The 115,343-nt window shown below is 71.3% G+C and carries 69 protein-coding genes and 4 pseudogenes (2 of these 73 running past the window's edge); 31 read left to right on the top strand and 42 right to left on the bottom strand.

Features of this window, described 5'->3' with window-relative positions; all coding sequences use genetic code 11:
- Both MQV74_RS41055 and MQV74_RS00885 read right to left on the bottom strand, forming a co-directional pair.
- Positions 1-1,181, bottom strand: the 5' portion of a protein-coding gene (locus MQV74_RS41055) for a cytochrome P450 (RefSeq protein WP_242714063.1). 49 nt of this gene lie to the left of the window's left edge; the window shows 1,181 of its 1,230 coding nt (coding positions 1-1,181); its start codon is at positions 1,179-1,181; its stop codon lies beyond the left edge, outside the window.
- Positions 1,182-1,330: 149 nt separating this feature from the next.
- Positions 1,331-18,829 (bottom strand): non-ribosomal peptide synthetase, encoded by a 17,499-nt coding sequence (locus MQV74_RS00885; RefSeq protein ID WP_242714062.1) that lies wholly within the window; start codon positions 18,827-18,829, stop codon positions 1,331-1,333.
- Between the two features lie 1,459 nt (positions 18,830-20,288).
- Here MQV74_RS00885 and MQV74_RS00880 point away from each other — a divergent pair.
- Positions 20,289-20,675, top strand: coding sequence for a hypothetical protein (locus MQV74_RS00880; RefSeq protein ID WP_242714061.1), 387 nt, complete (start codon positions 20,289-20,291; stop codon positions 20,673-20,675).
- 175 nt (positions 20,676-20,850) lie between these two features.
- Here MQV74_RS00880 and MQV74_RS00875 read toward each other — a convergent pair whose 3' ends face one another.
- A complete protein-coding gene (locus tag MQV74_RS00875) occupies positions 20,851-23,727 on the bottom strand; it encodes an AfsR/SARP family transcriptional regulator (RefSeq protein WP_242714060.1) in 2,877 nt (958 codons plus the stop codon).
- 310 nt (positions 23,728-24,037) lie between these two features.
- Between MQV74_RS00875 and MQV74_RS00870 the strand changes: the two genes are divergently transcribed.
- From MQV74_RS00870 to MQV74_RS00850, 5 genes are all read left to right on the top strand, one after another.
- Entirely contained in the window at positions 24,038-24,688 is a 651-nt protein-coding gene (locus MQV74_RS00870; protein ID WP_242714059.1) for a hypothetical protein, read from the top strand.
- Positions 24,689-24,807: 119 nt separating this feature from the next.
- On the top strand, positions 24,808-25,383 hold the full coding sequence (locus MQV74_RS00865) for an RICIN domain-containing protein (protein WP_242728469.1): 576 nt from the start codon (positions 24,808-24,810) through the stop codon (positions 25,381-25,383).
- A 2,837-nt stretch (positions 25,384-28,220) separates the two neighbouring features.
- Positions 28,221-28,706: a hypothetical protein gene (locus MQV74_RS00860; protein ID WP_242714058.1), complete on the top strand. Its 486-nt coding sequence runs from the start codon at positions 28,221-28,223 to the stop codon at positions 28,704-28,706.
- A gap of 195 nt (positions 28,707-28,901) precedes the next feature.
- Entirely contained in the window at positions 28,902-29,330 is a 429-nt protein-coding gene (locus MQV74_RS00855; protein ID WP_242714057.1) for a hypothetical protein, read from the top strand.
- A gap of 311 nt (positions 29,331-29,641) precedes the next feature.
- The gene (locus MQV74_RS00850; protein WP_242714056.1) at positions 29,642-30,235 is read left to right on the top strand and encodes a hypothetical protein; all 594 of its coding nucleotides are present in this window, start codon (positions 29,642-29,644) and stop codon (positions 30,233-30,235) included.
- A gap of 1,896 nt (positions 30,236-32,131) precedes the next feature.
- Here the strand turns inward: MQV74_RS00850 and MQV74_RS00845 are convergent.
- A complete protein-coding gene (locus tag MQV74_RS00845) occupies positions 32,132-33,133 on the bottom strand; it encodes a terpene synthase family protein (RefSeq protein ID WP_242714055.1) in 1,002 nt (333 codons plus the stop codon).
- Positions 33,130-33,921, bottom strand: coding sequence for a squalene/phytoene synthase family protein (locus MQV74_RS00840; RefSeq protein ID WP_242714054.1), 792 nt, complete (start codon positions 33,919-33,921; stop codon positions 33,130-33,132). The genes MQV74_RS00845 and MQV74_RS00840 overlap by 4 nt, the downstream gene beginning before the upstream one ends.
- Positions 33,922-34,284: 363 nt before the next feature.
- Here MQV74_RS00840 and MQV74_RS41295 point away from each other — a divergent pair, with 363 nt between their 5' ends.
- Entirely contained in the window at positions 34,285-34,860 is a 576-nt protein-coding gene (locus MQV74_RS41295; RefSeq protein WP_374120565.1) for a DciA family protein, read from the top strand.
- A gap of 58 nt (positions 34,861-34,918) precedes the next feature.
- Complete coding sequence (locus MQV74_RS41290; RefSeq protein ID WP_374120563.1) at positions 34,919-35,248, top strand: hypothetical protein; 330 nt, start codon at positions 34,919-34,921, stop codon at positions 35,246-35,248.
- Here MQV74_RS41290 and MQV74_RS00825 read toward each other — a convergent pair.
- Positions 35,185-35,985, bottom strand: a complete 801-nt coding sequence (locus MQV74_RS00825) for a helix-turn-helix domain-containing protein (protein WP_308402213.1) — start codon at positions 35,983-35,985, stop codon at positions 35,185-35,187. The genes MQV74_RS41290 and MQV74_RS00825 overlap by 64 nt on opposite strands.
- A 1,398-nt stretch (positions 35,986-37,383) precedes the next feature.
- On the opposite strand from MQV74_RS00825, the gene MQV74_RS00820 reads away from it, so the two are divergent.
- On the top strand, positions 37,384-38,190 hold the full coding sequence (locus tag MQV74_RS00820; RefSeq protein ID WP_441349340.1) for an ArsR/SmtB family transcription factor: 807 nt from the start codon (positions 37,384-37,386) through the stop codon (positions 38,188-38,190).
- A 947-nt stretch (positions 38,191-39,137) separates the two neighbouring features.
- Complete coding sequence (locus MQV74_RS00815; RefSeq protein ID WP_242714053.1) at positions 39,138-40,217, top strand: hypothetical protein; 1,080 nt, start codon at positions 39,138-39,140, stop codon at positions 40,215-40,217.
- 881 nt (positions 40,218-41,098) lie between these two features.
- Here MQV74_RS00815 and MQV74_RS00810 read toward each other — a convergent pair.
- The 4 genes from MQV74_RS00810 to MQV74_RS00795 are packed head-to-tail and all read right to left on the bottom strand — an operon-like array spanning position 41,099 to position 50,127.
- On the bottom strand, positions 41,099-42,061 hold the full coding sequence (locus MQV74_RS00810) for a spirocyclase AveC family protein (RefSeq protein ID WP_242714052.1): 963 nt from the start codon (positions 42,059-42,061) through the stop codon (positions 41,099-41,101).
- A gap of 4 nt (positions 42,062-42,065) precedes the next feature.
- Positions 42,066-43,502: an NAD(P)/FAD-dependent oxidoreductase gene (locus MQV74_RS00805; RefSeq protein ID WP_242714051.1), complete on the bottom strand. Its 1,437-nt coding sequence runs from the start codon at positions 43,500-43,502 to the stop codon at positions 42,066-42,068.
- Positions 43,499-49,882: a type I polyketide synthase gene (locus tag MQV74_RS00800; RefSeq protein WP_242714050.1), complete on the bottom strand. Its 6,384-nt coding sequence runs from the start codon at positions 49,880-49,882 to the stop codon at positions 43,499-43,501. The genes MQV74_RS00805 and MQV74_RS00800 overlap by 4 nt, the downstream gene beginning before the upstream one ends.
- A gap of 11 nt (positions 49,883-49,893) precedes the next feature.
- Positions 49,894-50,127, bottom strand: coding sequence for a DUF5988 family protein (locus MQV74_RS00795; RefSeq protein WP_242714049.1), 234 nt, complete (start codon positions 50,125-50,127; stop codon positions 49,894-49,896).
- Positions 50,128-51,395: 1,268 nt separating this feature from the next.
- On the opposite strand from MQV74_RS00795, the gene MQV74_RS00790 reads away from it, so the two are divergent.
- Positions 51,396-51,581: an ATP-binding protein gene (locus tag MQV74_RS00790; protein ID WP_242714048.1), complete on the top strand. Its 186-nt coding sequence runs from the start codon at positions 51,396-51,398 to the stop codon at positions 51,579-51,581.
- A 54-nt stretch (positions 51,582-51,635) separates the two neighbouring features.
- Here MQV74_RS00790 and MQV74_RS00785 read toward each other — a convergent pair whose 3' ends face one another.
- The 4 genes and pseudogenes from MQV74_RS00785 to MQV74_RS00770 form a co-directional block, all read right to left on the bottom strand.
- Positions 51,636-52,421, bottom strand: coding sequence for a bestrophin-like domain (locus MQV74_RS00785; RefSeq protein WP_242714047.1), 786 nt, complete (start codon positions 52,419-52,421; stop codon positions 51,636-51,638).
- 921 nt (positions 52,422-53,342) lie between these two features.
- Positions 53,343-54,534, bottom strand: a pseudogene (locus MQV74_RS00780) (transposase).
- 137 nt (positions 54,535-54,671) lie between these two features.
- Positions 54,672-55,016: a hypothetical protein gene (locus tag MQV74_RS00775; protein WP_242714046.1), complete on the bottom strand. Its 345-nt coding sequence runs from the start codon at positions 55,014-55,016 to the stop codon at positions 54,672-54,674.
- A gap of 104 nt (positions 55,017-55,120) precedes the next feature.
- A protein-coding gene (locus tag MQV74_RS00770; RefSeq protein ID WP_242714045.1) for an IS5 family transposase occupies positions 55,121-55,929 on the bottom strand; the annotation gives its coding sequence in 2 pieces (ribosomal slippage) (positions 55,121-55,579 and positions 55,582-55,929; 807 coding nt in all).
- Positions 55,930-56,018: 89 nt separating this feature from the next.
- Between MQV74_RS00770 and MQV74_RS00765 the strand changes: the two genes are divergently transcribed.
- A complete protein-coding gene (locus tag MQV74_RS00765; RefSeq protein WP_242728467.1) occupies positions 56,019-56,993 on the top strand; it encodes an L-threonylcarbamoyladenylate synthase in 975 nt (324 codons plus the stop codon).
- Between the two features lie 19 nt (positions 56,994-57,012).
- Here the strand turns inward: MQV74_RS00765 and MQV74_RS00760 are convergent, their stop codons facing one another.
- Entirely contained in the window at positions 57,013-57,654 is a 642-nt protein-coding gene (locus MQV74_RS00760; protein ID WP_242714044.1) for a carbonic anhydrase, read from the bottom strand.
- Positions 57,655-57,702: 48 nt separating this feature from the next.
- On the bottom strand, positions 57,703-58,254 hold the full coding sequence (locus MQV74_RS00755; RefSeq protein WP_242714043.1) for a DUF4383 domain-containing protein: 552 nt from the start codon (positions 58,252-58,254) through the stop codon (positions 57,703-57,705).
- A gap of 151 nt (positions 58,255-58,405) precedes the next feature.
- Here MQV74_RS00755 and MQV74_RS00750 point away from each other — a divergent pair.
- Positions 58,406-58,687, top strand: a pseudogene (locus MQV74_RS00750) (oxidoreductase); the annotation flags it as partial.
- Between the two features lie 653 nt (positions 58,688-59,340).
- On the opposite strand, the gene MQV74_RS00745 reads toward MQV74_RS00750, so the two are convergent.
- From MQV74_RS00745 to MQV74_RS00730, 4 genes are all read right to left on the bottom strand, one after another.
- Entirely contained in the window at positions 59,341-60,099 is a 759-nt protein-coding gene (locus MQV74_RS00745; RefSeq protein WP_242714042.1) for a transposase family protein, read from the bottom strand.
- A gap of 175 nt (positions 60,100-60,274) precedes the next feature.
- Positions 60,275-61,201, bottom strand: a complete 927-nt coding sequence (locus MQV74_RS00740; RefSeq protein WP_242714041.1) for a hypothetical protein — start codon at positions 61,199-61,201, stop codon at positions 60,275-60,277.
- Between the two features lie 11 nt (positions 61,202-61,212).
- Positions 61,213-61,740, bottom strand: a complete 528-nt coding sequence (locus MQV74_RS00735) for an RNA polymerase sigma factor (protein WP_242714040.1) — start codon at positions 61,738-61,740, stop codon at positions 61,213-61,215.
- Between the two features lie 166 nt (positions 61,741-61,906).
- Positions 61,907-62,071, bottom strand: coding sequence for a hypothetical protein (locus MQV74_RS00730; RefSeq protein ID WP_242714039.1), 165 nt, complete (start codon positions 62,069-62,071; stop codon positions 61,907-61,909).
- Between the two features lie 126 nt (positions 62,072-62,197).
- Here MQV74_RS00730 and MQV74_RS00725 point away from each other — a divergent pair, with 126 nt between their 5' ends.
- Positions 62,198-62,929, top strand: coding sequence for a 3-keto-5-aminohexanoate cleavage protein (locus MQV74_RS00725; protein WP_242714038.1), 732 nt, complete (start codon positions 62,198-62,200; stop codon positions 62,927-62,929).
- A 170-nt stretch (positions 62,930-63,099) separates the two neighbouring features.
- On the opposite strand, the gene MQV74_RS00720 is transcribed toward MQV74_RS00725, so the two are convergent.
- The 7 genes and pseudogenes from MQV74_RS00720 to MQV74_RS00695 form a co-directional block, all read right to left on the bottom strand.
- The gene (locus tag MQV74_RS00720; RefSeq protein WP_242714037.1) at positions 63,100-64,068 is read right to left on the bottom strand and encodes a spirocyclase AveC family protein; all 969 of its coding nucleotides are present in this window, start codon (positions 64,066-64,068) and stop codon (positions 63,100-63,102) included.
- Positions 64,061-65,389: an FAD-dependent oxidoreductase gene (locus tag MQV74_RS00715; RefSeq protein ID WP_242714036.1), complete on the bottom strand. Its 1,329-nt coding sequence runs from the start codon at positions 65,387-65,389 to the stop codon at positions 64,061-64,063. Before MQV74_RS00715 ends, MQV74_RS00720 begins: the two co-directional genes overlap by 8 nt.
- 81 nt (positions 65,390-65,470) lie before the next feature.
- Positions 65,471-70,816 (bottom strand): type I polyketide synthase, encoded by a 5,346-nt coding sequence (locus MQV74_RS00710; RefSeq protein WP_278194057.1) that lies wholly within the window; start codon positions 70,814-70,816, stop codon positions 65,471-65,473.
- Between the two features lie 10 nt (positions 70,817-70,826).
- Complete coding sequence (locus MQV74_RS41285; protein WP_374120562.1) at positions 70,827-71,045, bottom strand: DUF5988 family protein; 219 nt, start codon at positions 71,043-71,045, stop codon at positions 70,827-70,829.
- Between the two features lie 614 nt (positions 71,046-71,659).
- Positions 71,660-71,971 (bottom strand): annotated as a pseudogene (locus tag MQV74_RS00705) (dihydrofolate reductase family protein); the annotation flags it as partial.
- A gap of 88 nt (positions 71,972-72,059) precedes the next feature.
- Positions 72,060-72,971, bottom strand: a complete 912-nt coding sequence (locus MQV74_RS00700; RefSeq protein ID WP_242714035.1) for a cytochrome c oxidase assembly protein — start codon at positions 72,969-72,971, stop codon at positions 72,060-72,062.
- Between the two features lie 2 nt (positions 72,972-72,973).
- Positions 72,974-73,462, bottom strand: coding sequence for a DUF2243 domain-containing protein (locus MQV74_RS00695; protein ID WP_242714034.1), 489 nt, complete (start codon positions 73,460-73,462; stop codon positions 72,974-72,976).
- Between the two features lie 223 nt (positions 73,463-73,685).
- On the opposite strand from MQV74_RS00695, the gene MQV74_RS00690 reads away from it, so the two are divergent.
- Positions 73,686-74,195, top strand: a complete 510-nt coding sequence (locus MQV74_RS00690; protein WP_242714033.1) for an SRPBCC family protein — start codon at positions 73,686-73,688, stop codon at positions 74,193-74,195.
- A pseudogene (locus MQV74_RS40640) lies at positions 74,188-75,446 on the top strand (phytoene desaturase family protein); the annotation flags it as partial. The gene MQV74_RS00690 and the pseudogene MQV74_RS40640, both read left to right, overlap by 8 nt.
- A gap of 51 nt (positions 75,447-75,497) precedes the next feature.
- Here the strand turns inward: MQV74_RS40640 and MQV74_RS00680 are convergent.
- The 3 genes from MQV74_RS00680 to MQV74_RS00670 are packed head-to-tail and all read right to left on the bottom strand — an operon-like array spanning position 75,498 to position 79,028.
- Positions 75,498-77,057, bottom strand: coding sequence for an FAD-dependent oxidoreductase (locus MQV74_RS00680; protein ID WP_242714032.1), 1,560 nt, complete (start codon positions 77,055-77,057; stop codon positions 75,498-75,500).
- A complete protein-coding gene (locus tag MQV74_RS00675) occupies positions 77,054-77,788 on the bottom strand; it encodes a class I SAM-dependent methyltransferase (RefSeq protein ID WP_242714031.1) in 735 nt (244 codons plus the stop codon). Before MQV74_RS00675 ends, MQV74_RS00680 begins: the two co-directional genes overlap by 4 nt.
- A gap of 43 nt (positions 77,789-77,831) precedes the next feature.
- Complete coding sequence (locus tag MQV74_RS00670; RefSeq protein ID WP_242728465.1) at positions 77,832-79,028, bottom strand: lycopene cyclase family protein; 1,197 nt, start codon at positions 79,026-79,028, stop codon at positions 77,832-77,834.
- A gap of 256 nt (positions 79,029-79,284) precedes the next feature.
- On the opposite strand from MQV74_RS00670, the gene MQV74_RS00665 reads away from it, so the two are divergent.
- Genes MQV74_RS00665 through MQV74_RS00650 form a run of 4 tightly spaced genes read left to right on the top strand, consistent with a single transcriptional unit; the run spans position 79,285 to position 84,129 of the window.
- Entirely contained in the window at positions 79,285-80,592 is a 1,308-nt protein-coding gene (locus MQV74_RS00665) for a polyprenyl synthetase family protein (protein WP_242714030.1), read from the top strand.
- Positions 80,589-82,109: a phytoene desaturase family protein gene (gene crtI, locus MQV74_RS00660; protein ID WP_242714029.1), complete on the top strand. Its 1,521-nt coding sequence runs from the start codon at positions 80,589-80,591 to the stop codon at positions 82,107-82,109. The genes MQV74_RS00665 and crtI overlap by 4 nt, the downstream gene beginning before the upstream one ends.
- Entirely contained in the window at positions 82,106-83,122 is a 1,017-nt protein-coding gene (locus MQV74_RS00655) for a phytoene/squalene synthase family protein (RefSeq protein ID WP_242714028.1), read from the top strand. The genes crtI and MQV74_RS00655 overlap by 4 nt, the downstream gene beginning before the upstream one ends.
- Positions 83,119-84,129, top strand: a complete 1,011-nt coding sequence (locus tag MQV74_RS00650) for a DUF5914 domain-containing protein (protein ID WP_242714027.1) — start codon at positions 83,119-83,121, stop codon at positions 84,127-84,129. The genes MQV74_RS00655 and MQV74_RS00650 overlap by 4 nt, the downstream gene beginning before the upstream one ends.
- Before the next feature lie 83 nt (positions 84,130-84,212).
- Here MQV74_RS00650 and MQV74_RS00645 read toward each other — a convergent pair whose 3' ends face one another.
- The 3 genes from MQV74_RS00645 to MQV74_RS00635 form a co-directional block, all read right to left on the bottom strand.
- Entirely contained in the window at positions 84,213-84,926 is a 714-nt protein-coding gene (locus MQV74_RS00645) for a GAF domain-containing protein (RefSeq protein WP_242714026.1), read from the bottom strand.
- Positions 84,923-85,546, bottom strand: a complete 624-nt coding sequence (locus tag MQV74_RS00640; protein ID WP_242714025.1) for a GAF and ANTAR domain-containing protein — start codon at positions 85,544-85,546, stop codon at positions 84,923-84,925. The genes MQV74_RS00645 and MQV74_RS00640 overlap by 4 nt, the downstream gene beginning before the upstream one ends.
- Positions 85,547-85,806: 260 nt before the next feature.
- Positions 85,807-86,562, bottom strand: a complete 756-nt coding sequence (locus MQV74_RS00635; protein WP_242714024.1) for a GAF and ANTAR domain-containing protein — start codon at positions 86,560-86,562, stop codon at positions 85,807-85,809.
- Between the two features lie 619 nt (positions 86,563-87,181).
- Between MQV74_RS00635 and MQV74_RS00630 the strand changes: the two genes are divergently transcribed.
- A complete protein-coding gene (locus MQV74_RS00630; protein WP_242714023.1) occupies positions 87,182-87,772 on the top strand; it encodes a GAF domain-containing protein in 591 nt (196 codons plus the stop codon).
- A 241-nt stretch (positions 87,773-88,013) separates the two neighbouring features.
- On the opposite strand, the gene MQV74_RS00625 is transcribed toward MQV74_RS00630, so the two are convergent.
- Positions 88,014-88,343: an ArsR/SmtB family transcription factor gene (locus tag MQV74_RS00625; protein WP_242714022.1), complete on the bottom strand. Its 330-nt coding sequence runs from the start codon at positions 88,341-88,343 to the stop codon at positions 88,014-88,016.
- 126 nt (positions 88,344-88,469) lie between these two features.
- On the opposite strand from MQV74_RS00625, the gene MQV74_RS00620 reads away from it, so the two are divergent.
- Positions 88,470-89,951 carry an MFS transporter gene (locus MQV74_RS00620; RefSeq protein WP_242714021.1) on the top strand — a complete coding sequence of 494 codons (1,482 nt, stop codon included), beginning with the start codon at positions 88,470-88,472 and terminating at the stop codon, positions 89,949-89,951.
- Between the two features lie 88 nt (positions 89,952-90,039).
- Here MQV74_RS00620 and MQV74_RS00615 read toward each other — a convergent pair whose 3' ends face one another.
- Positions 90,040-90,957 carry a LysR family transcriptional regulator gene (locus MQV74_RS00615; protein WP_242714020.1) on the bottom strand — a complete coding sequence of 306 codons (918 nt, stop codon included), beginning with the start codon at positions 90,955-90,957 and terminating at the stop codon, positions 90,040-90,042.
- Positions 90,958-92,203: 1,246 nt separating this feature from the next.
- On the opposite strand from MQV74_RS00615, the gene MQV74_RS00610 reads away from it, so the two are divergent.
- Positions 92,204-92,641 carry a hypothetical protein gene (locus MQV74_RS00610; RefSeq protein ID WP_242714019.1) on the top strand — a complete coding sequence of 146 codons (438 nt, stop codon included), beginning with the start codon at positions 92,204-92,206 and terminating at the stop codon, positions 92,639-92,641.
- 119 nt (positions 92,642-92,760) lie between these two features.
- On the opposite strand, the gene MQV74_RS00605 is transcribed toward MQV74_RS00610, so the two are convergent.
- The 5 genes from MQV74_RS00605 to MQV74_RS00585 form a co-directional block, all read right to left on the bottom strand.
- Positions 92,761-94,416 carry an FMN-binding glutamate synthase family protein gene (locus MQV74_RS00605; RefSeq protein WP_242714018.1) on the bottom strand — a complete coding sequence of 552 codons (1,656 nt, stop codon included), beginning with the start codon at positions 94,414-94,416 and terminating at the stop codon, positions 92,761-92,763.
- A 144-nt stretch (positions 94,417-94,560) separates the two neighbouring features.
- Positions 94,561-94,908, bottom strand: a complete 348-nt coding sequence (locus tag MQV74_RS00600) for a hypothetical protein (RefSeq protein WP_242714017.1) — start codon at positions 94,906-94,908, stop codon at positions 94,561-94,563.
- Positions 94,909-95,275: 367 nt separating this feature from the next.
- Positions 95,276-96,487 carry a hypothetical protein gene (locus tag MQV74_RS00595; RefSeq protein ID WP_242729391.1) on the bottom strand — a complete coding sequence of 404 codons (1,212 nt, stop codon included), beginning with the start codon at positions 96,485-96,487 and terminating at the stop codon, positions 95,276-95,278.
- A 383-nt stretch (positions 96,488-96,870) separates the two neighbouring features.
- The gene (locus MQV74_RS00590; RefSeq protein ID WP_242714016.1) at positions 96,871-98,055 is read right to left on the bottom strand and encodes an alcohol dehydrogenase catalytic domain-containing protein; all 1,185 of its coding nucleotides are present in this window, start codon (positions 98,053-98,055) and stop codon (positions 96,871-96,873) included.
- A 1,163-nt stretch (positions 98,056-99,218) separates the two neighbouring features.
- Positions 99,219-99,419 carry a hypothetical protein gene (locus tag MQV74_RS00585; protein WP_242714015.1) on the bottom strand — a complete coding sequence of 67 codons (201 nt, stop codon included), beginning with the start codon at positions 99,417-99,419 and terminating at the stop codon, positions 99,219-99,221.
- 1,006 nt (positions 99,420-100,425) lie between these two features.
- Between MQV74_RS00585 and MQV74_RS00580 the strand changes: the two genes are divergently transcribed.
- From MQV74_RS00580 to MQV74_RS00565, 4 genes are all read left to right on the top strand, one after another.
- Positions 100,426-101,043 (top strand): ScbR family autoregulator-binding transcription factor, encoded by a 618-nt coding sequence (locus tag MQV74_RS00580; protein ID WP_242714014.1) that lies wholly within the window; start codon positions 100,426-100,428, stop codon positions 101,041-101,043.
- 207 nt (positions 101,044-101,250) lie between these two features.
- A complete protein-coding gene (locus MQV74_RS00575) occupies positions 101,251-101,667 on the top strand; it encodes a hypothetical protein (RefSeq protein ID WP_242714013.1) in 417 nt (138 codons plus the stop codon).
- A 965-nt stretch (positions 101,668-102,632) separates the two neighbouring features.
- Entirely contained in the window at positions 102,633-103,484 is an 852-nt protein-coding gene (locus MQV74_RS00570) for an NAD(P)H-binding protein (RefSeq protein WP_242714012.1), read from the top strand.
- Positions 103,485-104,237: 753 nt separating this feature from the next.
- On the top strand, positions 104,238-104,972 hold the full coding sequence (locus MQV74_RS00565) for an SDR family NAD(P)-dependent oxidoreductase (protein ID WP_242728464.1): 735 nt from the start codon (positions 104,238-104,240) through the stop codon (positions 104,970-104,972).
- Positions 104,973-105,716: 744 nt separating this feature from the next.
- Here the strand turns inward: MQV74_RS00565 and MQV74_RS00560 are convergent.
- Positions 105,717-106,898 (bottom strand): IS701 family transposase, encoded by a 1,182-nt coding sequence (locus tag MQV74_RS00560; RefSeq protein WP_242714011.1) that lies wholly within the window; start codon positions 106,896-106,898, stop codon positions 105,717-105,719.
- Between the two features lie 1,499 nt (positions 106,899-108,397).
- On the opposite strand from MQV74_RS00560, the gene MQV74_RS00555 reads away from it, so the two are divergent.
- The 4 genes from MQV74_RS00555 (at position 108,398) to MQV74_RS00540 (ending at position 112,715) form a co-directional block, all read left to right on the top strand.
- Positions 108,398-109,000, top strand: a complete 603-nt coding sequence (locus MQV74_RS00555; RefSeq protein WP_242714010.1) for a TetR/AcrR family transcriptional regulator — start codon at positions 108,398-108,400, stop codon at positions 108,998-109,000.
- 146 nt (positions 109,001-109,146) lie between these two features.
- Positions 109,147-110,700, top strand: coding sequence for an MFS transporter (locus MQV74_RS00550; protein WP_242714009.1), 1,554 nt, complete (start codon positions 109,147-109,149; stop codon positions 110,698-110,700).
- Positions 110,697-111,971: an acyltransferase family protein gene (locus tag MQV74_RS00545; protein ID WP_242714008.1), complete on the top strand. Its 1,275-nt coding sequence runs from the start codon at positions 110,697-110,699 to the stop codon at positions 111,969-111,971. Before MQV74_RS00550 ends, MQV74_RS00545 begins: the two co-directional genes overlap by 4 nt.
- A gap of 6 nt (positions 111,972-111,977) precedes the next feature.
- Positions 111,978-112,715 (top strand): DsbA family oxidoreductase, encoded by a 738-nt coding sequence (locus MQV74_RS00540; protein WP_242714007.1) that lies wholly within the window; start codon positions 111,978-111,980, stop codon positions 112,713-112,715.
- A gap of 222 nt (positions 112,716-112,937) precedes the next feature.
- On the opposite strand, the gene MQV74_RS00535 is transcribed toward MQV74_RS00540, so the two are convergent.
- On the bottom strand, positions 112,938-115,343 hold the 3' portion of the coding sequence (locus MQV74_RS00535; RefSeq protein ID WP_242714006.1) for a sugar phosphate nucleotidyltransferase. 93 nt of this gene lie beyond the right edge of the window; 2,406 of the gene's 2,499 nt are visible here — the last part of the coding sequence; its start codon lies beyond the right edge, outside the window; the stop codon is at positions 112,938-112,940.

Here is a 115,343-nt window from a genome sequence, read left to right as displayed (position 1 = left end):
TCGAAGTACTGGAGCTGATCGGGCTCGACCGCGAGCTCCATGCCCTGGTTCTGGATCAGGAACGTGTCGATGACGATCTCCGTCTCGAGCTCGGCGAGACCTGCGCCGGTGCAGTAGTGCGAGCCGCTGCCGAAGGCCAGGTGGCCGATGCCGGGGCCGAGGTCGCGGGCGACGTCGAGCCTCTGCGGGTCGCTGAACTGCTTCGGGTCGTGGTTGACGCCGACCAGGGAGGGAACGACAGGGTCCCCCCGCTTGACGGGGCAGCCGCGGAACTCGAAGTCCTCGGCCGCGTAGAGCGGTCCGCCGGTCGGCACGGACGTGGCGTAGCGGAACAGCTCCGGGACCGCGTGCTTGGCCAGCAGCTCCGGACGGGTGCGCAGCCTGGCGAGTTCGTCGGGGTGGCTGAGCAGGCTGAGGACCGCCTGGCCGAGGAAGTACGCGGGTGGCGCGATCCCCGTGTTGGTCAGGAGCAGGGAGATCGAGATGATCACGTCCTCGACCAGCAGATCCTGGTCCATGCCGCCCGGCTTGACCAGGACGGAGACCAGGTCATCGGTGGGCTCGGAGCGGCGGCGCGCGATGAGGTCCTTAAAGTACTCCACGATGCCGCGGACGGCCGGGACGAACCTCTCGGGGTCGTACGTGGCCAGCTCCATGATCCAGTCCTGGAGCTGCGGCCGGTCGGCCTCCTCGATGCCCATGAGCTCGCAGATGGAGGCTGTGGCGAGTGGGTAGCCGAGCTCCGAGATCAGATCACCCTCCCCCTTCGCCGACAGAGCGGCATGGAGGTCCGACGCCGTCCTCTCCAGGCCGGCGCGCAGCGCGTTGACGCGGCGGGCCGTGAAGGCGCGCGCGACCACGTTGCGCAGCCGGGTGTGCTCCTCGCCGTCGGAGAGGGTGAGGAGACCGAAGTACTTGAAGTACTCCCTGGGCATGCCGACCTGCTTGAGTATCTCGTCCGTCAGGCTCGGGCCCTCCGCACCCGGCAGCTTGGACTGGTCCCGGATGAATCGGGAGTCGTGGAGGATCTCCTTGCAGTCGTCGAAGCCCACGACGAACCAGACCGGAAGCTCGGCACCGTCGATGACGGTCCGAAGGAGGGGGCCTTGCTCGCGCAGCGGCCCGTACTCCGCGGGGTTGCTCACGGTCGCGTTCGTCAGCCTGCTGAACTGTTCCGACACGGTGCTTCTCTCTTCCTTGGGGGGCACGGGTCGGGGCCACAGGACGGCGGCCCCGGTCGGCCGGTGTGTTCGCCGGCCGACCTCAACGGGAGTACGCGGGGTTAGCGCCGGAGGCGGCCGCTCTTGCGGCCACGGCCTCGCACGGGCTCCTAGGCGTCGAGACAGCGGTTGATGACCTTGCAGATGTCGGCCGCGTGTTTCGGTGCCGTCATGCCGAAGTGCGACGACTCGACGTCGTACGTCCACACACGGCCCTGGACGTATGGCTCCCAGAGGTCAGCCGACGATTCCGGGCTGAGCGTCGCGTCGAAGAACACCACGTCGCCTCGGTAGGTGGGCTGCGCGAACTCCCGTACCAGCCGTGCGTGTTCGACCATCAGGGAGGAGCCATTGGTGATGAGGGCCTGGCGCTCGGCGTCCTCCTGGCCGCCGGGCAGGTAGCCCTGGAGGAAGTCCCGCGCCTGCGACGAGTCGAGGACCACGTTCTGCTGGGCGAACCAGCTGCTGGGGGCGGCGTCCAGAATCATGACCAACGGCACCTCGTGGCCCCGCTGTTGCAGCTCGGCGGCGACGGCGTGGGACAGGGTGCCGCCCATGGAGTGGCCGACGAAGTGGTACGGGCCCTCCTCCTGGACGGCCAGGATCTGCTCCACGTAGTCCAGGACCATCGCCTCGAAGCTCTCCGGGATCGGGGAGCCGTCGAAGCCGCGGGCCTGGATGGCGTAGGACGGCCGGTCGCCGAGCTGCATCGCCATGCCCAGGTAGGACCAGGACAGGCCGATCCCGGGGTGGATGAACCAGACCGGCGCCTTGTCGCCTCCCGTCTTCAGCGGCAGCACCACCCCGAACGGATCGGTGTGGCCTGCCTCCTCGCCGCCCGCCGTGAGGCGTTCGGCCAGCTGCGCGACCGTCGGCGCCTGGAACACCGTCCGCATCGGTACCTCGATCATGAGGACCGCCGCGATCCGGCTGACCAGGCGGGTGGCGCGCAGGGAGTGGCCGCCGAGGTCGAAGAAGTTGTCGTCGATGCCGACCTTGGCGACACCGAGGACCTGGGCGAACAGGCCCGCCAGGACCTCCTCCTGGGGCGTGCGGGGCGCCCGGTAGGCGTCAGGACCCGCCAGCTCCGGCTCGGGCAGGGCCCGGTGGTCGAGCTTGCCGTTGGGTGACAGCGGCAGGCGGTCGAGTGCGACGAAAGCGGCGGGCACCATGTATTCGGGCAGGCGCTCGGCCACGAAGGCGCGCAGGTCCGCGGTGTCCGGGCCGCTGCCGTCGGCGGGCACGGTGTAGGCGACCAGTTGCTTGCTGCCCGCGGTGGCGCGGGCGATCACCGCGGCCTGGGCGACCTGGGGGTGTGCCGCGACGGCTGCCTCGACCTCGCCGGGTTCGATGCGGAAGCCGCGGATCTTGACCTGGGAGTCGGCGCGGCCGAGGTATTCCAGGTGCCCGTCCTCGGTCCAGCGGGCGAGGTCGCCGGTGCGGTACATGCGCCCGCCCGCCGGGCCGTAGGGGTCGGCCAGGTAGCGCTCGGCGGTCTGTGCCGAGCGGTCGTGGTAGCCGCGGCCCACGCCCGCGCCAGCCATGTACAGCTCGCCGACGGCGCCCTGGGCGACCGGGGTCAGGGCGGGGGTGAGCACGTAGCCGCGCAGGTTGTTCAGCGGCCGCCCGATGGGCACCCCGGCGGTGTAGGAGGCCTCGCTGTCCAGGACGTGCGAGGTGACGTAGAACGCCTCGCTGGGCCCGTAGCAGTTGACGATCCGCACGTCCGGCCACTGGGCGCGGATGCGGTCCACCAGGGCCGGGGTGAGGGCCTCGCCGCCGAACAGCAGCGCCTTGGGCGTGACGCGCTCGCCGAGCTGGTCGACGAGTTCGGCGAAGGCCGAGGGCACCGAGCTGACCACGTCCAGGTCCCAGCTGTCGCGCTCGGCCAGGGCGAGGACGTCGCGGACCACCTCGACGCTGCCGCCCCGGGTCAGGGTGAAGAACAGCTCGAAGCTCGCCACGTCGAAGCCGATCGAGGTGCTCGCCAGCATCTTGGGGCCCGCTTCCAGACCGACCTGGTCCGCCATGCCGTGCAGGGCGTTGACCAGGTTGGCGTGGGTCAGACCCACGCCCTTGGGCAGGCCCGTCGAGCCGGAGGTGTAGATCTGGTACAGCAGGTGGTCCGGGTGCAGCACACCTGTCCGCTCGCCGTCGGACACATCCGTGCCGGGGTAGGCGGACACGTCGGTCTGGTCGAGCAGCAGCAGCTCGGCCGTCACCCGCTCGGGCAGGACGTCGGCCACCGTGGTGTCGGTGAGCACCAGACGCGGCCCGGCCGTGTCCAGGATGTGCTGCAGCCGGGTGCCCGGGTAGCCCGGGTCGATCGGGACGTAGGCGGCACCGGACTTCAGGACCGCCAGGATCGCCACCACCAGCTCCGGGGTGCGCGGCAGGACCACGGCCACCTGGGTGTCCGGGCCGATTCCCCGCTCGACGAGGTGCCTCGCCAGCCGGTTGGCCCGCGTGTTCACCTCCTCGTAGGTGAGCCGCTCGTCCTCGTGCACGACCGCGGTGGCCTGCGGAGTACGCGTGACCTGCTCCTCCACCAGACGGATCGCCGTCTGCTGCGGAACCTCCGCCGCGGTGTCGTTGAACTGCCGCAGCACCACGTCCTGTTCGGCCTCGTCCACCAGCTCGAGCTGAGCCAGCGGAGCATGCGGATCGGCCGCTAACTGATCGAGTACGCGCCCGAGCCGGACGCCGATCTTCTCGATCTCATCGGCGGTGAACAGGTCGTCCCGGTACTGCAGACCGAGCCGTAGGTACGGATCGGCGGTGCCGGCGAGCATCAGCGGGTAATGGGTGCCGCTGAGCATGCGGATCCCGGTGACGGCGACACCGGCCGAGGTCTGTGCCCCGGTGAGTCCCTCCCGGTCGATCGGGAAGGACTCGAGAAGCACCATCGAGTCGTACAGGGGGCCCACGCCGACCGATTCGTGGATCTCGCTGAGGCTGTGGTGATGGTGGTCCATCAGCACGGTCTGGTGCTTCTGGAGCCGAGTGAGCACCTGAGCCAGGGGCTCGCGGGCGGAGTACCGCACGCGCACCGGCAGGCTGCTGATGAACAGGCCGACCATGTCGTCGGCTCCCGTGAGTTCTGGCGGACGGCCGGTGACGGTGGTGCCGAAGACCACGTCCTGACGCCCGGTCAGGTGGCCGAGGAGGATCCCCCAGGAGCCCTGGAGCACGGTGTTGAGGGTGATGCCCAGCTCGCGCGCCCGGCCGGACAGGGCGCGGGCGGTCGCCACGTCGAGCGGGATCTCGAACTCACCCAAACCTCCGTCCTGTTCGTGGGTGGCCTCGCGGGTCAGCATCGTCGGCTCGGTCACCCCCTCCAGCTCATCGGCCCAGGCCCGGGCTGCCGCCTCGTGGTCCTGCCGCGCGAGCCAGGCCAGGAAGTCGCGGTAGGAGCGCACGTGCGGCAGCGCGGAGGCGTCGCCCTCGGCCTCGTACAGGAGGATCAGGTCCCGCATGAGGTGCGAGAGCGACCAGCCGTCGTACAGGGCGTGGTTGACGGTGAACACCAGCTCCGAGTGCTCCGCGTCCATCTGGACCAGGGTCATGCGCATCATCGGCGGCACGGTCGGGTCGAAGTGCTCGGCGTGGTCCGCGCCGAGGAGCCGCTCCAGTTCCTCGTCCCGCAGGTGCTCGCTCAGATCGCGCAGGTCCACGACCCGCCAGGGCAGCTCGACGTGGTCGAGGACGAGCTGCACCTGCTGACCGGCCGCACCGGTCACGAAGGCGGTGCCCAGGTTGGGGTACCGGCCGAGGAGGGCCTGGCCCGCGGCCCTCAGCCGCTCCGGGTCCACGGTCCCGGACAGGTGGAGGACGGCCTGGATCCGGTAGGCGTCGAACGACGGCTCCGCCATCATGCTGTGGAACAGGATGCCGGACTGCGCCGGAGTCAGCGGCCACACGTCCGTGAGCCCCGGGTAATTCTCCTCCCATGTCTCCAGGTCGCGTCGGCTCACCTGGACCAGCGGCACGTCCGACGGGGTCAGACCGCCCGCGCCGGGCACGGCCGCGTGCCGGGCCAGGCCCTCAAGGGCCGTCCGCCACAGGTCCGCGAACTCCTGCGCCTCGTCCGCGGTGAGCAGACCGGTGGGGAAACCGATGTCGGCGCTGAGCCGCGGGCCCTCCTCGCCGTCGAGGACGTAGCAGTTGACCTCCATGGTGGCCAGGGCGGGCATGTCCGCGTCCAGGTCCGCCGCCAAACCCTCCGTGTCCGCCGCGATCGTCCAGCCGGTTCCGCCCGGACCCTGCTGCTTGGTGTCCGCCGTGATCCGGCCCAGGTAGTTGAAGGTGATCTGCCCGCTGTCGTACGTCTCCAGGGCCTCGGCGGTCTCCGGGTTGAGGTGGCGCAGCAGGCCGTAGCCGATGCCCTTGTCGGGGATGGCGTTGAGCTGCTCCTTGACGGCCTTGATGGCGTGGCCCGCGGAGCGGCCGCCCGCGACGGCCTCGTCGACGTCGAAGCCGTCGACGTCCAGGCGCACCGGGAACATGGTGGTGAACCAGCCGACCGTGCGCGACAGATCCGCACCCGGCGCCGCCGCCTCCTCACGGCCGTGCCCCTCCAGGCGCAGGAGCACCGAGGACTCGTCCAGGCCGCGCCGCTCGCGCCACTTGGCCACCGCGAGGGCCAGTCCGGTCAACAGCCCGTCGTTGACACCGCCGTGGAACGCGGCGGGCAACGTCGTCAAGAGCGTGTCGGTGGTGGCCACCTCCAGCTCGATCCGCACCTTCTCCACGGTGGAGCGCAGGTCGACGGCAGGATCGAACGCCCGCGAGCCGATGACCGGGTCCGGTGTTTCGACCACCGAGCGCCACAGCTCCAGCTCCGCCACCCGCTCCGGTCGCGCCGCCTCCTCGGCCAGCGTGTGCGCCCACTGGCGTGCCGAGGTGGCGACCGGAGCGAGCTCGGGCACCCCGCCTTGACGGACCTGCTCCCACGCCTCGGCGAAGTCCGGGACGAGGATCCGCCAGGACACCCCGTCGACCACCAGGTGGTGCAGCACGACGATCAGTCGGCCCGCGGTCTCGGGGCCCGCGTCGAACCAGACGAAGCAGGCCACCCTCCCGGCCGTCGGGTTCAGCTCGGCAACCGAAAGGTTGAGTTCGGCCGCTGCCAGATCTCGCCAGTCGCCCTGGTCCCAGGTGCCGTCGCACGGGACACGGCGGATGAGCGCGGCGGCGTCGACCGTGCCGGGTGCGGAGACCTCAAGGCCCGGCTCCGTGCCCGCCACCAAGCGCGAGCGCAGCGCGTCGTGGTGGTCGAGGACCACCGACAGGGTCGCTGTCAGGCCGCGCGCGTCGATGCCCGTCGGCAGATCGAGCACCATCGACATGGCGAACCGGTCGTAGCCGCCGCCCAGTTCGGTGATGTAGCGGGCGATCGGGAGCAGCGGCATCCATCCGACGCCGCCGCCCGCCAGCTCCTTGAGGACTGGCGTCGGCTGCTCGCCGGTCTGCAGGGACGCGGCCAGCTCGGCGACTGTGCGGTGTTGGAAGATCTGTCGCGGGGTGATGCGGATGCCGTGCGCCTTGGCGCGGGAGACGACCTGGATGGAGCGGATGCTGTCGCCGCCGACGGCGAAGAAGTCGTCGTCGACACCGACCTGTTCGACGCCGAGGACCTCGGCGAAGGCCGCGGCGATGACCTGTTCCTGGGCTGTGCGCGGGGCACGGTACTCACTCTTGGTGAACTGCGGCTCGGGCAGGGCGGACTTGTCCAGCTTGCCGTTCGCGGTCAGCGGCAGCTCGTCGACGAGGACGAACATCGACGGCACCATGAACTCCGGCAGTCGCCGGGCGGCGAACTTCCGCAGTTCGTCCGGGGACACGCCCGTGGTCAGGTCGAAGCCATCGCGGGCGTCCGTGTTCCGGTTGCCGGTGGGCACCACATAGCCGACGAGCTGGGTGCTGCCGCGCAGAGTGCGGGTCAGGAGGACGGCCTGGGCCACGCCAGGGTGCTTGGCCAGCACGGTTTCGATCTCGGCGGGCTCGATGCGGAAGCCGCGGACCTTGATCTGGTCGTCGCTGCGGCCGAGGTATTCGAGCTGGCCGTCGTTGCCGCGTCGCACCACGTCGCCAGTGCGGTACATGCGCGAGCCCGCCGGGCCGTACGGGTCGGCCACGAAGGCGCCGGCGGTCAGGCCGGGGCGGTGCACATAGCCGCGGGCCAGACTGGGGCCCGCCGCGTACAGTTCGCCGGGAGAGCCCGGCGGGACCGGCACCAACCGCTCGTCGAGCACGTACAGGCGGGTATCGGGGACAGCCGTACCGATGGGCGCGCGCCCAGGGGCGAGGGGGGTGCTGACGGCAATGATGACTGTGGTCTCGGTGGGGCCGTAGGCGTTGATGAAACGGCGGCCTGGGGCCCATTGGGCCACCAGCGCGGGCGGGCATGCCTCACCGGCCACCGCAAGTACCCGCAGACTGGTGAGGGTGCTCGGGGTGTCGGCAGGCATGGTGGCGACGACGCTGGGCGGCGCGGTGACATGGGTGACGCCACGGGTGGCCAGGGTCTGCGCGAGATCCTCACCGGCCAGGCGCTCCTGGTCGGGCACGATCAGAGTCGCGCTCGTGGTGAGAGCCATCACCAGCTCCCAGAAGGCCACGTCGAAGCCCGGCGACGCCTGCTGCAGGAGGCGGGAGCCCACGTCGACACCGAGGTGCTCGACGGACATGGCGGCCAGGGCGGCCAGACCGGTGTGCGTGACGCTGACGCCCTTGGGACGTCCGGTTGAGCCCGAGGTGTAGATGACGTACGCCGGGTGTTCCGGGACCAGAGTGGTGACCGGGTCGGTCTCCGGCATGTCCTGCCAGGCCCGCCTGACGTCCTCTGCGTCGATGGCGACGAGGTCGGCGGGCAGGTCAGCGGGCAGCTCATCTGCGGTCGACTGGGTGGTGAAGACCACGGTGGCGCGCGAGTCGCCCACCATGAAGGCGATGCGGTCGGCCGGGTATTCCAAGGCGATCGGCAGATACGCCGCCCCTGCCTTGAGGACACCGAGCGCCACCGCCACCTGGTGGGCGCTGCGGGGCAGGGACACACCGACCGGCTGCTCGGGCCCGATGCCGCGGGCGATCAGCCAGTGCGCGATGCGGTTCGCCCGCAGGTTCAGCTCTTCGTATGTCCAGGCATCGTCGGCCGACTCCACAGCCAGGGCCTCCGGCGACTGCTCCAGGCAGGCCCGGAACAGGGCCGGGAACGTGGCGGTCGCCACGCTCTGTTCGACCTGCCGCTGTTCGGCGAGCAGCAGCTCGCGCCGCTCGTCGACGGTGAGCAGGTCGGCGTAGCTGATGCGGTGCGAGGGTGTGGTGAAGGCGGCGATCAGCATCTGCTCCCAGCGGGTGATCAGCGTCTCGATCGTGGCGCCGTCGAACAGCTCGGTGGAGTACTCCGCCGCGATCTGGATGCCCGCAGGCGTGGTGCGGTCGGTGAACGTCTCACTCAGGCTCAGCAGCAGGTCGTAGCGGGCCGTCCCGGTACCTACGCCCTCCTCGCGCACCACGAGGCCGGGCAGCTCGAAGTCCGCCTCCTCGTTGTTCTGCAGGAACAAGGCGATCTGGAACAGCGGATGGACGGACGCGGAGCGCTCGGGGTTGAGCTTCTCCACCAGGGACTCGAACGGAATGTCCTGGTGGGAGTAGGCGGCCAGGCTCGACTTGCGGACCTGCGTGATCAGCTCGGCGAACGTCGGGTCCTTCGAGGTGTCGGTACGCATCACCCAGGTGTTGACGAACAGGCCGATGAGATCCCTGAGGCCGTCGTCGGTGCGGCCCGCGACACCGCTGCCGATCGCGATGTCCGTGCCCGCACCGAGCCGCGTCAGCAGCGCGGCCATGGTCGCCTGCAGCACCATGAACGGCGTCGCGCCCAAGGCCCGGGCCAGCTCGCTCACACCCTTGTGGACCTCCGCTCCCAGGGTGCACCGCAACAGGTCGCCCTTGTACTCCAGCACCACGGGGCGTGCCCGGTCGCTGGGGATCGTCACCTGCTCGGGCAGCCCGGCCAGCTGCTCGGCCCAGTAGGCGCACTGCTTGCTGTACAGGCTGTCCGGGTCGCTCTCGTCGCCGAGCAGCTCGCGTTGCCACATGGTGTAGTCCGCGTACTGCACCGGCAGCGGTGTCCATTCGGGCACCGCCCCCTGGGCGCGGGCCGTGTAGGCGGCGGCAAGGTCCTGGGCCAGCGGCGCGGCAGACCAGCCGTCAGCGGCGATGTGATGGATCACCATCGCCAGCGTGAACTCGGAGGGTCCGGTGATGAACAGCCATGCCCTCAGCGGTACTTCGCGCGCCAGGTCGAAGGTGTGCCGAGCCGCGGCGTCAACGGCCGCCCGCAGCGCCTCCTCGCCCCGCACCTGCCGCACGGTCAGGCCGACGCGGGCCTGCTCCGGCCGGAGGACGTCCTGGTACGGCTTGCCGCCGAAATCCGGGTAGACGGTGCGCAGTGACTCGTGACGGGTGATGACGTCGTTGAGGGACGCCTCCAGCGCCGTCACGTCCAGCTCGCCGCTCAGCCGCAGGATGAACGGCATGTTGTACGTCGCTGACAGGCCTTCGAACTTGTGCAGGAACCACAGCCGCTGCTGGGCGAACGACAGCGGAAGTCGCTCGGGCCGTTCGGTGACGGGTACCAGGGCTGCCCGGACACCGGCGTTCCCGTCCAGGTGCGGAGCGATGCCGGCCACCGTCGGATGCTCGAACAGCGTACGCAGCTCGACCTCGGCGCCGAGGGTGGCGCGAATGCGGCTGATGAGCTTGGTGGCGAGCAGCGAGTGGCCGCCCAGGTCGAAGAAGTTGTCGTCGACACTGACCCGCTCCAGGTCCAGGACCTCGGCGAACAGGTCGCACAGCAGCTCTTCCTGCGCGGTGCTCGCCGCTCGCCCGGTGGCCGATCCGGTGAAGTCGGGGGCAGGCAGCGCTTGGCGGTCCAGCTTGCCGTTGTCGGTCAGCGGCATCGTGGCGATCGCCACGACGGCGGCAGGCACCAGATGCGTGGGCAGCCGCTGCTTCAGATAGTCCCGCAGCGAGGCGACCAGCGAGCCGATCTGCCCGGCAGCAGCGGGGGCGTTGGCGAGCGCGCGGTCGGCGCGGCCGGAGGGCATGTAGGCACCGGAGAACTGCCGTGCCGCCGACGGGCCGTCCGTGAGGACGATCGCCTCGAAGCTCTCCGCCGACAGCGCGGACCAGGTCATCAGGACGCCCCAGCCGCGCCCGACCGCCCACTCGTGCAGCTCTTGCGGGTCCACCGCCGTACCTGGGAAGGCGGGGGCTTCGGTCACCTGGGCCGCCACGGCCAGGCGCAGTTCGCTGGTGAGACGGGCGTTGGGGAGGCCCCTGACCCGCACGGGTCCGTCCTGCGCGGCACACAGTTCGGCAAGGCCGGTCAGCGTGTCCGTCTCACGGCCCCAGACCAGCGTCGGCACCTCGGCCAGGTCCACCGTGTCGACCGGGTCCTTGTGCAGGACGACCTCGTAGCGGTGGCGGGTCAGCTCGTTGTGGGCTTGGCCCGGCTTGAGGCGGATGTCGACCGCGGCCGCGCCGTGCTTCTCGCCGAACTGGTGGAACCACTCGGGGTCAAGGACCAGCTCCGACTCCGTGAGCACCGCACGTTCGATGGTCGCGCGCGCCTCCGAGGGGGCGGTACCGGGCTGCTTGGCGAGGTGAACTCCGGTGCTGAACAGGTGCAGGGTGGCGGCGTTGCGGACGTCACCGACCACGATGCGGCCGCCGGGCGCGAGCAGGTCCAGGGCCTTGGCGAGTACGTGGTCGAGGTAGCGGGCGTGCGGGAAGTACTGGATCACCGAGTTGAGAACCACAACGTCGAAGTGGCCGACCGGAAGCCCGGTCATGTCATCGGCACGCCGATGGGACAGGGCGACCTTGTCGGCGAACCCGGCCTGCTCGACTTCCTGGGTGAGGCGGCCGATGACCTGCGAGGACAGGTCGGTGGCCCAGTACTCCTCGATGTTCTGGTCGTTGAGGAGGTGGCCCATGAGCAGGCCGGAGCCGACGCCGAGTTCGAGGATGCGGCGCGGGCCGGTGCGCAGGATCTGTGCCACCGCGGCGTCGCGCCAGTCGCGCATCTCGTCCAGCGGGATTTCCTCGCCGGTGTAGCTGGAGTTCCAGCCGGTGAAGTCCTCGCCCCACTCGGTGCCGGTGGCGGAGTAGACCTCGTCGTAGATCTGCTCCCACTCGTCGACCTGCTTGGCGGACTCCTCGATGTAGGCGGTGCCGTCCAGGTCGGGGACCACGTAGGCGACCAGTTGCTTGTCGCCCGGTCCGTCGTGCGGGACCACGACGGCCTGGCCGACGGCCGGGTGGGTGGCCAGGGCGGCCTCGATCTCGGCGGGCTCGACGCGCACGCCGCGGATCTTGATCTGGTCGTCCTGGCGGCCGACGTACTCGATCTGCCCGTCGGTGTTCCAGCGGCCGAGGTCGCCGGTGCGGTACATGCGTGCGCCGGCGGGGCCGTAGGGGTCGGCGACGAAGCGTTCGGCGGTCAGTTCGGCCTGGCCGTAGTAGCCGCGGGCGATGTTGCCCGCGACGTACAGCTCGCCGACCACGCCCGGCGGCAGGGGCGCGAGGCCCGCACCGAGGATGTAGGTGCGCATGTTGCCCAGCGGGGTGCCGACGGGGGTGTTGTCGGCGGCCTGCCACTCGGCGCCCGCTTCGATGGCGAAGGTGGTGGCGTAGAAGGACTCGGTCTGGCCGTAGGCGTTGACGACGCGCACGTCGGGCAGGGTCTCGCGGATGCGGTGCACGAGTGTGGCGGGCAGTGCCTCACCGGCGAAGACGACGGTCTCCAGGCCGGTCATGGCGGGCAGGCGCTCGCCCAGCTCGGCGAAGACGGAGGGCACTGTGTGGATGACGCTCGCTGTCACTTCCTGGCGCTCGGCCAGGACCAGGGCGTCGCGGACCACTTCCATGGTGCCGCCCTGCGCGAGGGTGGTGACGACCTCGAAGACCGAGATGTCGAAGTTGACCGAGGCGCTGGCGAACATCCGGGTCTCGGAGCTGATGCCGACCCGCTCGACGAGGCGTAGTACGACGTTGACCACGTTCGCGTGGCTGATCACTACGCCCTTGGGGGTGCCGGTGGAGCCGGAGGTATACATCACGTACGCCGCGTTGTGCGGGCGGACGACCCCCACCTCCTCGCCCCCGGCGCCCCGTTCGAGGTCCACATCGCCCAGGAGCAGCAGCGGCGCGTCAGTCTCCGGCAGTACCCCCACGGTGTCCGCGTCGGTCAGGATCAGCGTCGGGCGGGTGTCGGAGAGGATGAAGTCGAGGCGTGTGCTCGGGTACTTCGGGTCGATCGGCAGGTACGCGCCGCCGGCCTTGAGGATGGCGAGCATGCCGGTGACGAGGTCGGCGGAGCGCGGCAGGGCGAGGCCCACCACGGTCTCCGGGCCGACGCCGCGGTTGGCCAGCTCGCGGGCGAGGCGGCTGGAGCGCGCGTCCAGCTCGGCGTAGGTGTAGGCCACGTCGCCGTAGGTCACCGCGGTCTTGTCCGGCACCGCGGCGACCTGCCGCTCGAACAGGCCGGGGATGGTCAGCTCGGGCGTCTCGGCGGCCGTGTCGTTGACCGCGACGAGCAGCTGCTCGCGCTCGGCCGGCTCCAGCAGGTCGATCGAGCCGAACGGGGCGCGGGGGTCCTCCGCCAGCTGGGCCAGGACGCGGCCCAGGCGTACGGAGATGTCGCGGGCGTGTTCGGTGTCGAGGAGGTGGTGCTGGTGCTGGAGGGTGACCTTCAGGTGCGGCTCGGCGACCGCGATGACGGTCAGGGGGTAGTGGGTGCCGCTGAGCGGGCTGATGCCGGTCACCGAGATCCCCGCGGCGGAGTACGCCTCGGACAGGCCGGCGCTGTCGATGGGGTAGGACTCGAAGACCACCATGGTGTCGAACAGGGCCCGCAGGCCGGTGCTCTGGTGCAGGTCGAGCAGGCTGTGGTGGTGATGATCGAGGAGGGCGCCCTGGCGGTCCTGGAGCGTGCTCAGGACGCTGCCAAGCGAGGTGCCGGGGGCGCAGTCCACCCGCACCGGGAGGGTGTTGATGAACAGGCCCACCATCTCGTCCACGCCCGCGACCTGCGGGGGGCGGCCGGAGACGGTGGCGCCGAACACCACGTCCTGACGGTTGGTCAGACCGGCCAGGAGCATCGCCCAGGCGCCCTGGACGACGGTGTTGAGGGTCACGCCCAGTTCGCTGGCGCGGCGGGAGAGGGTGCGGGACTGCTCGGCGGTGAGGGGGACGTCGATCTGGCCGGCGCCGGTGGACTGGCCCGGTTCGTCGGAGGTGACGGGCAGCAGCAGGGTGGGCTCGTCCACGCCGTCCAGTTCGCGTGCCCAGGCCTGGGTGGTGGCGTCCTTGTCCTGGCGGGAGAGCCAGGCCAGGAAGTCACGGTAGTTGCGCGGCTTGCCCAGGTCCGTGGCATCGCCCGCCGAGCCGTACAGGCGCATCAGGTCCTGCATGAGCAGCGGGATGGACCAGCCGTCGAACAGGGCGTGGTGGGCGGTGAAGACCAGCTCCCACGCCTCGGCCGACAGCTTGACCAGGGACATCCGCAGCAGCGGGGCCGTGGCCGCCTCGAAGCGGGTTTTGTGCTCGGCGGCCAGGAACTGCCCCAGCCGCTCCGTGCGCTCCTCCCCGTCGAAGGAGCTCAGGTCCTCCTCGTGCCAGGGGAGTTCGACGTGGCTCTGGATGATTTGGACGCGGTCGCCCGCGCTGTCGGTGGTGAACGCGGCCCGCAGGTTGGGGTAGCGGTCCAGGAGGGCCTGTCCGGCCGCCCGCATCCGCTGCGGCTCGACGGCGCCGGCGAGGTGGAAGTCGAACTGCATCTGGTAGGTGTCGAAGGAGGCGCCGGCCAGCTCTGTGTGGAACAGCAGACCTTCCTGCATCGCGGTCAGCGGCAGTACGTCGGTCAGGCCCGCGTGCGTCTCCTGCCAGGTGTCCAGCTCTGCCTGGCCCACCCTTACCAGCGGCACATCGGACGGAGTCAGGCCGCACGCGGTGGGCTGCCCGGCATGCTGCGCGAGGCCTTCGAGGGCGGTGTGCCACAGGTCGGCGAGTTCGGTCACCTCGGCCTGGGTGAACAGGCCGGAGGGGTAGTCGAGCCGGGCGCTCAGGCGCGGCCCCTGCCCGCTGTCGGCGACGTAGGCGGTGACGTTGAGCGCGGCGAGGGCGGGCATGGCGGCGTCGAGCTCGGCCACCAGCTCGGTGGTGCCCTCGACCTGGGTGAAGCCGAGGCCCCGCAGGTCCTCCGGCATGTTCGCCGAACCGGCGTAGTGGCCCAGGTAGTTGAAGGAGATCTGGCCGGTGGAGTAGCGCTTGAGGACCTCGGCGGTCTCCGGGTTGAGGTAGCGCAGCAGGCCGTAGCCGATGCCCTTGTCCGGCACCGCCAGCAGCTGCTCCTTGACGGCCTTGACGGCGGTGCCCGCGGCGGCGCCGCCCGCGAGGGCCTCGTCCAGGTCGACGCCCGTCACATTCAGGCGGACGGGGTACATGCTGGTGAACCAGCCCACCGTCCGCGACAGGTCAGCGCCCGGAGCGGCGGCCTCCTCGCGGCCGTGGCCTTCCATGCGCAGCAGCAGCGAGTTCGCGGCCGTCTCGTCGATGCCGCGCTGGGTGCGCCACTTGGCCACCGCCAGGGCGAGCGCGGCGAGCAGACCGTCGTTGACACCACCGCGGTAGGCGGCGGGCAGGCTCGTCAGGAGCGCCTCGGTGGCCTGGGGCGACAGCTCCTGGTGGACGTACTCGATGGTCGCAATGGTGTCGACGGCCGGGTCCAGGGGGCGGCTGCCGAGGACCGGGTCGGGTCCGGCGACGATCGAGCGCCACAGGGAGAGCTCCGCGCCGCGCTCGGCGGAGGCGGCCTCGTCGGCCAGGGCGTGCGCCCAGCGCCGTGCGGAGGTACCTACCGGCGCGAGGTCCGGGGTGCGGCCCTCGCGGACGTCCTTCCACGCGGCGGCGAGGTCAGGGAGCAGGATGCTCCAGGAAACGCCGTCGACGACGAGGTGGTGCAGGACGAGGATCAGTCGTCCGGTGTGTTCCGTGCCGGCGTCGAACCATACGAACCGGGCCATGACTCCGGCCTCGGCGGCCAGCAGGCCGGCGGCGGCATCCAGTTCGGCAGCCGCCTGCTCGTGCCAGCCCGGCCCCCAGCTGCCGTCGCAGGCAACCCGGTGGATCAGGGAAGCGGCGTCGACCGTGCCGGGCGCGGACACCTCAAGGCCCGGCTGCGCGCCGGTGACCAGGCGCGAGCGCAGCACGTCGTGGCGGTCCAGAACCGGCGAGAGGGTGGCGATGAGGGCGGGCTGGTCCATGCCGGCGGGCAGGTCGACGGTCATCGACATGGTGAACCGGTCGACGCCGGTGCCCAGTTCGTCCAGCCAGTGGCCGACCGGCAGGTGTGGCACGAAACCGGTACCGCCGCCCTCCAGTTCTTCCAGGACCGGACCGGCCTGGACGCCGCTGGCGGCCTGCTCGGCCAGCTCCGCGACCGTGCGCGCCTCGAAGATCTGCCGCGGCGTGACCTCCACACCCCGGCTCCGGGCCCGCGCGACCACCTGGATCGAGCGGATGGAATCACCACCGACAGCGAAGAAGTCGTCGTCGATACCCACCCGCTCCAGGCCGAGCACGTCGGCGTAGACCCCGGCCAGGACCTCCTCCACCGCGTTGCGCGGCGTCCGGTAGTCACTGCCGGTGAACTCCGGCTCCGGCAACGCCCGGCGGTCCAGCTTGCCGTTCGGGTCCAGCGGCAGCCGGTCGAGCATCACGAACACCGACGGCACCATGAACTCCGGCAGCCGGTCGGAGACGAACCTGCGCAGCTCCCGCGAAGACACGGCCGCGGTGAGGTCGACGTCGATGTCGCCGACGTTGGCCACCTCGCCGGACTCCCACAGCTGCGCGGCCACCACATACCCCACCAGCTGGGTGCTGCCCTGGTGCTGGCGGGTGACCACGGCGGCCTTCGCGACACCGGGGTGGGCGGTCAGCGCCGCCTCCACCTCACCCGGCTCGATACGGAAGCCGCGCACCTTGACCTGCGCATCATCACGGCCCGCGTACTCCAGCTGACCATCGGCGTTCCAGCGCGCCAGGTCACCCGTGCGGTACATGCGATGACCGACGGGACCGTAGGGGTCGGCGACGAACCGCTCAGCGGAAAGGACGGCCTGGCCGAAGTAGCCGCGGGCCACCTCGCCCGCCACGTACAGCTCACCCACGACGCCCGGGGGCACCGGCTTCAGGCCCGCGCCCAGGACGTAGGTGCGCATGTTGCCCAGCGGCACACCAATCGGCGCCCCGGCCGAACCGCTCCAGCCCTCCTCGGCCTGGAAGGCGGTCGCGTAGAACGACTCGGTCTGCCCGTAGGGGTTGATCACGCGCACGCCCGGGATCGCCTCCCGGGCCCGCGCCACCAGGGAGGCGGACAGGGCCTCGCCGCCGAAGACCACCGCATCCGCCTGGATCTTCCCGCCCACCTGGTCCAGGAGCTCGGCGAAGACCGACGGAACCGAGCTGATCACACTGCCGCTCCAGCCACCGCGCTCGGCGACCACCAGCGCGTCACGCACCACCTCAACCGTGCCGCCCACCGACAGCGTCGTGATGATCTCGAATACCGACACGTCGAAGTTCACCGACGTGCCCGCCAGGATCCGCGAACCGGACTCCAGGCCCACCACCGCGGCCAGACGCGTCACACCGTTCACCACGCCGACGTGGGTGACCGCGACACCCTTGGGCTTGCCCGTCGAACCAGACGTGTACATCACAAACGCGGTGTTGTGCGGATACAGACCCACCTCAGGGGTGTCCGCCGCGCCGCTCTCCAGATCCAGCTCATCAAGCCGGAGCAGGGGGGCATCACCCGCAGGCAGCACCGACTCCGTTGCGGAATCGGTCAGGATCAGCTGCGGCCGGGCCTCGGCCAGGATGTGACCCAGACGGGCACTGGGGTAACGCGGGTCGATCGGCACATACGCCGCACCGGACTTGAGAATACCCAGCAGCGACGTCACCAGATCCGCGGTACGCGGCACCGCGAGGCCGATGAGCGTCTCAGGGCCCGCACCGCGCCGGATCAGCTCACGCGCCAGACGGTTGGCACGCTCATCCAGCTCCCGGTACGACAGGTCCTGCGCATCGGTCGTGACGGCGATCGCGTCCGGGATCAGCACGGCACGCCGCTCGAAGAGCTGCGCGACGGTGCCCTCGGGGGTCGCCTCCGCGGTCTCGTTACGCCCGGAGAACACAGTCTTCTCGCCGGCGGACAGCACGTCCACGGAACCGATCCGGCTGCCGGGGTCGGCCGCCAGGGCCCGCAGGATCCGCAGGAAACGCTCCCCCATGGCCTCAACCGTGGCCCGGTCGAAGAGATCGGTGGCGTACTCCAGGGTGCAGTGCACACGGCCCTGCTCATCGGAGGCGAAGTCGAACTCCAGATCAAACTTCGACGTCTCGTTGGCGATCGCCTTCAGCGCCACCGTCACGCCCGGCAGGTCCATCTCCATCAGAGCGGTTCTCTGCCAGCTGAACATCACCTGGAAGAACGGGTGATAGGCGGTGGAGCGCTCCGGGTTCAGGGCCTCGACGAGGCGCTCGAAGGGCACGTCCTGGTTCTCGTAGGCGCCGAGCGCCTTGTCCTGGACACGGTCGAGCACCTGCTCGAAGGTCGGGTTGCCCGACAGATCGGTACGCAGCACCCAGGTGTTGACGAAGAAGCCCACCAGGTCGTTGAGCGCACTGTCGGTACGGCCCGCGACGGTCGAGCCGATGGAGACGTCCTCACCGGCACCGAGGTGGTGCAGCAGCATGGCGAGGGTCGACTGCATCATCATCGCGCGCGTCAGACCGCGCTGGTTGCCCACCGCGTCGACGGCGGCCACGAGATCGGCGTCGGCCGTGAAGACGACGGTGTCACCCTTGTGGCTGGCCTTCGACGGCCGCGGACGATCGGTGGGTAAGAGTTTCGGCTGCGGTATGCCGGACAGTTCCTGGCTCCAGTAGTCGAGCTGTGTGGACAGGACGCTGCTGGGATCGTTCTCGTCGCCGAGGTGCTCCCGTTGCCACAGCGTGTAGTCGATGTACTGGACAGGCAGTTCGGGCCAGTCCGGCCGGTCGCCCCGGACGCGGGCGGTGTAGGCGGTGGTCAGGTCACGGGCGAGCGGGCCCACGGACTCCCCGTCGCTGGCGATGTGGTGGATCAGGATCAGGAGCTGGTGGTCCTGGGCGCCCGTGCGGAAGAGGGTGGCGCGGACAGGTATCTCCTCGGACAGCGTGATCGTGTAGTTGGCGGCCTCCCGCACTGCCGCGTCCAGATCCTGCGCGGCCACCTCGACCAGCGGGATGTCAAGGCGGACCTGCTCAGCGGGGAGCACCTGCTGCCCGGGCGCGCCGTCGGCATCCTCCACGATCAGGGTGCGCAGACTCTCGTGCCGGGTCACCACGTCACGGACCGCCGCCGCGAGTGCCTCTGTATCCAGCGCGCCTGTGAGCTGAACAAGGAAGGGCACGTTGTACATCGGGGACGGCCCCTCGAACTTGTCGATGAACCACAGCCGCTGCTGCGCGAAGGACAACGGGATCATGACGTGGTACTCCTCTTCATCGTGCGCAGAAGGGACTGAATTGCCGCCGACGCGCCCGTGACCGTGCGCGTCGACTCCCCGTGTCGTCGGGTGCGAATACCGCTGGACGAATTTCCGGGCGTGCGATTTCGCCTTGCTCGGCGCGTCGGCCCGCCGTCGACGGAGTGGTTGTCGTTCGAACTCGGCAGTCGTTCTCGGCGGGGAGGGATTTGACTTCGCCACGGTCGGGTCGATCATGCAGAAGCATGGCGCGCGAGCGTGGAGACCGCTGTTGAGATTCTCCGAGGGAGCCTGACGCTTTTACGGACAGCCCTGTCGAGACGCTGGGCCTGTCGGTTCAAGGTACCTCTGTCCCGTCAACGGGACCACGAGGGTGCGGCCTCCGGACGGGCTTTATCTGTACGGCCGCACGCGACTCTTGACAACACTCCACCCATCGAAACGGAATGACATGCACTCATATCATTGCCGTCCGGTTCTATCGCGACCGGAATCCGGGATCGCACTTTCCTGTGAGCGCACCTCGGCAGCCGCATGGCAGGGGCAAGAACCGTGAGAGCGGCGAGGGAAGCGATGGCTTGCCATACGCTTCCTTTCTTCCGCCCGGCGGAAGCGAAAGGCCCGTTCAGGAAGGCGTCCACCAGGCGCTCTACGTCAATTGGCGGAAGCGGCATCGGGCAGATTCTCGTACCGGCCGTGGCAGACGCGGAACCCGGCCTTTCGGCACGCCGATACACGCCCCGGCGAGGGCAGCGTGGGTGCGCTGCAGATCGCGGCAGAACTCCGTGTCGCGGACCGGCCGGTGCGCCGACGGCGGGCAGCCTGGCCGCCCGACGCCGGCGCCGATGGAGTGGCTGTCGCCGGTGTGGTGTGCCGCAAACCCGGGCGCCGGACGAGGAATGCGAGGAATGCAAAGACTGGCTGGTCATCTTCCATCTGCCGCCGTACGCGCCGGAGATCAATCCGCCGGGGGAGATCCGGAGCGTTCTTCGGCTGAGGCGCACAGGTCGCGGGTGGTGGTGAGGTATTCCACCATGCCTGGATGGATGGCCATCTTTGTCCCCTGGCGCGGGGCGCCACAGTGCACGCGCGTAAGGGGTGCGCGAAAATGACGACTGAGGAAACGTCGAGCCTTAAGAATGTCGTGAAGGGGCCGGTCCATGCCGACAATGTCGGTGAACTGAATGGGTCGGCGGTGGGCACCGATTTTGTGGTGCACGTAGTGGTTGCCATGGCAGCTGCACCGTTTCTACAGGCCGTGGCCACGCGCTTCGGCAATAGGCTGGCGGCTCTTCCGGTCTCTCCGCCCCGACGAGCCCGATAAGAGAGACCCCCGCCCGGCACCACGGTGTGACTGCTGCATAGCCTGCGCGGGGAAGCAGTACTGCTCGCTTCCGCGAGGGGGCGCGGGGGAACCGGACCGTCCGCCTCGCCGCCGTCGGCTCCCGGAAGGGCACACATGCCAGGCATCATCGCGTCTCTGGGCTTGGTAGGGGTCGTCCTCTTCCTGGCGGGCCCGGGCGGCTGGTCCAAGCTCGGCGGGGCTTTCGCGGGTAGTTTCCTGCTCGCCGTGCTGCTCGTGCCGGTCGCCGGACCTATGGAGTTCGCCCTCGCGGCGCCCGTCATGGGGGCGGCGCTGGGCCTGTTGCCGCCGTTCGACCGGGAGACGGCCCCGCGAGCCCACATCACCTGGCTGGTCTGCGTACTGCTCGCCATGACGGGTCTCGTTCTCTGGTTCACCGGAGGCAACAGCGACCTCGTCGTTCTGGCCCTCGTCGTCTTCGGACCCGGAGCGCTCGCCGCAGCGGGGCGGCTCCTCTACTTCCTGCATGCGGGCGACGAATGAGAGGACGTCTGGTTCACGCGCCGGCGCTGGGAGGGCTGCCTGCGCTGAGCCCACGACCTGCGGCTGCCCTTCGACAACCCACTGCCGGCGGCCTGCCCGCTGGTCTCGGCCGCGTCCAGCAGCTCGGTGCGGACCAGGTTGCACCATCGATCACCACAAGAAGGCCGACCGCTGTTCACACGTCCCTGACTGCCTGCCCAGCCGTGACGGGCGGCATGTAGCCGAGCGCCTTGAACAGCGGGCGCAGCCCCACGAAGTGGGCCTCGGGCAGCGCGTCGAACAGTGCCCGCGCCTCCTCCCAGGTCCGCAGGGAGTCCGCGACGTCGCCCCGCGCGTGCTGCGCGGCCGCAAGGCACGCCAGGATCGTGGCGCGACGGCCCGGATAGCCGACTCCGTTGCCGATCCGCAGCGCCCGCCGGTGGAATGCCACCGCACGCTCCGGGTCGCCGAGCCCGTGCCGTACGACGCCCAGCGCCGACACCGAGAAGCCGACGAACCCGTCGTTGCCGAGCGAGCGGTGGAGGGCCATGGCCCTGCGCAGCGGGTCGCGCGCCTCGCTGAAGCGGCCCGTCCGCAAGTGGGCGGTGCCGATGTTGGTCTCGAACACCGAGGCCGCCCACGGGTCCCCCGGAGGAGGAAGGTCGCGCAGCACGGCCAGTGCTTCCTCCCAGTGGTGCACCGCGCGGACGTCGTCACCCTTGTACCCGTGGTGCGCGCCCAGATTGCCCAGGACGTGCGCCTCGCCGACCCGGTCGCCAGTGCGGCGCATCAGCTCCCGGGCCTCGGTGAGGCAGGGGAGAGCCGAGGTCGGGTCGGTCTGACCGTCGTACGCGGAGCCGAGGTTGTTGAGCGACAGCGCCTGTGCGTGTGGATCGTCGATGCGGCACGCCGCATCGACCGAGACGCGACCGACCACTATCTGGTCCTCGCGCACTGGATGGCCGCGCAGGTAGCTCCACAAGAGCGCGGGCAACTGCCAGGCGACCTCGTCCTCCCCGTGCGCGTACGCGTCATGGATCGTGGCCAGGAGGTTCGCGCGCTGCGCCCCGCACCACAGGACGGCCTCGTCCTGCGTGGTGAAGGGGGAGAGCGTCAGCCACTGTGGCCGAATGGGCAGCCGGACCGTACGCCGGTGGGGCGCGAGGATCCGGTCGGCGGCGTCCGCGTGGTGCAGGCACCAGGCGTACCAGCGGGAGCGCGCCGCGTACCGCGCCGCAGGCGTCTCGTCCACCGCCGCGCACTCGGCGGCGAAGATCCGCAGCAGGTCGTGGAGGCGGTACAGGCCGGGCCCGCGCTCTTCCAGGAGGTGGGCGCGCACCAGCCGGTCCAGCAGGGTCCGGTCGACCGCGCCGGAGTCGTCCAGCGCGGTGGCCGCCGCGAGCGTGATGTCGGGTCCTGGGAACAGCCCGAGGCGGCGGAACAGCCGTTGCGGGGCGGATTCCAGGCCGCCGTAGGAGTGGGCGAACGCCGCCCGTACTCCCGTAGCGCTGTCGCCGTCGATCCGCAGTATGCCCAACCGATCGTCCGAAGCGGCCAGTTCGGCGGCGAACTCGGCGATCGAATGGTGCGGCTGGTCGCGCAGCCGCGCGGCCGCGATGCCGAGGGCGAGCGGCAGGCCGCCACAGGCCGCGAGCAGCGCGTCCACGGCCTGCGGCGGTTCAGCCGCGGGGCGCTGTGGCCCCAGCATCCTGGTGAGCAGGGCCCTGCCTTCGGAGGCGGTGAACCCGGCCAGGTCCAGGCGCCGGGCGCCGTCCCGCGCGGTGAGGCCGGTGAGTCGTTCCCTGCTGGTGACGAGTACGGTGCAGCTGGCGTTGCCCGGCAGCAGCGGCCTGACCTGCTGGGCGTCGCGCGCGTCGTCCAGGACGATCAACACGCGCCGGTCGGTCAGCAGCGTGCGGTAGAGCGCCGCCGCTTCGTCCTGGTCGGTGGGTATGCGCCCGGCGTCCTCGCCCAGGGCGCGCAGGAAGGCGGCGAGCACCGCGCCCGGTCGCCGGGGGCCGCCGGGTGCGTGCCCGCGCAGGTCGGCGAAGAGCTGCCCGTCGGGGTAGTGATGGCGGTGACGGTGCGCCCAGTGCAGCGCCAGCGTGGACTTCCCTGTGCCGGGCACGCCGGAGACGATGGTGACAGCCGTGCCCTGTCCCGATGCGGCGGCGCCGCGGGGTGCCGACGCGGATCCCAATCGGCGCAGTTCACCGGAGCGGCCGACGAATGTCGGTAGGTCGGAGGGGAGCTGGGCGGGTGCGGGCCGGGGAGCGCGGGCCGTGACGGGAGGCTGCCGGTCGGCCCCCGGCCGCAGCAGCGTGTCCCGCAGCGCCCGCAGCTCCGGGCCGGGGTCGAGGCCCGTCTCGTCGGCGAGCCGCGCCGCGTGCCTGCGGTACACGTCCAGCCCCTCGCTCTGGCGTCCGGCCCGGTGCAGCGCCGTCATCAGGTGCAGTACGAGCCCCTCGCGCAGCGGGAACTGGGCGACGAGCGAGGACAGTTCGGGGATCACCGCGAGATGGCGGCCCAGGGAAAGCTCCAGCGTGAAGCAGTGTTCGAGCGCGCAGAGCCGCTGCTCCTCAAGGGCCGCGGCGGCGGACCTGAGCGGCCAGCTTGGCAGCCCGTCGAGCGCGGGCCCGCGCCACAGGGCGAGCACGCTCCGCAGGCCGGTCACCGCGCCGGCCGCGTCACCGGCGGCCTCGGCGGCGCGCGCGGCGGCCACCCCGTCGGTGAACGCGTGTGCGTCAACGGCGGATTCGGGCACGGCAAGACGGTAGCCGGGCCCGTCGCTGGCGATGAGCGGCGCGGGACGCTGCTCATCGGCCGCCCCCGGCCGGGCCGGGCCCACGTCGGCGAGGCGGCGGCGGAGCAACCCGGCCATGTTGCGGACCTGACGCTCGGCGGTCGCCGGAGGGTCCTCGTCCCACACCGCATCGACCAACCGTGCCAGCGGCACGGCGCAGTTCGGGCGCAGCGCCAGCGCCGCGAGCAGACCGCGCTGACGTACCCCGCCGAGTTCGACGCGCTCGCCGTCCACCCGGACCTCCAACGGTCCCAGCAGCCCGAACTCCACACGACCTCCGTTGCGCGGACGCGGACAGTGGACAGCGACGCGGGACAGCCGGGATCCGGCGGCCCTCAAGAAGATCATCCTGAACGGGCCGGGTCGCGCGGTCCAGGGACATTCGCGCCAGTAGTGCGGGAAGAAGGCGCGGTGACGGGCCGGAGCCCGATGCCAGCGGGCGCCCTCGTGACCGCGCCGTGAAGAAGTCGTGTCGCGCCTTGGCAAGCTCAACTCCGTTCCCCGGCGCACAGCCCCATCCCGGGTGCACAGTCCCCCACTCCACGTACTCCAGGCTTTCCGCGCCCTCAAGGAGAGAACCGTGAAACGCACCCTCATCGGCAGACGCCGCACCGTTCCCGTCGCCCTCGCCGTCGCCACGGCGGTGGTCGGCGGACTGGCCGTGGTACCCGCGCACGCCGCACCCCCGCCGCCCCCGACGGGTAACTGCAACCCGACCGTCAACACGATGTACTACGACGTCACGACCAAGGTCACCCCGGTGATCACCGACTTCCAGTCGATCACGATCGCCGAGGGCAGCACCGCGCAGCAGACCGTGTCCCTCAAGCAGGAAGACTCAGTGACCACCACTGTCGACCGGCAGACCGAGATCACCGCATCGGCTGCCGCCCTGTTCGCCAAGGTCGAGGCCAAGGTCCGCTTCTCCGTCTCCAAGACCACCTCGTCGACGAAGACCCATCAGATCACCAACACCTGGAACTTCAACCGCGCGGGGCAGTACGCCCTCTACCGCGGCACCCGCAAGGTCGAGGGCGAGTACGTGAAGTACGTCTGTGCCCAGACCGGGCCGACCACCGGCGTCTGGGTCAACGCCGTCCGCGACGCGGCCCACGGCACCTTCACCACCTTCGAGACCCCTGAGATCGGCACAGCTGTGCGCAACTGCGCCGCCCTGGAACCCCTCGGCACCGTGCGTCGCGCCGCACAGGACCGGTTGGACGCGTGCTGAACCGCGCCCCGGGCACGCCGAGCCAACAACGGGGCCACGCCGCCGCCCCCGTACCGCTGCCCCACCTCCGTCCGACCGCGACCCACAGCACACAGACCGAGGAGAGCCGAGTGAGCCACATGCTCCGACGCGCACCGCGCACCACCCGCCGCCGACTGCGCTACGCCCTGGGCACCGCGGCGGCATCGCTCGTGACGCTGCTCCCCACGGCGTCCCCCGCGTCCGCCGCGTCCGGCACCAACTGGGACGGGTGGATCTGCGAGCCCGGCTACTACCGCATCAACACGCCGGGGGGACTGGCCGTCGACATCTCCCAGGGGCCCGAGAATCCCGGAGCCATCATCCAGTACCGCTACTGGGGAGGTCACAACCAGCAGTGGCGGGCCTGCAGATGGCCGAGCCCGACACACAGCACGGACTGGGTGTTCAGATCGCGGCTCACCGGCCAGTGCATCACGATGGTCGGTTACAAGCCGGACGACGGCCAGGCGTTCCAGCAGGGCGACTGCGGCGACTACATCGGCACCAACCAGAAGTTCTGGCTCGACCACCACCCCGCCAACGGCCCCTTCGCGATGCAGGTCCTGCACTCGGGGGCCTGGGTGTCGATCCAGAAGGACAAGTTCGCCCAGGAACGCGCGCTCCTCGTGCAGTACTCCGACAAGGCGATGATGTTTTCCCTGCAAGGAGCCTGAACGGACAGGCCCCCGCACACACCCTCCGGTGCGCGGCCTGACAGGAGACCGCCGGGAGAGGCGCCTCCGTCATAGAGGACGTGCAAGCCGCGCGCCGACTATCGCGGGCGGACGTGCTCTGCCCCTCCACGCGCCGCGAGTTCGTCCGTCGGGAGCACGGGACGAACGGGCGGGGGCGCGGAAGCCGCAGGGGGGGCGTAGGGCTCGGCGGTGGCGCAGGGTGTCGGACCAGCTGACCTGTCGCGCCGCCGCCGCGCAGCATGGGGCCGCTGCTACTTGAGCATCTGGGCCGCCTGCACCCGCTGGAGGTGGATGCCGACGCGCCGTCGCGGTCGCCGCTGAGCACTGCCCAGTGGCCTTGAAGATCTCCTGCACGAGGTCATCCAGGGAGCCGGTTAAGCCGGGCCACGGTCCCGTTCACGCCCCGGCTTCTGGCAGGTGCGAGCGATCGGCGCCGCGCCGCCGATCCCAGCGGCGCCCTGCTCGGAATCGATCACCAGGCCCGTCAGGTAGGCCGATGCCCCGCGCCGAACCCCGGTTGCGGAGTGCTACTCGCTACCTGGCGGTAGCTATACGAGCGCACCCACGGTCACGGCGACGGCGCCCGGCCCTCCCCGGCCACCTCGACGGCAACCGCCTGCACGCGGGAGCGGGTTATCGTGGGCCGCGTGTGGGTGGGGTGGATTCAAGGGCACGGTCGATGGTGGTGCGGGCGGCGCCGGTGGCCCGGTGGATGTCGAGCTTGCTGATGTCGATCGCATCCAGCTTCACCATCCGTGGTGATTCGCCCCGCTGCCACGACAGCAACCAGAGCGCGCTCCCTTCCCCCGGACCCGTCGCCGCACCCGGCTGCCACGTTCTGGACACCGCCCGGCCCCCGGCCCGCTCCGTCCCCGACACGGCGGACCAGGCAGAGGGACAGGCACACACCCAGCAGGAACCCGCGAGCAGCAGGGCGGTGCAGGGTGTGGCCTCTATCCTCTCCGATCACGGCCCCTCCACCGCAGCTGCCCCGCCAGCGCCTCTCTCCCGCCCGCGCCGCCTCGCCGGACAACACCGCCCAGCGGGCCCGGCGGTGGGGAAAGATCGCCCAACGGCTCGTGCCGCACGACCTCGAGCCCGACGTCCTGGCGACACCTCCCCGGTCACCGTGGCGGTCGACGCCACCGGGCCGCGAGACCGCGGAACAGCTCTACGGCTCCGGTCTGGTGCGCCGGGCTCTGCAGTTGGCGAGTGGCGCCCGCAGCTCGCTGATGGCCTACGGACGTCTGTAGGAGGCCGAGATGAGCGAGATGACGACTCCTGGTTCGCGGCCCGCCGTCGACGGACCGCCGCTGTCAGGCGTCGGCCTCGCCTGGGTCGCACTGTATGCCGCTCCCACAAGCCACGACTGTCTGCAGGACGCCCCGTCAACTGTCGCTTGCAGTGACCGTTCCACCGGACCTGTCGGCTTCGCCCCTCCCGGGCGGTGAGGGGGATCTGGCTGGGCCGTGTCTGGCAGATGGTCTCTGCGAAGGCGAAGTCCGGGTGGGCATGGCCGGTGTCGTGTCAGCGTGTGGGTTCGCAGGTAGAAGATGCTTTATCGGCTTGCAGGCACGGGAGCAAGGGGACTAGCGGGCCAGCAGCTGCAAGGCTCTATGGCCCAGTCGGCCCGTAGATGCAGGTACTGAAGTCCCGACTTTCACCGATACCGCCGGTACGCCCTTCCCGCGATCTTCGGCATACATCAAGATCGACTCAGCCCTGGCGCAATCCCCTCCCTTACCGACTGCTCCGGGGCCTCAACGAACCATCCTGCGAAGGGCTTTCATGAACCACCGCCAGCGCATAGCCAGCAGCCTCGTCACCATCAGTGCGGCCGCACTCACCGCGCCGCCTCGGCCAGCGACGCTCTCCCCGGCGCTGAACGAACGGCGGCCGTCATCGAGAAGGCCACCGGCACTGTAGACATCGCCCCCGTCGCGGCCTCAGAGACCACGATCCCTCAGCGTTCCACCGGCGACGTGAAGGCTGCCGCCGCGCCGGGTGTTGCGCAGTCGCCAGTGAAGGCGCGAGGTAGGGTCACCGAGTTTTCCACCGGGCGGTTCGCCGCTCACCGGGCTCTCATGCCCCGTCACTGTGTCGGTCGCGGAGGCGGCTGAGCGGCGGTTGCGGGCGCTCGGCCGCTGGGGTCTTCCCGGAATCGGGGCAGGGGTCCGGCGGTCGGGCTCGGTCGAGCAGGCGCGAGGAGAGCGCCGCCGCCAGGTCGATGCCTCCTTCGCCGCAGCGCACCGGGTCCGCGCGGACCGTCAGGCCGGAGTTGGGGCCGCTGTGCTGCTTCGTCCTGAGCTGCGGACCCCGGCACACCAGAACGGCGTCCCAGCTCCCGCCGCCGGGTCCCGCCTGGCTCGGGTGCCGAGCCAGGTCACCGGGCGGTCGTCTTCGCTCAGGAGGCGCCTGCCGTTGAGGGGCGGCTCTGGCCCGGCGGAGGGTTCCGAAGGGAATGTCTCCTCCAGGAGCAAAACCGACACATATGTAACATAAAGCTCACTTATTTGTAAGTGCACTTACTTCATTCCATATGCCGAATATAAGATTTTGGAGTTCAAGCAAGATGTAAACGCGCTTCGTCATGGTCTGAAATGAAGAAATGATCTACGTTGTGATTCGACTGCTGCGAGTGACCGTCGCAGGCTCTCGGATCACGGATTTGGAGAATTGTGAATCGCGCATTGCGAGTACTCGCCGGAGCGACCGTATTGTGTGCACTGGCCGCAGGGACGGCCGCGGCGGCACCGGCAGGAGATGTCGATTCTGAAGCGACTTCTGGGGATGTGAGCCTGCCCGAGGGTTTCCGTGTGCCCGGGCCGGAGACGGTCGTGGAGCGGACTGTCCCTGTGCAGCCTGTGCCCAGCGGTGATGCAGCCGACGACATTGAGTCTGGTGACTTCCTCAAGAAGACCCCAGGGAAATCGGCCATCAAGATTAAGAATAAGCGGTACCAGGGGCAGAACTGCGGAACGCGGCTCCTGCAGCAGACCAGCGGTCAGGGTAAGACCACTTTGGTCTTGACTGTCAGTAAGTCTGTCGCGACGATAAAGCAGTCCGAGGCTAAAATCGACGCCGGAACGCTGTCTGCGGCCATGGGCTTCAGTGTTTCCAAGAGTTACACAGTGGAGAATCAGACTCGGTATGAGGTCCCCAAGGGGCGGTTCGGCACCATCCAGGCCTACCCTCTGTACGACCACTACACCTACCAGGCGGTTCTCGGAAAGCTGAAGCGCAGCGGCTACGTGCTGAAGCCGGTAGGTGTGTGCTTCAACCAGTGGAGTACCAAGGCCTAATCTGACCCGCGAGCCCGAGTGGTAGAGTTTTCGCTGATGAATCGAACCGCCCGATCAGTAGCCCTTGCCGCCACTCTTTCGCTGGCCGTTGCAGCTTGCACGACGGGGGAGGGCGAGGGTCACGCTTCGCCCTCTCCCGGGCCACATGGGACCCCTTTGAGTAAACTCGATGAAGTATCTCTCAGAGGTGACCCCATGGGGGTCAGCGACGTTGAAATGTCAGGTCACAGCACACGTCCGCTAGGAGAGGTTCACCTCGGGGACCACCGCATCGTCTCCTATCTGACGGGCAAAAAATGCGGCGTTTCAGTATTCAACGCAAAGAAGAACGAAGTCATCGGTCTGCGGACCGCATGGCCAGAGGGCGCCTCCGAAGGCAGTAACGAACTTCCCGGCGGTCCATATTTCAGCTCATCCGCGTCCAGTGCCGTGAAGTCTGATCCGTGGGTATCGCTCTCCTGTGGGGAAAATTCGATGATTATTGAATACGAGAGCAAGGCCCCTTTCAGAGTTTCCCGCCTCAATGGATCAATTTCCGTAAAGCAATCCAAGGGCAAGCGCACTCAATATGCGGTGATCGGAGCCGCGAAGGAACGCGCGAAGATCCTGGCGAAGCTGCCGTAGCGTCCGTGCGTGAATTGTGGGCTGCTTCGTGCCATCCTGGCGATGCGCGTCCGTGCAGTTCTTCGGTCCCCGGCGGAGGGGCCCGGGGTTGCCCTGGGCCGGGGTGGGTGAGTGCGGCCCGGGGGCGCTGTGGTGCTACAGGTGCTGCTGGAGCCAGTAGAAGCTGAGGCCAACGAGGCCGGTGCCCCGGCGTCGACCTGGCCCGGGTCGCACTGCACCAGGCCCGCGCTCCGCGGCGACGCCGGGCCCGTGCAGCGTGATGGCCGGGACCGGTCACCCCCACACTCCCACCCCGACGGGCCGCGGCGGACATGCAGATTTCCGTATCGCACCACCAGTATGTGCTGTTCGACACCGATATCGAGGCGCCCTTCGGGCGCATCGACGACCTGAAGGCCGGCAACGGGCTGGTGAGCCTCAACCCGGAGGGTACCTACGCCAGCGTGATGACCGGCACTTCGTACGGGGCCCTTGAGGTCTCCTTCGACATCTGCCCCGGCGAGCCAGAGCTGGACTGCACCGGCTGGGACGAGGTGGTCGAGGTCAGCCTGTACCTGCCTGGACACGGCCCGCTCGTCGGTGAGTCGGTCAGCGACGACACCATCCTCGTGCCCTTGCTGCTCGAACACGCCTACGCGCCCACCGAGGACGCCGACAGTGGCGAAGACCTCGATGACGACGGTGAAGAGGACGACGAGGGCAGCGCCGACGCCCAGTGGTGGCGTTTCCGTTTCCACGCGCGCGGCCGCGACACCGCCACCGACTCGCACGGCCCGCCCGAGCAGCACCTCGTCCAGATCTGGTCGGCGCCACGTGCGCGCGAGATCCGGCACAGGCTCACCGACGACCGGCCACCGCAGCCGCAACCCCGACGCGGAGTACTACGCCCAGGCCAAAGCCGCTGAAGCCGCTGCGGATGCCGCAAGCCTGCCCGACGGTGCCGCCTGCAACAGCACACCGGTGACGCCGCGCTCCGCTCACCTCGAGGCGAGGGGCGATGAGTGACCAGGTAGTTCATCACCGATGATCTGTGGTGCCAGCTCGCAGGCGAGGAAGCGTACTTGGCCGGGGCGGGAGGCCGTCGACGTCCTGGAAGCCGGTGAAGTGGCGTGCGCTGTCGGCGGCCTCGAGGTACGACTCCCTCTTCTCGTGCTCGGCGAGTGCGTGATGGGTGCTCACGACGTGATTTCGTGAGCCGGGGCCGATAGCTCGGCGGAAGCGACCGACGATGCCATGGTCCGGTCTCCGTCGCTCTCCGTCCCGGCGGCCTGGTTCTGCTGCACTCCGGCCTGATGAAGTGCCAGGTCGTGAGGCACCTCGACCTTGTGTGCACCGCCCAGGCCAGCGCGCTGGAACAAGGCGGGCTGTCCCCCGGGGGCAACGGGCCAGGTGTCAGGGGGTTCGGTTCAGACCGGCTCGGTCGGCCGCGCGCCGACGAGGTCGGCGAGCAGGTGCCGGGCACCGTCATCGGGCAGCCGGTCCGTGCGCGCGAGCACGCGGCGGTATAACCGGCCCCCGAGAGCAGCAGGTCCACCTGCTGGTAGTCGCCGTTGCCAGGAGGGAGCGCGCCCGGGCGGTACCGGGACAGCACCGTCCTGGCCAGGCTCTCGTGCATCTCCGGGGCGAGCGGCAGCTCCTGCTTCGAGGCGCCCGTGTGGAGCGGGCGGCGCGGCGGACGCGCTCATGACCCGGCTGCCGGGAAGGCACCGGTGGGTCGACGGTGGCCAGCGCGTCGCGGAGGTCGGTGGCGTCGACTGCGACCGGCATGTGGCCCAGGGAGGGCTCGCCGTCACGTGTTGCCCGGCGGAAGCTCTGCTTGGGGCGGCTCAGCCGGGCCGAGGCGAGGGAGCCGTCCGTGCAGGGCGCGGGCACCGGGAGCAAGGATCCCAGGGACAGCACCCGCACTCCCGGCACGCCGGTCCAGGCGTGCCTCCGCGCGCTCGCCACCTGCACGATCAGTTCCTGGCGCAGGTGGTCGGCGAGGGCGGAGTACCCGTCCCCGACCGGCAGGGGCATAGCGTCCAGGGCCGCGCGGCCGCGGAGCAGCTCTATGGCCCCGGCTTGGTGCGCCGTGCTCTGCAGCTGGCGAGCGAGACCTGCAGCTCGCTGATGTCAGACGGACGCCGGTAGGAGCCCGGGATGAGCGAGACGACTACGCCCAGCGAGCAGCCCGCCGTCGATGAGCCGGAGCTGTCCCGCCGTCGACCTCACCCGGGCCGTGCCGCACGCCACCCAGCTGCGCCTCATCAGTGCCCGCATCGTTGCCGCGGCCCACGAGTTGGCCGGTGCTGACGCCGTGCGCAGTGTCCGTGTCCTGGCCGTCGGCGCTGCGCCCAGGCCGGACCGTGTTGCAGGCCCCGTTCGCGCCGGACGTGCCGGCGGCGTGGGTGAAGACGCGAGAGATGGCCTCGCCCTGCTTCCACTAGACGCTCGCCGCCCACTAGGCCGTCACACTTCCCAGCCGTGTCGATCCGTCGATCGCGGAGGCGGCGGAACTGCAGACCAGGGCGATGCGGGCATTGAGCCTGCGGGCGTTTCCCGGGCCGGACCCAGTGGCCGACGATCAGCCGGCGCCGATCGAGTAGGCCCGTGCCAAGCGGCAGCGGACGGCTGATATCTCCCGCGCGGCCGTGCTGCGGCGTGCACGGGCCGAACCCTCGGTTCCTGGAACGGGAGTTCGCGGACGTCGACGGCGTCGTCCAGGAACTGGACCTCGAGGACCCGACCCGCAGGCAGGTCCGCGGTCGCACCCAGGGGGAGAACCGCCAGTGGTGTTCGACCCGGTCGACCGCGACGGCGAGTTACAGGCCGATCTCGTAGCGCCCGGTCTCGTGGAGCCAGGCCAGGTGTCCCGCGATCTGCTCTTGCAGTCCGTGAATGTAGTGGTCGATGACGGGTATGCCGCGCTGCCGCAAGTCGGTGGACAGCTGAACGAAGTCGTCCGTGTGCTGGGCTACTTCTTCGGCCGTGCGATCGATGCCCTCCTGGACCGAGCAACCGTGGTGATGGGCGAGGACCATGGGGAGGTTGGCGATATGGCGGCGTTGGGCGTCGCGGGGGCAGCCCTGGACGTCGTTGGTGAGGCCGATGATCTGGATGGCCCTGTCGGTCAGGTCCCGGACCTGCCGGTCGAGCAGCAGAGCGGTGGGCATCTCGAAGCCCTGTGCCACCTCGGTGAGGACGAAGTGGTGGTGCAGATGGGCGATCAGGTGCCGGATGCGCCGGTACTCGGCCACGGGCGGGACGATCCCCGCGGCCGCGTAGGCGGCGTCAGCCGCTGCCCCGACGCTGTAGTGGAGCATGCCCTTGCGGATGCGCAGCACCTGCTGAGGTGTGGCGATCTGTTCAATGCGTGCGAACAGGTCCCGGTAGGCCCGCTCGATGGGGTGCCCGCTCGGCGGGGTGTGCGGGTTCTCGGCGATGTGTTCACAGGCCAGCAGGTGGGCGGCCAGGGTGGTGATCCTGCCGCCAAGCCCCAGCTCTTCGGTGAACCGGTCGTCCTGGACGGTGGCCCAGATGCAGAACTGGGTGGCGAGCAGGACCCGTTCCGTTTCCCCTTCGGGGATCATCCAGGCGTAGGTGCGGCCGAGCGTGGAGCGGCGCAGGTACGCCTCGTCGGCATCGCTGCGGATGATGTCGAAGTCGCGCAGCCAGGCGAGGGTGCGCTCCTCCAGTTCGTCCGCGGCCGGATGCAGCCGTGCCGGGACGGGGAAGGAGATGCGCGGTACCCGTAGCCGTTCTGCCCCCGTGTCTGCCGTCGGCGGAGGAGCCGATACCGGCCGCTGGTCCTGCCACCAGGTCACCGTGTCCGCCCGTCGAGCGGGGTGGACTTGCGTGGTGTCGGTGTCCACGGCTGGAGGGCCAGTGCGCGGTGGGCGCGGGCCAACGGCTCGGCGCAGAAGGTGCGGGCCGGACCGTCCGGCAGCCCGGACAGATAGGCATCGGCCAGGGCCAGCTCCTGACGGGCGTAGCGGACCATGTCGTGCGTCTGCCAGCCGTCCGGCCAGAAGTCCACTCCCCGGCCGGTGTCCACCCCGCGGTCGATGAGGATGTTGACGCTCTGCAGCGCCCGCCCGTAGGCCACGGCCAGGGTCCGGCTGCTGCGGGTGCCGTCGTACCACGCCCACAGGTCCGACAGCAGCAGCACCAGCGTGCCCGCCACGGCATACGTGTACCGGTCGAGATCTTGTTCGTCGTGGACGGCGAAGCCGCTCTGGGCCCAGTCGGCCATCCGCTCAGCCATCGTGGCGAACGTCTCCCACACCCGGGGACCGATATCGGGCGGAGCCAGAACCGCCCACTCGCCCAGGCGCAGCGTCACCTCCGGCAGTACCGCCTCGTGCGCCGCGAACACCGCGGCCAGGTCGTCGCAGGCGAAGCGCAGCTGCAGGGTCCGGCCGACCCCGCGCAGCAGTGCCGCCTTGTCCGCGCCCGCCAGCTCGGGATGGTCCTCGATCTCGTCGATCCCCCGCATCAGCAGATACGCGCACGACACCGCCTCGTTCAGCCGGACCGGCATGCTGATCACAGGCTCGTACCAGGTGGTGCTGTACTGCCGTACCACGCCATGCGCCTCCGCCAGCGCAACCATCTGTGTTCCTCCGGCACCTCGCATCCAGTGCTCTGTCACCCACGAGCCTCGCGGCCGGAAACCGCCCGGCGCACCCGCGCACGACCCGCGCACCGACGCACGAGATAGAGCGTGCGGGGCGTGGAGCCGCCGAGCTGCCGGCCATCGCCGAGGGGCTGCGTCACCACGACATCCAGATCGAATTCCTCGCTGCAAGCGCGAATCGGTCACCGCCTGCACCGAGCAGACCGCGCTCGCGCCGTGGATCGACCAGCGGCCCGAGCTCACCGCGTGCCCGCTGGACGGGGCCGCAATCAGGCGGTGATCGCATGACCGAGTTAAGGGACGTTGAACTCGCGCGCCAAGCGCTGGTTGCCGCCTTCGGTGGCACCGAAGAACAACGGCGCCACTACCAAGAAGCCGAAGCGGCGCACCACCACGGTGGTACGGCGTGACGGGCGCGGGCCGCTCGGGCTCGGCGCGGCGATCGGCATGATGATGACCGAGCGCGGCCTGGCCGCCCCGGCCGCCGGCGGCAGCGTGCTGGACCGCTGGCCGGACATCGCGGCCGCCCTCGCCCCGCAACTGCCCGACCACGTGCAGGCGGTCGCCTTCCACCCGGAGACCGGCCAGCTGGACCTGCGCCCCGCCTCCCCGGCCTACGCCACCCAACTACGCCTCATCAGCGCCCGCATCGTCGCCGCGGTCAACGAAGCGGTCGGTACCGACGCGGTGCGCGCCGTGGGGGTCCTGCCCGTCGGCGCCGAACGCGACGCACCAGGGCCCATGCTCTCCTTCGCGCAGAGCCTCTGCCTCGACGCCGTCACCGCCGGCCTCACGCTCCCGTGGAGCTCGGGCATCGTCGAAGGAAACGTCAACCGCATCAAGACGATCAAGCGAGCCATGTATGGCCGAGCCTCGTTCCGCCTCCTCCGCACCCGAATTCTGCTGCGAGCCTGAGCCGGGGATTCACGGAATCGCGGCCTGAACCAAATACGCGAACGTCCACAGGGGTGAAGTGGACGTGGAAGCGTGGGTGTTTACCGAGCCAGTTCCTGATCTCGGCGGTGTTGTGGGTGGCGTAATTGTCACAGACCAGGTGGACATCAAGCCCGTCAGCCACGGCCTTGTCGATCCGGGCCAGGAACTTCTTGAACTCGATTGCCCGGTGGCGGCGGTGGAACTGGGATCCGACGGTGCCATCAGCGATGTTGAAGGCGGCGAACAGACTGGTGATGCCGTGCCGGTATTAGTCGTGTGTGCGCCGCTCGGGCATGCCCGGCATCATCGGCAGGACTGGCTGCGAGCGGTCCAGCGCCTGGATTTGGGACTTCTCGTCGACGCATAGAACACCGCCTTCTCCGGCGGGTGGTGGTGCAGGCCGACGACGTCGACGACCTTGGCGACGAACTGCGGATCGGTGGACAGTTTGAAGGAATCCTGCAGGTGCGGCTTGAGGTCGAACCGCTTCCAGATCCGCCCGATCGTGGACTTCGACAAGCCCGAGTGCTTGGCCATCGACGCCCGCGACCAGCGCGTGTCCCGGTCCGCGCTCGATTCCAAGGTGGCCACGAGGACGTCCTCCACCCGGTCGAGGAGGATCGAGGGCGGCCGGCCCGAGCGGGGCTCGTCCTGCAGGCCGTCGAGGCGTTTGGCGATGAACCGGGCTCGCCAGCGCTCCACGGTCGAGGTGTCGATGCCGAGATCGGCCGCGGCCTGCCTGTTCGTCCCGCCCTCCGCGCAGCGCAGCACGATCTTCGCTCGTAACGCGAGGAACTGGGCGGTCGTCGCCCGCCGCGCCCACTGGGTCAGCTGGCGCCGCTCGGCCTCGTCCAGGACCAGGTCGGCCTTCGGCCGACCGATCCAGTCGGCGTCCTCGAGCCCGGCCGTCCGATCTGCGGCGAAGGCCCGACGCCACTTGCCCACTGCCTTGGCCTGGACGCCGACGACCCGCGCGACACCCATGTTTGACAGGCCGTCAGCGCACGCCAGGATGATCCGGGCCTTCTGGGCCGGGCGCCGGTCCGGCAACCCTGCCCGACGCACCAACTCGGCACGCTCGGCGTCGGACAGCGTGATCTCCACAGAGGAGAGGCCCGGATGCGACATATCAACGGGGTAGTAGCTAACCCTCAGAATTTCTGGCGCATCACACTAGCTAAAGCGAACTGGGTACGTCGGGTGCATCTGCATCGGTGCTGCCCGGCGCTGCGGCGGCTTCCCCGGAAAGGGGCCTTCCTCTTCACAGGTGCTGCGCAATGCTGTGGGATGGGACCGTTCCGCGGGGATGGGCGCCTGCGCGGGCCCCACCTGGGAGTGCTTCCTCCTCGGAGGCGGGGCCCGTTCCTCGATCAAGCACCCGTGAGTCGGCGGGAGAACTTCCGTGGGCATGGTGCGTGAGAGGTCACCGCAAGAGTTCCCACCGCCCGGCCCGGCTACCGCACCGCGCTGGACGTCCGCGCGGATGCAGCCTCGCGCAAGGTCAACCGGCGTTCCAGTTCGACGCGGAGATCTGCAGGCAGGAAGTCGGTGCGGCCCCAGGTCAGCAGGTGTTCGGCCACGGTGCGCAGTGGTGTTGCTGCACAGGGAGATCTCGCGTAGTACGTCCCAGGTTTCTTCGGGTGTCAGTCTTCTGCCGGCCTTCTGCCGGTGAGGACGACGCCGATGCCCTGGTCAATCACCGCGTGGGAGTGCACGGCCTGTTTGAGCTGTGCCACGTGTTCTTCAAGCGCGTGGATCTGGCCGGTGAGGGCCCTGGGACCGGGCTCGCGGGGAGCGGCGAACGGTACGGTCAGCCTCCGATCGGCAGGCGAAACAGCCTGCTTCCGAGGGTCTCTTGCCCTTTGCAAGGTACGTCATGCGTCTGCCCGGCAGGGGTGCGGTCCGTGTGTGACCCATTCATCCCGCCGCCATCTGCTGGGGCGTCTGGCGGCCCCGGGGGCAGTGGATCGGGCTCCGCGCGTGAGGGGAGATGCGCTCAGGGCGGAGCCCGACTGCGGTTCGCGCCGGTCCTAGCCACCCTCGCGTGCGATCGGCCGAACGGGGGAATGCCCGCATAGTGGTGCGGAGACGTGTTGTCATCTGGTGCTTGGCGTGCCGCTCGGCCGCGCGTACGGCGGCCAGGGGCAGGCCCATCGCCTGGGGCGACATCGGTCTCGGTCACGCCCCGCAGATAGGGCAGGACTATGACGTCGAGCTGGGTGGGGGGGGAAGGCGGCGCAGGGCGTTGAATGCCGACGACCTGCCTGGTCCGCTCGGCGTCGCTCAGGGAGAGGCTGGCATACGCCTGGTATGTCTGGTTGAGATGTGGCGTCCGAGCCGCCCCCTGGCTCTGCACCTGCCTCACGGGGAGCCCCAAGCGGCCCGCGGGTTCAGGGCGCCGTGCCCTACCTGCAGTGCTGCCCGGCTGTGCTCGTCCAGGTTGACATGCAGCCGTTTGGGTGCCAATCATTGAAAGGCAGCCATACAGCTGCATGAAGGGAGGTGGAGAACCCATTGGACGCGGTGTTCAAGGCGCTGGCCGATCCCAGCCGCCGACGTCTCCTGGACCGCCTCCGGGACCGTAACGGGCAGACCCTGCGGGAGCTGTGCGAGGGACTGGAGATGGCCCGGCAGTCGGTCAGCAAGCACCTGACCGTGCTGGAGGCCGCCGAACTGGTGACCACGGCCAGACACGGGCGGGAGAAGCTGCACTACCTGAACGCCGCCCCGATCAACGCCATCGCTGAGCGATGGATCAGCCGGTTCGACAGGGAGCGAGCGAACGCCCTCGCGGACCTGACGAGAGCATTGGAGCAGTCCCCCATGGACAGCAAGACGTTCACCTACACGACGTACATCCGCACCACCCCCGAAGAACTCTGGCAGGCCCTGACCGACCCGGCCTTGACCGACCGCTACTGGGGCGTGCGCTTCACGACCGACTGGACCGAGGGCTCCCTCCTCACCTGGTCGCAGGGCGGAGCCGAGATCAGCCACCCCGACCAGGTCGTCCTCACCTACGAGCCCTGCCGCCGCCTGGCCTACACCTGGCACACGTTCACCCCGGAATGGGCCCAGGCCGTCGGCATCAGCGAGGAGGTACGCGGCCAGCTTGCCGCCGAACGCCGCTCCCAGGTCGCCTTCGACATCGAACCGCATGATGACCAGGTGAAACTGACTGTCACCCACGACTTCGATCCCGCAGGAGCCCTGTACTTCATGTGCTGTCAGGGATGGCCGACGGTTCTCTCCAGCCTCAAGACCTTCCTGGAGACCGGCGAACCACTCCCTGCCTCCCGCGCAAGCTGACCGGGTGCCCGGCACCTGGAGCTCCTTGTCTGCCAGCCCGGCGCTGGCACCTCCGCGCCGGGACCACCATGCCCGGGGCGCATACATGCCTCCGGCCGCAGCCGTCGCACTCCTCTCCGCGCGCAACCGTCCATGCCCGTCAGATGGTGGTCACTGCGCAGAGCGGCTACATGGTGCGGGTGTAGGCCGTAGTCGGTGAAGTGGCGGGAGGCGGCGTGGACGTCGATGAGGTCACGGACGGCGCCGCGGTCGGCCAGGGCACGGACTTTGGTGCCGATGACGTCGCCGAAGGCGAGGCTGCCGTAGGGGGAGGTGGCCGAGACCGGGCCGGGCCGGCGCCTGGATCTTGGTGGCGTTGGGGGCCGGAGCGGTCGGGGGCATCAGGGCCCTCGAACTCGTCTTCGCCGACCGAGCTGCCGCGACCAGGCATCGGCGGAAACGTGGTGGGCACCCGCAGGGGCGAGTTGAAGCCCGTATCCCAGTCCGCCGCCCCCCCCGCAGACCGCAACAACCCTAAGCGTGTGCCGGGCAAGGCGGACCGCCGAAGCTCAAGCTCCTGCCGAAGCCAGGGCTGCCAACGGCGGCGAGGTGTGCGCCTCGCGGCGGCGCCGCCGTTCCACCGCCGTGCAGTGGGGTGGCGGGAGCCCTCCAGCTTGCGCCGCTGTGATGGCCGGGCTGATGGCGGATCGGGCCCGGATCGATACACATGCGGCACTCGACATAGGTCTTGCCGGTGAGGGCCTCCGCCCGGCTTCTGGGGTCCCAGGAAGCGGCGACCACCTTCTGGCAACGGGAACGATGGAAGACGTCCGCGGCCAGAGCGTCGACGGGCAGGACCGGAAGCAGTTGCCGCACCGCACGCAGACGTCGGTGAGCAGACGCGGGCTTTCGGCCAGTGGCGCGTCCACCAGCAGCGCGTGGATCTGGAGCCAGGAGCCGTACCCGGGGTGGAGCAGGTGGACGTCGATGCCCGGGCGGGCACGGTGCTCGATGGCGGTGGTGCGGCAGCCGGCGTCCACCCCGCCTTGCGCATCGCCATCGTGCACGCTGCCCGAAAGATCCTCGCCGGTGAGCTGCCGGCCCGAGCACCGGGGGTGTTCGGCCTGGAGTACATTCCCGATCTCGAGGAGCTGGCCCGCCGCAGCGTCAAGCTCGTCACCGACCGCATTCCCGCGCACTGGAATATGAAGGCCGAAGATGTCCAGGTGCTCTGCCCCGGCCGCAAGAAGGCCGCCGGTGTCATCGACATGAACCTGCGCCTGCAAGAACGCCTGAACCCGCCGTCCCTCGAAATGCCGGAGTACTACCACGCCAGCATCGCCTACCGGCTCGGCGACCGCGTCCTGCGGGTCCGCAACAACCCCCGCCGCAACGAGACCGGCGTGTTCAACGGCGCCACCGGCCTCATCACCGATGTCCGCGCCGAGGAACACGCCCTCACCGTGACGCGAGATTCACCTGCAAGAAGGCATTCCTTGGAAGAAGGCGCAGTCAACGGGCAGGAATGCTTGGGCCTGCTGCGGATCAAGGGCGAGGTGATCGCCCTGCACGCCCTGCGGTGGACCGACGAGATCCGCTCCCCGGCCGAGCTCGCTCCCAGGAAGGTCGACCTCGCCGAGAAGGAGCTCGAGGAGGCGGTGTTCCTCATCGACTCCATGACGCGTGAGGAGGGCAGCGGGGGCGCTGAGCGGGCCACTGGCCGCTACACCGAGGCGCTGGAGAAGGTCGTCGAGGCCAAGTCGAAGGGCAAACAGGCGCCGCGGGCGGTGCCGGAGGAAGCGCCGGAGGTCAAGCTGGTCGATCTGATGGCCGCGCTGGAGCAGTCTGTGCAGTGGGCCCGCGCCTCGTGTGGTGAAGCCGTCGTGCACGCGCTCAAGTCGAAGTGGGCCACGAAGAAGTCCGCCGCCAAGAAGACCGCGCCGAAGAAGGCCACGGCGGCGAAGAGAACACACTGCGGAAGCCGCGCAGGAGCGCATGACCCGGCTGGCCGGGGTGGGCTGCCCGGCCACCGGCGTGGCGCCACCTGACCGGAGCCCGGAAACAGTGAAGGCCCCCTCGAACGAGGGGGCCTTCGTGTGGAGCGCCCGGCAGGCCTTGCACCTGCATTTCCCATCGGATGATGGACGTCTTTCCTTGGACCACAGACGCGTGATTCCCGTGCTCTGCACCGGAGTTATGCCAAAATCATGCACCGTTCCGGGGACGGCTCGGCACCGCCCGCTGCTGGCCTTCGGTGCCCGCTACCGCTCTGCGGCATCTGATCGCTGTCGGCTGCTGCCGTTCGCCCAGCAATCCAGCCCAACGGGACGGCCCGGCCTATCTGATCACCGGCTCCGCGGGCGGTCATCGTTCGGTGCCTGGCGGTCTGGTCCAGCAGGAAGGACCCGGCGAGCTGCCCCTCGGCCGGGTCCTCGGTGACGGACCGAAGCGTTGGCGTCCTCGCTGAGAAAGGTGGCGCCCGCCCGCTCCTTGGTCATGTCGGCGGTGATGTTCGCGCGACGGTGCCAGGCGCCCTGACGGAGCGTGAGATGATTGGCGATTTCAGCCCCGAGCTTCACTCCGTGTGATGGAGGGTGAAGGTCCAGGGGCAGTGCCCGTCAATCCGCCGGGGTGGCTCATCGGTCCTGGGAGAGTTTGTGCAGCTCAGCGAAGATTCCCCCCGGTTGATATGTCGTGTCAGGCTGCATGAGCGAGTTCTTCGACCGCGACGAGTTCGCTTCCCGCGGCGCGTTCGAGGACCGTGAAGATCTGGCGACAGACCACCCGCCTTGAGGCATCGCTGCGCGTCGCGGAGCGTCTGCCCCTCTGCGATCTTGCGTGCGACGTAGGAGGGAGGCCGGAACACGCCAGCAACATGCCGTAGGCCCGGCGGGCCGTGAGTTGCTCGACGCTACTGCTCTGAACGGAGTCATCGGGGCCAGAAGAAATCTGGTGTGTCGATGGGAGCTGGGCTGCTCCACAGTGTGGCCGTGGCGTTGACAGCCATGTACCCGAGGGTGATGGTGTTCGCGAATCCGATGCCCGCGAGCAGCCGCGTGCCGGGACCGGCCGGGCTGTCGATCGGGTCCGCGCCCCTGAGGATGTGCGGGGTCGTGCCGTGGGCGCGCGAGGTGTATCGCATCATCGCGGGAATGGTGAGTAACGCGGTCCACGCGAGGCATTCATAGAGGGGGTACTGGTACCAGTGCCCTCCCCAGAGCGAAAGGGGACGGACGGCGCCCGCCCAGGAGTAGGTGCCGGAGCCGATGGCCAGCGCCTCGACGGAGCACACCGTGACCAGGCCCGCCACGATGCCGACCAGGAGTATGCGGGTCGGATCCCAGTGTGGTCGCCGCTGTGCGACCTGTTCGACCAGCCAGCACTGGGTCCACACGCACACGATCATCGCGGCGAATCCCCCTACTCCGGCCGGTCCGATCGCTGTTTCGATCTCCAGGCCGGGATCCGGGTGCCCTGTTCTGCCGGGCATGTAGCTCCCCCAGGAGGGGAAGTGCGGCGCGTACTGGTTGTGCAGGGCGAATGATCCGAAGTAGTCGTAGAGGGGATCTTGCCAGGCGCTCAGGGCGTACCCCGTGGCGAGGGCGGCATCGAACGTGACACGGCCCGCTCGCCGGCATCCTCGCGCGATCACGACGGTGACGATGATGAGGAGTGCGACGTCAAGCGCTGCGCCTGCGCAGATCAAGGCTGCCCGGATCTGCGAGATCTCGACGTCGGTGTTGACCGTGACGCGAAGATTTCCGTCAGCGGTCCACCGGCCCAGGATCCATCCCTGTAGGGCGAGGAACAGGATCCCCACGCCTGCCCAGGCTTTCACCGGCCCCGTACGTGTGGGGCGGTTGGGCTTGGTCGGCGCCTCGTCTCGCGCCATGAGGTCACCTGCCTCGGGCGTCTGGTGGGACTTCATGGGCCGGGTGCGTGCCGGGGGAGGCCGGGTGGTGGACTGCGCCGATCGACGGCGGACGGCGTGTCGGCGGTTTCCGGGGGCCACGCAGGGTCGCCCAGATGGCGGCGGGCCCGGCCGCCGCGGTCGGCGGGACCGACAGGCTGAACACGTCGAAGAACGCCTGTGAGGCGGCGGGGTGGTGGGCGGCGACGGCGCGCAGCCGGTCGGCGCAGCGTTGGGTCAGCCGGGTACCCGGAGAAGGAGGCGGTCCTTGGGCTTGGGGGTAGCGGATGTCTTCGGTGGTGCACACCGCCCAGGGCAAGTCGGCGGTGCGGGCGATGGCTTGCTGGATCCTGTGGCAGCCCGCGTTGTCCAGGTGGCGGTCCGGCCAGGCTTTGCGTAGGGCTGTGCGCAGTGTGAGTGCGCTCAGGGCGGCGACGGTCATGCCTTGTCCGTAGAGCGGGTTGAACGTGGAGCTCGCGTCGCCGATCACGAGCAGTCCCGCGGGCGGGGAGGGGAGCCGGTCGTAGTGGTGGCGCCGGTTGGCGGTGTCGCGGAATCCGCGGACGGGAGTGAGGGGAAGCGCCTCGGCCAGGAGGTCACCGATGAGGGGATGGCGCAGAGCGTGGGCGAACCGGGCGAACCCCTCGTCGTCGAGGGGCGGGTGTGCCCCCCTGGTGCCCGACAGGGTGACCATGGTCTGGTCGTCCTCGATGCGCAGCCAGAATCCGCCTCGGCCCGGGACGGTGTCCCGGGGGTCCGCTTGGACGGTGACGCACGGATACGCGGGTGCCGAGGTGGGGACGCGGACGATGCGGCTGGCGTAGGCCAGTCCGGAGTCCACCTCGATGGTGGGCACCGGGCCGACGCCGATGTCGGTGAGCCATCGAGGGGTTTGGGAGGTCCGGCCGGTGGCGTCGATGAGGAGATCGGCTGTCATCTGTTCACCGTGTCCGGTGCCTCGGTGGCGGACACGGACCCCGCGTACGCGCTCGTGGTCACCCAGCAGCCCCACCGCCTCGGCGCCCCCCACGATGCGTACGGGGTGGTGGCGCACGAGGTAGGTGCGGACCGTCCCTTCGACCAGGGGTCGGCTGGCACCCAGGATGAAGTGTCCGCTCGGATGCGGGTCCATCCATCCGTACGGGCCGTAGATCAGGGTGTCCTCGGCCAGGCCGAGGCGGTGGGCGCCGTGGCCGAGGAGGCTGGTCAGGACACCGGGGAGGAGGATGTCGATCGCGAGGGCGCCGGTGGAGAGCAGGGCGTGCAGATGTCGTCCCTGGGGTACGCCCTTGCGCACGGCGGGGCGACCGGGGAGGTGGTCCCGTTCGAGGATCGTGACGGTGTCGGCGCATTCGGCGACGGCCGCAGCGGCAAGCATGCCGGCCATGCCGCAGCCGAGCACGACCACGCGGGGGCGTTTCACGACTGACCCGTCGCCGGTGCCGCGGTGGCCTCCAGATGTTCGGCGAGATGATCGGCCAGGACGCTGATGGTGGAGTGCTTCCAGATCGACTTGACCGGGAGGCGGACGCCGATCGCCTGGTTGATGTGGACGCAGAGCTGGGTGGCCATGAGGGAGTCGAGGCCGCAGTCGGTCAGCGGGGTGTCGGGGTCGACTGCGGCCCGGTTGCGGCGCAGGATGCCCGCCACGTCTGTGGCGAGGAACTCGGTCAGCAGGGTGCGCCGGCCAGCAGGCTCGGCGTGGCGCAGGTCCGCCTGGAGCCGGGTGTACTGCGGCTCTGTCTCAACGGCCCGGCGGGGGCCGGCCAGTGCGGTGAAGAAGGGTGTGGTGTGCAGGCGCTCGCCGATGAAACGGTGCGCGTCTTCCAGCGGGAGGTAGCCGGTGTTCGCCCGGGTGTGGCTGAGGACGGTGCGGCAGACAGCCAGTCCCTCAGCGGGGGCGATCATGGTGAACTCGCGGTCGATCAGGGCGGCGCCGCGTCCGTGTTCGGCCCAGGCACCCCACTGGATGCTGTGTGCGGGCAGGCCTTGGGCACGGCGGTGATGGGTGAAGGCGTCCAGCCAGCCGTTGGCGGCCGCGTAGGCGCCCTGGCCGGGATTTCCGATCAGGGTGGCGGCGGAGGAGAACCCGAGCCACCAGTCCAGCGGCTGGTCAGCGGTGGCCTGGCCCAGATGCCAGGCCCCGAGGGTCTTCGCTCCCCACACTCGCGTGAGCGGTTCGTCCTCGATGCCGGTGACTGTCGCGTCGCGGATGACGGCGGCAGCGTGGGCGATGCCGCGCAGCGGGAGACCGGTGGCGGTGGCGGCGGCCACGAGCCGCTCTGCGGTGGCCGAGTCTGTGATGTCGCCGAGTACGACGACGACGTCGGCCCCTGCCTGCCGCAGCTCATCCAGGATCCTGGTCGCGGCCGGGCCGGGACGGCTGCGACCGTTGAGGATGATGCGTCCGGCGTGGTGCTCGGCGAGATCCCGGGCAAGCAGCAGGCCCAGTCCACCCAGACCACCCGTGATGAGGTAGGCGCCGTCGCTACGGGAAAGGTCGATCCGGCCGGGTGGGACGACACAGCGGGTACTGCCGTGCTGCGGGATCGTGATGACCAGCTTGCCGGTGTGTTCGGCGGCGGCCATGGTACGCAGGGCTCCGGCCAGGCCTTCCAGCGGGTGGGTGATGTGGGGGAGCGGGGTGATGGTGCCTGCGGCGACTTCAGCTCCGACTTCCCGGGTCAGCTGCCGGGCGAGGGCGGGCAACTGTGCCGCGATCAGGGTCAGATCAGCGCTGGCGAAGGTGATGTTGCGGTGGAAGGGGAACAGCCCGAGCTGGTGACGGGCGAGGATGTCCCGCTTGCCGACCTCGATGAAGCGACCGCCGGGGCGCAGGAGGTCCAGACTCGTCTGCAGGGCCGGGCCGGTCAGGGAGTTGACGACGATATCCACCCCTTCGCCGTAGGTCGCGGCGCGGACGCCTTCGGCGAAGTCCAGGGTGCGCGAATCCCAGACGCTCGCGGCACCGAGGTCGCGCAGCATGTCCTGTTTGGCTCGGGTGCCCGCAGTGGCGTGGACGACCGCGCCTGCGGCCTTGGCCAGGGTGATCGCGGCCTGCCCCAGGCCGCCGGTCGCGGAGTGGATGAGGACGTGCTCGCCCGGCTGGACGCGGGCCAGGTGGCGCAGCGCGTACCAGGCGGTCAAGTACACGGCGGGCAGGGTCGCGGCCTCGGGGTAGCTCATGCCCGGAGGGATGCGGAACGCGGTGTCCGCGGGCAGGGTGATGAAAGTGCCCAGCGCGCCGGGGCCGAAGGCGGCGACCCGGTCACCGGCGCGCAGACCGCTCACCGACGTTCCGACGGATGTGACCTCCCCGGCGCAGTCGAGGCCGAGCGGGTTGTCTCCGTCACCGGGCAGGGTGCCCAGCGCGTTGAGGACGTCCTTGAAGTTCAGGCTCGCGGTGTGCACGCGGATCTCGATCTCACTGGCGCCCGGGGCCCGTCGTGGGCGGGTGACCAGCTCCACCGAGTCGAGATCACCACGGTGCCGTGGGGCGGGCGCCAGGCCGCCCCGCCCGAACCGGGCCGTGGTGGTGTGCCGTTCGCCGACCCGGAACGGTGCCCGACGAAGGCGGGCGACGTAGCGGACGCCTGCACGCCAGGCGATCTCGTCCTCGCCGTCGCCGCCGATGAGTTCAGCGGCCAGTTGCTGGGCGGTCCCGGTCAGGGAGCGGGAGTCAGCATCGCAGCCGATGTCGACGTGGGTGGTGCGCAGTTCGGGGTGTTCGCCGCCGATGACCCGGCACAGACCACGAAGCGGGGACTGTTCGAGGTTGATTCCGGGAGTGCCCATGACGTCGGTCGTGCCGATGGCGTGCTGAGCGTTCCGTGTGACCACGTGTAGCCGGAACTCGCTGCCGAGCGGCAGGTCGGCGAGGGCGCTCACCGTGTCGACCAGGCGTCGTACCCGCAGGCGGGCTCGCTCGATACCGGCCAGGGACTGGTGTGCGGGCGGGGCGGGGCAGAGCAGGACGAGCCGGTCGTGGCCGGCGGTGAGGTGCTCGGTGATCGCGCGGACGAGTGGGCCGGTGTCGGCCAGGGCGGCGGTCGCGACCACGGCCTGTCCGCCGGCCGAGGTCAGGGCATCGGCGAGTTCGTGGGCCAGCAGGTCGTCGGCTTCCTCACGGCAGACGAGCCACCGCGCCGTGGTGCCGGTAGGTGCCGGTGGCGAGGACTCTTCCCAGGACACCTCCAGGATCCGGCTCGTGACCGCGGCGCCGGGGTCTTCGGTGTCGTCGGCCCGGCCGCTGGACCTGCCGATGAGGGCATCGGTGATGCGCGCCAGGACGGTGCCGTCCTCGGCCAGCAGGTCGATGTCGGCCCGCGCCCCCTGCGTGTCGACGGTGTGGAGGAAGGCCCGGCACCAGCGTGCCCGCCGCGTCTGCCCGAAGCGGCGTACGGTGCCCATGCCCAGGGGCAGGAAGGTCGACCGGGCGGCGAGGATGTCGGGGTGGGCACCCATGGTCTGCAGGCAGACGTCCAGCAGGACCGGATGCACGAGGAAGGCATCGGGCGATGAGCGATGCACGGCGGGCAGGGCGATGCGGGTGATGACCGTCCGGTCGTCCGGAGCCACGGGATGGACGGCGGTCAGAGCGGCGAAGGCGGCGCCGTGGAGGATCCCCTTGCGCAGCCCCGTCGCGTAGACCGGGGTGACGCTGGGCGCGGCTCGCTCCTGCGGCAGCGGTTCGGGCGGGGTGAACGGTTGCGGCGGGTGGGTGTCCTGCGAAAGGCGGCGCACGGTCGCGGTCGCCAGGAGCAGGGGCTGCTCGCTGCCGTCGCAGGTGATCTCCAGGACGGCGAGTCCGGGGTCGCGGAGGGTGGCGCGGGTGGTGACCGAGGTGTGGGCGCCGAGACCGAGCAGAGCATGAAAGGCCAAGTCGCCGACCACGACAGGGGCATCCGCGCCGAACAGCTCCGCGGCGGCGGCCAGGGCCATCTCGGCGTATCCGGCCCCGGGGAAGGCTGCGGCGTCGTAGACACGGTGATCGGCAAGCCACGGGTGGCGGCCGGTCCCGATGTCGGCCTGCCACAGGTGCTGTTCTCCGAGCCCGTTGTCCGGCAGCCGGACGGGCACACCCAGCAGTGGGTGACCGTATACGGCTTCCTGAGGCCGTGACCTCAGGCTGTCGGGCATCCACAGGCTCTGCCGGGCCCAGAGCGGCAGCGGTACCTCAGCCAGGTTCCCGTCCGCGTGCTCCGGCCAGGCGAGGGGTACTCCGGCGCAGTGAGCGGCAGCGACTCGCGACGACAGCCCGGACGGATCAGAGGCACCCCGAATCAAGGTGGGCAGGGTGCAGACCTCACGCCCGGCGTGTGCGGCGGTGTCGGCCACCGCACGCAGGAGCAGCGGATGTGGCGTGACCTCGACGAAGATGCGGTGCCCATCGGCCAGCGCCGCCGCGCAGGCCTCGGTAAACCGCACGGGCCGACGCAGATTGTCCTGCCAGTATCCGGCGTCGAAGGCCGGCACCAGGCGCGGGTCGGCCAGGACCGTGCCGTAGAAGACGACGTCACCGGCCCGGCCGGGCGGGGGTCCAAGGCCGGCCAGGCAGTCTCCCAGTGCGGGGAGGACCGGGTCGACCTGGGGACTGTGGGAAGCCACGTCCACCGGGATGACCGCCGCGGCGACATCGCGCACAGACCATGTGCTGACCAGCCGGTCGATGGCTTCGGCATCGCCGGAGACGACGGTGGCCGTAGGAGAACTCCAGGCCGCGACAGCGACATCATCGATCCCCGCAGCGGCCAGTTCACTCTCGACCTGCGGATACGGCAGTTCGACCTGGGCCATGGCGCCGCCTGCGGCCAGGCGCGCGGCCAGGCGGGACCGTCTGCAGATGACGGCCGCCCCGTCGGCGAGGGACAGGCCCCCGGCCACCACCGCGGCCGCCACCTCGCCCATGGAGTGGCCGATGACCGCGGCCGGGTGCATTCCCCGGGCGCGCCACACCGCCGCCAGGGCCACCTGCATCGTGAACAGGGCGGGCTGCACGCGGGCGAACCCGCTGACCACCTCGCCGGACTCGATCGCCGCACGCACCGAGAACCCGGACTCCGCCTGGACCAGCGATTCCAGTTCTTCGACCACCCTGGCGAAGGACGGCTCCGCCGCGAGCAGGGCGCGGCCCATCCCCGCCCATTGCGAGCCCTGGCCGGAGAACACCCATACCGGGCCCCGCCGGTAGCCTCCCGCCTCACCCGTACAGACGCCGCGATCCGGCTGTCCGGCAACCAGGCAGCGCAGACGCCGCACCAGTTCCCCACGGTCCCGGGCAGCCACCGTCGCGCGGACGGCGCGGTGTTCACGCCGGTGCGCCAGCGTATGACCGACATCGCGGAGCGGAACGGCCGCGCCATCGCCGTCGAGCCAGTCCGCGATCCGTGCTGCGGTCTCGGCGAGCGCCTGCCCGGAACCGGCCGACACCGGATACAACCGGAGTTCCGGCTCCTGCTCCGGCACGGCGCGTGGGCGCGCCGCCGAAGGGCGGCGGGCAGGGCCGGGCGTCTGCTCGACCAGGACGTGGGCGTTGGTCCCCGACATCCCGTAGGAGGAGACCGCGGCCAGGCGGAGCCCGTCCACTCGGGGCCAGGGCCTCGACGTCGTGGGGACGAACAGGCGGCAGCCGCCCGGATCGATTTCCGGGTTCCACCGGGTGAAGTGCAGATTGGCCGGGATCTCCCCGTACCGCACCGCCAGCACCGCCTTGATCAGCCCGGCGATCCCCGAGGCGGTCTCGCAGTGCCCGATGTTGGTCTTGACCGACCCCAGGGCGCAGGGCACCGAACCAGCGCCGTAGACCTCCCGCAGCGCGGTGTACTCGATCGGGTCACCCACCACCGTGCCCGGACCGTGGGTCTCGATGAGTGCCACCCGGGCCGGGTCGACCCCGGCGCGCGCCAGGACCTGTTCCTGCAGGGCCCGCTGGCCACCCACCGACGGGCTGAGCATCGTGTCGGAACGGCCGTTGTTGTTGATCCCCGTACCGGGCAGCACCGCCAGCACCCGGTCCCCCGCAGCGAGCGCGTCCGGCAGCCGCTTGAGAGCGATCATCGCGCCGCCCTCGCCGCGTACGTAGCCATCGGCATCCGCATCGAAGGCATGGCACCGTCCTGTCGGAGACAGAACACCCAAGGTGGAGAAGACCAGGGTGTTCTTCGCCTGCAGCGAGAGCATCACCCCGCCGGCCAGGGCCATGTCCACCTCGCCGCTCCGCAGCGCCTGGGCGGCGAGGTGCACCGCCACCAGGGAGGACGAGCAGGCCGTGTCCAACGTGATGGCCGGGCCGCGCAGGTCGAGGAGGTAGGAGATCCGGCTCGACGAAGTGAAGCGCGTGGTCCCGATGATGCCGTGGGCCGCATCCGGGCTCCGCAGCCCGCGGTCGAAGTCCATCATGTCCATGTAGTCCTCGTACGAGCACCCGACGACCACCGCCGTCGATGATCCTCGCACCCCGTGCGGGGCGTATCCCGCGTGTTCCAGGGCTTCGCAGGAGGTCTCCAGCAGCAGGCGGAACTGCGGGTCGATCAGTTCCGCCTCCCGGCCGGTCAGACCGAAGAAGTCAGGCTCGAAGCCACGCACATCGTCGAGGAACGCTCCCCACCTCGACGTCGTTCTCCCGGCGATTCCCGGCTCCGGGTCGTACACGGCTTCCACGTCCCACCGGTGCGCCGGAACCTCGCTCACCACACTTCGGCCCTCGGCCAGCACCCGCCACAACGCCTCCGCCGAATCGATCCCTCCGGCGAACCGACACCCGATGCCAATCACAGCGATCGGCGTTGCAGCAGATGCTGGCATGACCCGTCTCCCTACTCCGCGATCTTCGTGCTGTAGGTGAACCGGAAGACAGGCATCATGCGGCCTTCCACCAGCTCCGTCTCACCGGTGGGCTCGAAGTGCTGATGCTGCCCGTAATAGGCCACCGCGATCCGCTCGGAGGTGGCAGCGATCTGTCCCGGAATCCGGTACACGCGAGCCATCTCCGGCGGGCCGCCCACGAGCACCACCAAATGCTCTGCATTCGTCACGTCATGGCTGTTCATGACCGGCCCTTCTCCACGATGACGTCGTCGATGGGTATCCGGGGGAGGTGCTGGCCGCCGCGACGTGGCCATGGGCATGGCCATCGCCTCGCGAGGGTCCGCACAACCGCTCCACCAGGGAGCGCAGGATCGGGCAGAAACGCCCAAGGCCCCACTCTGTGCCGCGTCAGACGCCGGGTATCGCTCGTAGCCCGGCCATGGCACTTCTCTCAACGGGGCACCAGCGCAAGCGGACTTCGCGCTTCCCAAAAGACTACGAATACCGGCGGACCGGAAGGCGCGCGGAGACATCCCGGGATGCCAATCCTGCCGGAATCGAAAGTTCCGCACTTTGCGGCGCCGCCCCCCGGCGCGCAATCATCCCGCTGACGCCGGGGAAGCCCAGCACCGGGCGGGCCCTGGCGGACACCACCGCCAGCCCTCCCGCTCCGTCCCGCGCGCGGACGCCGCTGACCCGCTGGCCGCGTACGACAAGCGGCGCCGACCACTGATGGACATCTACCGGCGCCACCGGCCCGCCCACGGTGGCGCCGTACACCTGCGGCCGGACGAACCACGCGTCCTGGAGCGGTGGAACGACTTCACCTGCATCGTGATCGGCACCGCCCCGAAGCTTGCCGCGGCATCGGTACCGCCCTGAACCTTGCCGCGGCCCAGGCGTGGACGACCATGCTGGCGCCCCACAACGGCCCTGCCGTGTAGCAGCAGCCTTCGCGCACCCGTCAGCTCCGGTCAGATCACCCGATACCGCCTGAACCGCTCTGGTGATCGCCAGTTGGGCCGGGCGCTCCACACCATCGTGCTGTCCCTACTCCAGCACCCCGCCCCCACCAGGGCCTATGCGGCCCGCCGCACAGCTGAAGGCAAGACCGCGCGCGAGATCAAACGGTGCCTGAAACGAGCCGTCGCACGACAAGTGCTCCCTCGGCTCGAGTCCGCCGCACCATCCCAGGACGCAGGAGGCCCTCAGCCACCCGAGGTCTCCGCTGCACCCGGTCCCGAAGCTTCCCCACTTCCGTCCGCATACAGCAGGCCACCCCGACTTGTCCCCGTGCTTCCCTACGACCGGCACGCTCAACAGCGGGGAAGGCGGCCTCTGTCGGTGCCTCAAACATCTGGCCTAAAAGATCACGACCATCGAGGGCTCATGAGGACCTTCCTCGCCCCACCCTCACATCGTGACGGGCTGTAGGAGCACCATCGCCATCGCCCTGGCTGTCGCGGCCTGCGGGGCCGGCTGCTCGATCTGCTTCACCGGCCCCTGAGGCATGGTCCGCCACCTCAAGACCGCCAAGGCCCAGGGCCCGCTGATCAGCAAGCTCACGAGCTACCTTCGGCCCGGCGTCCTCGGGGCCGACGAGGTGAGATACCCGCCATGGGAAAGGGCGGAGGTGAATCAGGTCTTCCGGGTGATCTGCAAACCCTGTGAGAAGAGTTCGATCAACCTGACCTGACGCCATTCAACCCACGTCGTCTGCCATGGACTTCACTGTGCAGCCGGGGCCAGATCACCAGAATTTCGCCAGGGCACCCTCTTTGAACGCGTCCGGCGGCACGCTGATGTCTCCGGAGAACGGGTGGTCGAGGACGAGGACGAGCAGCAGGCTGAAGCCGACGAGGGCGGCGACGGAGCCCACGAACAGCAGTCGCACGCGTTGGCTCTTGTTGCCGTAGAGGAACGTGAGCGGGATGATCACGAGCGCGCCTCCGTACGCCAGTACCTTGAACAGTCCCGGCAGGGACTGCTGGGCTTTGGTGATGCGGGCCCTGCGCTCCGCGACGACCTTGTTGATGTCACTGATGGTCTCGCGGTAGAACGCCTTCTCGCGCTCCGTCCTGGGCTCGAAGGAGTTCAGCGTGGTGAACATGTCTTCTATCGCGCGCTCCGTGGCGCCGTACCGGGGGCGGCCCTCGCGCATGAGGGGCCACTGCACTTCCACCACGGCGTGGGCGTACGCGCTGACGGCGTCCTCCATGCGGGCGTGCTGGGCGGTGGGGAAGGCGCGGGAGTCCCGGACCATCTGTGCCAGGTACGTCGACTCGTTGGCGACCACCGTTTCGGCCTCGTCCGTCTCGGTCCACAGGGTGACGACGACGAAGGCCAGGATGATCCCGTAGATGGCGGCGAACATGCCGAGCCCCGCGCCGACCATGTCGTTGTGCTGGCCCTCGGCGAGCGTGGGGTGCCGTCGGTAGACGAGCACGCTGCCTGCCAGCGCCAGGGCGACGATGCCGCCGACCATGATCAAGGCGAGGGGGAGGGTGGGCAGGTGGTTCAACAGCCAGATCTCCACGCGTGGTTGGCTGCTCGGATGTCACGCCTGCCATACATGACCGGGCGCAAGCGCACCCGGATGAGTGATCCTTCACCCCTCGTGCAGGCTTCCGTCGGCCGACAGGGAGGAGTCTGCGCGATCATGGCGCTGGCTCGTGCTCGACGAAGGCATGGGGGCCGCAGGTGCTGTCGAGGAAGTGCAGACGTGGTGAGGGCGGTCGGCCGCAACCGATCCTGATGTGCTCGTCCATGGTCACGTGTTCGGGTGCGGCGGTGCCGCGCTGGACGGGAAAGCTCCGGGCCTGCCGGAACTTGCGGTTGGTGGCGACGGCCTGGGACTCGGAGGGGCAGTAGCGGTGTGCGGGGATCGCGGTGGGGCATCGCGCAGCTGCAGATAGGCACTGAAGTGCGGCATCTGGTCCGGGCCGTGTTCCTTCTTCATGAGGGCGTGGTGGGCTTTCTCCGCAGCGCAGAGGCGCGCGTCCCGCAGTTCAGCGGGGCTGGATTCCGCGGCCGAGGACGGTGCGGGGCTGCCGCCGGGGGATGTTGCGCAGGGCGGGAGGGGCTCAGAGCCCGGTCACCGCGGAGGTTGTGTGCGCGGCATGCTGAACGTCGTGGTGTCCGCAGCCGATGCGGGGAGGTCCAGGAGCGGTGCGGTGGGATGGGCAGGGATACCTGGTCGTGACGGCCGGCCAGCACGGCCAGGTGGTCGACGAGAGGCTGTTCACACGGCCTGACGAGGCCGTCGTGCACGTGCTGCACGTGGATCCGCGCGGGCTGCGGGCCCGGGCGGTTGAGATCGACGGCGACGACGTACGCGAGCGCAGCGTGCCCGAACTCGCCGTGCGGGCCGCAGGGGCCGCCGAGCACCCCAGTGCGCTCCCCACTACCTGGCTGCACGCGCAGGCGCGGTGGCTTGAGAAGCGGCTGAGCTTGTTTTTTATGGTTTGCGAGCTCTGGGTCGATTACGTTCGGCGATACCTTCAGGGCGTCTGGTTGATTTGCCCTCGTCGTAACGGGTGGCGGGTCGCCGGCTCTTCGAGCCAAGTGGGCGCCCTGGGACGGGATTTGACGGTTTTGGTGCACGGGCCGGACTGTGCAGGTGAGGGCGGAGGTCCCTGAACCCCCGGCGGACGCGGGCCGGGGTGAGCCGGGCGGGCTCGGCCCGCTTCTCCCAGGGGCGGCGTAGATCGGCCGCGGCCTCGCGGGTGAGCCGGAGCTGGGTATGCGCTTCCGCGCGGAGCGGGTGGTGAGCCGGGGGTGGATACGGTCCCAAGCCATCACCTGGGCGGTGCCATAGCGATCGGTGACCTGCACGGTCTCCGTGTCGGGCGCGCCCCACGTGTCCGGCTTGGCGAAGCGGAACTCCTTGCCGTGCTTCGGCGGCCGCCCGCCCTGGGGATAGGCCAGGGCGTACTCCAGTTGCGTAGGTATCGGACGGCGCATGACTCGATCCGAGCGCATCCGTCCGAGCACCTCGATGGGCAGGCCGTGGAGGAGGTAGGCCATGCGCGGGGCGTCGTAGCCGGCGTCGAACACGACCAGGATGTCCGGGTCGCCGTCCTCCCACTGGCCCTGGCCGATCAAGTCGTTCACGACGCGGCGGACCTGCCGTGCGGTGACCTCGGCGACGTCGTCGTCGGGGCCGAGGCGGACCACGTCCAGCAGCTGGCACCACGAGGTGCGGCCCGTCTCCAGCGCGGCGACGAACGAGTACGGCCAGCCGGGAATGAACTGGTCACTGGAACGTCCCGAGCGACCGTAGACATGACAGAACAGCCGGTCCGGGATGGTCGGCGCGTCTGGACGCAGCCACGGCGAGACATCGACCGCCAGGACCAGGCGCCCGTTTGCAGCCTTCGGCTGCGGCAGCACGGCCAGTGCCTTCCGCAGCCTGTCCGCGTCAATGGAGCCCTGGTTGAGCCCGTCGTACAACGCTCCGTGCCCACGCCGGTGTTCGGCCAGCAGCGTCAGAGCGACTGGCGAGGTCACCGGCCCGTTCTCGCAGAGCAACGCGTCCGTGACTTCGAACAACGTGTCACCGCGCCGGGTCAGGCATCCGTAGAGTCCTCCCGAAAGTGGGACGTGGAGTCGAATGCCTCGTCCCGGCCATCGTGGTGCAGCAGACTCATTCCCCACGGCCTTCGCTGGTCAAGTGCCTTCTTGGTCGGAGCACAGGATCAGACGGGGGCCGCGTTCACGTCCCCAGAATCCTCGTACGTGCGATCACGTTCGAGGGATCGTTCGGTCAGCCGGGGAGTCAACGAGATCAAGCGCTCTCTTCGGGCCCGACATGGCGAAGGACTGTCTCGTGCTTGCCTGCGGCGACGAGCCCCTCGATGACCTTGACCATCGACGGCACACCCGCGTCGCGCACGATGAGGCCGTCCCAGCACCACCAGTAGCCGCCCTCTGGTTCGCCAGCCTGCCGCTGACGGTCCATGATCCGGTGCACCTCATCGAGAGTGAACACGGTTCCGGACCAGCGATCACCGTCATCACGGATGACCCACATGTCCACATTGCAGACCTCGTTAAGGTCCTCCCCGGCACCGGGCACGAAGCAGATCTCGTATCCGTCACGTCTGACTCGGTAGAAGGGGCCGTCCCACATGCTCACTCCGTAGCGTTCTGGCTCACGCCGCCTTCATCAACAAGCCGGACGGCCGACCAGTACACCACGCACCCCTTGAGGGCGCAGCAGGTTAAGACGCCATTTCACTTGGTGAGTCGGCGGTGACATATGAGGGTCGCGGCTATGGCCGTGAAGGCGAGGAAGTGTTCCGGCTTGCGCTCGTAGCGGCGGTGGAGGCGTCGGCAACCGGACAGCCAGGACACGGTCCGTTCCACGACCCAGCGATGCCGGCCCAGGCGTCGGGATGACTCGACGTCCTTACGGGCGAGACGGTGCCGGATGCCGCGGGAAGCGAGCCATCGGCGCAGGTAGCGGTAGTCGTAGCCTTTGTCGCCGTGTAGTTTGCCGTGCCGTCGGCGTCGCGGGCCGCGACGGGAACGGATGGGTGGAATGCCGCGGACCAGCGGGATGAGGGCCTGGCTGTCGTGGAGGTTTGCGGCGGAGATGCCGACCGACAGGGGCAGGCCCTGGCGGTCCACGATGAGGTGGATTTTCGATCCCTTCTTGCCGCGGTCGGTCGGATTCGGTCCGGTCAGCTGCCCCCTTTGAGGGCGCGGACGCTGACGGAATCGATCGCGCACCGTGACCAGTCGAGCTCGCCCCGGGCGCCGAGTTCGTCCAGGACCAGGCGGTGGAGCTTGGCCCAGACCCTAGCCTCGGTCCACTCGGTGAACCGCCGGAAGGCGGTGACTCCCGACAGCCCGAAGCCCGGCGGGAGTTGGTTCCAGGTGCAGCCGGAAGCAGCTACGAAGATGATCGCGGCCAGTACTTCGCGGTCCCCTCGCCGCCGGTGCCCTCCGCCCTGCGGGCGTTCCGGCGCCGGCGGAACCACTCGCTGGAACAACTCCCACAGGTCTTCCGGCGCCAACCGTTCGACGAGTGCAGCAGTCATCACCCCAGACTGCCGCAAGATCACACCAATTGAAATGGCGTCTAAGAATCAAGCTGAGGGCGCGCCGCAGTGAGAGCATTACGAGAGTGATGGTAGTAACCAGTGATATCGAGAAGGCCTCAGAGACGCTGCGCGCCGGGGGCCTGGTGGCCCTGCCGACCGAAACCGTCTACGGCCTGGGTGCCAACGCTGAGGACCCCGCCGCGGTGGCGCGGATCTTCCAGACCAAGGGGCGTCCGCCCACTCACCCGCTGATCGTCCACATCGGCGGTGCGGACCAGCTGGACGAGTGGGTCGAGGAGGCGTCCGCGACGGCACGCCTGCTGGCCGAACACTTCTGGCCCGGCCCGCTGACGCTCGTCCTGCGGCGCGGCCGACGGGTGCCCCTCGAAGCCACGGGTGGCCTGGAGACGGTGGCCGTGCGCGTGCCCGACCATCCCGTCGCGCTCGCCCTGCTGTCGGCCTTCGGCGGCGGCATCACGGCTCCGTCGGCCAACCGCTTCGGCTCGGTCAGCCCCACGACGGCGGACCACGTCCGTGCGGAGCTCGGTGACGCGGTCGACTTCGTACTGGACGGCGGCCCCTGCGGCGTCGGCGTCGAGTCGACCATCGTCGATGTCACCGGCGAGACCCCGAGCATCCTGCGACCCGGCGGAGTCACCCGCGAGGACCTCGAAGCGGTCCTGGGCCACCCGGTCGCCCTTCCCTCCACCAGCCACGTCCGGGTACCGGGCCAGCACCCGTCCCACTACGCGCCCCGTGCGCGCGTCGTCCTGGTCGAGCCGGAGCGAGTCGTCGCCGAAGGCGAGCTCGCGCGGCAGCGGGGCCACCAGGTGGGCCTCCTTCTTCCCCCGGCCTTCGCCGACGCTCCGGTGAAGGCGCACGCCGTCGTGACGGTGCCCGCCTCGACGACGGCTTATGCCCGCGGGCTGTACGGCTTCCTGCGCGACCTCGACCAGCAGGGGTGCGACCTCATCGTCGCCTCCCTGCCGACCGATGAGGGGCTGGGACTCGCGATCGCCAACCGGCTCCGCCGGGCTGCGGAGCCCCGGCCCTCCGCCTGAGCCGCCCCGGCCGGGGCGGTCAGGACGCGGCGGGGGTCGCCGCGTCGAGGCCGCGGGACGCTACGAGCTGCGCGCTGCCGTCGGCGAGGCGGTAGGACAGCCCCACCACGCCGAGGCGGCCGGTGGCAACCCGCTCCGCCAGGACGCGGGAGCGTTCGAGCAGCAGGTCCACGGTGTGCTCGATGTGTTCGGCCAGGATCTCTTCCGCCTGGTCGCGTCCTGCGGCTCGGGCCGCCAGCACGCTCGGGGTCACCCGTTCGACGACGTCTCGGACGAAGCCGCCCGGGGTCTGCCCGTTCTCCAGAGCGGAGCAGGCCGCGGCGACGGCGCCGCACGAGTCGTGGCCGAGGACGACGACCAGCGGCGCGTTGAGGACGCTCACGCCGAATTCGATGGATCCGAGCACTTCCGTACCGGCGACGTGCCCGGCGGTGCGCACCACGAACAGGTCGCCCAGGCCGCGGTCGAAGATGATCTCGGCGGCCAGCCGGGAGTCGGAGCACCCGAACAGCACGGCGAAGGGCTGCTGGGACGGTGCTACCTCGGTGCGGCGGGTGGCGTCTTGGTTGGGGTGCTCGGGGGCGCCCGCGACGAAGCGCTGGTTACCGGCCATCAGCAGCTCGAAGGCATCGCGCGGCGTCGGAATCGGGGTCGTGGTCATGTCCGCAGCTTACGAGCCGTCGGCACCGGCCGTCGCACCGCGGTGTCGTCAGGTCTCGGGTGAGGCGGTGGGGCGCACATCGGGGCCGGTGATCTGCGGCCTGGCCGGGGCCCGGCGAAGGGCGTCCTCGCGTGCCGCCTGTTCGGGGTGGCGCCGTCGCCAGTACGGGTTGTCGTGGGGGAGGCCACCGGACACGCGACCGTACATGCCGAAGGTCAGGATGAGCAGTCCCATGACGAAGCTGAAGACGACGTTGGTCATGCCGAAGTCGAGCACGTTGGCTGACCGGTCGAGGATGAAGAGGTGGACGAAACCGCTCAGCAGGAACAGGGTGCCCACTGCCATGTTGAGCGTGGAGGCCACGTTGCCGCCGAGGACGACGCCGATGATGAGGACGGCTCCGAAGAGCACCGAGAGCAGACTGAGCACACCGTTGGTGCTCAGTCCGGCGAGCCTGGTTCCCTCGGTGTCGAAGGGGCTGAGCTGATCGGCGAAGCCGAGGCAGCCGAACGCGACCAGGACCACACCGCAGAAGGCCGCTCCGTACCGGTAGACGGTGGCGAGCTTGTGGTCGGTGGGCAGTTCGTCTCTGAGCTTCATGATCTCCTCCAGAGTCACGCCCGCCGCGGGCCGAGGCCCCGCGCGTGCGGCTTCCCCTCACCCTCAGCCCTTGGACTCCTGCACGCATCACGCATCGATTCTGCATTGAAGTGGGGTGGTCGTCTCCGCCGCCCCTCGAAGGGAGCACCCCGTGAGCGCGCTGTTCGAGCCTTGCACCCTGCGGAACCTGACCATCCCCAACCGCGTCTGGATGGCGCCGATGTGCCAGTACTCCGCCGAGGCCACCGGGCCGGACGCGGGTGTCGCCACGGACTGGCACCTGGCCCACTACGCGGCGCGGGCCACGGGCGGCACCGGCCTGGTCCTCACCGAGGCCACCGCCGTCAGCGCCGAGGGCCGCATCAGCCCCTGGGACCTCGGCATCCGGAACGACACCCAGGTCGCGGCGCTGTGCAGGATCACCGACTTCCTCTAGTTGCGAGGGGCCGCAGATGGTCCACGCCCGCGGGGCGGACGAACGCGAGCCGTCGCCTTCGTCGGCACTCATGAGCCGGAGAAAGGACACCCAGTTCGGCAGCGGGGCACCCCTGTCAATCGGTTCTGCATGATTGATGTGAGTCAAATTCAAGCTGCGTGTACACCACATCGAAGCGCTGAACAGGCCAGACGTGCTGGAGGCGCGGCCTCCGCAATGTAGGACAAGATCCAATTCTGAGGACCGGGTGCATCATTGCCTCACGGCACAGGGGGCGTACGGGGGTACGCGTGAGGGCGCACGAGTGCCCGCACTCGTACTGGAGGGGCACTCTTGGGATGTCGTTGAAGGCAGCCCCACTCTGGACGCCGAGCCCCTGGCCCATCGCTGCCCCTCTCTCGTCCCGCAACCGGAGATCATCACGCCCGGAGGTAAGCGCAATGAGTAAGGCCGAACCGCCGCGAACCGACTCCCAAGTTCCCTTGCTCGAACTCCGCTTCGGTGGACTCCACTTGACCGTCCAGCACATCCCCGGGTGGCTCGTCGCCCTCGTCACCACGGTGGGCGGGGCCGCGGGGACATGGTGGGCCCAGCGGTGAGCAGGGCGGACACGCAATGCCATCGGAGGCGGCCGGTAGAGTGAGGGTTTTTCATCCTGACGCGGCCGCGAGGTGAAGGGTGAGGACGGCCTTGACGATCGTGGTGATGCGGTTGGTGCCGCAGCGCGGCTTGCGCAGGAGGCGCCGGCCCTTGAGCGTGGCCATGGTCTGCTCGCCGATGCAGTGGATCTTGGCGTGGGTGGTGTTGTGGCGTCGTTGCCGCCGCTTGAGGCGGCGCCCTTTGAACGGGACCCGGACGTTGCGGGCCGCTCCCTGATAGGCCTTATCGGCCCGGCACTTGAGGCCGGTGTCGGCAATGGCGTCGATGGTGCCGTGCTCGTGTGCCGCCGTCAGGTCATGTGTGGCGCCGGGCAGCGCGGGCGAAGCCCGCAGCAGCTGGCCGAACGGATCGGCCGGCACCTGAACGTTCATGCCGTGGTGCCGCTTCTTGCCGCAGTGGTAGGGCCGGTCGGCGGCGATCCGGTTGATCGGCGGCATGGTGCCGTCCAGGGTCACGTGCGCCTTCGTACGAGCCGTCACCATCGCCTCGGCGAGCGTCGGTGAGAGCACGGCCAGAACGTCGATCGCCTCGCGGACGTAGCGGTACACGGTAGCGATCTTGATGCCGAATCCGGCCGCGAGCTGCGTATACGTGTCGCCGCACCGCAGATGAGCCAGGGCGGGCAGGGCCTGGCGTCGGGGAGTCAGCCGCCGCCGACTGCCTGTCTCCCGGCGACGTGCCGCCAACTCCTGGCTCAGGTAGCGCAGGTGCGCGGTGGACAGATCGATGGCTGACGGGCAGACAAGCACACGGAGCTCCTGGAACGACGGTTGATCTTGGTCGACAACTCGTCCACCAGGAGCTTCGCCGTTCTGCAGATCCGTCCAACTCACAGTTGCTCTCGACAGGTTGGAAGAGCCTCACTGATGCGACCGTGCTCAGTGGGCTGGAGTACGATCACCGTCGCGCTCCGGCCCACTGGTGTCAGTCCTCTGGCACGTCGTCACCCTCACCATCCACGCTCCCGGTGTCGATACCATCGTCGGGGTCGGGTTCGTCCTGACCCGCGTTCTGGCCTTCCTCCACCTTCTCGAAGCGCTCCTGCGGCGGGAGGCCCGCGTACTTCTTGGCTAACGGGTCCGGTCGCGTGTCCCGCAGAATCGCGCTCAGAGCGGCCGCTGAGTCTCCATCGACCTCGCGTTCCAGTGTGCTGAGCTCAGCCGTTCGCTGGCCTGGTGTCCGCGACGTGCCCTGACTCTCCCCCTTGCCGATCGTGCCGTTCTCGTACGGAAGGGTGGCGTCGCTTCCCAAGGGTCCCCATTCGTCGGGGGAGTAGCGAGCCAAGGCCATGATGTAGGTACGGCCAGGCTCTACTCGCGGCGCGCCCTCCCCCGCGAACTCCCTGCGTGACTCGTCCTTGAAGACCCAGCCCGCTAGATCCATGGTGACTTGATAGGGAAGTGTGGGTGCCTGTCCACGGCTCCACAGCACCCGCTCCACGGTCAGGGTTCCCTCACGCACGATCATCCCCTCGCCGGCTCCCTCCTCCGCCGCTGAGGGAGGAACCTCGGACTCCTTGGCGAGTTTGACCACCGCCACGTGATCCGCGTACGACACCCAATCCGTGGCCGTGTCACTGGGCAGACGGTCCTGTCCCTGCCCCACGACAACACCGTCGGCCTTCGGCGACCCGTCACCGCCATCGCTCGTCCGCACGACGATCAACGTGACACTGACGGACGCGGCGACTGCCACCACACCCGCTGCCAGTCGGCGACGGTGCGCGCGATCGGTGCGAGGACGGCGTACGACCTGGTTCTCCATATCGGTGATCCGTTCATCGACGTGCGCGGGAACCTCGGTGATGCCCCTGGCCGGATCGGCAGGGGACAACAACCGCCTGATCTTCATGACGTCTTTCCTCATCTCCTGATCCCCTCCTGTCTTGCCGCGTTCACGGCGCCGCTCCGCTCGTCCATGGACTTCTCCAAGCGACGCCGGGCGCGGTGCAGCCGCACCGTGAACGCCCCCGCGGAGCAGCCCGCCGCACGAGCCGCCTCGCGTACGCCGAGCCCCTCCCACGCGATGAGGAGCAAGGCCTCTCGGTCGCGTGGATCGAGTTCGTGGAGTGCGCGCAAGGCATCCATGCGGTCGACGACTTCGTGTTCGGCTGCTCTGTGCGACGGTTCGTGGCCCCCGCCCCTGGCGGCCTCGTCCGCGCGCTCGGCTCCAGCGGTATTCCGCAGGAAGCGACTGACCGTGTGTCGGGCTATGCCGTACAGCCACGGCAGCGGATCGCCCCGAAGGCGGTGGGTTCCGGCCCAGGCCGCCACGAACACCTCGGACATCGCGTCTTCCGCCTGATCGCGCGGCAGCCGCCGACACAGGTATCTGAAGACGGGCAGGCGATAGACCTGGTACAACTCCTCAAAGCGATCCCAGTCCTCCACCCTCGCCCCCAAGTCGGCCAAGCCACCGTCTTGTATGTGCCACCGGAGCGCTACGGATTACAGGCGATGCGCCCACAACACGACGCATTGACCTGTAGCCGGCCATGCCTGAGGGCACAGCGGTAGCGGTGGTGCCGGCAAGCGGGTCGAGTGGCCTGCCGTCGACCTACCGGTTCGCTGCGAAGACATCGTCGATGCCGATGATTCGGCACGCTCCGGAGGTCGGGTCGATCTCGGCGGGCAGGCTGCCGCCGACGGCCGGCGCGTCATCCGCGTCCGGTACGGGGAGGACGTCCCGTGTCCGGCGCTCCTGGACGTCGCCGACCTTCATAGGTGGACCGACCAGAGGGCGAGCGAGTTCCGCTGTTGTTGGGGGGGGCGTTGCGGCGGCCGCAACGGCGTGCGCGGTGACACGAGGGAGGTGCCGCATGTCAGACCCTCCTGAGACGATCACGCCATGCTGCAAGTCTGTCTGAACGGTGCCAGGAGCCGTGCCGAACACGTCCACCTCCCCCTGACCCCGCAGGAACTGGCCAGGGCAGCCCGCGCGGCCGTCGCCGCCGGTGCCCAGGAGATCCACCTGCACCCCAAGAACGACGACGGCGAGGACACGTTGGAGCCCACCCTCGTGGCCGCCGCTCTTACAGCCGTACGTGCCGCCGTCCCAGATGTCCCTGTCGGTGTCACCACGGGCGCATGGACCATGCCCGATCCTGAAGCGCGTGCCGCCCAAGTCCGGGCCTGGACTGTGCTGCTAGATCACGCCTCCGTGAACTGGCACGAAGAAGGCGCCATCGAGGTCGCCACCGCCCTGCTGGAGCGTGGCGTCGGCATCGAGGCAGGCATCTACTCAGGAACTTCCGCTGCACGGAGCTTCCGCGAGTGGCCACGGGCCCACCAAGTCCTGCGTGTCCTGGCTGAGATCACTGAGACCAGCCCTCAGACCGCACTCCGTGCCGCAGCCGACCTCTTGGACGACCTTCGCCCCACCCTGACCGCGCCCATCCTCCTCCACGGCGAAGACGAAGCGGCCTGGCCCATCCTCCGTCAGGCGGTCACGCAGCGGCTGGACACCCGGATCGGCCTGGAAGACGTCCTCCATCTACCCGACGGCACACCGGTAGAGACCAACGCTGACCTCGTCCACGCGGCACAAGAAATCATCCACCAGGCCCACGGAGAGTTCTGACTCCTCCCTCCCCACTTCTCTGGCCTCCAGCGCACCGGCGTCGCTGGCTCCACTCATCGCCGAACCGCGAGCCCCGACGGGTCCCCTTGGGCGAGCAGCCGCTGCAAGCGGGGGCGGAGCCGTGGACAGAGGATGTGGGGAGCACTTGAGGGCGCCCCTCAACCGGCCGGTCATGGTGGTGATGGAACGACCCAGAACTCGGGGAGGTGGTCGGGGCTGATGGTGCCGAATTGTCCGAACAGTCCGAGGATGGTGATGTAGAAGAGCATGATGGCGTTGGTGACGCCGATGACGGCGAGTACGGGGATGACGCGCCGCAGAGGGCGGGGCGCGGTGGCCGGCGGGTCGAAGAAGTCTGTTCCTTTGGTTCGGTACCAGTAGTAGAAGGCGAGGTAGCCGAGCATGAGGGTGCTGAAGCAGAGGGTTTCGTAGACGGGGAACTGGTGCCAGGTTCCCGGGAAGAGGGTGAATCCCCTGATTCCGCTGTCCCAGCGGAAGAAGCCCAGGGCGTAGAAGAGCGGGTCCGCCAGGAGTGTGAAGAGGACGCAGGTGGCGACGAAGAGGGAGATGAAGCGCGCGGTGCTGAGCCGCCAGCGGCGCCGCAGTCTGATGAGCAGGCTGCAGGCGGTCATTCCGGCGATGGCGCCGCCCACCCAGGCGGAGACGAGGATGAGGGGGAGATTGGGTTCATAGCGGGCCGGTTGACCGGACCATCCGGGGGCATAGGGGGCCCAGGAGGATATGACGCCTATGCCGTGGGCGTTGTACTGCATGACCGTGGTCCGGATGTTGACCAGCGGTTCGATCCACAGGGACAGGAACGTCCCGAGGCACATCGCGAGCTCGAGGTTCATCCGGCGTTCTCTGCGCATGCGGCGCAGGTAGACCACGAGGCCCGCGATGATGATGACGACGTAGAGCGCGGTCACCGCCAGTTGCGTGATGATGGGGAAGGTGTCGTCGGAGCTTCGGGTCGGGGCGAGCCGGTAGCCGCCGTCGGCGAGCCAGCGGCCGTAGATGACGAGTTGCAGCACCAAGCTGACCAGACCCAGCCCCGTCCAGACGGGGCGGGGCAGCAGGAACCACTTGCCGCCGGTGGCCGGGGCGGTGATTGGTGAGGGTGCGGTGTCGCTAGCCACGGTGTGCTCCTGTCCGTGGTGCCCGTAGGTGTGACCCCAGCGTGTGGGTCACGGTGGACGGTGCCAGCAGGGAGCGCGGGGGCCGCAGCAGGTGGAGGACGTCGAGTACCGACCGCTGGACGTGCGGGCTCTTGGTGGCGCCGGCGAAGACGTGGTGGGTGTACCGAATGATGAGGCGTTGGAATGGTGTGGGTGGTCCGCCCTCGGTGGTGGGCCAGCTCAGGTCGCCGGCCGTGGTCGGCTGCCAGGCCCAGTCGGTGATGTGGGCGAGCTGTCGGTGGAATCGGCGGGCGAGGTCGGTGCCGTGGCGCTGGGCTCGGCAGCACCGCGCCAGGAGTGCGGCTCCTGCGGCGGCGGTGCTCATCCCTTGGGCGTAGACGGGATTGAGGCTGCAGACGGCGTCACCGAGGCGAATGAGGTTGGTGGGTTGGGAGTGTGCGAGTTCCACGTAGCGGCGGTGGTTGCCGGTGGTGTGGGTGGTGACGACCGGAGTCAGGGGTGTGGCTTCGGTGAGGGCGTTGGCGATGGCCGGAGTGGGCAGGCTGCGGACGAAGTCCAGGAAGTCGTCCTCGGCTCTGGTGGGGCGGTGGGCCGTGACGCCGAGCAGGCTGACGATCCACCGGTTGCCCTCGATGGGGGCGAGGACCGCGCCGCGGGGCCGGTGCGGCGCGGCGAGTTGGACGTAGCAGGCATGCCAGTCGGCGGAGTGGCGCTCGGGGATGTCGTACTGGCGGCTGGCGTAGCCGACGTGCGCATCGACCACGGCCTGCGGCACCGGGGGGCAGCCGAGTTCGGCCAGCCAGTGGTCGGCGCGGGAGCCCCGCCCGGTGGCGTCCACGACGAGATCGGCGTCGACCGGTGCGGGTGTGGCGTGAAGCCGGACGCCGGTGACGGTGGTCGTGTCGCCGACGAGTCCCACGACGGCGCGACCGGTGCTGAGTACGACTTTGGGGTGTGCGCGCACGCGCTCCCGCAGGACCGACTCCATCAGGAGGCGGCTGGCCCCGTGGATCTTCAAGGGTGAGGGGAACCGGACGCCCCAGCCGGACGGGTTGTAGATCGCCGTGTCCGCGCAGAAATCGAAGACGCGGGACCCGGCCGCGGCCAGGTCGGCGGCGAACCTGGGCAGCAGCTGCTCGATCTCGCGCAGTCCTCGGCTCAACAACGCGTGCAGGTGCGCGGACTGCGGTACTCCTGGCCGCCGTACTGGTCCCTCGGGCAGCCGGTCCCGTTCGACGACGAGGACTTCGTCGACGTGGTCGGTCAGCGCCTGGGCGGCCAGCAGACCGGCGATGCTGCCCCCGAGGACCACCGCCCGCATCACGTCACCTCCTGGTCGCCGCAGGCCGGTGGTGACGTGATGCGGGTGAGCTCGAGAAGCATCGCGGCGCATCCCTTTCCGTCATGGAGACACCCGTTCCGAGCGGCCGTCGTCGGCTTCGGTGCCGGTGTGGCCCATGCGCTGGTCGATCCAGTCGGCGAGCGCGGCGGGGGTGGGGCGGACCCAGACGACGCCGGGATCGAGCACGATGCCGAGGGTGCGGCCGAGGTGGTTCTGGAGTTGGACGGCACCGAGGGAGTCCATGCCGAGGATGACCAGGCTGGTGGACGCCGTGATGTGGCGGGTGGTGCCGCCCATGACCTTCCGGACACAGTCGATGATGTGGCGTTCGAGGATGCCGCGCCGCTGGTGGACGTCGGTGGCGGCCAGCAGCGGCGCCACCACGCGACCGTCGCCGTCGGGACCGGCGGTCTCGACGACGTCGCTGAACAGGGTGCTGGCCGCCGCGTGGGGATAGGGCTCGAGCCAGCGATCGAGGTCCACCGGGGCGTAGGCGATCTGGCCGTATCCGGCGATCACAGTGCGTTCCAGCGCGTCGATGCCGTCGGCGGGGCTGATCAGGCCCAGGCCGCGCTCGGCCATGTGCCGACCGCGCCCGATGTCGCTCCACGCGCCCCACTGGACGGTGGCCGCCGGCAGTGCCTGGGCGCGGCGCCACGCGCTGAACTCGTCCAGCCAGGTGTTGGCCGCGGCGTAGGCGGCTTGTCCGGGAGAGCCCAGCAGCGCCGCGCAGGAGGAGTAGTTGACCCAGAAGTCCAGGGGAGTGGCGTGGCGTTGGAGGGCCTCGTGCAGTGCCCAGGCTCCGTCGACCTTGCCGCGCCACACCCTGGTGATCAGTTCGGGGGTCAGGGTGGTCAGGGTGGCGTCGTCCACCACGCCCGCGGAGTGGATGATGCCGCGCAGCGGATACCGGCCGGTGGCGGTGAGCGCACGGCGGGCGGTGTCGGGGTCGGCGAGGTCACCGACGACGACGGACACACCGGTGCCACCCTCACGGATGCGGTCCAGGACGGCTCGGACCTTGGGGGAGGGGGCGTTCCAGCCGCAGATGACCGCATGTCCGGCGTGGTGTGCGGCCAGCCACTGGGCCGCGGTCAGTCCCAGTGCCCCGACGCCGCCGGTGACCAGGTAGGCGCCGTCCGGTCGCACCGGCATGTCCTTGGCCCCGGCTGACGCGGGTGCGGGCAGGCCCAGTCGGAGCCGGGCCAGGTGGCGCTCGCCCCGGATCCAAGCGATCTCCGTGGGTGCTTCGGAAGCGGTGCGCAGGTCGTGGGCGATGTCGGCGGTCTCGACACTGCCGTCGGTGCGGATCATGCTGGGGGCCAGGTGCGGGCATTCGTAGACGGCGCTGCGGACCAATCCCGACAGGCCTGCGGCGGCTGGTGACGGGCCGTTGGCGACGGTGCGCAGTGCGATCCACAGGCGTGGCGGCGGGGAGAGCGTCGTGAGCCGGGCCAGGACCGCGGCCGCGCGGATGAGGAGAGAGCGGGCATGCGTCGGCGGGGTCCCGTCGAGCCCCTTGCCGGGGTCGGCCACAGCGATCACTACGCCGTCGCGGTCGGCCGTTGAACCGTCGCCCTCGCGGTGGCGCAGCTGTGCGGCGAGCTGGCCGGTGAAGGTGTCGGCGGCGGTGAGGGGGTGGGCGAACAGTCGGGTGCCCTCGCCCAGGGCTCCGGCGAGGGCTCGGCCCCAGTCGGCGTCCGGCTCGGCCACGACCAGCCATCGGGTACGGGTGGCCGCGCTGCTGGTGTCTCGCGCGGGGAGGACCGGCTCCCACGCCTGGTGGGCGGCCCGTTGCCGGAAGCGCTGCTCGGGCGAGGTGATGTTCACCAGGCGCAGGTCGTCGATCTCAGCGGTGACCAGGCCGTCCATGGTGGTCAGCACCGCGTTCGCGGTGAACTCCAGGCGGCTGCTGGCGGTCATCGTGACATGGGCGAGGCGGGTGTGGCCGACCCGGCCGTGGACACGGACGTCGCCGATGCCCGCGACCATCACCGGTCCCGGCTCGGTGTCATGGCGCAGCAGCCAGATCGCCGCGGCGCTCTGCACCATCGCGTCGATCAACGCGGGGTGGGCCGTCATCGTCCAGGCGGACACGCGCGCCGCGTCGGGGATGCGGATGGTGCCGATCGCCCGGGTGTTGTCCTCGTGCAGCCGTAGGCGTTCGGTCGCGGCGAACGCTGTGCCGTGCCGCACGCCGTGGCGTTGCTCGAACCGCCGGTACAGTTCCGCGGGCACCACGTCCTGCCAGTGGGTGTCGTTCTCGGCCGGCGTGCTGAGCTCGGCCACCGGCCGGGTGGGCAGCGCGCGTACCGTGGCGCGGGCATGCGCCACCGGACCGCTCTGGTTCCCGGCCAGTACGATCGCCTCGTACTCGTACTCGTACTCGTGTTCGCGGTCGCCGGTGGTGGGTGTGAGGCGCGTGGTGACGGTCGGTTCCGGTGCGAGCACCAGGGGCGTGTTCAGGCTGAGACCAGCCAGTGCGACGTGCTGTGTGTCGAAGACGCGCGTGGCGGCGGTGAGCATCATGTCGGCGATCGCGGTCCCCGACAGCACCGGGACACCGGCGACTTGGTGATCGGCCAGCCAGGGCACACGGGCCGGACTGATCGGGGTCTGCCAGAGGTGCCGCCCCGGACTGTCCGGATCCCGCACGTACCCGCCGAGCAAGGGATGCTGATGGGCCCCGACCAGACCTGGCGCGACGAGCTGGTAGGGCGGCTCCGTGCCGCCGTGCCGGATCCGGCGCCACGTGGTGGGCGGGAGCTCCGCCAGCGCTCCGTCCCGATAGCGGCACGACCAGTCGACGTCGGCACCGGCACAGTGCGCACTCAGCAGATGGGTCAGGAAAGCGTGGTGGTCGGGGGCGCCGCGGCGCAAGGTGCCCAACGCGACGGCGTCCTCGATGCCGAGGTCATGGGTGGTGTCGGTGATCGCGCTCACCGCGAGTGGGTGCGGCGAGCTCTCGATCAGCAGGCGGTGCCCCGCGTCCAGGGCCGCGGCGCAGGCGGCGGCGAACCGGACGGGACGTCGGAGATTGTCCACCCAGTACCGGGCGTCGAGCGGGCCCGGGTCGCGGGCGTCGTCGGAGACTGTGGAGTAGAACGGCAACCGAGGGTGTCCAGGGGCGAGCCCGGCGAGGGTGGTGTGCAGCTGGTCGAGGACGGGGTCGACGTGTGCGGAGTGCGACGCCACGTCGACGTCGATCATCTTGGTCAGGACGCCGCGAGCCGTCCACTCCCGCACCAGGCCGGCTATCTGTGCCGGGGCGCCGGACACCACGGTGGCCTTCGGTGCCGCGAGCACCGCGATGGACACCCGGTCGGCCTGGGCGCGGTCGAGATCGGTGGCGACCTCGTCGGCTCCCAGCCGCACCGAGGCCATGGCGCCACCGGTGATCGTGCTCATCAACGCCGACCGTCGGCAGATCACCGCGGCGGCATCGGCCGGAGCCAGCGCCCCGGCGACCACGGCCGCCGCCACCTCGCCCATCGAGTGTCCGATGACACCGGCCGGACGCACTCCCCAGGATCGCCACAGTTCGGTCAGCGCGAGCTGGACGGCGAACAGCGTGGGCTGCACCCGCGCGATCCCGCTCAGCCGTGCGGGATCGCGGAGCATCGACCGGAGCGAGAACCCGCTCTCGGCCTGTACCAACGGTTCCAGTTCGTCGATCGTCCGGCGGAACGCCGGTTCGGCGTCCAGCAGGCCCTGGCACATGCCCGGCCACTGCGATCCCTGTCCGGTGTAGACGAACACCGGACCCGGGTGCCCGTCGGGCAGCAGGACGGCACCCGACACCACCGCGTCGCTCTCCAGCCCGTCTCCCAAGGCCCGCGCGGCCCGGACGGCCCCGGCCCGGTCCGCGGCGATCAGTCCGACGCGGTGCGTCGCGTGCCACCGGCGCGTGTTCAGCGTGTGGGCGAGGTCGGCCAGGGGCGTCGCCCGGCCCGCGGTGTCGTGGGCGAGCCAGTCGGCGAGGCCGGTCGCGTTGCGCGCCAGGGTTTCCGGCGAGCCCGCCGACAGCAGGTACACGTGCGGGCCCGCTCCTGAGGCGGGGGCCTTGGCGCCGGGCACAGCGGCCGACGAACGCCGCGAAGGGCCGTTGCGGGTGGGCGCCTGCTCCAGCACGAGGTGCGCGTTGGTGCCGACCAGTCCGTACGAGGACACCGCCGCCAACCGAGGCCCCTGTGCGACCGGCCACTCCCGCAGCGCGGTGGGCACGAACAACCGGGAGTTCTCGCGGCGGGTGATCTGCCGGTTCCAGGTCCGGAAGTTCAGGTTCGGCGGAATCGCATCGTGCCGCAACGCCTGCACGGCCTTGATCGTCCCGGCGATGCCCGAGACCGGCTCGGTGTGCCCGATGTTGGTCTTGACCGAACCCAACGCGCAGGCGCCTCGGCCGACCCCGTACACCGCGTCCAGCGACTCGAACTCCACCGGATCGCCCACCGCGGTGCCCGGGCCGTGGGTCTCCACCAGGCCCACCGCACCGGGGTCGACATCGGCGCGCGCCACCACCCGCTGGAACAGTTCCTGCTGCAACACCGTGGACGGGGCGGTCAACCGGCCGGACCTGCCGTCGTTGTTCGTTCCCGACCCGCGGATCACCGCCAGCACCCGATCACCGTCGCGCTGTGCGTCGGCCAGCCGCTTCAGTACCAGCGTCCCCGCGCCCTCCCCGCGCACGTAGCCGTCGGCGCGGTCGTCGAACGCGTGGCAATGCCCCCGCTGGGACAACAAGTACGGTGCTTCCAGGTGGTGGGTCTCCGGCGAGATCATCAGCATCACCGCGCCGGCCAGGGCCAGTTCGCAGTCGCCGGAGGCCAACTGTGTGCATGCTACGTCGACCGCGACCAGGCCGGACGAACAGTGTGTCCCGACCACCATGACCGGACCACGAAGATCCAGACCGAACGCGACCCGGCCGGCGGCACCGGCATGGAAGTTCCCGAACAGGTACAGGGGATCCAGCGCCTCCTGGACCGGCCTGGCCTCCCGCCAGATGTTGTCCGGCGAGTACACCCCCATGTACACACCCGTACACGACCCCCGCACCCGGTCGATCGGGAGACCGGCGTGCTCCACCGCCTCCCACGACACCTCCATCAGCATCCGGAACTGCGGATCGATCCACGGCGCCTCCACCGGAGCCACCGAAAACGCCTCCGGATCCCACGACCACGGGTCACCGTCGACGAAACACCCCACCTTGAACCGATCCACACCATCGGGGTGCTGATACTCCGTCAACCGCGCCGCATCCCACCGGCCGGCCGGAACCGGCCCCACCGTTTCCCGCCCACCGGCCACCAAGTCCCATAGACCAGCGGGCGAGCCCACTCCGCCCGGCAGCCGGCACCCCATGCCGATGATCGCGATCGGTTCCGCACTCGACGCCGACATGACCCACCCCTCATCCAGCGATCGCCATGCTGGAGGTGAACGGGAACACCGGCAGCGGCCGCCCCTCCACCGGCCCGCTCCCGTCCGTGGGCGCACACCGCTGATGCCTCCCGTAGAAGGCCATCACCACCCGTGACGCATCCCCAGCCGCGTACTCCGGCAGCCGGTACGGCCCCGCAAGATCCGGCCAGCCGCCTCGCAGTGCCACTGCCTGTCCCTCTGTTGCCATCTCCACCACCCTGCGCCGGAAGAGGCCTGCTGGCGCCCCGGATGCGGTACGGCACACCGGTGCCCGAGCCCCGCACTCTTTAGATAGCCGCACGCCCGCCCATCGCACCGGCGCACGCACCGGTGCGAGAATGCACATCGGAGGCGCACAATCACGGATTCGCACCGGGAGCCTCACGGCACCCACCCGACCACTGCGGCACGGATCCCTTGCCCGGGAGAGCCGGTGCATGTCCCTGGACTTCCTGCCGTACAGGTTGTGAACCGCACCGAGATGCTGATCACGGCTTCGGCGTGGGCGGGTCCGCGTTCGCCATCCCTGACCAGCGCCTGGCCAGCTTGCAACCACGGTACGCAGGGAAGGGCGCGCGGGCTCACGCCCTTCGCGTTGCACCGCTCGGGGTCGGCTCCGGCTGCCAGCAGCGCCTGGAGCGTTCCCGGATCACCGCGGTAGTGGACGTCACCTGCGGCGTCACGCGAACCGAACGCAGGACGAGCAGGCTGACGCGGTCAATGCCGCTTCCGGGTAGCCAACGATGACCCGTCGAGACGTAGGTGCCGTACTCGCGCTCAGGGAAGCGGAGGAAAGCGACGAGCCCGACGGGCGCGGTGTCGTCACGCAGGGGCGCTGAGCGGTGGGTGGTCGAGTACGCGGGGCTTGTACTCGACCAGTTGGATGCGGTCGTCGAAGGTGCGGTGCTCGGTCATGTCCAGGGCGACGTCCGGATAGCCGTCGTAGATGCGTTCTTCGCCCGTGGCCCCGGTGATCACGGGGAACATCACGACCCGGAAGCGGTCGACGAGTCCGGCCCGTAGCAGGGACCGGCACAGGCTGAGGCTGCCGATCGTGCTGAGGAGTCCTGAGCCGCTGGACTTCATGGCTCGGACGGCCTCGACGGCGTCGTCGCGGACGAGTGTGGAGTTGGCCCCACGCAAGCGTCCAAGGTGGTGTTCTCCTCCTCGCTCAAGGAGCCCCCGACGTGTCACGAGCTTGGGCCGGCCGAGCACCATAAACTCATCGGCCACGCTGTGGAGCCCCGCCCTGCAGCCGACCGGACGTCAGCCATCCAGGCTGCGAGCCACCTGGTCGGTTCCGGAGGGCTGCGGCAGCCCGCTGCCCGGTTGTCGTGTCCGGCAGCGTGACCCTTGGTGTCCGCCGGTAGGTCCGGCCGGTGGTGGCGTACCACTGGGTGGCGAGGACGGTGGCGAGGGCGATCTCGGCGAGGTCGCCGCCGTAGTACATCAGTTGGGACGCGGTGTGCAGATCGGTGGGGGTGAACGTCGTGCCGGGTGGGGGTGCGGTGTAGAGGCTCTTGGCGAGGACGGCGTGGGCCCATCCGGCGGCCAGGACCGTCGTGCCGCGCCAGGCCGGGCTCCAGCGGTGGCGTACCGGATCGAGTTGGCAGACGGTGAAGGTGAACAGCGACCCGGCGACCAGCACGTGCACATAGATCGCCGCGTTGAGCAGCGGCTGGTGGTGGCTGGTGGCCAGCAGGCCGGTGCGGTGGAGGAGCCAGAGGCCGCCGAGGTCCCAGACGGCGGTCAGGGGCGGGAAGAGCAGCCAGGTGACAAGCCGGGAGCGGGCTGTGGCCAGCAGAGCGCGGCGGGCCGGTCCGGGTGGCAGGGTGCGCAGGGCCAGGGTGAAGGGGCGGGCGAGGACCAGCAGCAGGGGTGCGGCCATGGCGAGGGTGAGGTGTTGGCTCATGTGGGCGGTGAACGGCCCGCCGGGCAGGGGCCCGGTCAGCGCGTAGGCCAGCGCAGTGCTACCGGCGGCGAAGGACGCGTCCCGGTGGCGGGGCCAGGCGTCGCCGCGGCGGCGCAGCCGGGCGGCGGCCAGCAGGTAGGCGAACGCGGTCAGCAGCGCGAGGGTGGCTGCGACCGGTCCGAAGGCGCCGGTGCCGCCGTGGCCCGGGCCGGTGTGGGCCACGATCACTGCGCGGCCGACCCGTTGCGGGTGCGGCGCCCGGCGCGCACGGTCAGCGCGACGCCGACCAGGAGCAGGGCGGCCCCGGCGGTGTTCCACGCCCAGTCGTAGGGCGTGACGTCGTGGCCGTAGCGGATCTGGTGCAGGCGCAACAGCTTGTGGTCGATGACGCCGTCGAACAGCTGGAAGGCGCCGAGGCCGAGGAAGAAGCCTGCCCAGGCGTGGGCGGGAGCCAGGGCACGGCGGCGGCGCAGGTCCGCGTACAGGACGAACCCGGCGACCAGGGCGAGGAGTTCGGCGGTGTGCAGCAGGCCGTCGGACAGCAGGCCGATGCCGAGGGCGGAGCGGTCGTAGAAGTGGTGCCAGTGCAGGAGCTGATGGAAGACGATCTCGTCGACGGCGGCCATCACGGCCACGCCGATCAGCGCGCACACCGCCCGCGACCGGCCCGGTTGACCAGCGGTGGGGGCGGGGCGGGCCCGGTCGCTGTTCATCGCGGATCATCTCCTGAGGGACGGGGTGCGGGTGGACGCGTTACGCGTACCCCGGACGGCCGTCGCACGCGCGGCGGCAGCGGATCGCAGGGCCCGACGGAACAGCATCAGGACAAAGCCCCTGCCCGGGGACGAACCACGTGTCGGCACACGGTGGTTGACCCCCTGGAGCGGGGGCACCCGGGGCGGTGCCCGGGAGCGGGCGCGACCGTGGGAGGTAGTCGTGGCTGTGCGCCACCGTCTGATCAGGAAGCCGCCGACCGAGGTGTGGGCCGTGCTCGCGGACGGCAACCAGTATGCGGAGTGGGTCGTGGGCACGGCCGAGTCCCGTCCGGTGCGCGGCCGGTGGCCGAGGGAGGACGCGGCCATCGCCTACGAGATCCGGCTGGGACCGCTGCGGCTGGCCAACGAAACAGTGGTACGTCGGTGCCGGGAGGGCTCCACGCTGGAGCTGGAGGCGCACGCCGGGCCGCTCGGCACGGCCCGTATCGCTGTCGACCTGCGTGCCTGGGGCGAACACTGCCTGGTGAGCCTCGACGAGCACCCGCTGCGGGGCGCGGGAGGGTGGCTGCACAACGCCGGGTTCGAGGCCCTGATCCAGCTGCGCCACCGCGCGATGCTCGGCCGCCTCGCCCGGCTGTGCGAGGACGGCGGGCGGAGCGCACGTGTCGACGGCGGCTCGCCGCAGGCCGCGGCCGTGGCGGGCGGCGGGAGCGGGCCGGACCATGCCTGACGCCGTGGTGATCGGCGCCGGGCCCAACGGGCTCGTGGCCGCCAACCTCCTCGCCGACGCCGGGTGGAGCGTGGGGGTGCTGGAGGCGCGGCCCGACCCGGGAGGCGCGGTGCGCCATGACCGGGGCGTCGACCCCGTCCGTCAACGCCCTCTTCAGCTTCCGCCGGTGCGTGCCGCGTCGAAGCTGGCCCTGCGGCTGCGCGCGGGAGGCGGCCTGCGCATGGCGCGCTCGATGCTCCTCCCGGTGCGCCGCCTGGGGGAGGAGGAGTTCCGTGGAGAGGGCGGACGTCTTCTCCTGGCCGGCAACGCGTTGCACGCCGACCTCGCACCGGAGGCGGCGGGAAGCGGCGGCTTCGGCTGGCTGATGTCGATGCTCGGCCAGAGCCACGGTCTCCCCGTACCGGTCGGCGGCGCGGGCGTCCTGACGCGCGCTGGTCCAGCGGCTCAACGCCTGTGGCGGACGTGTGCACTGCGGCCAGCGGGTGGAACGCGTCGTCGTGCGGGATGGGCGGGCGGTCGGGGTGCGCACCGCCGCCGGGGACCGGGTGGCCGCCCGCCGGGCGGTGCTCGCGGACGTGTCCGTGCCCGCGCTGTACGGCGACCTCGTCGAAGCGGAGCACCTGCCCGGCCAGCTCCTCGCTGACCTGCGCCGCTTCCAGTGGGACTTCGCGACCTTCAAGGTGGACTGGGCACTCGACGGGCCCGTGCCCTGGCAGGCCGAGCAGGCGTCCGGCGCCGGGACCCGTCCACCTGGCCGACGGCGTCGACGAACTCACCCGCTTCGCCGCGCAGATCGCCATGAGGCTGGTGCCGGACCGCCCTTTCCTGCTGTTCGGCCAGATGAGCACCGCCGACCCGTCGCGATCCCCGCGTGGCACCGAGTCGGCCTGGGCCCACACCCACGTGCCCCACGAGGTGCGCGGTGACGCCGCCGAGGAAGGCGTCACCGGCGCGTGGGACACCAAGGAGCGGGAGGTGATGGCCGACCGGATCGAGCGAGGAGCACGGGCCCCTGCGCGGGCTGCGGGCCGGGATGCCGTGGCCCGCCCGCCGGGCCTCGACCGCCGACACGGCCGCCGCACGCATCGTGCGGGCCGTGGAGCGCCGCCGCACCGCCGTGTACGTACCCGCCTGGCTCCGCCTCGCGCAGCCGGCGCGCGCGGTGCTGCCGCCCCTCGTCCTGCGCGTGGCCCGCCGTCGGCTCCCCGGCCTGGAGCGGGCCACGGACTTCCGGGACAGCGGCCCGCTCGGCCCCGGGGGGACAAGCGGACCGGTGAGCGCGCTGACCGGGGGCCCGCGCGCTCACCGCCCCACCCGCCCGGCCGCCCACCGCAGGACGGCGTTGCGGCCGCGATCGGGCACGGTCCACAGGGCGTGCCCCCGCAGCCCCCAGCGCCGCAGCAGGGTGTTGGCGGCGAGGAAGCCGCTGGTGGCCGCCCGCTCCATCAGGGCGACGGGCAGGCCGGTGCGGACCGCGTCGCCCGCGACGACCAGGCCGGGCGTGGGTGTGCCCACGCCCGGCCGCTCGGCGTGGCCGCCGAGGGGGAACAGCGGGCAGTCGGCCCGCCACTCGTGCCGCGCGTCGACCACCCGGTACCGGCTCGTCTCCGGGTAGAGGCGGTGCAGTTCGCTCTGGAGCTCCTTCTGCGTCGTGGCCCGGTCGGCGTGTTCGGGCAGCGCGTAGGCGTGCAGCTCCACGACAGAGCCGCCGGTGCGGGCGGCCCAGCGCGCGGCCTCGCCCTCCCAGCGGTCGAGCACGCTGACGTTGTCCAGCGGCCCGAATCCGCTGGTGCCGAGGAAGCCGGGCCGGTCGGCGCGCACGGGGCCGTCGAGCCACAGGCGCGACACCAGGAAGGGCGGCGCGGTGCGCAGCCGGGCCACCCGCTCGCGCCACCGCTCGTCCCCAAGGCTCTCGGAACGGGACACCACCGAGCGCAGGCCCGCCGGGTCGAGGGCGAGCACCACAGCGTCGTACGGCTCCTCGCCGCTCGCGGCGCTCACCGTGAAGCCGCCCGCGGGCAGGGCCGACACCCCGTGCACCGCGGTGCCGGTGAGCACACGTGCGCACAGCCGTCCGAGGCGCTCGGCGACCGGGTCCCACAGGGCCTGCGGGAACGGTTCCCCGGGCACGTCGAACAGCAGGCCCTCGGACGAGCCGAGGAAGTACACGTGGAACATCAGCGCCATCTCCGCGGCCGACAGCTCGCGGGGGTCGGCGAAGAAGCTGCGGGAAAACACCTCGAAGGCCAGATGCCGGGCCGCGGCCGGGAAGTTGATCGCTTCCAGGAAGTCGTGGGCGCTGACGAGGTCGAGCCGTTCGTACACCTCGGGCACGCGCACGTCGAGCAGGGGCAGGGCCGCCCGCGGTCGCATCCGCGTCAGGTCGCGCGGGGTGAAGGACTCGCTCAGGGCCACGAATCCGAGCGCGCTCAGCGGTGGGGTGCGCGGCACGTGCCGGAAGCCGTCCTGCCTGCCGCTGCCGTGGCGCAGGGGGTAATCGGGCAGACCGACGAGGCCGGACAGGAGGGGGTCGGTGCGGCGCAGCAGGGCGCGCAGGTTGTAGTACTGCCGGAAGAAGGCGTGGAAGCCGCGGCTCATCGTCGCTGTCGTGCCGTCGGCCAGGCGCGTGGGCCACCCGGCGACCCGGCCGCCGAGCTGCGCCTCGCGTTCGTACAGCGTGACGCGCACCCCGCGTTCGGCAAGGGCGGTGGCCGCGGTGAGACCGGCGATGCCGCCGCCGACGACCGCCGCGCGCGGCGCCGCGTCCCGCCCGGCGCGCGGGGCGCCGGGCGGGGCGGGCAGCAGCCGCGCCCGCCGGTCGCGGCCCGGACGGGCCGGTCGGTGGTGGGTGCCTCCGCTCATCGGGCCGCCCCTTCGGTGCCGGCCGCCGGGCGGCGGGCGACGAGGGTGTGGGTGATGCCCGTCTGCCAGCCCGGCAGGGGCAGCACGCGCACGTGCTCGAACCCGGCCCGCCGTACGCGTTCCGCGAGTTGTCCGGCCGTGTCGAAGGTGACGACGCTGCGCCACAGGTGCCGGTAGAGCGGACCGTCGCCGAGCAGCGTGGCGACCGGCAGGATGACCGTGCCGCACACCGCGGTCCACACCGCCCGGTGGGCCGCTCGTCCGCTCAGCGCGTACTCGTGCACCGCCAGGCGGCCGTGCGGGGCGAGCAGGCCGAGGGCGGAGGCGAGCACGGAGTCCGGGGCGGCCGTGTTGCGCAGCAGGTAGGCGGCGAACACCGCGTCGAACGGGCCGTGTACGTCGGCCTTGGCCAGGCGCTCCACCGGCGCGTGCACGAACCGCACGGGGCGGTGGAAGCGTCGGCGGGCGGCGCGCCGCAGCATGCCGGCCGAGGCGTCGACGGCGGTGAGGTCCGCGCCGGGAAGCTCCGCGGCCAGGGCCGCGGTCGAGGCGCCCGTGCCGCAGCCGAGGTCCAGCACTCTCAGCCCCGCCCCGGCCCGTGGCAGCCCGAGCCGCCGCACGGAGCGGCGCAGTTGGGAGTGGTAGCCGGGGTTGACCGCCACCAGCGAGTCGTAGCTGAGGGAGGCGTGGTCGAACGCGGCTGCAAGGTCGGCGTCGCGCAGCACGGTCATGCCATCTCCGTAACGGATCGTCGGGTTCTCGGGTACGGGGTCATCAGCTCGCGGGGTGACCGCGGCGCGGTGTGAAGGGCAGGGCGAGCGCGGAGCCGAGCATCGCGGTGACGGGCACGTGCAGGCCGATGGACAGGTCCTCCGGCAGGCTGGTGCGTCCGTCCAGGAAGCGCAGCAGGCGGGGCGCGGGCACGCGTGAGAACAGGCGGGTGAAGAAGGCCGGGCCGTCCACGCGGCCGTGGTCGAGCGCGTGCAGGAGCACGGAGTCCATGAGCCGGGAGCGGGCGGAGTGGGCCCGCGGCGGCAGGGGGTGGCGTCCGGCGTGCAGCGCGGCGGCCACGGCGAGGGTCTGGCGTTGCACGGCGCTGAAGGTGTACCCGGTCGCGGGCCTGGTCGCTCCCGCCGCCGCTCCGACGCGGAACACGCGCGCTGAGGTGCGCCGGGGGAAGTCCCCGTCCGTCATCGGGATCACGCCCTGCTCGGTCGCGGTGATCTCGTACGCGCCGGCGCCGAGCACCTCGGTGAGGTAGTGCCGCAGCGCGCGGTCGTAGGCGTCACGGCCGAGCGGGCCGCGGGAGAACTCCGTGTACTCCACCAGCGCCTCGCACGGGCCGGTCGGCAGGACGTACCCGAACGACAGGCCGTGCGGGGGCTGCGGAGTGCGGAAGTCCATCAGCTCCACCGCGGCGGGGTCGAACTGCGGCGCGCGGGTGCGGACGAACCAGCCGCGGAAGTGCTGCAGCAGCGTCGTGCGCGCGGGCGGCAGGCGTGGGGGCGGCCGGGAGTCGAAGACCCAGCGGGCCCGCACCCGCACCCGGGTGCCGTCGGCCCGGTGGGCGTGCGCCACGGCGCCGCCCGGCACGGACTCGACCCGCTCCACGAGGGCCTCCTCGCGCGTCACGCAAGAACTGTGGGACAGCACCCGCCCGGCCAGCGCCTCGAAGGCCTCGGAGTCCAGCATCTTGTAGCGCAGCGGCGCGATGGCGGCGTCCACCGTCCGGCCGCCCCCGGAGCGCACGCGCAGCCGCTGCCAGGACGCCGTCACCGCCTCGTCGTACGGCCCGGGCCCGGACTCCCAGTAGCACCAGGTGCGTCGCACGGTGCGGAACGGGCCCGGCGGCGCGGCGAGGAGCACCGCCGTCACCCGGCGCGCGCCCAGCGGTGGCCGGGCCAGCCGCAGCGCGAGCGACAGGCCGGCTGCTCCGGCACCCACGACGGCGACGTCGGCGTCCACGTCCACATCCACGTCTGCTTCCTTCCCCGACCGGGTGTTCCGATCAGTCTTCTCGCCCGGCGCTCCCTGCGGATGCAGCCGGGACGGTGTCGTGGCCAGGGGTACCCGCCGCGGCGAGATGTCCACCGAACAGCGCATCCGCGCAGCCCTTCCGCGCGGAATGTGTCGCGAGGAAGGAACAGCACGAACGGCACGACGTACGCGAGACGTGTGGGGCGCGGGACATCAGGCCCGCCCGTCCCGACCTGCGAGAGGATCCGCGATGTGCTCTACCCAGGCGACCGGCCGGCTCACGGCGGACCCGCCGCACAGCCCTCGGGGCACGGGGGACGCGGCCCGGGCCCGCCCCGGGGCGGGTGACCGTGCGGGCCGGACGCCCGAGGCCGACCGGACGGGCGACGTGCGCGCGGTCGACGACGACGTGCCGGGTGCCGTCGGTCGGGAGCTGGAGCGGCTGCTCGCCGACCGCCTGGCCCGCTGCCGCGGCCTGGACACGGTGTTCGCCCAGGACATCGCCGAGCGGGTCGCCCGCTTCACCCAAAGCGGCGGGCGCCGCATCCGCGCCCGCCTCGTGTGGTGGTCCCTGCGCGCCTGCGGTGGCGGAGCGGACGCCGCCCGGACGCGCGCGGCGCTGCGGACGGCGGCCGCGCTCGAACTGATCCAGACCTGCGCCCTGGTCCACGACGATCTGATGGACCAGGCATCCACCCGCAGGGGCGACCCCGCCCTGCACGCCGACGTGACCCGTCAGTACGCCGGCAGCGCGCCTCGGTCCGCCGCGAGCAGGCTCGGCGGATCGGCCGCCGTGCTCGCCGGGGACCTCGCGCTGGCCTGGGCCGACGACGTGCTGGCCGACCTGGTGCTCGATTCCGGCCTTCCGTCCGGGACCGGGCGCAGGCTCAACGAGGTGTGGCGCACCCTGCGCACGGAAATGGTGGCCGGACAGTACCTCGATGTGCAGGGCCAGGCCACCTCCGCCCACACCCTCGACCGGGCGGTCCGCTCCGCCTGCCTCAAGAGCGCCCTGTACACGGTCGAGCGGCCGCTGGAGCTGGGCGCCGTGCTCGCCGGAGCCGACGACGCCACCACGCTCGCGCTGTGCCGCGCCGGACGCTGCGCGGGGCTGGCCTTCCAACTGCGGGACGACCTGGACGACCTCTTCGCCGACCCCGAAGTCACCGGCAAGCCCTCCGGCGGGGACGTGCGCGAGGGCAAGCCCACCTATCTGCTGGCCGCGGCCCGGGCGCTCGCCACGAGCGCCGACGACCGCTCCGCGCTCGGCGTGCTGGAGCGCGCGGTGGGCCGCGCGGACCTCCCCGGCAGCGAGCTCGCCGTGGTACGGGACGTCCTCGTCTCCACCGGCGCGCGCGACCTGGTGACGGCGAAGGTCACCCGGCTCTCCGCGCAGTGCCTGAGCCACCTGGGCGAAGCCGCCCTGGAGCCGCGCGCGGCGGCCCGGCTGCGCGACGTGCTCGCCGAGGTCACCGGCACGCCCGGCCAGATGCCCGAGGGCGGCGGCCCGCCACTCGCCGCGGCCCTGACCGCCCCGGGAACGCAGGCACAGCGATGACCAGGAGCATCACAGGGCCGACCGATCACGTGGTGGTGGTCGGCGCGGGCCTCGCCGGGCTGTCCGCCACCCTGCACCTGCTGGGCGCGGGCCGCCGCGTCACCGTCGTGGAACGCGACCCGCGGCCCGGCGGCCGGGCCGGACGCCGGGCGCTCGGCGGCTACCTGATCGACACCGGGCCCACCGTCCTCACCATGCCGGACATCGCCGACGAGGCGTTCGCCGCGGTCGGCACCTCGCTGCGCGACCGCGTCGACCTGATCCCGCTGCACCCCGCCTACCGGGCCCGCTTCGCCGACGGCAGCACGCTGGACGTGCACACCGACGCGGACGCGATGGAGGCGGAGATCGAGCGGTTCGCCGGGCCCGCCGACGCGGCGGGCTACCGCCGGCTGCGCCGCTGGCTGCGGCAGCTCTACCGGGCCCAGCGCGGCCGCTTCCTCGACGCCGACTTCGACTCGCCGCTCCAGCTGCTCACCCCCGACCTGGTCCGGCTCGCGGCCCTCGGCGGCTTCGGCCGCTGGCAGGCGCGCATCGCCCGCCACCTGCGCGACGAACGGCTGCGCCGCGTCTTCTCCTTCCAGGCCCTGTACGCGGGCGTTCCGCCCGAGCGGGCTCTGGCCGCCTACGCGGTGATCGCCTACATGGACACCGTCGCCGGGGTGTACTTCCCGCGCGGCGGCATGCACGCCCTGCCCCGCGCGATGGCCGACGCCGCGGCCGGAGCCGGGGCGCGGTTCCACTACGGGCAGCGGGTCACCCGCCTGGAACGCACGGGCGAACGCGTCACCGCGGTGGTCACCGACGACCAGCGCATCGCCTGCGACGCCGTCGTCCTCACCCCCGACCTGCCGATCGCCTACCGCCTGCTGGGACGCACCCCGCGCCGCCCGGCCCGCCTGCGGCACGCGCCGTCGGCGGTGGTCCTGCACGCCGGCTGCGACCGGACCTGGCCCGAACTGGCCCACCACACCCTGTCGTTCGGTCACGCCTGGAAGCGCACCTTCCACGAACTCACCCGCACCGGCGAGCTGATGAGCGACCCCTCCCTGCTGATCACCCGTCCCACCGCCACGGACCCCGCCCTCGCGCCGCCGGGCCGCCACCTCCACTACGTCCTCGCGCCCTGCCCCAACACCGCGATCGGGCCCGGCGCCACCGACTGGACCGGCCTGGCGCCGCGCTACCGCGACAGCCTGCTGCGCGAACTCGACCGCCGCGGCCTCACCGGCATCGCGTCCTCCATCGAGCAGGAGTGCCTCGTGACCCCCGCCGACTGGACAGGCCAGGGACACGCCGCGGGCACGCCCTTCTCCGCCGCGCACACCTTCGCCCAGACAGGCCCGTTCCGCCCCCGCAACCTGGTGCGCGGCACCGCCAACGCCGTGCTCGCGGGCTGCGGCACCACGCCGGGCGTCGGGGTGCCGCCCGTGCTGCTGTCCGGAAAGCTCGCCGCCGCCCGCGTCACCGGCGCCCGCGCCGCCGCCGGCCGCCGCACCACGGAAGCACGCCCGTGACCGCCCGCGAACTGGACGCCGCCCGCATCACCGACCGCCGTCTGCGCGCCGCCTACACCCACTGCCGCGAGCTGAACGCCCGCCACGGCCGCACCTACTTCCTCGCCACCCGCCTGCTGCCCCCCGAACGCCGCCCCGCCGTCCACGCCCTGTACGGCTTCGCACGCTGGGCCGACGACATCGTCGACGCACCCGACGGCGACCGCGCCCCCGGCACCGGCGGCGACACGGCCCGGCGGACCGCCGCCCTCGACCGGCTGAGCGAGGACCTCCACCACGGCCTCGCTGACGGACGGGCCACCGCGCCGGTGGTCGCCGCCCTCGCCGACACCAGCCGCCGCTATGCCATCGACCACCGCCACTTCACCGACTTCCTCACCGCCATGCGCAGCGACCTGACCGTCACCGAGTACGCCTGCTACGACGACCTGCGCGCCTACATGCACGGCTCCGCCGCGGTCATCGGCCTGCAGATGCTGCCGGTCCTCGGTGCCGTGGTCCCGCGCGAGGAAGCGGCACCCTACGCGGCCGAACTGGGAGTCGCCTTCCAGCTCACCAACTTCCTGCGGGACGTGGGGGAGGACCTCGACCGAGGCCGCGTCTACCTCCCCCTCGACCTGCTCGCCGCACACGGCGCCGACCGGGAACTGCTGCGCCATTGCCGGGACGGCGGCCGTACCGACCACCGCGTCACCGCTGCCCTGCGCGAGTTCGAGTCCCTCACCCGTGCCGTCTACCGCCGCGCGGCGCCAGGCGTGCCGCTGCTCGCTCCCGTCGCACGGCCCTGCATCCGTACGGCGCTCGTGCTGTACGGAGGCATCCTCGACGCCGTCGCCGCCGACGGCTGGACGGTGCTGCACCGCCGAGCGGTGGTGCCCCGGCGACGTCGCGCGCTCGTCGCGGCTGATGGCCTGCTGCGGGTCGCTGCGGCCCGCTTCGCCGCCCGGCGCGGGCCCGTGTCTGCTCCCGCCGGGGACCGCCCCGCACCCTCCCGCCCGAAGGAGTCCGCGTGACACCCGCCCAGCCGCCCCGGCGCGGACGCCTGCCCCTGCGCCTGCGCCGGGCCCCCGTCCCTTGGGAGCGCCAGCGTCCTACCTGGCGTGAGGCCCGGCCTGCGCTGATCGCCGACGCGCTCAAGCGGGCCCAGGCCCGTCCCAGCGGCAACTGGTACGCCGTCGGCGCCTGCCGTGATCTGCGCGCCGACCGGCCCCTGGCCCGTACCGTCGCAGGCCACGAAGTGGTGCTGTGGCGCAACGCGGAAGGCCGTCTTGTCGCCGGGCCCGGCGTCTGCCCGCATCTGGGGGCGCCCCTGGGCGACAGCCCGGTGCGCTGTGGCACCTTGGTTTGTCACTGGCACGGACTCGCCCTGGGCGGCGAGCCGTTCGCGGGCTGGGAACCGTGGCCCGCCCACGACGACGGGGTGCTCCTCTGGGTGCGCCTCGATGCGGCCGGAGGCGAGGAGCCGACCGCTCGGCCCCCGGTACCGGCCCGCCCCGCCGCTACTGCCGCGCTGACGGCCGTGTACACGGGGTTCGGCATCTGCGAGCCGGACGACGTGGTCGCCAACCGCCTCGACCCCTGGCACGGGGCCTGGTTCCACCCTTATTCCTTCGTCGACCTCACCGTCGTGGGCACCCCGGGCCCGCACGACGAGGAGGACGCCTTCGCGGTCGACGTCTCCTTCAAGGTCGCCGGACGGCTCGTCGTCCCCGTCCGCGCGGTGTTCACCGCCCCGGGGCCGCGCACCGTCGTCATGCGCATCACCGAGGGGGAGGGCAGGGGTTCCGTCGTGGAGACCCACGCCACGCCCCTGGCCCCCGACCCCTCGGGCAGGCCGCGCACCGCCGTGGTGGAGGCCGTCATGGCCACGTCCGACCGGCCCGGCTTCACCGCGGCCCGCCGGGCCGCCCCGCTGCTGCGCCCGCTGATCCGCTACACGGCGGGCCGCCTGTGGCGCGACGACCTGGCCTACGCCGAACGACGCTGGGCCTTGCGTTCGTCGGGACGCTTCCCCGGGTGAACGCGGGCCACCCCCGAGCAGGTGTTTCTACTGCCGCCGCGTCGGGAAGGGACGGCCGGGTTCGGGCGTCGGTGGGGAGCTGATCACCGTGCGCAGGGGCAGGGTGCGGTGGACGAGTTGATGGGCGACTTGGCTGGGGGCAGGCCGTGCCGCTGCGCGTAGCTGAGGAGGGCGTGGTGGGCCTGGGACGGGTGGATGGCGGCGTGTTCGGCGAGCATGCCCTTGGCCGACTCCAGCAGGGTCTTGGCGGAGAGGGCGGCTTCCGTGCGGGTGGTCAGGTCGCTCGGGCGGGGCGGTTCGGACCGCCAGTGGACCAGGGCGACGCCGACGACGTCGCAGAAGGCCTGGGCCAGTGCCAGGTCGTGCGGGCGCAGGCCGTGGGCCGTGGTGCTGAGCAGGTTCAGCGAGCCCAGAGTGTGCTCGTGGGCTCGCAGGGGCAGGGCGTAGGCCGAGCGGAAGCCCATCGCCTGGGCGGTGCCGACCAGTGTGGGCCAGCGGTCCTGGCTAGCGGTGAGGTCGTCGGCGATGACCGCTTCACCGTGGTCGTAGCACTCCAGGCATGGGCCCTCGCCGCTTTGTGCCTGGAGGAGTTCGAGCATGGCGGTGCGGTTGTCGGAGGCGGCCATGGTGCGCAGCCGACCGCGCGCGGTGGCCATCATGACGCCTGCCGCGTCGGCGCCCACCAAGTGGACGTTGTGCTCGCACAGGCGGCTCAACAGGACCAGGGGGTCGGTGGTCTCGGCGAGGACGTCGGTCAGGGAGACGAACGCCTGGGCCACTTCCAGCTCACGGTTCATGCTCCGCCACTTCCTTGATCGCATCCGCCTTTCGGGCCCCGTTCCTCAGGCTCCTGACTGTCGTACCGTGTCAGGCGCAGCCGTCGCGCGACAACGTCGCGGGCCACGTCGGTCACCGTGCTGCCGTCGCGGAAGGCGTGAGCGCGCAGCCGGTCCAGGGCCTGCTGGGGGTCGACTCCCAGCTGGACCATGACCATTCCCACGGCCTGATGGACTTCGTCGCGGTCCGCTTCGGCGGCCTCCACCCACGACGCTACTCCTTCGGGGTCCGCATCGGCCGCGCCGTTGGCCACGGTCAGCACGGAGAAGGCGACGGCGTCCGCCGCCATCAGGGCGGTGCGGGTGTCATCGGGTGACAGCGTTCCCGCCCGCTTGCGGTACAGGTCGAGCGTGCCGAAAGCCACGCCGCCGTTGCCCAGCGGGAGCGAGAAGAGCGCGTGCACGCCCAGACCGGTGGCCATGTGCGCGAAGACCGGCCAGCGCCGCAGGTCCGTGCCCTGTGAGAGGTCAGAGGCGAACACCGGCGCGAAGGAGCCGAGTGCTTCCTGGCAGGGCCCGTCCCCCAGCGAGAACTGGGCTTCGGCGAGCCGGGCCGCCACCGGGTCACTGGCGTACCACATGGCCCTGCCCCAGTCGTTTCCGCCAGTGAGATCGACGCCCCGTCCACCGGCAACAGGTCCACGTACCGCTCGCACAGCCGGCCGGGGAGCTGTGCGGTGTCGCCGGAAGCGGCCACTTCGGCCAGAACGCGCGCCAGCACGTCCCGTTCGTCCTTCCCGTCGTTGAACGCCGGTGTCACTGTCGCCTCCTCACCCCGCCATCGTCCGCACGGGCCTTCGGCGGCGCCATCCGCTGCGATGCTCCCATCTGTAGCACGGCGTCACTGGCGTGGCTGGAAGGGCGAGGTGTCGAGGGGACCTCCACTGACTGCTTCCACGATCTTCCGGGCCATGTGGTGGACCTTCTCGTTGCGGTTCTGGGACGCGCGTCGCAGGACGGCGAACGCCGCCCGCGCGTCACAGCGCTGCTGGACCATGAGGACGCCCAGTGCCTGGTCGATGACCGCGCGGGTGTCCAGGGCCCGGCGCAGGTCCTCTCCGAGCTCGACGTACCGGGCCATCTTCAGCGCCACGCCGAGCGCACCGGCCGCGTAGGTGGCGAACGCTTCCGTCTGCTCCCGTGCTTTGCCGCCCAGCGCGAACGGCTCGCGCGCGTACATGTTCAGCGCGCCCACGGGACGCTCCCGCCCCGGCGGGACCAGCGGGGCGGACAGGGAACTGCGGACCTCGTTGGCCAGCGCGGCTGCCCGGAACACCCCCCACGGCCCGGACTCGAGCATGTCGGGCACCGGACGGATCTCCCCGCTGTCCAGGGATTCCAGGCAGGGGCCCTCCCCACAGTCGTACTGTTCCTGGTCGAGACGGTCGGCCAGTGCGCCACTGCTGGCCACTGTCAGTGGCCTGCCGCTCTCCGCCTCCAGCGTCACCCCGCAGGCCGCGGCCGGGCCCACCGTCTCGACGGCCAGGCCCACCAGGTCGTCCAGGAACCGCGTCAGCCCCTCCGCCTCCAGCAGAAGCGACTGCAACCGCGTCAGCGCCACCACATCCGGATGGCGCCCGGCAGCGTCTTCGGACATCGTCATCGACCTCATCCCACATAGCCCGGACGCAGGTCATGGTGCGCACACCTGGTCCGGTCGGCGAGTTCCCCCGCCCGCCCGGCCTCTAACCGCTCACTATCCCGCCAGGGGCATCGCATGGTTGCGCGCCGGTAACGGGCGGCCCCGGCTGTGCGCCCGCCGTGTGTCTTGTGCAGAAGCCTTCCGAGACGTGAACGGCAAACCGAGACTATTCCGATCAAGGGCCTCAACTCGCTGACCTCACGCGAGGAGTTCGGGATGTGGCTCCGTGACCACACCGGCATCTCGCACTGCCCGTATCGCTCCTGCTCCCCCCTTTCGGCCGCCTGCACGGACCGCTGGAGCCGCCATGGCGGCGATACGGCTCCAGCCCCGTCCCCTGGACGGGTGTTTCCCGCATCACCCGTCCAGGGGGCCTCGCGTGGGGAGTTGACCTGCGGGTCCCTCGCCTCACGCCCGGCGGCCGCCCCGCCCGGGGGCAGACCGAAGGCGGTTCCCGGATGCCGAGCCCGCCCGGCACCCAGGCCGGAGCGTACGCGGAGGGACCACCGCACCCGCGGCCTGCTTCCGCGTGCTGCCGCGGCAGCACGACAAGGACAAGGAGCGGATGGGAACCATGAACAGACAGCGTGGACAGGACCTGGCACAGGCGGCGGTCGAGCTGATGGAGCGGCTCGTGGACGACATCGTCGACGAGCAGGAAGGCTTGGAATGGCTGGCGGAGCGGTGCGTCGAGCTGTTCGGCGTCGACGCGGCCGGAGTGCTGCTGATCGCCCCCACCGGGCCCCCGCGCGCGGCCGCCGCCACCACGCCCGCCGTGCGCTCCCTGCAGCAACTGGCCGCCGCCAGCGGCGAGGGCCCGGGCCCGGCGTGCTGCCACACCGGCACACGGGTCGTCGTCCCCGACCTGCTGCGCGCCCTCTCGCCCTGGCCCCGCTACACCCGCCACGCCTGCTCCGTCGGGGCCAGGGCCGTCTGTTCGCTGCCCCTGCGCCACCGGCGATCCGCGCGGACCCTGGGAGCCTTGAACCTCTTCGCGCGGTCACCCGAAACCCTGGGCGACGCCGGGCTGGAGGCGGCACAGATCATCGCCGATACCGCCGCCCTGGCCCTCGTTCAGCGCCGTGTCCACGCCGGACTGCACCGGGCCAGGGGCCAGCTTCAGCACGCCCTGGACAGCCGGGTCCTGATCGAGCAGGCCAAGTGAGCTCGCCGCCTGCTCCTCGTCGTCCTCGACGGGAGTGGGGCGCGCCTCAGCCCGCCCGCTGCCACCGACCCAGGCACTGGTGGGGTCGCTCGCCGAGACTGCCCCGGCGGCCTAGGTGGCCCTGGGGCGCCCTTGGCGAACACGCCCTGGGCTTCCCGCGCGGCCGCCGGACTCGCGCCGAGCACACCGATCCGGGCACGGCCGGGCCTGGGCGGCATCGCTGGTGCCGCCCAGGGAGGTGTCAGGCGCCGAGGAGCTCGTCCGCCCGGGATCCGGCGAGCACGGCGTCGAGGAGGCCGGGGTAGCGGGCGTCCAAGTCGTCCCTGCGCAGCGTCAGCAGGTTCTCGCGGCCGGAGGGGCGCTGCAGGATGACGCCGCTCTCGCGCAGGACGCGCCAGTGGTGGGTCATGGTCGACTTCGCCGGTACGCCGAGTGCGGTGAGGACGCTCGTGCAGTTGTGGTCCCCGCCCGCGTCCAGGAGCCGGATCACGGAGAGCCGCAGGGGATTGCCGAGGGCGCTCAGGACGTCGTCGACACGGATCTGGTCGCGCTCGGGATGGCGGTAGCTCATCACCCCACCGTACCTCCGTACGCGGATATGCGGACTATTCCTTGCCCCCTCCGGTGATCGTACGTAAGGATGCGTACCGTCCATTGTACGTATTCACGCGTACTGTCGTACTGAAGGGGCACACCTGTGTCTGACAAGCGTCGCCCGGGCCTGAGTCTCGTGCTGCTCGCCCTCGCGCAGACGGTCTACTCCCTCGACCTCAACATCGTGTTCGTCGCGCTGCCCGAGATCGGCTCCGACCTCGGCTTCCCGGGCCAGACGCAGCAGTTGGTGGTCAGCGCCTACGTCGTCCTCGCGGGCGGCTTCCTGCTGCTCGGCGGGCGCGCGGCCGATCTGCTCGGGCGTCGCCGGATGTTCGTCCTCGCCCTGACCCTGTACGCCGCCTCCTCCCTCGCGGGCGGGCTCGCGAACAGCGCGGGCGTCATCATCGCCGCGCGGGCCGTGCAAGGCGTCGGGGGCGCGCTGCTGCTGCCCGCCACGCTCTCGCTCATCAACAACCTCTTCGAGGAGGGGCCCAGGCGCAACCGCGCGCTCGGCGTGTGGGGCGGCGCGGGCGCCAGCGGGCTCACCCTCGGCGCCCTGCTCGGCGGCGCGCTCACCGAACGCTTCGGCTGGCCCGCCGTGTTCTACGTCAATGTCCCGCTCGCCGGGCTCATCGCGCTCGCCGCGCTGTACGTCATCCCGCGCGACCCGGCGCGCGGCGAGCGCCGCCGCTTCGACCTGCCCGGCGCCCTGAGCGTCACCGCCGGGTCGACCCTCCTGGTCTTCGGCCTCGTCGAAGGGCCCGAACTGGGCTGGGGCGACCCGCTCGTCGTGGCCGCCTTCGCCGCCGCCGCGGTGCTCCTCGCGGCTTTCGCGGCGATCGAGGCCCGCAGCGCCGACCCGTTGATGCCGTTCCGTCTCTTCCGCAACCGCAGCCTCACCGTCGGCATGACCGTCACGTTCGTCTACATGGCCACCTTCGGCGTCCTGCCGTACTTCCTGACCGTTCTGATGCAGAGCGTCCACGGCTACTCCGCGCTCCGGACCGGCCTCGGCTTCCTGCTGCCGTCCCTCGCCATCGCTGCCGGCACCCAGCTCGGCGAGCGCGCCGCCACCCGGCTCGGCGCCCGCACCACGCTCCTGACCGGCTTCGTGACCGGCGCCGGCGGCACGGCCGTGCTCGCCCTCGGCTTCGACGCCGACGCGGGCTACGCGCTGCTCGTGCCGGGGCTCGTCGTGTCCGGCGTGGGCCAGGGCGTCGTGTGGACGGCCATGTGGATCGCCGCGGCCACCGGCACGCCCGCGCACGAGCAAGGCGTCGCCAACGGCATCGCCTCCACGGCCCTGAACATCGGCAACGCCATCGGGCTCGCCGTGTTCACGGTGGTCGCCGACCTCGGTACGCAGGGCAAGACGGACGCCGCGCTGCGCACGGCGACCGCCGACGGCGAGTTCCTCGTGGTGCTCCTGACGGCGGCGGGAATGCTCACGGGCCTGCTGGTCACGCTCGCGCTGCCGCGCTCGGGCGCGGCCCGCACGGTAGGCGGCATCCCGCAGGACGCGCCCGGCCGCGCCGCAGAGCCCGTCGGCTCCCCGGTCGGCACCCCGGACAACTCGGGTTCCTGAGCGCCCGCATCGGACCCGCCAGCGAAAGCCCCGCCCCGCGTCCGGGCGCGACGCGGTGCCCGGTGAGGGCGTGACGTGTCGGCCATGGTCACGGGCGTGGCGTGGAGCGGCAGGCGATCGTGTACAGCTCCCGGGCGGCGCCGACGAGGCGCTGGCCGGTGGGCCACACCGCCCGCAGTGACCTGGAGGGCTCGAAGCCCTGGACCGTCACCGCTGTCAGTGAGCCGGCGGCCAGTTCGCGGTGGACCGCGAGTGAGCTGAGGATCGCCGTGCCCGCCCCGCTCGCCACCGCGTTCTTGATGGCGGTGTTGGAGGACAGGGCGAGCAGGACGCGCGGTTGCCAGGCGGGCACCCGTGTCACGAGGGCGGATTCGAAGACAGCACGCGCCCCGGAACCGGTTTCCCGTTGGATCAGCGAAGCCTCCGCCAGCTCGGTCACGGTGATCGCGGTGCGTCGTGCCCACGGGTGCTGTGGCGCCACGACGGTCACGAGCCGGTCCCGTGCCACGACGTGGGTGTCGAACTCCGGGGCGTCCTTGGGCCCTTCGACGAACCCGATGTCGGCGTGTCCGGCGAGCACGGCTTCACCGGCCTCCCGGGAGTTGCACGCCATCAGCGTCACGGTGGTGTCCGGCCTCCGCTCCTGGAGGGCCCCGAGCCACGTGGGGAACAGGTGGTCGGACACGGTCTGGCTGGCTGCCACCTGCAGGTGCGAGCCACGCTGCGACCGCAAGGCGGCGGCGGTCGTCTCCAGACGGCGGGCCGCGTCGACCACCTCCTTCGCCCCCGCCGCGATCAGCTTCCCCGTGGGCGAGGGCCGGGAGCCGCGCGCGGAGCGTTCCAGGACCGGTACGCCGACCAGCCTCTCCAGCTGCTGGATGCGGGAGCTGGCGGAAGGCTGGCTGATGCCGTGAGCCTGCGCGGCGCGCCCCAGGCTGCCGAGCTCGATGACGCTGAGCAGCAGGTCGAGAGCGGCCAGGTCCGGGATGCGAGTGGACAACGGCATGGAGCTGTCTCCCAGGGGCGAAGTGCGGGCCTTGTCAGCGGCGCTGGGCCGAGGGGGCGTGACAAGGGGCGGCGGGGCCCGCGTGGAGGCGCCCGCGCGCATGGCGGAGGCTCGGTGCCGATGGTGCGTGACCCTTGCCGTGCCCTCATGCTCGATCCGGCGCGATACGGGCAGTAGGGGGCATTTCGTTTATGGGTCATCACGTGCGCTGATGGCTTGAGGTGTCGTCGAGGAACCCGACACCGGTCACCGGGCAGGCCGACGCGAAGGCGGGAGTCGGGCGAGGGCGGTGTCCAGGACCGTGCGGGGGGCTGGCGAGAGCTATGGATCCATCGCTCGGGACCCCCTACCGATGTGGTGCGGTCCGGCTGAAGGCTAGGGGCAAGATCACCAAGGAGTCGGACAGAGGGAGACCAGACGATGACACGCGAGCTCGATGCCGCTGCGGCACAGGCGAACGAAGCCCACCCCCCGACCGTCGCAGGGGCCTCGGACCCGGGGCTCCAGGCCGACGCGGGCACCTCCTCGGCTGAGCGGACTCCCACCGGAAAGCAGGCGCTGATGGCTGCCGTGACCGAAGGTGCGGGGCGCGTGGCGGAGGCCATGGCCGCCTCCCGCGAGGGAAACCGGCGGGAGGGCGGATCAGCCGTCTCGCGGCTCGAGGCCGAGGCAGTGTCGGCGGTCACGGGACACCAGGGCCGCTCCGCCGATGCCGGTCCTTCGCGTACCGCCGGTGGACGGGCTGAGACAGGCCGGACTCATGGAGCGAACGACGGCGCACGGCCGGACCACCGGACCTGTCGGAACCCTCAGACCTGCGAGGACCCTGCGGCCTGCGAGGACCGTGAGGCCGGGCAGGGCCCGCAGGCCCGGCGAACCCCTCAAGCCTGACGGATAACGGAAAGGCGTACGGAGCGAGGAGGCCGCCGCCCGCACCCGCCCCAAGCCCCTGTGTGTGGGTCGTCTGCCCATGCACAGGGGCTTCGTGGTGGACGGCGCGCAGGTGACAGAGGTGCCCGGAGCGAGCCCTCGGCAGGGCGCGGTGTGCGTACGACGCCCAGCGGGCATCGCCGCGCCGCTGGTCGTGGAGGGCTCCCCGGGTGCTGTTGATGTGCGTGATCGTGAGTGAGGAAGAGCTCGGATGCTTGTGTGGTGGGAGGCGCGGCCCGACGGCGCACGGCCGCAATGGAGTCTGGAGCCGTTCGTGAGCGTGGGGCCCCTGCGCTTCGGGATGAGTCCCGGTGACGTGACTGCGGTGCTGAAGGAACGCGCGACGGATGCGAGGCAGTACACGCGTCCCGTTCTGACCGGGGGCCGGTACGGAACGGTGCGGGGGGACTGCTGGACGTTCGGCCTGACGCTGTACTACGGCCCGGCGGGCGGACTACGGGGTGTAGCGGTCGACGCGCTCAAAGGTCCCCAGGTCCGTGTGGACGGCACCGCGCTCGTAGGCCGGGCGCCATCGGAACTCGAACAGTGGATGATCAACCGGTGCGGGCGTCGCGAGCCCGGTCTGGAACTGGTCTACCTGGACCCGGGCCTCCTCGGTTCACAGGACTTGGGCATGGTGATCGGTCTACAGCGCTCCGGTGACCGGCTGTTCTCCCGGCCGGTGTTCCTTCCCGCCGAGGCCATGGACGACCCCTTCTCCTCCCTCCCCGCGGAGGTGTGGCCCACCCGGTGAACCGGTGCACGCGGGGCCGCCTCCCCTACGCAGGTCAACCCCTCTGCCGCCGTGTAGCCCGCGCCGTCAGCCCGGTCCGCCGGGCTGACGGCGCGGTGAGTGCGCCTGGGGCATGCGGCCTAGGACGGCTGGTCGCCGGTCGCCTCGGGCCAGGGCGTCTTCGCCAGGTACTCCGGGACGGGGGAGAAGGTGTCGGGGTCCGCCTGGGCCCAGTCGACCGCCCAGGAAGGAGGCGGGCAGGCGAGGATTTCGCCGTGGTCCAGCCACTCGTAGAGTTCGAAGTAGGAGCGGGTGAGCCCGGAGTCCAGGCGTCGCCGGAGCATGTTGGGGTGCAGTTCGCCGGGGTGCCGTACGCCCAGCGTGGCCATGATCTGCTGGGCGCTGTGCACTGTCGCCTGCTGGAAGCGCCGCACGCGCTGGGCCTTGTCTCCCACATGCAGGGCCCGGGCTCGCTTGGGATCCTGGGTGGCGACACCTGTGGGGCAGGCGTTGGAGTGGCACTGCTGGGCCTGGATGCAGCCCAGGGCGAGCAACATCGCGCGTGCCGAGTTGGTGAAGTCGGCGCCCTGGACGAGACGGGCGACGATGTCGCCGCCGGTGGCGATCTTGCCGCTGGCGCCCAGCCTGACGCGGTCGCGCAAGCCGGTGCCCACCAGCGCGTTGTGCAGGGTGATCAGACCGTCGGTCAGCGGCATGCCCAGGTGATCGGTGAACTCAAGGGGAGCCGCGCCGGTCCCGCCTTCGGCCCCGTCGACCACGACGAAGTCCGGAGCGGAGTCTTCCGCCAGCATCGCCTTGCAGAGGGCCAGGACCTGGTGGCGCGAGCCGACGCACAGCTTGATCCCGACGGGCTTGCCGTGCGCCAGCGTACGCAGGTAGGTGACGAAACGGATGAGCTCCCTGGGGGTGCGGCACTCGGGGTGCCAGGCGGGCGAAACGACGGTCTCACCGGGAACGACGCCCCGGGCGCGGGCGACCTCCGCGTTCACCTTGGCGGCCGGAAGCACGCCTCCCATGCCGGGCTTCGCTCCCTGGGACAGTTTGAGCAGGACGCACTTGACGTTCGGCAGGGCGGCGGTCGCTGTGAACTGCTCGGGGTCGAAGTGCCCGTCAGGGGTGCGGCAGCCGAAATAGCCGGTGCCTATCTGCCAGATCAGATCGCCGCCGGACAGGTGATGGCGGGACAGGCCGCCCTCACCGGTGTCGTGGGCGAAGCCGCCCCCGAGGGCCCCCTCGTTCAGCGCGCGGACCGCGGGGCCCGACAGCGCGCCGAAGCTCATCGCCGACACGTTCAGCAGCGCCATGTCGTAAGGCTGGAGGCAGTCGGGGCCGCCGACGCGCACGGTAAGTGGTTCTTCGGGGACCGGCTCGGGGGCCATCGACGTCACGAAGAACTCGTGGCCGGTGGCGTAGACGTCCCGCTCCGTACCGAAGGCCTTCTGAGCCGCTTCTCCCTTGGCCCGCTGGTACACCAGGCTGCGCACATCGCGGGAGAACGGCCTGCCGTCCAGGCTCGACTCGACGAAGTACTGCCGCACTTCAGGGCGGATCCGCTCCATCGCGAACCGCAGGTGCCCCAGCAGGGGGTAGCTCCGCAGGATCGCGTGGCGTCGCTGGCAGACGTCGTAGAGGCCGCGGACGGTCAGCGCCGCGAACACCGCTGACACCACCCACCACCAAGGCGATGCGGCAGCGGCGAGCAGGCCGCTGAGGACGGCGATCGCGGTCACCCCGGCAAGAGCGGAGTACCGGGCTGTGTACGGGAGGGATGTCATGTGCGTGAGTCGATCCTCGTCGGACGGCTAGGAGTACTCACACCCTTCCTCGGCCCCGCACGAGGCAGAAGCCAGCGCTGAACTATGGGTCCATAGACTCGGCCTGGGGCGGCGTGGGATGCGCGAGCCTTCTTCTGCCCTCGCTCAGGGGCCGGCTATGACGAGTCCGACGAGGAACGACGCGACCTCGGCCCGGTCGATCTGGACGAGGGAACCGCGTGCGGCACCGTCGCTCAGCGCGAACAGCAGGGCGAAACCGAGGGGCTGGACGGTGACGCCTTCACTGGTGACGGGGCTGTTCAGAGCATCGAAGAGTGCGACGCACGAGAAGCCCCATGTGGCGATCTCACACGCCTGCTCGTCGATGCAGCGCAGACGTACGAACCACGGATCCTCGGGGCTGGACGAGGCGGTCACCAGGACTTCGACGGGGTGCTGCCCCGGGGCCGAGCGATGGCCGGTGAAGATGGCGTGTCTGGGCGCGCTGGGCATGCTGCTGCTCCCTACGAGGTCGTTTGAGGTCATCGGGGTGCCCGGGCCGACGGTGTATCTGCCAGGAGCTCAGTGGGGCGCCCGTGCCCCAGCGGGAGGGAGGACACCACAGGGTGCCCACGACCTCGGCAGGCAGGAGCCCGGGCATGACGGAACTCGATGAGGGGCTCTCCCGGGTCTCGGAACGCACGAGCATCCGCCCGTCCGACCTTCGCGGCGTGCCCGGTCGCCCCCTCACGCGCTCTCCGCACCGTCGATCCCGGCGGCGTCACCGCCCGAAGCGCCCGGCCCACGTAAGGCGACCCGTGATCCGGGGCCCAGCGGCGAGACCGGCTGACAACCGGTGACCTTCACACTCGGCCGAGGATCAGACCTGACGGCGGCGATGCCTTCCGACCCCCGCGGCGCAGGCGGCACCCAGCACGACTGCGCTGCCGCCAATGCCGAGTGCCCAGCTCACAGCCTTGTCCGCACCAGTGTGCGCGAGCGTGCCGGACGCGTCCTGCCCGCCGGAGCCGTCGCCGCGGGCGGCTTCACCATGAGCGGGCATCACGACGTCCCTCTCGGGCGCATCGGTTCCGGGACCGGGAGCAGGCTTCTTCCCTTGGCCGTCGGGGTCTTTGCCGTTCCCGGGCTCCTTTCCGTTCCCGGAGTCCTCCCCATTCCCGGGGTCTTCTCCGTTCCCGGGGGTTTCCCCGTTCCCGGGGTCTTTTCCGTTGCCCGGGTCTTCCCCGTTCCCCGGGTCTTCCCCGTTCCCCGGGTCTTCCCCGTTGCCCGGGTCTTCCCCGCTCCCGGGGTCCTCCCCGCCACCGCTCAAAGCTACGATCTTCGACTCTTCCCAGTAGTCCTCTGGGCCCACGTTGACCTTTTCGTCGGGCCGGGGCCCGAGGTAGAAGTAGGTCAGTGGAGCGTCCGCGGTGAACTGAAGCCGCATCGGGAAAGTCGTCTTCCCAGGGGCCACCGTGGTGCCGTGAATGGGCAGGACCGCGGTGACGTCGCGCTCCCGACCCGCCACTTGCAGGTCGACATCGAGCCACGACCCATCGACAAGCATCTGAAGGCTCATGAGCCGCGGCACGACAGCTGGATCGGGATAGAAGGTGTTCACGTCCATGGAGAGGACGAATTCGTTCCCATCCATGCCGTGTCCCGTGGTGTTGCTCAGGACCAGGTCGAACTCCCCCCAGCCACCGCCCGCCACGAACTCGGCGGGAACCCCGGTCAGCACCGCCTCCAGGCCGAGCTGCGGCTTGTCGGCCCGGCCCTCCGCAGCGGTCGGCGGAGCGGTGCGGGCGGGTTCCCCGCTCTGCGACGACGGGGGCGGGGACGGCGAAGGGGCCTCGGGCGCCGCCGAGTTCTTGTCACGGGCCGGGTCACCGGCAGGCGATTCCTTTTCCTCCGGAACCTCGGAGGCCTCCGGTTCCGGAGCGGACTCTGCCAGGGAAGGCGCCGAGGGCTTCACCTCTTGCGCGGCTGCGGGCATGACGGCCAAGAGCGTCGGGGTGGCCACGGAGAAGGCGGTGAGGACTGCCATACGTATGGGTTTCAAGGGAATGCCGATTTCTTTCAGTACGAGCAAGGTAAGACCCTCACTCTTGCCGCAGAATCAGCGCACACATAGACCCTGTTCACTTATGGGGCCATAAGCACGGCCTATGGCGGCGAGCGACCACGCAGGTATCGGGTGGCGATGGGCGCCCGGCCCTGAGTGTGGCGGCAGGGCCCTATGCAGAGGTGAGGAAACAGGGTCCTATGCAGAGGTGCCGAAGGCGACGTCTTCTTGGTTCGCTTCTGGCTCGCGGACGGCACCAGTTCGAGGCCGCCGACACCAGGCCAAGCACGGCGTAGACGAGGAGGAGTCGGCCGTCAGGCCCGGGACACAGCGCGCTGCGCGTCCCGCTGCCGCCTTCACCCGGCAACCGTACGGGTGGCCGGGTCGCCGGGTGGTCGCGGCCGCGGTCGTCACGGCTGCAGGAGCGTCTTGATCATGCCGTCGTCCTTGGCCTGGAACGTCCGGTAGGCCAGCGGGGCGTCCTCCAGGGGCATGTGGTGCGTGGCGAAGTCGTCCACGCCGAGGGGGTCGTCGTCGGTGAGCAGCGGCAGGATGTCGTCCACCCAGTGCTTGACGTTGGCCTGTCCCATGCGCAGCTGGATCTGCTTGTCGAACATGGTCAGCAGCGGCAGGGGGTCGGCGGCTCCGCCGTAGACGCCGCTGAGTGAGAGGGTGCCGCCCCGGCGCACGATGTCGATCGCGGCGTAGAGGGCGCCGAGCCGGTCGACGCCGACGCGTTCCATGAGCTTCTCCGCCAGTGCGTCGGGCAGCAGGCCCACGCCCCACTGCGCCGCCTTGGCCACTGGTGCCCCGTGTGCCTCCATGCCCACCGCGTCGATCACGGCGTCCGTGCCCCGGCCCTGCGTCTGGTCCCGGACGGTGTCACCGATGTCCTTGCTGTGGCGTCGCAGGTCAAGGGCCTTGACGCCGTCCCGGCTCGCCCTGCTCAGCCGGTCCGGCACGAGGTCGACGCCGATGACGAGGCTCGCGCCCTGGTGCAGCGCGATCCGGGCCGCCATGGCGCCGATCGGCCCGAGGCCCAGGACGGTCACGGTGCCGCCGGGCGGGACGTTCGCGTACTGGACGGCCTGCCAGGCGGTGGGCAGGACGTCGGAGAGGTAGACGTACCGGTCGTCGGGCGGGCCGTGCGGAACCTTGACCGGCAGTGTGTTGCCGAAGGGGACCCGCAGGAACTCGGCCTGGCCGCCGGGGACTTGGCCGTACAGCTTGGTGTACCCGAAGAGTGCGGCGCCGGTCCCGCGCTCCTTGACCTGCGTGGTCTCGCACTGCGAGTGCAGCCCCAGACCGCACATGTAGCAGTGGCCGCAGCTGATGTTGAAGGGCACGACGACACGGTCGCCGACCGCCACCTCCGTGACGTCGGGCCCTACTTCCTCGACGATGCCCATCGGCTCGTGCCCCAGGATGTCACCGGGGTCGAGGTAGGGGCCGAGGACTTCGTACAGATGCAGGTCGGAGCCGCAGATGCCGCTGGACGTCGTCCGTACGACGATGTCGGTCGGCTCTTTGATCACAGGGTCGGGAACGGTGTCGACGCGCACGTCGCGCTTGCCGTGCCAGGTCAGTGCTCGCATTACTACCTCCGGTTAGTGGCCGCGGTGGGGGAGCCGCACGCCCCGGGTCTCCCCGCGCGCCGGCGTCATGCCCGCGCCAGGCCATGGAGCGCAACAGGCGCGGAGGGGCTCCCGTCCGCTGGTCGGCAGGTGCACCCAGCACTTTGTCCGGGGCCAGCGGCAGGTTGTGCGGGCAGACGCCGGTGGCGTCGTGCGCCGCGTCGCTGGGGCCGGAGGCGCAGGGCAGCTGGTACTGCTGACAGGCACACCACGGCGCAGGGCTTAGAGGATGCCAGCACGACTCGCCGTTGACCGCGGGACCGACCGCGGTGAACTGCAAGCTGGCCGTGCATGTGGTGGCCTCCGGGTGCACGGTGTGCTGCGGGGTGGTGCCGGGCGGCGTTGCGCCGGAAGGCGTCCGCTGATGTCCGCGCGGTACTAGCCGATCAGGCCGTCGGGCTCCAGGACGGGATCGTCAGCACCGGAGGGGAGCAGGGTCCGCGGCGGCGACTGCCGGGAGTCGGGGCTGCGCCTGCGGGACTTTAGGACGCCAGTTGTGGGCGCTTTCCGTGATGAGTGCCGCTGGGAATGGATGTCACCGGCCCGTTTCGGCCGCCCGCCTGGGTTGTCGTGTCCGGTAGGTCCGGCCGGTGGTGGCGTACCACTGGGTGGCGAGGACGGTGGCGAGGGCGATCTCGGCGAGGTCGCCGCCGTAGTACAGCGGTGGAGGAGCCAGAGGCCGACGAGGTCCCAGACGGCGCCGGCACCGGACCGGCGCCCGGAAACGGTGAAGGCCCCTCCGGGTGGAGGGGCCTTCGTGTGGAGCGCCCGGCAGGCCTTGCACCTGCATTTCCCATCGGATGATGGACGTCTTTCCTTGGACCACAGACGCGTGACTCCCGTGTCCTGCGCCGGAGTTACACCAAGATCTTACACCGGTATCGGGGGCGCCCAGCGCCCTCTGCCACAGACCTCGCGCCCCCGCTATCGCTCCGTAGTACGGGCTGTGCGCGCTGCACCGACCGCAGGTCTCCACGGCCGCGCCCTGCTCGCTCAGCCGCTACAGCTGGGGGAGACCGACGAGGCGGACGCCTGGGCAAGCCCGCGCATCGTAGGCACCTGCCCGCAGGCGGCTACTCACTCCCGGGCGCCGCGCAGGAGGCGAACCTTGGGGTCGGTGAGCATCACAGAGCCTTGTGGAGCTGATCGCAGGTCCTTTTGGCCTCGGCGAGGAGTCCGGGGATCTGAGGCATGTACGTGCCGATGTCCACCATGGACATGATGCTTTCGATCAGCTGGCCGGGCAGCGCCGGGATGCTCGGCAGTCCGGAGGGCGCGAGCGTGGCAATGAGTTTGTCGGTGTACTTTTTGCAGGACTCGGGCACTGGGGCAGGAAACCCCAAGGAGCCCAAGTCCGGGTCAGGGTCCGGGTCTGGGGCGAGAGCGGAGTGACTGCGCACACCCCTGGTGCAGCGTCGGGCCGGCGGCACTGACAGGGGCCGCGGTCGGGACGGTGCCACCGGCGATCAGGGCGGTGGCGAGGGATGCGACGGCAGCGCGGGGGAGCTTCACAGATGCCTCCCAGGGCATGCTCGGCTCCCAGGGAACCGATCTGATGAACCAGCTGACCCGGGGAGGTCGGACCGGTGGAATCCGTCACCGGTTTCACCACGCAAACACAGACGAGCCGAGGCCCCACTCCCTCTTCGAGAGCCATCGGTGTGACATCAGGCGGCCGGACAGGGATCCCACGGCGGTCGCGAGGGTCTGGACGATGGTGCTGTCGGGTGCGCCCCGGACAGCGCAGGCCGCGGACGGCGGCGCGGGCGTGGCCGACATGGAGGGCGCCCTCCTTGGCCAAGGCCCGTAGGAAGGGCAGGCGTCCGGCGTCCGTGCCGAGGTCGGGCGGGTTGGTCTGCGATGAGTGCGCGCTGGCCGTGAACGTGATGGCCGCCCGCGGTGCGGGGCAGTGCCTGGCGGGAGGGTGCCCCGTGCCGCTTTCGGTACGCGCCCTGGAGAGCGTCTCGTTTCAACGCATAGAGGCTTGGAAGGCCTTCTGCGATCCCGGCTGCGCTGCCAAGAAAGCCCGCGTCGAGCACCTCTACGCGCTCGCCGACGGCGAGGTCGCCCGCGAGGAAGCCGAACTTGAGGTCGTCTTGTGCTCGGACGGGTTCGGACCGCTCGGCTTCCAGTCCCGCCCTGCCGCTGCCTGTGTTGGGGGTTGGTGGTGGGCGGTCCGTGAGGCCAGCCGGGCCGGGGGCGGGTGGGTTGGTCGGTGGGTTGGTGTGTGGGGTGGGTTTGGGTGGGGTTGGTGGCCTGGTGTGGGGGTGGGGTGGGGGCGTAAAATAACGGCCGTTCGTTTTTGTGGCGAGGAAGGGCAGGGGACGCTCGATGGTGGAGCCTAAGCAGGAGCGTGCGGTGAGGACCCGGGATGACATTCTGCGGGCGGCGGCGCTGGCTTTTGATGAGTTGGGGTATCGGGGGGCGAGTATGCGGGAGATTATGCGGCGGGCGGGGGTGACGTTGGGGGCGGTGTATTTCCATTTTGAGAGTAAGGAGGCGTTGGCGCGTGCGGTGATTCGTGCGCAGCCGGAGGTGATGGTGCCGCGGGTGCATTCGCAGGGGTTGCAGCGGTTGGTGGATCTGTCGTTGGTGTGGGCGCATCAGTTGAATGTGAATCCGTTGTTGCGGGCGGGGGTGCGGTTGGCGGTGGAGCAGCGGAGTCATGGGATTGAGGACGATACGTCGTTTTATGAGTGGGAGAGGATTTTCCAGGGCTGGCTGGAGGTGGCGCGGGAGCAGGGGGAGTTGGCGGTGGGGGTGGAGCCGGAGGTGGTGGCGGAGTTCGTGGTGGGGGCGATGACGGGTACGCAGCAGCATGCGCATCTGACGGGGACGACGGCGGCGTTGCCGCAGCGGATTGTGCGTATGTGGCAGTTGCTGTTGCCGGGTATTGCGCGGGCGCAGGCTGCGGCCGCGATTGATCTGGATCCTGGCCGGGGCCGGTAGCCGGCGAGCAGGGGGGGACGGGGGCGGTGGGGGTGTTGTTACCGGCAGGGGCGTCTACGGTTCAGGGTGCGGCGGATCACGGGACAGGTGCGGCCGCCCGCACGGGCAGCGTCGCCCGCACGGTGGCCCGCTGGGGGAGTACGGCCGGTGCGGAGCGTACTGTCCGGGCGGGCGCCGGTGGCGGGGGCCGGCAGGCAGGAGCGGACCGTGCCGGCGGGGCGGACGGCGCTGACCGTGCCGATGACGCCGCCCGCGCAGCCCGTGCGGAGGCGGTCCGTGCTGGTGGAGCGGGGAGTGCCGAGGAGGCGAGCAGGGCGTTCGGCCCGGCTGGCCCGGCTGGCCCGGCTGGCCCGGCTGGCCCGGCTGGCCCGGCTGGCCCGGCTGGTGTGGCTGGCCCGGCTGGCCCGGCTGGTGTGGCTGGCCCGGCTGGTGTGGCTGGTGGGTGTGGTGCGGGCGGGGTGGGGGATGCCGCTGAGGCGGGGGGAGTTGAGCGCGCGCCTGGTGTGGATGGTTCGGGCGGGGCCCGTGGTGTGGGCAGTGCGGGCGGCAGGGAGAGCGCCGGGGGTGTGGAGGGGGCTGACCGTGCGGTCGGTGTCGGCCGTGCGGGCCGTGCCGGGGGCGTGAGCTGTGCATCCGCTCCGGTCGGTACGCATGGTGCGGGTGGTGTGGGAGATGCCGCCGGTGCAGAGGGAGTTGACGGTGCGGGGGGTGTGGCTTGTGTTGGTGGTGCGTGTGGCGGGGCTGGTGTGGGCCGTGTGAGAGGCCCGGGCCGTGCGGCGGCTGCTGACGCAGTGGCTGGTACGGGTGGCGCTGGTGGCGTTGGCGGTGTGAGCGGGTGCGGCGGTCGGGGCGGTGCGCAGGGCTGGCAGGCAGCTGACCGTACGGGCGGTGTGGGCGGTGCGCGGAGTGGGGCTGGGACCGGCGGCACTGGCAGTTCCGGCAGTACCAGCAGCTCCGGCGGCATGGGTAGCGGCTTCGGCCGTGGTGGTCGTGGTGGTGCGGGTGGTGTCGGCGGCTCAAGTGGCGGGTGCGACGGGAGTTATACGGGTGTAGCAGACGGTGCGGGCGGTGCACGGGGCGAGGCTGGCTCCGGCGGCTCCGGCGGCTCCGGCGGCTCCGGCGGCTCCGGCGGCTCCGGCAGTTCCGGCAGTTCCGGCAGCTCCGGCGGTACCGGCGGCTCCGGCGGTGGTGGTGCGGGTGGTGTTGGCGGTTCAAGTGGCAGGTGGGGCATGGATTGTGCGGGTGTGGCGGGCAGTGGGGGCGGTGCGCGAGGCGGGGGTGGTGCCCGTGGCAGAGGCCCGGCTGGCGGTGTGGGCGGCTCCGGCAGCGGGGGGCTGCCCGGTGGTGGGGGTGATGCGGGCCGTGCTGGCGAGGCGGGTGGTGTGGGTGGCGCGGGCCATGCGGGTGAGGCGGGTGGTGCGTGTGTGCGTGGTGGTTTGGGCCGGGGCGGTGCCGGTGGCGGCGGGGGTGTGGAGGGTGGTGCGGGCTCTGTGGGTGGTGCGGGTGTCCTGTCCGGGTGCCGGGGCGTAGGTGGTGGGTGGGGTTCGAGTGGGGGGATCCGTAAGGGTGGTGGGGGTGGTGGGGGTGGTGTGCGGGTGGTGGTGGCGGGGGCTTCGGGGACGGTGGGGCGGTTGGTGGTGGGGGAGTTGGTGGGGGCGGGGTGTTATGTGCGGGCGTTGACGCGTGATCCGGGGGCGGCGGTGCGGGCGGGGGTGGGGGGTGTGGTGGTGCGGGCGGATTTTGGTGATGGGGTTTCGTTGGAGCGGGCGTTGGCGGGGATGGATGCGTTGTTGGTGATTACGAGTGATCCGTTGCGTCCTGATCATGATGAGCGGGTGTTGGGGGCGGCGGTGCGGGTGGGGGTGGGGCATGTGGTGAAGGTGTCGGCGCTGGCGGTGGCGGATGCGGGGGCGGGGGATGTGATCACGTGTTGGCAGCGGGTGTGTGAGCAGCGGGTGAGGGAGTGTGGTCTGGGGTGGACGGTGCTGCGGCCGCGGGCGTTTATGTCCAAGGCGCTGGCCTGGGGGCCGTTGGTGCGTGAGCGGGGTGTGGTGCGGGCGGTGTACGGGTCGTCGGTGAATGCGTGTGTGGATCCGGGGGATGTGGCGGCGGTGGCTGCGCGGGTGCTGACTGAGCCCGGGCATCAGGGGCGCTGTTATGAGCTGACGGGGCCGGTGGCGGTGTGTGCGCGGGAGCAGACGCGGGTGCTGGCGCGGGTTTTGGGGCGGCCGTTGCGGTTTGAGGAGATGGGGGTGGAGGAGGCCTGGCGGCTGTGGCGTGCGCGGTATCCGGAGCCGTATGCGCGGGCTCTGCTGGAGAGCGCCGAGCGTCAGCGGGCGGGGGCGAAGGCGGGGGTCAGTGCGGGGGTGCGGCAGGTCACGGGCCGCGCTCCGGCCGGTTTCGCCGACTGGGCCAGGCGTCATGCCGGTTTCTTCGGCTAGCCGCGGCGCGGGCGGCGCCCCGCGCGCCTGCCGCGGCCCGCCCCGCCCGCTGCCCCGGGCCCGCTGCCCCGGGTCCGCTGCCCCGGGTCCGCTGCCCCGGGTCCGCTGCCCCGGGTCCGCTGCTTCGGGCTCCATGCCCCCTGCTTCGGGCTCCGTGCTTCGTGCCGTTCGTATGCGCCCCGTCCCGGGGACGCTGCTGGTGCTGGTGCTGGTGCTGGTGCTGGTGCTGGTGCTGCGGGGTGCGGCGGCTTGTCCCGCCTGGGACATGGCCTGCCGCCTGCCTGTGTCCTTGCTTCTGGCCTTGTTCCTGTTCCTGTGCCTGTGTGGGGTCTGCTTCGTTCGTGGTCCTGCTGTGTGTCCCGCGCGCTGTTCCTGGGGCGTGGGTGTGGGGGCGTGTGCGGTGCGGGCCGGGTGGGGTGGCTGGTGGCGGGGTGTTCTGCGGGTCTGGTGTGGGGAAAGGTTTCTGCTGCCGGGGTGCGGGGCCGGGCCGGGCGTGCGGGGCGGGTGTGTGCGGCGGGTCCGGTGGGTGCGCGTGTATGGCGGTGTGCCGGCCGTGCGGGTGCGGGTGCGGGTGTGCGGCGGATGCGGGTTTCGTCAGGGCCCGCGGATGCGGCGCGGACGCTGAAGCGGGTGCCGGAGCGGGTGTTCGGAGTGGGTGTCGGAAGTGGTTTTCACTGTTTTCGCTAGGGGAGGGGTTTGCTGGTGAGGGATGGTCTGGGAGCGGGGCGGGATCTGTTGGGCGGGGCGACGGTGATGATTACGGGGGCCTCGAGCGGGATCGGTGCGGCCGCGGCGCGGTTGTTTGCTGCGGAGGGTGCGGCGGTGGTGTTGATGGCGCGGCGTCAGGATCGGTTGCGTGCGCTGGTGGGGGAGATCGAGGCGGGGGGCGGGCGGGCGCTGGCGGTGGCGGGGGATGTCACGGTGGCCCAGGACGCGGCGCGGGCGGTGAAGGAGGCGGTCAATGTCTTTGGCGGTCTGGACGCGGCGTTCAACAATGCGGGCTGGGGGACTGCGGGCACGCGGCTGCACGAGACGGATGACGAGGTGTTCGCCCGGATTGTGGAGGTGAATCTGCGTGGGGCCTGGAACTGTCTGAAGGCGCAGATCACGCAGATGCTCGAGTGCGGCCGCGGTGGTGCGATCGTCAATACCGCCAGTGTCGCGGGGGTGGTGGCCACGGGGGCGGCGGCGCCGTATGTGGCGGCCAAGCACGGGGTGATCGGGTTGACCCGGGCCGCGGCTGAGGAGTACGGCCGTCAGGGTATCCGGGTCAACGCGCTGGTGGTGGGCAGTACCCGCACCGAGCTGATGGACGATGTGCTGAGCCAGGTGCCCGCGCTGGAGGAGTCTTTCGTGGCCCGTTCCGTGCAAAAGCGCATGGCCCGTCCCGAGGAGGTGGCCGAGGCTGCCGCGTGGCTGTGCAGTTCGCGTGCCTCGTTCGTCACCGGGGCCGCGATGGCCGTCGACGGCGGCTGGACCGCCGCCTGACCCCCGCCGTCCGTCCCCGGGGCCGCAGCCTCGGCGCGCCCGGCCCGCCGCACCCGGCCCCGTGGGGTGCCCGGTCCGGGGCGCCTGGCCTTGGCGTGTGCTGGGTCCGCCGTGTGCGGCTCGGGCAGGTGCCGGTGCCTGGGCTGTGTGCCGCGGCCGCCCGGGTGCCTTGCGCCTGTGTGCCGGGGGTGGCCGCCTGGAGCGCCCGGCCGCGGGGCCGCAACCCCGGGGCGTCCGGCCGGGGTTGCGCGAAGCCTGCCGCACCCGGCCCCGTGGGGTGCCCGGTCCGGGGTGCCCGGACTTGGTGTGTGCGGAGTCCGCCGTGTGCGGCTCGGGCAGGTGCCGGTGCCTGGGCTGTGTGCTGCGGCCGCCCGGCCGCCTTGCGCCCTTGTGCCGGGGGTGGCCGCCCGGAGCGCCCGGCCGCGGCGGGTGCCAGGGCCGTGCCTCGGGCGCACCGCGGCAGGTCCCGGCCTGCTGTATGCCGCACCGGGTCCTGGCCCGCGTACGAGAAGAAGGGGGGTGGGCGGTCCGGAGTGCGCCGTGTGCGGGCCGTGCAGCGCACCCGCCCCGGCCCAGGGGGTGCGGGTGCGCCGGGGCCCGGGCCCCGGCCCGTGCCTGCCGCGGCCCGGCGCCGGAAATGGGGCCCGCCCGGCGGGTCATGGGCCGAGCCGGGGCCGGGGGCCGGGGCCGGGGCCCGGGGGCCGGGCTCCCGGGGGCGGAGGGCCCGGCCGGGCCGGGGGTGGGTCAGGCGGTGCGGGGCAGGGGCTGGTCGGCGGCCGGTGCGCACAGCCGGCTGTAGGCGTAGGCGGCCGAGACCAGGGTCATGTGGTGGTGCCAGCCGGGGTAGGAGCGCCCCTCGAAGTCCAGCAGCCCGCACTCCTGTTCCAGGTGGGTCATGGTGGCGCGGGTGCGGGCGTGCAGCTGGGCCAGGGACATCAGCTCGTCCAGGCGCGCGTCCAGCAGGTTGGAGACCCATACCCGGGCCGGGCGCTGGAGGCTGGGCCGCCACTGGGTGAAGATCCGCAGGGTGTGGGTGGTGCCGGGCAGGCGGACCAGGCCGGACAGGATCCGGATGTGGCGCTGGCCGTGCTCGGGCGTGGTGACGGTGACCACGTGCGGATGGCGGGTGCTGTGCTGGTAGAGGAACTGCCGCGCGCCGTGCGGGCTGTGGGCGCCCAGATGCGAGGCGCCGGTGCGGGCGGTGGCCGGGCACACCCCCATCCCCGGCGGCACCGACACCACCATCGCCCGGCCCTGGCGGTGCAGCTGCTCGATGAGCTGCGCGACATCGGTGTGGTCACTCATGTCCGCCACCACCGGCGCGGGCGCGTGCCGGGTGCGCTGGGCCAGCGTGCCCGCCAGGTCCGCCGCGTGCGCCCACAGCGGCCGGTGCCGGGCCACGGATGGGATCCGGGCCCGCTCGCGCAGCCGCTCATCGGCGTTCCACTGCTCGGGCAGCATCAGACGCCAGTCCACCGGCAGCTGCATCTCGCCCAGCGACAGGAACACCCCGATCCCCAGCTGGCAGTTGATGGTGCGCCCGGCCTCGGGCACGAACCGCCGGTGCACCCCGCAGGAGTGCCCCCCGCGCTTGGGCAGCACCGCGGTGGCGATGATCCACGCCCGCGGGGCGCCCCGCTGCTCCACGTAGCGGATCAGCTCCTTGCGGGCCGGATCCCATTCCCAGGGACTGGCGTTGATGAACTGCTGCAGCGACTGCGAGGCGGTGGGCGAATCGGAGATCGCCGCCGCCAGGCGCCGCACCGACTTCTTGCCCGGTGTCGAGAGCAGCCCCTGCAGATACCCCTGCGCCCAGCGCCGCTGATCGGCGCGCGGCAGATGCCCGAAGAGCGCCGCGGCGAACGCGGGCAGCGGATCACCGCCCCCCGCCGCCGACGCCACCCCCACCTGCTGCTGTCCGGCCATGGTCGTTCCCCTCCGTGACGTGTCCGACCCAAAAAGCGTAGCGAACGTTCGCTTTGTTTTCGAGAGAGGGGAGCGTACCGGTGCGACTTGGTGAACTCCAGCGCCCCGCACGGGACTTCACGCCCGCGTGAACGCCCCCCAGGCCCCGCCGCCCCCCTCCCGTCACCCCCTCCCGCACCCCTCCCCGCGCTCCGCCCCGCACCCCTTCCCGTACTCCGCCTCGTACTCCGCCCCGCACCCCTTCCCGTACTCCGCCTCGTACTCCGCCCCGCACCCCTTCCCGTACTCCGCCTCGTACTCCGCCTCGTACTCCGGCCCGTACTCCCTCCCCGTGCTCCGTTCCCGGCCGGGCCGGGTGCGGTGCCGTGCTCCGGCCGGGGCGCTGGTGTGGGGGTGGTGTGGTGCTTTGGGGGGTTGCCGGGAGAGTCCGGGCTTTCGGTGTCCGGTCGGACGAAAGGGCGAAAAACTGTGGAAAGAGGGGGAGTGGGGAGGGAAAAAGGCCTGAGGCTTTCCCACGTTGGCGTTGTGGTGTCCCCTCCCGCGTCGGAAGCTCAAAGTCCGGTACGTCGGTCGTGGTGGAAGGAGGGCCCCGGTGACGCGCAGCACGCCGCACCCGGCACCCGGCCCCAGGAGCAGGGCACCCGCACCGCCCGACCGGGCCCCTGCGCCCGGCAGTTCACCGCCCCCGCCGCCGCCCGCACCCGCAGGCGCCGGCCACGGGCAGGCTTCGGCCCGCGTACCGGCAGACCGCGCCGCCCGGCCCGCGCACCCGCCCTCCGCCCCGCCGGACGGCACCGGTGCCCGCGTGCGTGTGCGGCCCGCCCCGCCGGACGGCACCGGTGCCCGCGTGCGCGTACGGCCCGCCCCGCCGGACGGCACCGGTGCCCGCGTGCGCGTACGGCCCGCCCCGCCGGACGGCACCGGTGCCCGCGTGCGCGTACGGCCCGCCCCGCCGGACGGCACCGGTGCCCGTGTACGTGTGCGGCCCGCGCCGCTGGACAGCATCTGCCCCCGCGTGCGTGTGCGGCCCGCGCTGCCGGACGGCACCGGTGACCGCGTGAGGCGGGTGCCCGCGCCGGTGAACGCACGCCGCAGCACGCCGGCTTCGCCGCCCGCGCCGGTGGGTGAAGCGTGCGGGAGGGCGTACCGCACCCACCGGCGGGTGAGCAGCCCCCCGGTACCGGCCCGCCCTGCCTTCGCCCCGGTGCCCGCCCGCCCTGCCTCCGCCCCGGTGCCCGCCCGCCCTGCCTTCGCCCCGGTGCCCGCCTGGCGCGCCTTCGCCCCGGTGCCCGCCTGCCCGGCGTCCGCCCCGGGCACCCGTCCGCCCGGCCGGGGTGGTGTGCGCGGCCAGGGGGGCGGGGGCGGGGCGCGGGCCGGGCCGGTGGGCGGGCCGGTGGCTGCCGGCCGTGTGCCGGGACTTGACCGCTCGTGTACCGCCTTCGCCCCCCGTACCGCTGCGTGGTGCGCGGGGGTGTCCCACGTCCCCAAGGGAGTCGACAGTGAAACAGGAACGCGCCGCACGCACCCGCGAGGCTCTGGTGCAGGCAGCCGCCGTGGCCTTTGACCACGCCGGTTTTCACGGCACGTCCCTTGGCCGGATCAGCAAGGCGGCGGGGATCTCCATGGGCGCGTTGACCTTCCACTTCCCCACCAAGGACGAACTGGCCGACACCGTGCAGCTGCGCGGGCTCACCACCACCCGTGACGCCGTCCAGCGGCTGGCCAGCGGCCGCGAGGCGGCCCTGGAGACGGTCGTGGACGTCACCCTGGAACTGGCCGCCCTGCTCCAGGAGGAACCCGCGGTACGCGCCGCGGCCCGCCTGAGCCGCGAACGCGAGGGCGCCCGCGGCGCCGCCCTGTGGCCGCGGGCCTGGCTGCCGGTGATCGAGGAACTGCTGGAGGCCATGCCCGCGGGCCAGCTGCGCGCGGGCTGCGACACGCGCACCGTCCTGGCCCTGGTGCAGCACCTGGTGGCCGGTGTGGAGTCCTATCTGCGCAGCTGCGGCCCGGGCGGCTGCGACACCTGCAAGAGCGCCCCCGAACAGCTGGCCCGGATCTGGGAGCTGGCCCTGTACGGCATCCGCTGCGGGCGCGGCCTGTAGGCGGCTGCGTCTTGCGCAAGTCGGCGTTGCCGCCCCGGCGCCGGGCGCCCGAGGCTGGGAGACACCCCCGGACTTTCCCTGCTGCCCCCCTTTTGCCCCGCTGCCGGTCTGTCTGCCGGCCGGTGTCCTTGTCAAGGAGCTGCCCCGTGGCGGACACAGACGTCTCTGCCCGCACCCCCGCCGAGCCCCCCGCCCCCGCACCCGCCCCCGCTGCTGCGCAGGAGGGGGGCGTGCCCGCCGGTGCGGGCGTGCGGCGCCGGGGCTGGCTGCTGGCGGTGGTCCTGGGCGGCACCTTCATGGCGATCATGGACGGGTTCATCGTCAACGTGGCGGTGCCGGCCGTGCGCACGGGCCTGGGCGCCAGTTTCGCCCAGGCCCAGCTGACGGTCTCCGGCTATCTGCTGGCCTACGGCCTGTTCCTGGTCGCCGGCGGCCGCCTGGGCGACCGCTACGGCTTCCGGCGGCTGTTCCTGACCGGTCTTGCGGTGTTCACCGCGGCCTCCCTGGCCTGCGGCCTGGCGGGCTCGGCCCCCGCGCTGATCGCTTTTCGTCTCGTGCAGGCGCTGGGCGCGGCCCTGTTCTACCCCCAGGTCCTGTCGGTGCTGCAGACCGCCTTCAGTGGCCGCTTGCGGGCCCGGGCCTTCGCCGCCTTCGGCGCCACCATCGGCGGCGCCTCGGTGGCCGGCCAGCTCGCGGGCGGCCTGCTGGTGCAGGCCGACCTGCTGGGGATGTCCTGGCGCCCGGTCTTCCTTCTCAACGTCCCCCTGGGACTGCTGCTGTTGCTGGGCGCCGCCCTCACCCTGCCCCCCGCCCCCCGCCCCGCCCGCCCTGCCCGCCGGGGTCCTGGCGGCGCGGGGCTGGACGGGGGCGGCACGCTGCTGCTGAGTGCCGTGCTGGCCCTGCTGCTGGTGCCCCTGACCCTGGGCCACGGCGCGAGGTGGCCGCTGTGGAGCACGGTGATGCTGGCCGCCTTCGTGCCCGGCGCCGCCCTCTTCATCGCCTACGAGCGGGCCCTGGCCCGCCGCGGCGGGCAGGCGGTGATCGACCCGGGCCTGTTCACGTGCGGCCGCTTCGGGGCGGCCGGCGCGCTCGCGGTGGCCTTCTTCGCCGGCAACGCCGGACTGTTCTTCCTGCTCACCTGGCATCTGCAGAGCGAACTGGGCTACGGCGCGCTGCGCGCGGGGCTGTACTTCACCCCGCTGGCGCTGATGTTCGTGGCCGCCTCGCTGGCGGCCCCGCGGCTGCAGGAACGTATCGGCACCCGGCTGCTGGCGGCCGGCTACGCCCTCAACGCCGCGGGCACCCTGGCCCTGCTGGGCGCCACGGCTGTGAGCGCGGCCCGGCCCGCCCCCGCCGTGCTCCTTGGCTGCCTGGCCGTGATCGGCCTCGGGCAGGGCCTGGGAGTCAGCCCGCTGTTCGCCGCCGCGCTGCGCGAGGTGCCCGCTGCGCTGGCGGGCGCGGCCTCGGGGGTGCTGGAGACCGCCGCCCAGCTCGGCATGGCCCTGGGCGTCACCCTCACCGGCCTGGCCTTCACCGCCCGCCCCGGCCCAGGCACCACCCCTGCCTCCGGCGCCTCGGGCGTCTTCGGTGCGTTCGGGGCGGGCCTGGCGGTCGCCGCCGTGCTGGCGCTGGCCGCGCTGGCCCTGGTGCCCCGCCTGCTGCGCACCCCTGCTGCCGCGCTGCCCGGTCCGCGGCCGTGAGGCACCCGCTGCGGGCCGTGCCGGGTGCCCGCGACCGGACGGGCGTGCACGGGCCCGCCGGGCCGGGCCCGGCCCGGCGGCTGCCGTCGCTGACCGGGATGCGTTTCGCCGCGGCGCTGCTGGTGTTCTGCTTCCACGCCTCCTACGAGAACCTCTTCGCCGACCGGCAGGTCAACGCCGCCTTCCATGAGGCGGTCAGCCAGGCGGGCTGGACGGGGGTGTCGTTCTTCTTCGTGCTGAGCGGTTTCGTGCTGGCCTTCTCCGCCCGCTCCAAGGACACCTGGCGGGCGTTCTGGCGCCGCCGCCTGGTCAAGATCTACCCCAGTCACCTGGTGACGCTGGCGGCCGCCGCGGCACTGCTGGCCGCCGCCGGTCTGCCCCGGCCCGCGCTGCTGCGCAACCTGCTGCTGGTGCAGGCCTGGCAGCCGGATGTGGAGGTCATCCTCAGCGCGAACCCGGTCAGCTGGTCGCTGAGCGCGGAGGCCCTGTTCTACCTGGCCTTTCCCGCCCTGTGGGCGGGAGTGCGCCGCATCCGCGCCGAGCGCCTGTGGTGGTGGGCCGCCGCCCTGACGGCCGCCGTGGCCGCGCTGCCGGTGCTGGCCGCCGTGCTGCTGCCCGCCGGCCCGCACATGCACTGGCTGGCCATCAGCGAGGAACAGTACTGGTTCCTGCTGGCCTTCCCCCCGGTGCGGGCGGCGGAGTTCGTCCTGGGCATGGTGATGGCCCGCCTGGTGGCCACCGGCCGCTTCCCCGGCCGCGGCCTGGCCCTGCCGGTGCTGGCCCTGGCGGCCTCCTACCTGCTGGCGCTGGCCCTGCCCGTCGCCTACGGCATCGCCGCCCTGGGCGCGGCCCCGCTGGCCTGGCTGGTCGCCGCGGGCGCGCGCGCCGACCTCAGCGGGGCCCGCACCCTGCTGGCCAGCCGCCCCCTGGTCCGCCTGGGCGAACTGTCCTTCGCCTTCTACCTGCTGCACCGCCTCATCCAGTTCCACGGCCACCGCGCCCTGGGCGCACAGCGCGCCTTTGGCACCGGTGCGGCCGCGGGCCTGCTCCTGCTGGCCTGCGCCCTGACCCTGCTGGCGGCCTGGGTGCTGCACACGGCCGTCGAACAGCCCCTGCTGCGCCGCTACGCCACCCCCCGCCGCACCCCCCGCACCCCCCGCCCTCCCGGAACTCCCGGAACTCCCGGAACTCCCGGAACTCCTAGTGCTCCCGAAACTCCTGGTGCTTCCGGTGCTGTGGGCACCTCCTCTTCTGCTCCCGCGTCCAAGTGAGGCCCGATGACCGTCACGGTCGATGTCTGGTTCGACTTCATCTGCCCCTACAGCCTGATCACCCGGCATGTGCTGGCCAAGGCCCTGCACGGCCAGGACGCCGCCCCCGCCTTCCATCCCTTCGAGGTCAACCCCAACTGCGTGGAGGAGGCGGGGGAGTACCCGCGCGGGGTGTGGGAGAACTCGGTGCGCCCGCTGGGCGCCGAGCGCGGCGTGCACCTGGCCGGACCGCCGGGCACCCCGCTGCGCCGGGCACGGATGGCGCTGCTGGGCTATCAGTACGCGCGTGAGCACGGGGCCGGGGCCCGCTACACCGACCTGGTCTTCGGCGCCTACTTCCACCACTGGCAGGACATCTCCGATCCCACGGTCCTGGCCGGGCTCGCGGTGGAGGCGGGCCTGGACCGGGCGGGTTTCCGCGCGGCCATCATGTCGGCGCGCTACGCCCGCGCCCATCAGCAGAGCCTGGCCCACGCCCGGGGCCCGGCGCAGGTGACGATGGTGCCGGTGATCGTGGCCGGGCAGCGGCGCATCGACGGGGTGCCCACCGCCGAGGAGCTGACCCGGGCCGTCGAGGAGGCCATCGCCGCCACCGCCGCGCCGGCTGTGCCGGCTGTGCCCGCCGGGGCGGGAGCGGGGGAGGGGGTGTGGGACATGACCACCCCGGCCCCGCCCGGGGTGGCCCTGCCCGCGCCGGTGCCCAAACCGCTGCCGGGCACCCGCACCCGCCTGCACGGCACCTGACCCCTTGCGGCCGGCGCTGATGCGCCCGCCCCCGCCCCCTCCAGTTCCGGAAGGGGGCGGGGGCGGGGGCGGCAAGAGGCCTGGGGAGGAAGCCGGCCAAGGACAAGAAAGGGGTGCGGCCGGCGCCCGCGGCAACAGGGGGCTTGAGGTCTGCCTCCCGCCGCGGGCGCCGGCCGCACCCCTGGCACGAACACCCCCCGGTGAGGGGCCGGGGGGCGGGGGTCAGGCGGCGGCGGAGCCGCGTACGGCCGCGCTCCATTCGTCGAGCAGGGCGTCGGCGGCCGCGGGGTCGGGGCCCTCGGCCCACAGGCGGGTGAGGGGGGCGGCCGCGTCGGGCAGGACCAGGGCCCAGCGGCCGTCGTCCTCCAGGACGCGCACCCCGTCGGTGGTGTCGATCCGGCGGCCGCTGGCGGCTTCGACGACGGTGCGCATGACCTGGCCCTTGACGCGCCAGGCGGTGGGCAGATCGCGCTGGCGCACGTGCACGGCGGGCAGCGGGGCGATGAGTTCGCTCAGCGTGGTGTGGTCCTGGCAGAGCAGGGCGGCGATCTTGACGAAGGCCGCGACGCCGTCGGCGTAGATGCTGAACTGGGGCAGCACGAAGGCGCCTTCGCCGTCGGCGGCCAGGATGAAGCCGCCGCCGGCGGCGGCGCGGTTCAAGTCGCCCGGGGCGGTGGCCACCCAGCGGACCTGTCCGCCGTGGGCCAGGGCGCTCTGTTCCACCGCGCGGCTGACGGTGACCGGTACCGCGGTGCGCCCGCCGCCGGCCTGGGAGGTCAGCAGGCGGACCAGGAGCAGCAGGACGCGGTCGTCGGCGATGATGTGGCCGCGCTCGTCGACCAGGGACAGGCGCTCGCCGGTGGGGTCGAAGCGGACGCCGAAGTCGGCGCCGGAGGTGGCCACGAAGTGGCCCAGGGTGTGCAGGGCGGCGCGGCGTTCGGCCGCGGTCTCGGTGCTGGAGGCGGGCACCAGGGCGTTGTTGACGGTCAAGGCCTCGATGCTCAGCCGGCCCAGGACGGCGGGCAGGGTCAGGGCGGTGCTGCCGCAGGCGGCGTCCACCACGACCTTCAGGCGCCGGCCGGCGCCCTCCAGGGTGCCCAGGCGGGCGGTGAGTTCATCGGCGTACTCCTCGATGCTGGTGGGTGACGCCTGCAGGCGGCCCATCTCGCCGGAGAGCACGCGCCGGTACTCGCGGCGGCTGAAGACCCGCTCCAGGCCGCGCTGGGCGGTGGGGGAGACGTCGATGCCGTGCGCGTCCAGGAAGACGATGTCGACGCTTTCCTCGCTGCCGGGGGTGGTGGTGACCACGATGCCGCCGTGGCTGTCGTCGGCGGTGCGGCGGCGGGCCAGCGGCAGCGGCACGTGTCCCAGGTCGCGCACGTCCAGGCCGGCCGCGCGCAGCGCGGAGATCATGGCGGGCAGCAGGACCGCCGCGGCCACGCCGTGGTCGCGGGCCACGGTGACCTTGCCCCCGCGCGGCAGGGTGGTGGCGAACGCGCTGGCCAGGCGCACCGCGAGGTCGGGGGTGACCTGGCTGTTGAGGAGGCCGCGCACGCCGCGCGGCCCGAACAGCGACTTGGTGGCGCGCGACTCCCAGATCAGGCTGTCGTTGACGGTGGTGCCCGCCTCGATGGTCTTGCCCGGGTAGACCAGGACGTCGGCGGCGACGAGGGCGTCCTCCTCCACCACGCAGCCCGCGCCCAGCACGCTGCCCTCCTCGATGCGCACGTCGCGGCGCAGGCTGGCGTTGCGGCCGATCACGCAGCCGCGCAGCACGGCGCCGGGGCCCGCGTAGGCGTGCGGGTGCATCACCACGCGGCGCAGCTGGGCGCCCTGGTCGATGACCGCGTGCGCGCCCACCACGGTGTGCTCGCCGATGCGGGCGCCCGCCCCGATCTGGGCGTGGGGGCCCACATACACCGGCCCCGTCAGCTGGGCGGTGGGGTGGATGCGGGCGCTGGCGTCGACCCGCACGGTGGGGGAGAGCTCCACCCCGGCGCGCTGCACGCCCACCCGTCCGCCAAGGACGTCGGCCTGGGCGCGCAGATAGCTGGCGTGGGTGCCCACGTCCTCCCAGTAGCCCTCGGCGACGTAGCCGTAGACGGGCCGGCCCTCCTCGAGCAGGCGGGGGAAGACGTCGCTGGACCAGTCCGTGCTCTGGCCCTCGGCGACGTAGTCGAGGACTTCGGGTTCCATGACGTAGATGCCGGTGTTGACGGTGTCGGAGAACACCTGGCCCCAGGTGGGCTTCTCCAGGAAACGCTCCACGCGCCCGTCGCCGTCCAGGACGGTGATGCCGAACTCCACCGGCTCGGGCACCCGGGTCAGGCACACCGTCACCAGGGCGCCCTTGGCGCGGTGGAAGGCGATCAGGTCGGTGAGGTCGATGTCGGTCAGCGCGTCCCCGGAGATCACCACGAACGGCTCGTCGTCCAGCAGGCCGGCGGCGTTCTTCACGCTGCCCGCGGTGCCCAGCGCATAGGGCTCGGTGGCGTAGCTCAGGCGCATGCCCAGCGCGCTGCCGTCGCCGAACTGCTCGCGGATGAGGGAGGCCAGGAACTGCACGGTGACGACGGTGTCGTCCAGGTGGTGGCGCTTGAGCAGGCGCAGCACGTGCTCCATGATCGG

The sequence above is a fragment of the Streptomyces sp. AN091965 genome (assembly GCF_022698285.1).
GTDB lineage: Bacteria > Actinomycetota > Actinomycetes > Streptomycetales > Streptomycetaceae > Streptomyces.
The sequence above is the reverse complement of the archived record's forward strand: the minus strand, read 5'-3'. Positions and strand labels throughout refer to the sequence as shown.

What these genes read in the sequence shown, in the direction of transcription:
- MQV74_RS00850 (WP_242714056.1), top strand. Translation starts at nt 29,642, where the DNA reads ATGCAGATTTCCGTATCGCACCACCAGTATGTGCTGTTCGACACCGAT.
- MQV74_RS00565 (WP_242728464.1), top strand. Translation starts at nt 104,238, where the DNA reads ATGATTACGGGGGCCTCGAGCGGGATCGGTGCGGCCGCGGCGCGGTTG.
- MQV74_RS00730 (WP_242714039.1), bottom strand. Translation starts at nt 62,071, where the DNA reads ATGAAGGTCGGCGACGTCCAGGAGCGCCGGACACGGGACGTCCTCCCC.
- MQV74_RS00715 (WP_242714036.1), bottom strand. Translation starts at nt 65,389, where the DNA reads ATGCGGGCGGTGGTCCTCGGGGGCAGCATCGCCGGTCTGCTGGCCGCC.
- MQV74_RS00810 (WP_242714052.1), bottom strand. Translation starts at nt 42,061, where the DNA reads ATGGCGCGAGACGAGGCGCCGACCAAGCCCAACCGCCCCACACGTACG.
- MQV74_RS00885 (WP_242714062.1), bottom strand. Translation starts at nt 18,829, where the DNA reads ATGATCCCGTTGTCCTTCGCGCAGCAGCGGCTGTGGTTCATCGACAAG.
- MQV74_RS00760 (WP_242714044.1), bottom strand. Translation starts at nt 57,654, where the DNA reads ATGACCACGACCCCGATTCCGACGCCGCGCGATGCCTTCGAGCTGCTG.
- MQV74_RS00740 (WP_242714041.1), bottom strand. Translation starts at nt 61,201, where the DNA reads ATGAAGATCAGGCGGTTGTTGTCCCCTGCCGATCCGGCCAGGGGCATC.
- MQV74_RS00560 (WP_242714011.1), bottom strand. Translation starts at nt 106,898, where the DNA reads ATGGCCGGACAGCAGCAGGTGGGGGTGGCGTCGGCGGCGGGGGGCGGT.
- MQV74_RS00625 (WP_242714022.1), bottom strand. Translation starts at nt 88,343, where the DNA reads ATGAGCTACCGCCATCCCGAGCGCGACCAGATCCGTGTCGACGACGTC.
- MQV74_RS00755 (WP_242714043.1), bottom strand. Translation starts at nt 58,254, where the DNA reads ATGAAGCTCAGAGACGAACTGCCCACCGACCACAAGCTCGCCACCGTC.
- MQV74_RS00665 (WP_242714030.1), top strand. Translation starts at nt 79,285, where the DNA reads ATGTGCTCTACCCAGGCGACCGGCCGGCTCACGGCGGACCCGCCGCAC.
- MQV74_RS00800 (WP_242714050.1), bottom strand. Translation starts at nt 49,882, where the DNA reads ATGCCAGCATCTGCTGCAACGCCGATCGCTGTGATTGGCATCGGGTGT.
- MQV74_RS00600 (WP_242714017.1), bottom strand. Translation starts at nt 94,908, where the DNA reads ATGCCCAGCGCGCCCAGACACGCCATCTTCACCGGCCATCGCTCGGCC.
- MQV74_RS00630 (WP_242714023.1), top strand. Translation starts at nt 87,182, where the DNA reads ATGAACAGACAGCGTGGACAGGACCTGGCACAGGCGGCGGTCGAGCTG.
- MQV74_RS00640 (WP_242714025.1), bottom strand. Translation starts at nt 85,546, where the DNA reads ATGTGGTACGCCAGTGACCCGGTGGCGGCCCGGCTCGCCGAAGCCCAG.
- MQV74_RS00680 (WP_242714032.1), bottom strand. Translation starts at nt 77,057, where the DNA reads ATGAGCGGAGGCACCCACCACCGACCGGCCCGTCCGGGCCGCGACCGG.
- MQV74_RS00865 (WP_242728469.1), top strand. Translation starts at nt 24,808, where the DNA reads ATGCTCCGACGCGCACCGCGCACCACCCGCCGCCGACTGCGCTACGCC.
- MQV74_RS00615 (WP_242714020.1), bottom strand. Translation starts at nt 90,957, where the DNA reads ATGCCGTTGTCCACTCGCATCCCGGACCTGGCCGCTCTCGACCTGCTG.
- MQV74_RS00540 (WP_242714007.1), top strand. Translation starts at nt 111,978, where the DNA reads ATGACCGTCACGGTCGATGTCTGGTTCGACTTCATCTGCCCCTACAGC.
- MQV74_RS00605 (WP_242714018.1), bottom strand. Translation starts at nt 94,416, where the DNA reads ATGACATCCCTCCCGTACACAGCCCGGTACTCCGCTCTTGCCGGGGTG.
- MQV74_RS00795 (WP_242714049.1), bottom strand. Translation starts at nt 50,127, where the DNA reads ATGAACAGCCATGACGTGACGAATGCAGAGCATTTGGTGGTGCTCGTG.
- MQV74_RS00790 (WP_242714048.1), top strand. Translation starts at nt 51,396, where the DNA reads ATGGTCCGCCACCTCAAGACCGCCAAGGCCCAGGGCCCGCTGATCAGC.
- MQV74_RS41285 (WP_374120562.1), bottom strand. Translation starts at nt 71,045, where the DNA reads ATGGCAACAGAGGGACAGGCAGTGGCACTGCGAGGCGGCTGGCCGGAT.
- MQV74_RS00855 (WP_242714057.1), top strand. Translation starts at nt 28,902, where the DNA reads ATGGGGGTCAGCGACGTTGAAATGTCAGGTCACAGCACACGTCCGCTA.
- MQV74_RS00710 (WP_278194057.1), bottom strand. Translation starts at nt 70,816, where the DNA reads ATGTCGGCGTCGAGTGCGGAACCGATCGCGATCATCGGCATGGGGTGC.
- MQV74_RS00590 (WP_242714016.1), bottom strand. Translation starts at nt 98,055, where the DNA reads ATGCGAGCACTGACCTGGCACGGCAAGCGCGACGTGCGCGTCGACACC.
- MQV74_RS00675 (WP_242714031.1), bottom strand. Translation starts at nt 77,788, where the DNA reads ATGACCGTGCTGCGCGACGCCGACCTTGCAGCCGCGTTCGACCACGCC.
- MQV74_RS00775 (WP_242714046.1), bottom strand. Translation starts at nt 55,016, where the DNA reads ATGTGGGACGGCCCCTTCTACCGAGTCAGACGTGACGGATACGAGATC.
- MQV74_RS00635 (WP_242714024.1), bottom strand. Translation starts at nt 86,562, where the DNA reads ATGTCCGAAGACGCTGCCGGGCGCCATCCGGATGTGGTGGCGCTGACG.
- MQV74_RS00695 (WP_242714034.1), bottom strand. Translation starts at nt 73,462, where the DNA reads ATGAACAGCGACCGGGCCCGCCCCGCCCCCACCGCTGGTCAACCGGGC.
- MQV74_RS00765 (WP_242728467.1), top strand. Translation starts at nt 56,019, where the DNA reads ATGGTAGTAACCAGTGATATCGAGAAGGCCTCAGAGACGCTGCGCGCC.
- MQV74_RS00580 (WP_242714014.1), top strand. Translation starts at nt 100,426, where the DNA reads ATGGTGGAGCCTAAGCAGGAGCGTGCGGTGAGGACCCGGGATGACATT.
- MQV74_RS00645 (WP_242714026.1), bottom strand. Translation starts at nt 84,926, where the DNA reads ATGAACCGTGAGCTGGAAGTGGCCCAGGCGTTCGTCTCCCTGACCGAC.
- crtI (WP_242714029.1), top strand. Translation starts at nt 80,589, where the DNA reads ATGACCAGGAGCATCACAGGGCCGACCGATCACGTGGTGGTGGTCGGC.
- MQV74_RS00840 (WP_242714054.1), bottom strand. Translation starts at nt 33,921, where the DNA reads ATGGTTGCGCTGGCGGAGGCGCATGGCGTGGTACGGCAGTACAGCACC.
- MQV74_RS00880 (WP_242714061.1), top strand. Translation starts at nt 20,289, where the DNA reads ATGCCAGGCATCATCGCGTCTCTGGGCTTGGTAGGGGTCGTCCTCTTC.
- MQV74_RS00725 (WP_242714038.1), top strand. Translation starts at nt 62,198, where the DNA reads ATGCTGCAAGTCTGTCTGAACGGTGCCAGGAGCCGTGCCGAACACGTC.